The organism is Cognataquiflexum rubidum (assembly GCF_022538115.1).
Taxonomy (GTDB): domain Bacteria; phylum Bacteroidota; class Bacteroidia; order Cytophagales; family Cyclobacteriaceae; genus Cognataquiflexum; species Cognataquiflexum rubidum.
In genome coordinates this window covers 1-114,107 of record NZ_JAKZAL010000018.1, presented here as the reverse complement: position 1 = coordinate 114,107, position 114,107 = coordinate 1, and the positions used below count along the sequence as shown (strand labels likewise).

69 protein-coding genes and 2 pseudogenes are annotated in these 114,107 nt (G+C 41.5%); 15 read left to right on the top strand and 56 right to left on the bottom strand.

Features of this window, described 5'->3' with window-relative positions; all coding sequences use genetic code 11:
• Positions 1-324 precede the first annotated feature (324 nt).
• The gene (locus MMU05_RS17620) at positions 325-3,615 is read left to right on the top strand and encodes a S41 family peptidase (RefSeq protein ID WP_241142991.1); all 3,291 of its coding nucleotides are present in this window, start codon (positions 325-327) and stop codon (positions 3,613-3,615) included.
• A 179-nt stretch (positions 3,616-3,794) separates the two neighbouring features.
• On the opposite strand, the gene MMU05_RS17615 is transcribed toward MMU05_RS17620, so the two are convergent.
• Together MMU05_RS17615 and MMU05_RS17610 are read right to left on the bottom strand one after the other, a co-directional pair.
• Complete coding sequence (locus tag MMU05_RS17615; protein ID WP_241142993.1) at positions 3,795-5,939, bottom strand: ATP-binding protein; 2,145 nt, start codon at positions 5,937-5,939, stop codon at positions 3,795-3,797.
• 50 nt (positions 5,940-5,989) lie between these two features.
• Positions 5,990-8,173 (bottom strand): tetratricopeptide repeat-containing sensor histidine kinase, encoded by a 2,184-nt coding sequence (locus MMU05_RS17610; RefSeq protein ID WP_241142990.1) that lies wholly within the window; start codon positions 8,171-8,173, stop codon positions 5,990-5,992.
• Between the two features lie 127 nt (positions 8,174-8,300).
• Between MMU05_RS17610 and MMU05_RS17605 the strand changes: the two genes are divergently transcribed.
• Positions 8,301-8,561, top strand: a complete 261-nt coding sequence (locus tag MMU05_RS17605) for a hypothetical protein (RefSeq protein ID WP_241142989.1) — start codon at positions 8,301-8,303, stop codon at positions 8,559-8,561.
• Between the two features lie 141 nt (positions 8,562-8,702).
• Here the strand turns inward: MMU05_RS17605 and MMU05_RS17600 are convergent, their stop codons facing one another.
• The 20 genes from MMU05_RS17600 to cysQ form a co-directional block, all read right to left on the bottom strand.
• The gene (locus MMU05_RS17600) at positions 8,703-8,903 is read right to left on the bottom strand and encodes an ATP-binding protein (RefSeq protein ID WP_241142988.1); all 201 of its coding nucleotides are present in this window, start codon (positions 8,901-8,903) and stop codon (positions 8,703-8,705) included.
• 16 nt (positions 8,904-8,919) lie between these two features.
• Entirely contained in the window at positions 8,920-9,966 is a 1,047-nt protein-coding gene (locus MMU05_RS17595) for a PDDEXK nuclease domain-containing protein (RefSeq protein ID WP_241142987.1), read from the bottom strand.
• 10 nt (positions 9,967-9,976) lie between these two features.
• Positions 9,977-12,064 carry an ATP-binding protein gene (locus tag MMU05_RS17590; RefSeq protein ID WP_241142986.1) on the bottom strand — a complete coding sequence of 696 codons (2,088 nt, stop codon included), beginning with the start codon at positions 12,062-12,064 and terminating at the stop codon, positions 9,977-9,979.
• A 5-nt stretch (positions 12,065-12,069) separates the two neighbouring features.
• Positions 12,070-13,224, bottom strand: a complete 1,155-nt coding sequence (locus tag MMU05_RS17585; RefSeq protein WP_241142985.1) for an ATP-binding protein — start codon at positions 13,222-13,224, stop codon at positions 12,070-12,072.
• Positions 13,225-13,300: 76 nt separating this feature from the next.
• Entirely contained in the window at positions 13,301-15,373 is a 2,073-nt protein-coding gene (locus MMU05_RS17580) for an ATP-binding protein (protein ID WP_241142984.1), read from the bottom strand.
• A gap of 3 nt (positions 15,374-15,376) precedes the next feature.
• Positions 15,377-19,105 carry a ligand-binding sensor domain-containing protein gene (locus tag MMU05_RS23115; RefSeq protein WP_336246966.1) on the bottom strand — a complete coding sequence of 1,243 codons (3,729 nt, stop codon included), beginning with the start codon at positions 19,103-19,105 and terminating at the stop codon, positions 15,377-15,379.
• Complete coding sequence (locus MMU05_RS17565; RefSeq protein WP_241142983.1) at positions 19,102-22,350, bottom strand: sensor histidine kinase; 3,249 nt, start codon at positions 22,348-22,350, stop codon at positions 19,102-19,104. The genes MMU05_RS23115 and MMU05_RS17565 overlap by 4 nt, the downstream gene beginning before the upstream one ends.
• Positions 22,347-25,568 carry a sensor histidine kinase gene (locus tag MMU05_RS23110; RefSeq protein WP_336246965.1) on the bottom strand — a complete coding sequence of 1,074 codons (3,222 nt, stop codon included), beginning with the start codon at positions 25,566-25,568 and terminating at the stop codon, positions 22,347-22,349. The genes MMU05_RS17565 and MMU05_RS23110 overlap by 4 nt, the downstream gene beginning before the upstream one ends.
• Positions 25,565-27,619 carry a tetratricopeptide repeat-containing sensor histidine kinase gene (locus tag MMU05_RS17550; RefSeq protein ID WP_241142982.1) on the bottom strand — a complete coding sequence of 685 codons (2,055 nt, stop codon included), beginning with the start codon at positions 27,617-27,619 and terminating at the stop codon, positions 25,565-25,567. Before MMU05_RS17550 ends, MMU05_RS23110 begins: the two co-directional genes overlap by 4 nt.
• Positions 27,616-29,703 carry an ATP-binding protein gene (locus MMU05_RS17545; RefSeq protein ID WP_241142981.1) on the bottom strand — a complete coding sequence of 696 codons (2,088 nt, stop codon included), beginning with the start codon at positions 29,701-29,703 and terminating at the stop codon, positions 27,616-27,618. The genes MMU05_RS17550 and MMU05_RS17545 overlap by 4 nt, the downstream gene beginning before the upstream one ends.
• A gap of 15 nt (positions 29,704-29,718) precedes the next feature.
• Entirely contained in the window at positions 29,719-31,716 is a 1,998-nt protein-coding gene (locus tag MMU05_RS17540; RefSeq protein WP_241142980.1) for a sensor histidine kinase, read from the bottom strand.
• The gene (locus MMU05_RS17535) at positions 31,713-33,734 is read right to left on the bottom strand and encodes an ATP-binding protein (RefSeq protein WP_241142979.1); all 2,022 of its coding nucleotides are present in this window, start codon (positions 33,732-33,734) and stop codon (positions 31,713-31,715) included. Before MMU05_RS17535 ends, MMU05_RS17540 begins: the two co-directional genes overlap by 4 nt.
• 2 nt (positions 33,735-33,736) lie before the next feature.
• Positions 33,737-35,785 (bottom strand): tetratricopeptide repeat-containing sensor histidine kinase, encoded by a 2,049-nt coding sequence (locus MMU05_RS17530; protein WP_241142978.1) that lies wholly within the window; start codon positions 35,783-35,785, stop codon positions 33,737-33,739.
• A gap of 8 nt (positions 35,786-35,793) precedes the next feature.
• Positions 35,794-37,776 carry an ATP-binding protein gene (locus tag MMU05_RS17525; RefSeq protein ID WP_241142977.1) on the bottom strand — a complete coding sequence of 661 codons (1,983 nt, stop codon included), beginning with the start codon at positions 37,774-37,776 and terminating at the stop codon, positions 35,794-35,796.
• Complete coding sequence (locus tag MMU05_RS17520) at positions 37,773-39,941, bottom strand: ATP-binding protein (RefSeq protein WP_241142976.1); 2,169 nt, start codon at positions 39,939-39,941, stop codon at positions 37,773-37,775. Before MMU05_RS17520 ends, MMU05_RS17525 begins: the two co-directional genes overlap by 4 nt.
• A gap of 1 nt (position 39,942) precedes the next feature.
• Positions 39,943-43,284, bottom strand: a complete 3,342-nt coding sequence (locus MMU05_RS17515; protein ID WP_241142975.1) for a sensor histidine kinase — start codon at positions 43,282-43,284, stop codon at positions 39,943-39,945.
• The gene (locus tag MMU05_RS17510; protein WP_241142974.1) at positions 43,281-54,746 is read right to left on the bottom strand and encodes an ATP-binding protein; all 11,466 of its coding nucleotides are present in this window, start codon (positions 54,744-54,746) and stop codon (positions 43,281-43,283) included. The genes MMU05_RS17515 and MMU05_RS17510 overlap by 4 nt, the downstream gene beginning before the upstream one ends.
• Before the next feature lie 113 nt (positions 54,747-54,859).
• A complete protein-coding gene (locus MMU05_RS17505; RefSeq protein WP_241142973.1) occupies positions 54,860-55,243 on the bottom strand; it encodes a response regulator in 384 nt (127 codons plus the stop codon).
• 445 nt (positions 55,244-55,688) lie between these two features.
• Entirely contained in the window at positions 55,689-56,213 is a 525-nt protein-coding gene (locus MMU05_RS17500; protein WP_241142972.1) for a nuclear transport factor 2 family protein, read from the bottom strand.
• A 282-nt stretch (positions 56,214-56,495) separates the two neighbouring features.
• Positions 56,496-57,269, bottom strand: a complete 774-nt coding sequence (cysQ, locus tag MMU05_RS17495; protein ID WP_241142971.1) for a 3'(2'),5'-bisphosphate nucleotidase CysQ — start codon at positions 57,267-57,269, stop codon at positions 56,496-56,498.
• 165 nt (positions 57,270-57,434) lie between these two features.
• Between cysQ and MMU05_RS17490 the strand changes: the two genes are divergently transcribed.
• Complete coding sequence (locus MMU05_RS17490) at positions 57,435-58,538, top strand: serine hydrolase domain-containing protein (protein ID WP_241142970.1); 1,104 nt, start codon at positions 57,435-57,437, stop codon at positions 58,536-58,538.
• A 28-nt stretch (positions 58,539-58,566) separates the two neighbouring features.
• Here MMU05_RS17490 and MMU05_RS17485 read toward each other — a convergent pair whose 3' ends face one another.
• Together MMU05_RS17485 and MMU05_RS17480 are read right to left on the bottom strand one after the other, a co-directional pair.
• Positions 58,567-60,126, bottom strand: a complete 1,560-nt coding sequence (locus tag MMU05_RS17485; protein ID WP_241142969.1) for a GMC oxidoreductase — start codon at positions 60,124-60,126, stop codon at positions 58,567-58,569.
• A gap of 6 nt (positions 60,127-60,132) precedes the next feature.
• Positions 60,133-60,513 carry a hypothetical protein gene (locus tag MMU05_RS17480; protein WP_241142968.1) on the bottom strand — a complete coding sequence of 127 codons (381 nt, stop codon included), beginning with the start codon at positions 60,511-60,513 and terminating at the stop codon, positions 60,133-60,135.
• Positions 60,514-60,795: 282 nt separating this feature from the next.
• Here MMU05_RS17480 and MMU05_RS17475 point away from each other — a divergent pair, with 282 nt between their 5' ends.
• Positions 60,796-62,793, top strand: a complete 1,998-nt coding sequence (locus tag MMU05_RS17475) for a copper amine oxidase (protein ID WP_241142967.1) — start codon at positions 60,796-60,798, stop codon at positions 62,791-62,793.
• Positions 62,794-62,872: 79 nt separating this feature from the next.
• Here the strand turns inward: MMU05_RS17475 and MMU05_RS17470 are convergent, their stop codons facing one another.
• From MMU05_RS17470 to MMU05_RS17400, 15 genes are all read right to left on the bottom strand, one after another.
• Positions 62,873-64,564 carry an amidase gene (locus tag MMU05_RS17470; protein WP_241142966.1) on the bottom strand — a complete coding sequence of 564 codons (1,692 nt, stop codon included), beginning with the start codon at positions 64,562-64,564 and terminating at the stop codon, positions 62,873-62,875.
• Between the two features lie 444 nt (positions 64,565-65,008).
• Complete coding sequence (gene tnpA, locus MMU05_RS17465; protein WP_241142965.1) at positions 65,009-65,470, bottom strand: IS200/IS605 family transposase; 462 nt, start codon at positions 65,468-65,470, stop codon at positions 65,009-65,011.
• Between the two features lie 564 nt (positions 65,471-66,034).
• Entirely contained in the window at positions 66,035-66,226 is a 192-nt protein-coding gene (locus tag MMU05_RS17460; RefSeq protein WP_241142964.1) for a hypothetical protein, read from the bottom strand.
• Between the two features lie 58 nt (positions 66,227-66,284).
• Positions 66,285-68,510, bottom strand: coding sequence for a xanthine dehydrogenase family protein molybdopterin-binding subunit (locus MMU05_RS17455; RefSeq protein ID WP_241142963.1), 2,226 nt, complete (start codon positions 68,508-68,510; stop codon positions 66,285-66,287).
• Between the two features lie 11 nt (positions 68,511-68,521).
• Positions 68,522-68,998, bottom strand: a complete 477-nt coding sequence (locus MMU05_RS17450) for a (2Fe-2S)-binding protein (protein ID WP_241142962.1) — start codon at positions 68,996-68,998, stop codon at positions 68,522-68,524.
• A gap of 431 nt (positions 68,999-69,429) precedes the next feature.
• Positions 69,430-70,521 (bottom strand): FISUMP domain-containing protein, encoded by a 1,092-nt coding sequence (locus MMU05_RS17445; RefSeq protein ID WP_241142961.1) that lies wholly within the window; start codon positions 70,519-70,521, stop codon positions 69,430-69,432.
• A 258-nt stretch (positions 70,522-70,779) separates the two neighbouring features.
• Positions 70,780-72,033 carry a LamG domain-containing protein gene (locus MMU05_RS17440; RefSeq protein WP_241142960.1) on the bottom strand — a complete coding sequence of 418 codons (1,254 nt, stop codon included), beginning with the start codon at positions 72,031-72,033 and terminating at the stop codon, positions 70,780-70,782.
• Positions 72,034-72,480: 447 nt separating this feature from the next.
• Positions 72,481-73,242, bottom strand: coding sequence for a hypothetical protein (locus tag MMU05_RS17435; protein WP_241142959.1), 762 nt, complete (start codon positions 73,240-73,242; stop codon positions 72,481-72,483).
• Between the two features lie 2 nt (positions 73,243-73,244).
• Positions 73,245-74,021: a hypothetical protein gene (locus MMU05_RS17430; RefSeq protein WP_241142958.1), complete on the bottom strand. Its 777-nt coding sequence runs from the start codon at positions 74,019-74,021 to the stop codon at positions 73,245-73,247.
• 3 nt (positions 74,022-74,024) lie between these two features.
• On the bottom strand, positions 74,025-74,798 hold the full coding sequence (locus MMU05_RS17425; protein ID WP_241142957.1) for a hypothetical protein: 774 nt from the start codon (positions 74,796-74,798) through the stop codon (positions 74,025-74,027).
• A 4-nt stretch (positions 74,799-74,802) separates the two neighbouring features.
• On the bottom strand, positions 74,803-75,240 hold the full coding sequence (locus MMU05_RS17420; RefSeq protein WP_241142956.1) for a nuclear transport factor 2 family protein: 438 nt from the start codon (positions 75,238-75,240) through the stop codon (positions 74,803-74,805).
• 15 nt (positions 75,241-75,255) lie between these two features.
• Positions 75,256-76,899: an arylsulfatase gene (locus MMU05_RS17415; RefSeq protein ID WP_241142955.1), complete on the bottom strand. Its 1,644-nt coding sequence runs from the start codon at positions 76,897-76,899 to the stop codon at positions 75,256-75,258.
• A 285-nt stretch (positions 76,900-77,184) separates the two neighbouring features.
• A complete protein-coding gene (locus MMU05_RS17410) occupies positions 77,185-77,949 on the bottom strand; it encodes a DUF6090 family protein (protein WP_241142954.1) in 765 nt (254 codons plus the stop codon).
• 76 nt (positions 77,950-78,025) lie between these two features.
• Positions 78,026-79,330, bottom strand: a complete 1,305-nt coding sequence (locus tag MMU05_RS17405) for an APC family permease (RefSeq protein WP_241142953.1) — start codon at positions 79,328-79,330, stop codon at positions 78,026-78,028.
• A gap of 429 nt (positions 79,331-79,759) precedes the next feature.
• Positions 79,760-80,794: an Lcl domain-containing protein gene (locus tag MMU05_RS17400; RefSeq protein WP_241142952.1), complete on the bottom strand. Its 1,035-nt coding sequence runs from the start codon at positions 80,792-80,794 to the stop codon at positions 79,760-79,762.
• Positions 80,795-81,072: 278 nt separating this feature from the next.
• Here MMU05_RS17400 and MMU05_RS17395 point away from each other — a divergent pair, with 278 nt between their 5' ends.
• From MMU05_RS17395 to MMU05_RS17380, 4 genes are all read left to right on the top strand, one after another.
• The gene (locus MMU05_RS17395) at positions 81,073-85,170 is read left to right on the top strand and encodes a hybrid sensor histidine kinase/response regulator transcription factor (RefSeq protein ID WP_241142951.1); all 4,098 of its coding nucleotides are present in this window, start codon (positions 81,073-81,075) and stop codon (positions 85,168-85,170) included.
• 673 nt (positions 85,171-85,843) lie between these two features.
• Positions 85,844-86,455 carry a hypothetical protein gene (locus MMU05_RS17390; RefSeq protein WP_241142950.1) on the top strand — a complete coding sequence of 204 codons (612 nt, stop codon included), beginning with the start codon at positions 85,844-85,846 and terminating at the stop codon, positions 86,453-86,455.
• A 142-nt stretch (positions 86,456-86,597) separates the two neighbouring features.
• Positions 86,598-87,092 (top strand): hypothetical protein, encoded by a 495-nt coding sequence (locus tag MMU05_RS17385; RefSeq protein WP_241142949.1) that lies wholly within the window; start codon positions 86,598-86,600, stop codon positions 87,090-87,092.
• A gap of 57 nt (positions 87,093-87,149) precedes the next feature.
• A complete protein-coding gene (locus MMU05_RS17380) occupies positions 87,150-87,386 on the top strand; it encodes a hypothetical protein (protein ID WP_241142948.1) in 237 nt (78 codons plus the stop codon).
• Here the strand turns inward: MMU05_RS17380 and MMU05_RS17375 are convergent.
• Positions 87,376-87,987, bottom strand: coding sequence for a hypothetical protein (locus MMU05_RS17375; RefSeq protein WP_241142992.1), 612 nt, complete (start codon positions 87,985-87,987; stop codon positions 87,376-87,378). The two genes, MMU05_RS17380 and MMU05_RS17375, sit on opposite strands and share 11 nt — an antisense overlap.
• Between MMU05_RS17375 and MMU05_RS17370 the strand changes: the two genes are divergently transcribed.
• Complete coding sequence (locus MMU05_RS17370; protein WP_241142994.1) at positions 87,889-88,101, top strand: hypothetical protein; 213 nt, start codon at positions 87,889-87,891, stop codon at positions 88,099-88,101. The two genes, MMU05_RS17375 and MMU05_RS17370, sit on opposite strands and share 99 nt — an antisense overlap.
• A 312-nt stretch (positions 88,102-88,413) precedes the next feature.
• Here the strand turns inward: MMU05_RS17370 and tnpA (MMU05_RS17365) are convergent.
• From tnpA (MMU05_RS17365) to MMU05_RS17350, 4 genes and pseudogenes are all read right to left on the bottom strand, one after another.
• A pseudogene (gene tnpA / locus MMU05_RS17365) lies at positions 88,414-88,876 on the bottom strand (IS200/IS605 family transposase).
• A 906-nt stretch (positions 88,877-89,782) separates the two neighbouring features.
• Positions 89,783-90,223, bottom strand: coding sequence for a nuclear transport factor 2 family protein (locus MMU05_RS17360; RefSeq protein ID WP_241142947.1), 441 nt, complete (start codon positions 90,221-90,223; stop codon positions 89,783-89,785).
• A 43-nt stretch (positions 90,224-90,266) separates the two neighbouring features.
• Complete coding sequence (locus MMU05_RS17355; RefSeq protein ID WP_241142946.1) at positions 90,267-90,797, bottom strand: nuclear transport factor 2 family protein; 531 nt, start codon at positions 90,795-90,797, stop codon at positions 90,267-90,269.
• 184 nt (positions 90,798-90,981) lie between these two features.
• Positions 90,982-92,157: a DmpA family aminopeptidase gene (locus tag MMU05_RS17350; protein WP_241142945.1), complete on the bottom strand. Its 1,176-nt coding sequence runs from the start codon at positions 92,155-92,157 to the stop codon at positions 90,982-90,984.
• 642 nt (positions 92,158-92,799) lie between these two features.
• Between MMU05_RS17350 and MMU05_RS17345 the strand changes: the two genes are divergently transcribed.
• From MMU05_RS17345 to MMU05_RS17325, 5 genes are all read left to right on the top strand, one after another.
• Positions 92,800-95,376 carry a glycosyltransferase gene (locus MMU05_RS17345; RefSeq protein WP_241142944.1) on the top strand — a complete coding sequence of 859 codons (2,577 nt, stop codon included), beginning with the start codon at positions 92,800-92,802 and terminating at the stop codon, positions 95,374-95,376.
• Positions 95,377-95,424: 48 nt separating this feature from the next.
• The gene (locus tag MMU05_RS17340; protein WP_241142943.1) at positions 95,425-96,612 is read left to right on the top strand and encodes a hypothetical protein; all 1,188 of its coding nucleotides are present in this window, start codon (positions 95,425-95,427) and stop codon (positions 96,610-96,612) included.
• A 28-nt stretch (positions 96,613-96,640) separates the two neighbouring features.
• Complete coding sequence (locus MMU05_RS17335; RefSeq protein WP_241142942.1) at positions 96,641-98,416, top strand: ABC transporter ATP-binding protein; 1,776 nt, start codon at positions 96,641-96,643, stop codon at positions 98,414-98,416.
• A 38-nt stretch (positions 98,417-98,454) separates the two neighbouring features.
• Positions 98,455-99,345, top strand: coding sequence for a polysaccharide pyruvyl transferase family protein (locus MMU05_RS17330; protein WP_241142941.1), 891 nt, complete (start codon positions 98,455-98,457; stop codon positions 99,343-99,345).
• 214 nt (positions 99,346-99,559) lie between these two features.
• On the top strand, positions 99,560-100,396 hold the full coding sequence (locus MMU05_RS17325) for a 3-keto-disaccharide hydrolase (RefSeq protein WP_241142940.1): 837 nt from the start codon (positions 99,560-99,562) through the stop codon (positions 100,394-100,396).
• 11 nt (positions 100,397-100,407) lie between these two features.
• On the opposite strand, the gene MMU05_RS17320 is transcribed toward MMU05_RS17325, so the two are convergent.
• The 11 genes from MMU05_RS17320 to MMU05_RS17270 form a co-directional block, all read right to left on the bottom strand.
• Positions 100,408-101,139 carry a gamma-glutamylcyclotransferase family protein gene (locus tag MMU05_RS17320; RefSeq protein ID WP_241142939.1) on the bottom strand — a complete coding sequence of 244 codons (732 nt, stop codon included), beginning with the start codon at positions 101,137-101,139 and terminating at the stop codon, positions 100,408-100,410.
• A 6-nt stretch (positions 101,140-101,145) separates the two neighbouring features.
• Positions 101,146-102,039 (bottom strand): alpha/beta hydrolase, encoded by an 894-nt coding sequence (locus MMU05_RS17315; protein WP_241142938.1) that lies wholly within the window; start codon positions 102,037-102,039, stop codon positions 101,146-101,148.
• Positions 102,040-102,134: 95 nt separating this feature from the next.
• On the bottom strand, positions 102,135-104,228 hold the full coding sequence (locus tag MMU05_RS17310; protein WP_241142937.1) for a c-type cytochrome: 2,094 nt from the start codon (positions 104,226-104,228) through the stop codon (positions 102,135-102,137).
• Positions 104,229-104,302: 74 nt separating this feature from the next.
• A complete protein-coding gene (locus MMU05_RS17305; RefSeq protein ID WP_241142936.1) occupies positions 104,303-105,148 on the bottom strand; it encodes a hypothetical protein in 846 nt (281 codons plus the stop codon).
• Between the two features lie 84 nt (positions 105,149-105,232).
• Positions 105,233-105,886, bottom strand: a complete 654-nt coding sequence (locus tag MMU05_RS17300; RefSeq protein WP_241142935.1) for a DinB family protein — start codon at positions 105,884-105,886, stop codon at positions 105,233-105,235.
• Between the two features lie 42 nt (positions 105,887-105,928).
• Positions 105,929-106,714 (bottom strand): hypothetical protein, encoded by a 786-nt coding sequence (locus tag MMU05_RS17295; protein WP_241142934.1) that lies wholly within the window; start codon positions 106,712-106,714, stop codon positions 105,929-105,931.
• A 3-nt stretch (positions 106,715-106,717) separates the two neighbouring features.
• Positions 106,718-107,527 carry a hypothetical protein gene (locus tag MMU05_RS17290; protein WP_241142933.1) on the bottom strand — a complete coding sequence of 270 codons (810 nt, stop codon included), beginning with the start codon at positions 107,525-107,527 and terminating at the stop codon, positions 106,718-106,720.
• Positions 107,528-107,668: 141 nt separating this feature from the next.
• Positions 107,669-108,718: a proline iminopeptidase-family hydrolase gene (locus MMU05_RS17285; RefSeq protein WP_241142932.1), complete on the bottom strand. Its 1,050-nt coding sequence runs from the start codon at positions 108,716-108,718 to the stop codon at positions 107,669-107,671.
• A 231-nt stretch (positions 108,719-108,949) separates the two neighbouring features.
• Positions 108,950-110,446, bottom strand: a complete 1,497-nt coding sequence (locus tag MMU05_RS17280; RefSeq protein ID WP_241142931.1) for a serine hydrolase domain-containing protein — start codon at positions 110,444-110,446, stop codon at positions 108,950-108,952.
• A gap of 11 nt (positions 110,447-110,457) precedes the next feature.
• A complete protein-coding gene (locus tag MMU05_RS17275) occupies positions 110,458-111,681 on the bottom strand; it encodes a DUF418 domain-containing protein (RefSeq protein WP_241142930.1) in 1,224 nt (407 codons plus the stop codon).
• 240 nt (positions 111,682-111,921) lie between these two features.
• Positions 111,922-113,418 carry an amidohydrolase family protein gene (locus tag MMU05_RS17270; RefSeq protein WP_241142929.1) on the bottom strand — a complete coding sequence of 499 codons (1,497 nt, stop codon included), beginning with the start codon at positions 113,416-113,418 and terminating at the stop codon, positions 111,922-111,924.
• Positions 113,419-113,793: 375 nt separating this feature from the next.
• Between MMU05_RS17270 and MMU05_RS23040 the strand changes: the two genes are divergently transcribed.
• Entirely contained in the window at positions 113,794-113,922 is a 129-nt protein-coding gene (locus tag MMU05_RS23040) for a hypothetical protein (RefSeq protein ID WP_262917696.1), read from the top strand.
• 2 nt (positions 113,923-113,924) lie between these two features.
• On the opposite strand, the pseudogene MMU05_RS17265 reads toward MMU05_RS23040, so the two are convergent.
• A pseudogene (locus MMU05_RS17265) lies at positions 113,925-114,107 on the bottom strand (transposase); the annotation flags it as partial.

Genomic DNA, 114,107 nt, shown 5'->3' with positions numbered 1-114,107 from the left:
GCCTACTTTAAATTGGTAAAAAATATGAAATCAATCCCCACCTAAAGTGTTGATTATCTTAAATATAAGGAAGATTGATTAAAAATTCATTCCCTTTACAAAATTTAGAATTGACCCACTCTTCCATGAGACTTCACTCCTGTACCAGCCGGTTTTAATCCATCGCAAAGTCTTTGATGAATCCGCATGATGTGATAAAACAATTGCTAAAGCTTTATACCTATTTTTTGGTCTTTTTGATTAATTTGCTTCGATCAATACTATAAATTTTAGATATAATATCGTTGAAAGTTTATGCGTATTGGTTCACTAAACTCTTGATTTATGACTAAAAAATACGCCCTCTACTTCCTATTCTTTCTGATTATCGTCCATAATTCTTTTGCACAACAAGCAAGGGCTTATCTGATGCATCCGGACATCAACGGCAACCAATTGGTTTTTGTAGCCGAAGGTGACATTTGGAAAACCACACTTTCCGGCGGTGAAGCTGTCAGGTTGACCACACATCCAGGTGATGAGAGCTTCCCCAAAATTTCCCCAGATGGGAAATGGGTAGCTTATGCCGCGACCTATGAAGGACCTACTGAAGTTTACCTGATTCCTATTTCGGGAGGTTTGCCAAAAAGATTGACCTATGAACCTGCAGCTTCAATCCCTACAGATTGGAAGTCTCCAACCGAATTGGCTTATTTGACCAACCAATATTCCACTTTGCCAAGACTCAATACTGTTTTGTTGAATATTGAAACCGGAACCAAAGAAATTTTGCCGCTTGATATGGCTGCCGAGGGGAGCTTTAACGAATCTGGTGACACTTACTATTTTGTCAGGCCTACTTTTCACAACAATGTCACCAAACGCTACGAAGGGGGAACTGCCAGACAAGTTTGGAAATACACTACCGGGCAAGCGGAAGCGGTAAAACTTACCAAAGATTACAAGGGTGAAGACCACCACCCTATCCATCATGGCGGCAGGGTTTACTTTATTTCATCCCGGGATGGAATCCAAAATGTCTGGTCCATGGACGAAAATGCATCAGATCTAAGGCAGCACAGCAAGCAGTCAAGCTACGATGTCAGGGAAGCTTCCCTTCATTCCAACAACTTGGTGTACCGATCAGGCGCTGATCTCTACCACCACGATCTTGCGAGCGGGCAGGAAAAAAAGCTCCCAATCAGCCTCACCTCAGATTTTGATCAGTTGCGGGAATATTGGATCGATAATCCGGCAAGTTATGTGACGCATATTTCCCTAAGCAATGATGGTGAAAAAGTAGCTTTGACAGCCCGAGGAAGGGTTTTTGTATTTCCCTCAAAACAAGGAAGGTCGCTCCGACTCAGTCAAAAAGATGGCGTGCGGTACAGGGATGCGGTTTTTTCAAGTGATGGCAAAGATATTTTTGCATTTTCGGATGAAAGTGGAGAATTTGAAATCCACCAATATTCCGGTTTGGGATTGGATCAGGGTAAACAGCTGACAAAAGACGGCAATACGCTGAGATTTGGCCTTATGCCCTCTCCTGACGGAAAAAAACTAGCTTACCATGACCTCAACAATGACCTATGGATCCATGACTTGACATCTGGCAAAAAGACGAAAGTTACTGCCAGCGATGAAAGTATTCAAGGAGCGAAGGTATGGTCACCGGACAGCAAATGGCTAGCTTTTGGGCAGGCAGCTTCCAATACTTTCATGCAGCTTTTTATTTTCAATTCGGAAACCGGAAAGCGGATTCCGCTGACCTCTGACCGTACCAATAGCATGAATCCACAATGGAGTGCTGATGGCAATTGGATCTATTTCCTCTCTGACAGGAATTTTGAATCAAGGATCGGTTCACCATGGGGTACCAGACAACCTGAGCCGTTTTGGGAAAAGCAGATTAAGATTTATCAGGTAGGTCTGAAAAAGGGATTGGTTTCCCCTTTCCAACCCAAAAATGAACTGAAAGCTGTAGAGGAGAAAAAAGGCAATGGCCTTGTAACTGTTACCATTGATGAAGAGGGGTTGATGGAAAGGGTGAGAGAAGTGCCCGTTCCTGCGGGAAATTATAAAAACCTGGTCGTGACTGACAAAGCGCTATACTATCACCGGGTAGGTTCCGGAATGGGTGTTTACTACGGAGGCGGAGCGTCCAATGAAGACAATCCGGCTTTGATGATGACACCCATAGATGAAAAAACAGAACAAAAAGTTTTTGCCGACAAAGTCAACAGCTTTGTCACTTCTTCGAACAACAAATACGCTGTCTTGAGGATTGGTTCCAATCACTATGTGGTAGAACTGGGAACATCTCCTATTTCTGATCTTTCCAAGAGCCAGCTGAATCTTAGCGGATGGAAGTTTTCTGTAGATCCGAGAGAGGATTGGAAGCAGATCTATACCGATGCCTGGAGGATGGAGCGGGATTATTTTTATGACAAAAATATGCATGGGGTAGATTGGGATGCGATGTATCAAAAATACCTTCCACTTGTGGACCGTGTCACAACCCGACGGGAGCTTTCCGATGTCATGGGTGAGCTTATTGGGGAACTGAGTGTACTCCATACATCAGTAGGCGGAGGTGACCTGAGAAGCGGAGACGATCAGATCCAATTTGGAATGTTGGGTGGCAGGTTTTCGAAAAATGAAAAGCTGAAAGGCTATAGTATAGACCACATTTTCCTAAGTGATCCCGACTATCCAAACGAGATGTCGCCGCTTTCCCATCCTGATCTGAATATCACAAAAGGCGATGTCATCACTCATATTGATGGAGTTGCGGTAATAGATTCACCAGATCTGATGTATTTATTGAGAGATAAGGCAAATAAACAAGTACGTATCAAGATCCTCAGCAGTGCAGGTGCAGACAAAGGCGACAGGATAATAATGCCAATGACAGCTTCAGCCGAATCTAATCTCCGCTACAATGAATGGGAATACAGCCGCAGGTTGATGGCAGAAGAAAAATCTGATGGAGACATAGGCTATGTTCACCTTCGTGCGATGACAGCCGGCGATATCAGCCAATGGTACAGGGATTTTTATCCTCAGTTCAAAAAGTCAGGCTTGGTAATCGATGTGAGACAAAACCGTGGGGGAAATATTGATTCTTTCATCCTGGAGAAATTAATGAGGGAAGTGTTTTTTTATTGGAAAAGCCGGACCGGTGAACCGTATTACAACATGCCCTACGCCTTCAGAGGCCATTTGGTATTATTGGTGGATGAGTTTACGGCTTCAGATGGCGAGGCTTTTGCCGAAGGATTCCGAAGATTGGATTTGGGTAAATCCATAGGCGCCCGAACTTGGGGCGGGGAAGTGTGGCTTTCCGGAGTCAATACCTTGACGGACAACGGGGTAGCGCGTGCCCCGATGAATGGCGTCTATGGGGAAAAATTAGTCGGTGGAGAAACCGACCAAGGCGTAGAATGGCTGATAGAGGGAATTGGGTTCATTCCTGATATAGAAGTCATCAACCTGCCAAAAGCTACCTTTGATGGCGGAGATGCTCAATTGGATGCAGCGATTGAGCATCTAAAAGCACTGATCAAATCCGATCCAAGACCTGTACCGGCCCCACCGGCTTATCCGGACAAAAGTTTCAAGAATGGAAAGCAATGATATGCTGCTGTCCGAAATGAAAACGCGCATGCTATAAATAAAATACAAAGGAGAAAGTTCTTGGGGGACTTTCTCCTTTTATTAACTTACCTGATAAAAGATTTGATAGGCCGAGGTTGGAAGTAGCCTCATTTTTTTATTTGCTCCATGCCTATTATTAATCCAAAGACATATTTCTTTTATGATTGAGTTGGAAGGAGAATGATAAAGCTTGTTCCCTTCCCTTCTTCCGATTCCACCTTAATCTCTCCCCCATGTGCCTTTACAATATCATAGCTCAATGACAAGCCCAATCCTGTCCCCTGCCCGGTTGGCTTGGTGGTGAAGAAAGGCTGGAAGATTTTGTCTTTGATGGCGTCAGGGATGCCGGGGCCGTTGTCAGAAACTCTTATTTCTAGATTGTCTCCATTCTTCATCGTTGAGACCTTCACTAGAGGCTTTAATTCTGAATTATGATCCCGATAGCTATCGGGAAAGAATTCTGAATTGGTAAACGCTTGAAAAGCATTGTTGATGATATTCAACAGCACCCTTCCGATTTCCTGTGGGACCACATTGATTTTGGGAAGATTTGGATCGAAGTCGGTTACAAAGTCAGCGTTGAATGACTTATCCTTTGCACGCATGCCATGGTAGGACAGTCTCAAATATTCGTCCGCCAAGGCATTGATATCAGTGGGCACTTTCTCTCCCGAACTTGTTCTGCTGTGCTCGAGCATCCCCTTCACTATCGCATCCGCCCTTTTCCCGTGGTGGTTGATTTTTTCGAGATTTTGCTTGATATCATTTGCGATGAATTTAGCCTCATCAATATCTCCTTTATCCAGCTCTTGATTCATTTCGTCTAAAAGTTCGCTACTGACTTCCGAAAAATTATTGACAAAATTCAACGGATTCTGAATTTCATGCGCGATGCCGGCTGTAAGTTCACCCAAAGAAGCCATTTTTTCGGACTGGATTAGTTGTGCCTGGGTGGATTTGAGGTCTTCGAGAGATTGATTCAATGCTGCCGTCCTCTCGGCGACCTTTTGCTCCAAGGTTTCATTTTGGGACTCGAGCAACTTCCTTTTTTCTTCCGCCTGTCTTTGGTTCTTTTCTGAAAGGAACTTTACCTCTCGAAGTTTTCTGGATAAGGCCTTACTCAAAAACGAATATTCCAGAGCAAGATAAATGGAAATGGTGACGGGTAAAACTACAAAAGCTAGGAAATAGTAAATATGGCCCCAAAAGAAATAGTCTCCCTGAGGAATAATTCGGGCTGCAGCCAAAATGAATAATAAATAAAACACAAAGGAAGCTGTTGACCCTCCTAAAATCAATGCTGCCCCCCGTTTTCTGTTCTTTACACCAATTAGGCAAATTCTTAAAAATTCTAAAGTTAAAAGCAAGAAGGGTATCGAAACCAAGAGGGAACCATACTGATAAAAATATTGGCTACCAATAACTATTAGGCCAATAGCTCCAAAGAAAATGAATACGTACTTGGTCCTTTTAATTTCCAAAATCTTTTGAATCGCGAGGTAGTAAAAAACATAACCGCTATAAAAAAAGAGTAAAATAAAGTAAAACCTTATGTACTGGACCTCAACTGAATCGGTCCAGTTTGAATTGATAGCTCCGGAAAAGAAATATAGAAAAAGGAAAATTGAAAAATACAGATTTGCTTTTTTGCTCCGATTGCTCAAAAACAGGGCAAAGTGCAATAAGAATAGAATGAAGAAAAGTCCATTATTAAACATCTCCAACTTGGAGTTATCGCTGTTCTTGACAAATAATGACCCCTGATAGGCATCAAAAACCCGAACTGTCAGGGCTGTGGTAAAATCCGCAGCCCAAGTGGCATACGGCATGTTTTTTTGAACCCCAATCCTTACCGCCAAGGTATGGACTTGACCGGGCCTTAATGGCAAATTCAGAAGCTCATCAGCAAAGATTCGCCTTGCCTTCACGTCTGCTGGATCTTCGCCAATGTGTCCCGCCCGATGTATAAGTTGCCCGTCCAGATAGAATTCCGTGGCGGTAGACTGCTGTACCTGCATGACGATAGACTGAAGGGCCAATGCGCTGTCCAATTTGAGCTTGATCCGTAACCATCCCCTCCCTGCATCCCATAGCGGTGAGACATCCCTAACATCAGGAGTAGGATCGAGCATCTCCCATGTGTCATCAGGAAAATCAGGTAAGGCCCAATCAGGGTTGTCTCCTGCTTTGAATTTCCAACCCTGATCCAAGAGAATTCCAAACTCAGGTATTCCTTTAATTTCAACGACTTGGTCAGAATAACGCTGCGCATTACAGATCAGTGGGATCAAAAAAATTGTCATCAAAAAAAGTATGGCTTTCCTCATTCTCACGAATTAAACTGTTGACTCATTTAAAGATATGGAAGATTGATTAAAAATTCAGTCCCTTCACCAAAAATAGAATTGACTTTCAACTCCCCTCCATGCGCCTTTACAATATCATAGCTCAAACTCAAGCCCAATCCCGTTCCCTGTCCGGTCGGCTTGGTGGTGAAGAAAGGTTGGAAGATTTTGTCTTTGATGGCGTCAGGGATGCCGGGGCCATTGTCAGAAACTCTTATTTCTAGATTGTCTCCATTCTTCATCGTTGAGACCTTCACTAGAGGCTTTAATTCTGAATTATGATCCCGATCCCTATCGGGAATGAATTCTGAATTGCTAAACGCCTGAAAAGCATTGTTGATGATATTGATGAAAACCCTGGACAAGTCTTGGGGAACGACATTGGCTTTCGGTAAACCGGGATCAAGCTCTGTTCGAAAGTCAACCTTAAAATTTTTATCTTTTGCCAAAAATCCGTGGTATGATAGACGCAGACATTCACTTGTCAGGGCATTGATGTCTGTCAAAATTTTCTCTCCTTTTCCTGTCCTGCTGTGTTCCAGCATACCTTTGACAATTGCGTCTGCCCGCTTGCCATGCTGGTGGATCCGCTCCAGATTCTGAAGGACGTCTCCAAGTATTTCACTCACCAATGATTCATCTCTCACCTCGTCGCTCTTGGCCCGTTCCTCTTCGATCTCAGCAATCATATCCTTGCTCACTTCGCTGAAATTATTCACAAAATTGAGCGGATTCTGAATCTCATGGGCTATGCCTGCGGTGAGTTCTCCAAGGCTGGCCATTTTTTCGGATTGTATAAGCTGCAATTGGGTTGACCTCAGTTGGTCAAGTGCGTTTTCAAGTTTTTCGTTTTTACTTTCAATTTCAACGTTTTTTTCCTTCAGGACCAAGAATGCTTTGTTCAGTTTATTTCTATTTCTGTAGACAATAAAAAGAATGATCAAGAAAGTAAACAAGCCAATAAATGCTGAAAAAACCAGCCACCACTGACGAAGGCTTGCTTTTTCAAATTCCAGAGTCTTTTTCGAAAATTCATATTCTGCTTCTAAAGTGGCGGCTAAGCGTTGACCGCGGGCATTATTGATGCTGTCATTATACTGTTTGAATAGTTTATAATTAGCCAAAGCCTCCTCAAAATCACCTTGCCTTTCATTGATTTTGGCCAACAGTTCATGAGCATTTCGCTGTTGCATGGCCTGCTTCATTTTATTGGCCTGCTCCAATCCTTCATTGGCATAGAGGCGCGCTTCCTGGTAGTTTCCTTTGCCATAATACAATTCCGCCAATCCCACCAAGGAGTGTGAATAAGGAACGCCATAGCCTTTTTCCTTTGCGATGGCAATGGATTGACGATATAGATTTTCTGCTTTATCGGTACTGTCCAAGGCCACATATATATCCGCCAAGGTCCGTGCGGTCATCTCTATAAATTCAGGACTTTGCAAAGCCAATGCCGAAGCATGGCCTACTTTGAGATGATCAAGGGCTTCCAAGGGTTTGTTTTGCTTGAGTTCTACATCGCCGAGATTGTTATAAGCGAGAATCATTCTCCCCTGATTTCCCATTTTCTGGTAAATAACCAGCATCTCCTGATATTTGGTTTTGGCTTCCTCTAACTTGCCCTGCTCAAAATAGATCATGGCAATGTTGTTCAATGCCGCAGCCTCTACATTTAAATTTCCAGTTTGCTCAGCACCTTTGATCGCTTCAAAAAAATTACCCAAAGCCTCTGCATAATTGCCAAGATTAAAATAGACCAATCCGATATTATTCAATATCCCCGGAATCAACCTGTCATCAGGCATGTCTTGGGCAATGGCGAGGGATCTTTTGTAATAATCAATGGAAGCAGCAAATTCCCCTTTATTCTGTAGTGCATTTCCGTATATTTTCAGGGCATCCGATTCGCCCTTTTTGTAATCGGCTTTTTGACACATCTCAATCTGTTTGTCAAGGAAGACAAAAGCACTGTCGGGATTACTTTCAGCAAGCATAAAACCAAGGTCATTGGCTTTGTTGAGGTAAAGTGTATCATTGGCATATCCATGTTTTTGGGAAAGTTTCTCAAGCTCAGCTTTCAGGTTTTCGATGGTCTGAGCCTGAACAAGAGATACAGGCAAGAAAAAAAAGCACACCATAAAAAGTGCCAACCGACAAAGTATACTTCCATGTGGTCTATACAAGGCTTTCATGAATAGATTATAGTTTTTGATTGACAATTGTATAAGGGGCGAATTTGATTTCAATGTAATAAAATTTGGAATTTTAACTTTAAAAACTACCTTTAATACATATAATTTGCACTTTAATCTCAAAATCATGAAAAGAAACTCTTTTGCGACCGGAAATACCTTTTTATTATTTTTCAGCATTGAATTGGATTCAATTGTGAAAATGGATGCCTCCTCACCTGACGACGAGGATAATTTAGTGCCCTCAGGCGACGACGACGGACAAAACTCTTCAGATAATCTTGACCAAACAAATGATGATTTGATCCAGCGGATCGTAGACCCTGCAAGAACCCAAGCGGTAGATCCTGCCAGAACAAGAGTGGATCCTGCGCGAACAAGAAGGTAATCCTGTAATTTCTTTCTTCAAGAAATTTCCCAGACCCTGAGCTTGGTATGTTCTGCATACCAAGCTCAGGGTTTTTCTTTTCATGGCTGCAATATCTCTTTCTTGTTTTTTTCATCCTGATTTAATTAATCCCAAACTCCATTACAAAGGCAAAATGATGGTGAATTCTGTAAATGTTTTTCCTGCAGGTAGACCTTCTCCAGAATTAGTCTCCACCTTCAATTCCCCACCATGCGCCTTTACAATATCATAACTCAAAGAGAGTCCAAGTCCCGTCCCCTGCCCGGTTGTCCCGATAGCTTGGGATGGTGGTGTAGAAGGGTTTAAAGATTTTTCTGCCAAGTTTCATAAGTGTATTTTAATCTGGTATTTCAATATCGCCTTCCTCACTTCGAAGTGTGTTATTTACAAGTGCAATCAAATCAGCCTTATCCGGCAAATACAATTGATATTTGCTCACAAACAATTGGCTGCTCATGCCGTAAGTGGCATATTCGATTAATAGTTCATCTTTGTGTTTGGTGAGGATGATGCCTATTGGTGGGTTGTCGCCTTCGGTATTTTCTTCATTGGAAAAATAGCCCAAATAAAGATTCATTTGGCCGATATCACCATGTTGCACTTCATTTATTTTAAGATCAAATAATACAAAACAGCGGAGAATACGGTGGTAAAACACCAGGTCAACCCGGTAGTGTTTGTTGTTGATGGTCATCCGGTACTGCCTGCCTACATATGTAAAACCTTTGCCAAGTTCCAATAAAAACTGTTGAAGGTTGTTATACAATAGATTTTCCAGTTCTTGCTCAGATGGGAGTTGTTCTTCAGGAATTTTGAGAAACTCAAATACATAAGGGTCTCTTAAATAATCACTAGGCCTATTGATTTGCTGACCCCCGGCCGAAAGGTTCAAAATTTCTGTTTTGTTTTTGCTTAGTGCCAGTCTTTGGAAAAGTGCGGTATCTTTTTGTCTTTTTAATTGTGGCACCGACCATTTTTCTACGATGCTTTGGTTTTCATAGAATTTCCTCTCCAAATCATCATTGATCTTTAACAACTCCACAAAGTGCGACCAGCTCAATTGGTGAGAAGGCTTCTGACTTATTGGGTAACGAAGGTATAAAAGCCTCATATACACAATATTACTTCTGCTAAAACCCTTTCCGTGTAACAACGAAAGGTCTTTTGCCAAATTGCTGATAAGTGCCTTTCCGTACTCGGCTCGCACATTTCCACCTTGCTCAAACTCAACAATGTGCTGCCCGATTTGCCAATAGGTTTCGAGCAATTGAATGTTTACAGCTTGCGTTGCCCTTACCTGACCATATTTGTAGGTGTCAGAAATCTTTACCAACAAATTCTGATACTCCGGTAGTGGTCCATTTTTAGAAATTACTTCTTCCATAAAAGGTATTTTATGAATTAGCTATTGATAAGAAAATACTAAATGTTGAACCTTCACCCTCCTTCGTCTCCACCTTCAATTCCCCACCATGCGCTTTGACAATATCATAACTCAAAGAGAGTCCAAGACCCGTCCCCTGCCCTGTAGGTTTGGTGGTAAAGAAGGGTTGGAAGATTTTGTCTTTGATAGCGTAGGGAATGCCGGGGCCGTTATCCGAAACTTTTATTTCTATTTTGTTGCCGATGTTCTTTGTAGAGACTTTTACTTGGGGCTTTAATTCAGAATTATTATCCCGATAGCTATCGGGACTGAATTCTGAATTACCACAAGCGTAAAAAGCATTGTTGATCAGGTTCAATAAAACCCGCCCAATGTCAGATGCCACTATGTTAACCTTTGGCAGGTTGGGATCAAAGTCTGTGGCAAAGTCAGCTGTGAAGCTTTTGTCCTTCGCCCTCAATCCATGATATGAGAGACGCAGGTATTCATCGGCTAAGGCATTGAGATCCGTTGGCGCTTTTTCTCCTTTGCCTGCCCTACTATGCTCGAGCATGCCTTTCACGATGGCATCAGCCCGCTTGCCGTGGTGGTTGATCTTTTCCAGGTTTTGGATTACATCACCGATTATTTCATCTTCCACGGATTCGTTCCTCTCACTTTTTACCTTTAACCTCTCACTCTTTAATTCTTCCAACAGTTCCGTACTCACTTCCGAAAAATTATTGACGAAGTTTAACGGGTTTTGTATCTCATGGGCGATGCCGGCGGTGAGTTCGCCTAGGCTGGCCATTTTTTCTGATTGGATGAGTTGGGCCTGGGTGGATTTGAGGTTTTCGAGTGAAACTTGCAAATGCTGCCGTTGGTCGTTGATTTCGTCTTTTTGACTTTGGAGCAGCGCATTTGCCTTTAGCTTTTGTCGGTTGTTGCGGTAAAGAATAAAACCGATGATTAATAGAACAGCAAGTACTGCAAGAAAACTATAGGTCCTGATTTTTGATTGTGTTTCTATTTGCTGCTTTTCCAATTCCCGCAAACGAGTGGCTTCGCTTAGTAACAAACTCTGAAAATTGGCCAGGTTCTTGTATTTTTCTTTATTCCACGCATCTCTTGTAGTGAGGGTAAGCCCTTGGTATTTAAAAGCACTATCTGGTTGATTGTTGAGCAAATACGCTTTGTATAAGTCCTCGTAAACTCTTCCGTCTCTAAACCATTTCGTATTTATCAATCCTGGCTCAGCACCTACTTCGTATGCTTTTTTGGCATAGTAAAGGGAAGAATCTTTACCCCCACTATTCTGATGCATCGAGGACAGGTAGCTATATACCAGTAACAACATTTGCCTGTTAGTTGCCTTATATTCGGTAGCAACTTGCAGTGCTTTATAGAGGTATTCTCTCCCCAATTCGTCATTTTTCGCCTTAAAGTTCTTACGTGCCAGAGTCAAGATAGGCATGCTCTTCCATTCACTATTAATCTGGCCTAAAAACTTCACGGACTTCTGTGCATATACTTCCACAGAGTCAAGCTGGTCTATATCATAGAACTGTCTTGCAATTGCAGCCGAAGCAAGGGCTATTCTAAAATAATTTTTGGTTAATGACCCTATCCTTGCAGCTTCTCTATAATGAAAAATTGCCTGTTCTGTATTGCCTGTTTCATCCATTAAACCCCCATATAACTGATGGGACCTATCCAAACTTGTCATTCTAAATTCAGCAGGCGTACTAATGCCCAAAGCATACGCATCTTTTTCGGAAGCGGGGTTTTGTAAAATTTCTAATGCTTGTAATAAACTTTTCAGTACTGCTGCATATTCTCCTTTTTGCGTTAATGCGTATGCCTGATTAGTCAAAAAATTTCCTTCGTGCAACGACTGCTTATTTTTTCGGGCAATAGACAAACCCTTCGACGCATAAGTTAGCACAGAGTCATAATTTGATGCCTGATAGTAACTTGCAATCCCAGCAATTGAGCTTAACCTGATGGAGTCGTGGGCAGCAGTATGGAGTGCATTCCTTAGGCTGTCAATTTTTGTTTCTTGGGCAAAACCAACACTACCAATAAGTGCAAGAAAGAGAGTAAGTGTTAGTTTTTTCATGGGTTTTAAAGATTAATGACCTCATTATAAGGTAAAATACTCATTTTTTCATTCAACAGCTCGTTTCTATCTCCTCCGTGTAGCAATATCGTTTGACTGTTTGGTTGAAGCTTTTGCCAATATTTCAAGCTGCGCAACATACTATCTTCCACTTTTTTACTTGATTTTATTTCAATGGCAATGGGTTCGCCCTCTCTTTCCAAAATCAAGTCTATTTCATTGCCAGCACTATCTCTAAAATAGTACATCCCTTCGTTTTGGGCCTGGTTAAAGTTATTTTTTCGTATTTCCGAAATCGCCCAATTTTCAAAAATGGCTCCGTAGGTAGTGTTTTTTTGTAAACTTGCTTCGGTTTTGATACCCAACAAAAAGCACAACAAACCTGTATCATAAAAATACAGTTTAGGGCTTTTCACAATCCTTTTATTCAAATTGTTATACCAAGGCTGCAACAGAAATAGGATGTAGGAGTTTTCTAACAAGCCCAACCAGGCCAAAATCGTCTTGGTATCTACACCCGTTTTCTTTGCCAAATCGTCTCGGTTGAGTATTTGCCCGGCATAATTGGCACATAAATAAATAAAGCGGGTGAAAGCCGCCAAGTTGGTGATGTTGCGTAATAGCCGTACATCACGCTGCACGTAGGTTTGTATATAGCTATTCATCCAGGTGTTTGGCATGAGTTTTTCGTTCCAAATTTCGGGATAACCGCCTGTGAGTATGAGTTTGTCTATGTTGTTATCGGTCAATTTTGCCTCAATCAACTCGGCATAACTTAGCGGCAAAAGCGATAAATATCCAGCCCTTCCAGCGAGTGACTGCGAAACTTGCTCTTGTAATAAAAAATTATTTGAGCCAGTCAGAATGAACTGTCCACGCTTGGGGTTGTTGTCTAAAATTTCTTGTAAATACCTAAAAATGTGCGGTACTCGCTGCACTTCATCAAAAACGGCACCGTTCCGATACTGTTTTAAAAATGCCTCGGGGCTTTGTTCTGCCTCAAACTGCACGGTAGGATTTTCAAAATTCACATAAGGCTTATCTTTAAACAAGGCTTTGCTCAAAGTCGTTTTGCCACTTTGTCGGGGCCCAGTAAGGCACAAAGCCCTAAATTGAGTGAGGGCTTGATGTGCTTCTGGCAGTATTTGTCTGTTTATCATATCAATTCCATTTTTACAAATATAAGTAATTTATGGAATTGAATTCCATTTTTACAAATTACTGCAAAAATGGAATTTATGAAATCGGTAGTTTTAAAATAAACTCACTTCCCTCTCCCTCTTTCGTCTCCACCTTCAATTCCCCACCATGCGCTTTGACAATATCATAACTCAAAGAGAGTCCAAGTCCCGTCCCCTGCCCTGTAGGTTTGGTGGTGAAGAAGGGCTGGAAGATTTTGTCTTTGATGGCGTCGGGGATGCCGGGGCCGTTGTCGCTTATTGTTATTTCGATTTTATCTCCAAGGTTTTTGGTGGTGACTTTCACTAGGGGGCTAAGACCTTCCAGGTTTCTTTTGTCGTCGCCTACAAAACCTGGAAGGTCTTTCCCGATGCAAGCCTGAAAAGCATTGTTGATGATATTCAACAGCACCCTTCCGATTTCTTGTGGGACCAAGTTGATATTGGGAAGAGTTGGATCGAAGTCAGTTACAAAGTCCGCATTGAAGGACTTGTCCTTCGCCCTCATGCCATGGTAGGACAGTCTCAAATATTCTTCAGCCAAAGCATTGATGTCAGTGGGCACTTTATCTCCTGAACTCGTTCTGCTATGCTCGAGCATTCCCTTCACAATTGCATCTGCCCGCTTTCCATGGTGGTTGATTTTATCGAGATTTTGCTTGATATCGTTTGCGATGAATTTAGCCTCATAAATGTCTCCTTTTTCAAGCTCTTCATTCATTTCGTCTAAAAGTTCGCTGCTGACTTCTGAAAAATTATTCACAAAATTCAGTGGATTCTGGATCTCATGGGCGATGCCGGCGGTGAGTTCACCTAGCGAAGCCATTTTTTCCGACTGGATAAGTTGGGCCTGGGTTGATTTGAGGTTTTCGAGGGAAACTTGCAACTGTTGCCGTTGGTCGTTGATTTCGTCTTTTTGTCGTTGGAGCAGCGCATTTGCCTTTCTCTTTTGCCGATTATTTCGGTAAAGCAATAACCCAATGATAAGAAATACACCCAGTACAACTAATAAGCTATAGTTCCTTAGTTTGTTTTTGGCTTCAATCTTTTCCTGTTCCAGTTGCTGCAACCGTTCTTGTTCTTTAAAAGCTTCATTTTGAAAAGCTACGAGATTTGTTACCTTATCTTCAAGTGACTTTTCTGTTGCCTGTAAAGCAAGACCCTTGTAGATGTATGCACTGTCAATATTGCCGTTGAGTTCAAAACTTTTATACAAATTAGAATAAGCTGGGCCCATGTCATTCCACCCTGCCAATTTTTTAACTGACAACTGCTTTCTGGCATAGTATAAACTTGAATCTTTACTTCTTTCGTCCTGGTATAAAGAAGACAAAAATCCATAAGTAACGGCCAGATTGGTTTGATTGTTACGTTTTAGGTACCAGTAACTGGCAAGATGCCAGTTCTCCACAGCCTTTTTTGTGTCTCCTTTCTTCTGGTAAATCTGGCCAATCCTTCTATATGCTGAGCCCGCATTGCCCTTCATCCCATTCTTTTGAAATAGTGCCAATGCAGCTTGCTCGAAAAGAAGAGCAGAATCCAGTTTGCCTAACCCAATATATAATCCTCCAAGGTTCACATTTACATTTGCCAACAATTCATCATTGCCAGCTTCTTCAGCAATTCTCTTCGATTCCTTATAGTGAAACATGGTTTGAGCGGTATCTTGCATGGCATTCATAAGAAAAGCCAAATTCAAATGTAATTGTGCCAAGATATTTAACCTGTTTTCCTTGAAGTCAACATCTTCAGGCAGTTCAAAAATTTTATTTTCGTTGGCAGGGTTTTCTGCAATCTTTACACCACGCAATAAGCATTGAAGCGCCTCTCCATATCGGCCGATGTGGAATAATTGATAACCCTTCCCAGATAATGCACTTGCAACATTCAGTGTCTTATTATTTTTTTCAGCAAAGGGCATGGCCATTTCGAAATAATGAAGTGCAGAGTCCCTGTTGTTCTCAAGATAAGCAAATGCAATACTCCTGGCAATCTTAAAGCGTGAAGCGTCAGTGGATGCGATGCGTAAAGCATGCCGCAAGCTATCTTTTTGTTGTTGAGAGGTTTGTTCTTGAGCTTCCGCAAAAAAAGGGAGCAAAAGCAAAAACGATATTTTTATGAATGATTTCATTATTTAGGTTGTCGGCATGTGTATAATAAATGTTGATCCTTCTCCTTCTTTTGTTTCCACCTTCAACTCCCCTCCATGCGCTTTGACAATATCATAGCTTAAACTCAAACCCAATCCTGTCCCCTGCCCTGTTGGTTTGGTGGTGAAGAAGGGTTGAAATATTTTATCTAATATTTTTTGAGGAATGCCGTTGCCATTGTCTTTTACAGAAATCAAAACTTTTTTGCCGTCTTTCTTAGTCGAAACAGAAACCGTGGGTTCGTATCCGGCAATGTTTTGCTTGCTCTTTTCGTTCACCACATAAAAAGCGTTGGTAATTAAATTGAGTATTACTCTTCCAATATCCTGCGGAATGATATTGATGTTGCCAATGCTTTCATCAAACTCTGTTTTCATGGTGGCATTGAATGATTTGTCTTTTGCTCTTAAACCATGATAGGCCAGTCGTAAATATTCATCCGCTAATGCATTGATATTAGTTGGTTCTTTTTTACCGCTCCCACTACTGCTGTGTTGTAACATGCCTTTTACAATGTCAGCAGCGCGTTTACCATGATGATTTATCTTTTCAAGATTTTGCGTTAGATCGTTGGCAATCACCTTAGCATCTACAGTATTTCCTTTGTCAATCTCTGTCTTCAACTCAGTGACCAATTCGGTACTCAACTCAGAAAAATTATTGACGAAGTTTAACGGGTTTTGTATCTCATGGGCGATGCCGGCGGTGAGTTCGCCTAGGCTGGCCATTTTTTCTGATTGGATGAGTTGGGATTGGGTGGATTTCAAATCTTCCAATGAATGTGTGAGTTCTTCTGATTTTTTTCTCAGCTCACTGGTTCTTTCTTCTACTTTATGTTGGAGTTGTACTTTTTCCATTCGCAATCTTCTTTCTCTCCAAAGACTGAACATTCTTAATGATGCCAAAAATAGTAATGCGTAAATGGTATAAGCCCACCAGGTGAGCCACCAAGGAGGCAAAACGGTAAACGCATAATCAAAAGATTTGCTCCATTCACCGCTTTCGCCAATGGCCCTTACCTGGAAAATAAATTTTCCATTGGGCAGGTTGCGATAATCCGCCATCGTTTCTGTGGTAGCTTTGCTCCATTTATCATTCAAACCGAGCAAACGAAAACTGTATTTAATTTTAGTGGGAGCTCCCCAATCAATGGCCGAGTATTGAAAACTTAAGTGATTTTGATGGGAAGGTATCCTTGCGTTGATGGGATAATTCTCGTAAGCCTGAACACCATCAAACATTATTTTTTGATGTGTACTGTCTGATGGATTGCGGTAATCTGGAACTACTTCGTTAATGTACAACTGCCGCATGCTTACCACCGGTGGTTGTTGCGAAGGTTGGTAAACATCTTTTTCCAACTTGCTTACGCCACCACCATACGTAGGAACCCAAATATTTCCAGCCCTGTCTTCCACCACTTTAAAAACCTGATTACCGGATAGCCCTTCGGCTGTGGTAAAATTTAGAAAGGTTTTGCCATCGTATTTGCTCAAACCATTAGTTGTTCCAATCCATAGATTACCCGACTTATCTTCAAAAATGGAGTAAAGATTGTTAGTGGGCAGTCCCTGATCTGTGGTAAAATGTGTGAAGGTTCCCGAATGGCCTTCTTTGGATTGTTGAAACCTGATAAGCCCGTTACTACTTGTTGCAATCCAGAGATCTCCATTCTTATCTTGCAATATTTTAGAAATACCAATTCCCAGACCTTCGGCTGCTGAAAAATGAACAAAAACACCTGATTGGCCGTCTTTGGTTGGTGTATATTTCGTTACCCCATTACGGTATTTAAACCATAGATTACCGGATTTATCTTCCAGCATGGCTGATGTACTACCACCGTAGAAACCCTCGGCTTCGGTAAAAAGAAAATAGGCCCCCGACTTGCCGTCTGCTGATGGCTCAAAACGCATAAGACTGCTGCCGCCTAACCAGAGATGACCTCTGCTGTCTTCCAAAATTGATCGCAGACCACCGTTGGCAAACCCTGAAATAAGGCCAAAATGAAGAAAAGACTGGCCATCATATTTGTTTAGCCCCCTCCCAGAAAACCATAGATTTCCTGATTTGTCTTTAAAAGAGGCATGAGTAAAGCGAGGAAGTGGAAAATGAATAATGCTTTTTCCATCGTAAACATTAATTCCGGTATTTGTTCCAAACCACAAATTGCCTTTTCTGTCCTCCAAAACATTCCAGATAAAATTATCGGAAAGCCCTTGTGCTTTGGTAAACCGTAAAAAAGATTTTGTGCTAATCCGGTTCACTCCGCCTCCAGATGTACCAATCCAGAGATGACCAGACCTGTCCTCTATTAAGCTACTGCGATAGGAGCCATTATACGATAGCCCTTCATCTTCGGTAATATGAATAAAGTTTTTACCATCATATAGGCTCACGCCACTCCCGCTTGTGCCAAACCAGATATGGCCATACTTGTCTTCTAGAATCGACCTGATTTCATTATCGGAACGCCCATTGGATGTGAATAGCTGAATAGGAAAATTAATAAAGCTGTTACCATCAAATTTACTTACTCCGCCCGTGGTGGCAAACCACAGATGCCCGACCTTATCTTCCATTATATAGCTTACCGAATCGCTTGCAAGGCCTTCTTTTGAAGTAAAATGAATGAAATTTTTACCATCAAATTTGTTTACGCCACCTGTAACTGTGGTGAACCAAAGATGGCCGTTTTCGTCTTCCAGAACAGATGAAACATCATTATTAGATAACCCCTCATTGGTGGTGTAATTAATAAAGGTTCCCGTACTAGCATCTTTTGACGGTTTATATTTGCTAACCCCGCCATTGGTTGCGAACCAGAGATTACCGGACTTGTCTTCATAAATTTTACTCACATTATTTCCAGCAAGCCCTTCGGCTGTTGTAAAGTTTACAAAAGTCTTCCCATCAAACCGGCTTACACCACCTTTAGTACCAAACCAGAAATGGTGTTTACTGTCCTGAAAAATGGCATTCACACTACCGTCTACAAGTCCATTTGCAACTCTATAAACAACGAAGGATTTTCCATCATATCGGCTCACACCACCGCCATCGGTGCCAAACCAAAAATAACCATCTTTATCTTCAAACACTGAAAAAACCCATTGCCATTGCAGGCCCTGGTCAACATTTAAGTACTGTATATCGAACAATATATCCTTTTTAATAGCCAGTGGCAAGGCAGGGTTAATTTTAGGAGAAACTCCCTTTCCGGTTTTGCCTTTGGCAGCTATGGGTTTACCCGTTGGTATAGTATCGCCAAACTGGTTTTTAAATATATATCCTTGTGGGCTGTTGGCTGCATTGTGTTTAATGAGTTTACTTTCATCCACTGCTATTTTCTGCAAGTTTTGGGGTAGAGGATACCTATTATTCATCGTTTTAATTTCACTGCGGATGGGTGTAATCGGTATCAGTTTTGGCTTTGCAATACTATCCGGGTGTATTCTTTTGCCAATGGCAGGTATGGGTGTTCCTGTAATAACGGGTTTACCATCTTTAGTAGTGACCGGTTCTACTGGTCTGCCTGTTATCATATTTACTTTGTAACCACCCTTGGGGTTGGCTTCCCAACTTTTGGGTGGAGTGTAGAGCGATGGTGGTGCAGTACCATCATCTTTGGGGGTGCTGTTGCAGGCTGCTAATAGGAGCAACGGCAAGAGAAATTTTAAATTACTTACTTGCATTACAGATTTTATTTTCATGCCGTTGGTATTTGTATAATAAATGTTGACCCTTCTCCTTCTTTTGTTTCCACTTTCAACTCCCCTCCATGCGCCTTCACAATATCATAAGATAGTGATAATCCCAATCCTGTCCCCTGCCCTGTTGGCTTGGTGGTGAAGAAGGGCTGAAAAATTTTGTCTTTGATGGAGGATGGGATGCCGGGGCCGTTGTCGGAAACTTTTATTTCTATTTTGTTGCCGATGTTCTTTGTAGAGACTTTTACTTGGGGCTTTAATTCAGAATTATTAATTCTGAATTCTGAATTACCACAAGCGTAAAAAGCATTGTTGATCAGGTTCAATAAAACCCTCCCAATGTCAGATGCCACCACATTAACCTTTGGCAGGTTGGGATCAAAGTCTGTGGCAAAGTCAGCCGTGAAGCTTTTGTCCTTCGCCCTCAATCCATGATAAGAAAGACGCAGGTATTCATCAGCCAAGGCATTAATGTCCGTCGGCGCTTTTTCTCCCTTGCCTGCACGGCTATGCTCCAGCATTCCTTTTACTATCGCATCTGCCCGCTTGCCGTGGTGGTTGATCTTTTCTAAGTTTTGCTTAATATCCTCCAGAATCTCATCCTCTTCACTCGATCTTGCCTTGTCTTGTGTCTTGCGTCTTATGTCTTGAATCTCATCAACCAACTCCGCACTTACCTCCGAAAAATTATTCACAAAATTCAATGGATTCTGAATCTCATGGGCAATGCCGGCAGTGAGCTCTCCAAGGGAAGCCATTTTTTCTGATTGGATGAGTTGGGCTTGGGTGGATTTCAGATTTTCCAGCGATTGATTGAGCTCGAAATTTGCTTTATTCAGATCGCTTGTTCTTGAAGCCACTTCGATTTCCAAAAGCTCGTTTTGTTTTCTGGCGGCACTTGTTCTCCATTTTACAATCAGCCAAATCAATAATGAGAGAATGATTAGCGTAAGTATCCTGAACCACGCTGTTTCGTGAAAAAATGGTTCAATTGTAAACGAATAAGTGGCTCCTGTATCATTCCATATTCCGTCGTTGTTGCTGGCAATCACCTGAAAAGTATAGCTGCCGGAAGGAATATTGGTGTAAAAAGCTTTTCGGTCGCCAACAGCTGAAATCCAGTCCTTATCGTAACCGACTAATTTGAATTTGAATTTTACTTTCTCCGGGGAGACGAAACTCAACCCACTATATTCGAAAATATAGCGGTGATTACCGGGTTTGAACGTATTGGCTTGGGCCAATCCGATGTCTTTACCATCAAATTGAACATTGTGAATTATTACAGAAGGAGGAATTAAGTTTTTCTTTAACTGATCTGGATCCACTTCAACTAATCCTCCAAAAGTGACAAACAATAACCGGCCATCAGGTGTAACGGCGGGATGCCTTGCACCAACAGCTTGCCTGTTTAACATACCGTCTCCGTCATCGTACAATTGCCATTCGATTTTGTCGATTTTTTTGTCCAGATAATCGTTCAGTTCCTGTTTTTTTGCACGAATCAATCCGCGGTTTGATGGGAACCAGACATAACCCTTTTGGTCGGGTAAAAATCCAAAGATCGAATTTTCAGGCAAGCCTGATGTGAAATCAATCTTGCCAAATTCCCCATTTTTATAGCGGACTATACCTGCCTGCGTAGTTAGCCAAACGGTTCCATCGGGGTCTTCAACACTAGAAAAAACGCCAATAGATTGCAGCCCAGACTTATCATCAAAATAAGCAGGATTCCCCGCCTGATCGATAATCAGAATACCCTTATTAAAAGACGTTAACAGCCAGTTTCCATTTCGCAACTTGCGAATAGAGCTGATGTGTAAGGATTTGAAGTCGATTTTCGGAAAACTCAACAATTCAATTTGATCCTCATTATTTAAAAAGCCAATCCCACCAAACGCAAGCCCAAACCAGACTTGGCGGTTATCGTCTTCAAACACATACCTTGCCTGTACTGCACCTCCATTCGAAAATAGCTTTTCACCTGATTTTGATATTCTGATAATGTTTCCTGCTGCGAAACATATCCAAATATTATCGCTTGAATCTTTGAATATGTGGGTTATATCTCCCCTGAAATTGGTGAGATTCTTGTTTTTAAATGGGTAGGGTTTGACCACACCATCTTCTATCAGAAATAACTTACGTGATGTTGCCACAAGATAGCGATGGTTATCCAGTGCGCATACCGCTGAAATTCGGTTATTATTCAGCCCATCCAGTTCGGAATAATTAATGAATTTACTTTGGCTGAGTTTTATCAAACCATTGGCTGATGATACCCATATATTTCCCTCTTTGTCCTCCAATATGTTGAATATGGGCTGTGAAAGCAGGCTTTCACTTTTAGGAAAAAATACAAACCGGTCCGATTGGGCGTCAAGATAGGCCAGTCCGGAAGTTGTTGCCAACCAGATATTACCCTTGCTGTCTTCTAGGATTGATCCGGTTGAGGCAGCTCCACTTCCGCCAAAAAGAATATCCTCCATTCCTGGATAGGGTTTAAATGCTTGTCCATCCCAAAGAAATAGGCCCTTGTTGGAAGTTAACCAGAATCGATTTTTACTGTCGACACAACTTAGGAAGTATTGTCGCTCGGGAAAGCCCCCCTCCTTTGGGGTAATTTTATTCATCTTTCCATCCTTGTAGCTAAAGAATGATGCATCAGTATAAGTCCACAGATTACCTGACTGATCTTTTAATCTGCGGTATTTATTTGATATTTTTCCTTCTTTGAATAATTCACGACCCTGCGAGTAAGTAATGGACTTACTAGTTTTTAAATTCGTATCAAACAATACAAAACTTTGGGTTCGCGTTCCTATTTGAAGCAGCAGTTCCTCTCTGTCTGTTGTCCCCAAAAAGTTAATGGAAGTCGAATCGGTTAGGTAAGCATTGAATACCCCGTTTTTAAATGACAATAATCCACTGCTTGGGGTTGGAATCCAAAGCGTGCTGTCGTTGGTTTCATATAAAAGCGATTGAATGTTATCAGTTTTAAACAGAGGTACTGATCTGGAATTGTAAGAAGTAAAACTTACCCCATCAAAACGAGTAAGTCCAGTATATCCTGCCGTCCAGATAAAGCCATCTTTGGTTTGATAAACGTTTAAGATCAGGTCGTTTGGCAATCCATTTTTCGTGTCCCAACTTTCCACTTTCAGTTGACGAAATGGATTCTGACTTGACACTTCACCTGATTTGAATAAACAAAAGATCACTAGAAGTAAAATGGAAGTCTTTTTCATATTTGAGCGGTTTTAGGAAGGGAAATGGTAAAACATGTTCCCATACTAGATTCACCTTCCTGAACTGCAGTCGGGCTTTCTACTTTCAACTCTCCGCCGTGAGCTTTCACTATATCATAACTCAAACTCAATCCCAATCCTGTTCCTTGTCCGGTTGGTTTGGTGGTGAAGAAAGGCTGGAAGATTTTGTCTTTAATGGAGTCGGGGATGCCGGGACCGTTGTCGGAAACTTTAATTTCGATGTTTTGACCTGATATTTTGGTACTGATGATTACTAATGGTTTGAAATCCTCCAAAGGTTTGGAACCCTTGGAGGATTGGCTGCAAGCATAAAAAGCATTGTTGATCAGGTTCAATAAAACCCTCCCAATGTCAGATGCCACCACATTAACCTTTGGCAGGTTGGGATCAAAGTCTGTGGCAAAGTCAGCTGTGAAGCTTTTGTCCTTCGCCCTCAATCCATGATAAGAAAGACGCAGGTATTCATCAGCCAAGGCATTGATATCCGTCGGCGCTTTTTCTCCCTTGCCTGCACGGCTATGCTCGAGCATTCCTTTGACGATGGCATCAGCCCGCTTGCCGTGATGGTTTATCTTTTCTAAGTTTTGCTTGATATCTTCTGCAATCTCAACTGCCAACTGACTATTGCCTACTGCTAACTCTTCTTTCATCTCATCCACTAACTCGGCACTTACCTCCGAAAAATTATTCACAAAATTCAGCGGATTCTGGATCTCATGGGCAATGCCGGCAGTGAGTTCACCCAGCGAGGCCATTTTCTCCGCTTGGATGAGTTGCTTTTGCGTAGAAGTAAGCTTATCCAGTGAGGCTCGTAATTCTGCTGTTCTCGCGGAAACCTGCATTTCCAGTTTAAAGTTGGCTGCTCTTGAAGCTTTGGTACGCCACCTGATAAAAGCCCAAATACCTGCAAGAAAAGCCAATATTATCAACGCTTTAAACCAATAGGTTTGGTAATACATTGGTTCTACTTCAAACAGATAAACCGCCGGTAAAGTGGCCCAAACCCCATCGTTGTTGCTACCCAGTACTTCAAAACGATATTTTCCAGGTTCCAGGCCCGTATAAAATGCCCTTTGATCACCCTTCGCAACAATCCAATTCTCGTCGTAGCCTACAAGGCGAAATTTGCTGCTGTTCTTTTCAGGAGCGGTAAAACTCAATATGCTGTAGTCAAAAATATAGCGGTGGTTGCCCGGCGGAATTTTGTGTTCCATACCCAAAGGATATACCTTGTCATCTACCAATAATAGTGGGATGCTTAATTGTGGAGGGATGTCGTTGCGGGAGATTTTCTTTGGATCAATTTCTACCAACCCCCCGATGCCCAACACCATGATTCTGCCATCGCTAGCAACCATTGAATGGCGTGCCCCCACACATTGTCGGTTGTACATTCCATCGCCTTCATCAAAAATGCGCCAATTGATTTTAGCAGTAACAGGATTATCTAAATAAGCATCGAGCTCCGCCTTTTTTACCCGGATTATGCCCATGTTCGAAGGAAGCCACCAATATCCCTCTTGGTCAGGTAAAATTTTAAACAAAGACAATTCTTCTAACCCTGCTTCGGCGCCAATAGATTGTTTTTTATTTCCCTTGATCCTTACTAAACCTTTACCGGATGCCACCCAAAGGGTTTGCTCATCTTCCTGATACATATCAAATACCTGAATGCCTTTGACATCGTCAAACACTTCCTGTTGTACTATTTTACCATCGGGGTAGATATAATGAATTCCAGATCTATAAGTGCTAATAACCCAGGTACCATCAGGTTGCTGGAAAAATTCACTCATGTAAATATCCCCAAAATCAAAACCCGGGAATTTTAAATATTCAAATTGGCCGCCATTGTTAATAAACCCTATGCCCTGAAAAGCAACTGCAAAATATAATCTTCCATCTATGCCCTCATAAGCATAGCGTACTTGTCCATCTACCGGAATCTTTTTTTCTTCCTTGCTATTGAATTTAAAAATTGCCCCATCCGTACAAACCCATTGGGTATTTTCCTTATCATTATATATATACAAGATGTTTCTTGTCTGGTCTAAAATGTTTTTTTGACGAAGGGGAAAAGGTTTTATAACACCATTATCCAATTGATATAACTTATTGTTGGTGCCTGCTACCAAAAATTGGTTCGCTCCTGTTTGGCTCACGGCACTCACACGATTATTTTCAATGCCTTCTGTTTCCGCATAGTTGATCAGGCTGGTTTGGGATATTTTAAATAAGCCCCTGTCTGTGGCCAACCAGATATTGTCTTCCTTGTCAATATTGATATTATTCAAGGTCTGAATATTCAAATTGGAAGGGGGGAAGGCATAGAATTGATCTTCGCCAGGCGGCAAATAAGCTACGCCATTTCCTGTAGAAAGCCAGATTCCTCCTTTGCTATCCTCGGCAATATGTCCAAATGAGGGGTTGCTTTGAACAATGCGAACCCATTTCATACCTTTATAGGGAATAATCGTTTGGCCGTTCCAGGTATAAAGTCCGTATTCCGTAGTAATCCAAGTTCTATTCTTACTATCCCTGAAAAAATTGGCGAAAGTCATGTCTTCGGTAATGCCAGCATTAGATCCGAATGCCAGCAAACCACGGTTAGGATCATTGTAATGAATCACGCCATCGCGCACAGTCCAACGAACCAAGCTGGTATCTTTAAGATTGCCGCGTGTTGCCCAGTATTTTAAAAAGTCTTCCCGAGGTACTTCTTTGTATTGATGGGTGGTTGGATTAAAGATGATCAGAGAATTGCTTGTGTCGGGTCCTGCTTGCGAAATTATCAAATCTCCATCTGCCGTTCTACCCCTGTAAAATAGGTTCGAGTTTTCTTCTAAATAAGTTTTGAATATGCCATTTTTAAAGGAGAGCAACCCACTGCTAGCGGTAGGAAACCACATGGTGCTATCGGAAGTTTCTGTAAAAAGGCCATTACTATTGTCCGCCTTAATCTGTGGTGTATTTTTAGTATTAAAGGTTTCAAATTTTTTCCCGTCATAGCGGATAAAACCCACATAACTACTCATCCACAAAAAGCCATCTCTAGCCTGAAAAGTATTAAATATGAAATCAGAAGTCAATCCCTGCCTGGCATCAATTTGTTCAACCCTATACCGAGCCAAAGGATTTTGTGCATTTAAGGAAAATGCAAACCCCATAAAAAATAATGAAGTAATTAAGTTTTTCATACTGTATGATTGAATAGGGTTATAATAAATGCTGATCCCTCGCCCTCTTTCGTCTCCACTTTTAACTCTCCCCCATGCGCCTTCACAATATCATAGCTTAATGACAATCCCAATCCTGTGCCCTGCCCGGTAGGTTTGGTGGTGAAAAAGGGTTGGAAGATTTTGTCTTTGATGGAATCAGGAATGCCGGGACCGTTGTCGCTTATGGAGATCTGGATTTTGTCACCGAGGTTTTTGGTGGAGACTTTTACTAGGGGCCTTAATTCAGAATTATGATCCCGATAGCTATCGGGAAAGAATTCTGAATGGGCGCAGGCATAAAATGCATTATTGAGAATATTCAACAATACCTTGCCGATATCGGGTCGGACCAATTCTATTTTGGGAAGTGATGGATCAAGGTCTGTGGTAAGCTCGATATGAACCTCTTTGTTTTTGGATTTGAAGCTTTGGTAAGTAAGGTTAAGGTATTCATTGGCCAAGGTGTTAACATCGGTCAGTTCTCTGGCTCCCGATCCAGATCTGCTATGCTCCAACATCCCCTTCACAATCGCATCCGCCCGCTTCCCGTGGTGGTTGATTTTTTCAAGGTTTTGTTTGATATCTTTTGAGATAAATTTAGCCTCTTCAATATCTCCTTTATCCAGCTCTTCATTCATTTCATCTAATAGTTCGCTACTGACTTCCGAAAAGTTATTCACAAAATTCAGCGGATTCTGTATCTCATGGGCAATGCCTGCAGTGAGCTCTCCGAGGGAGGCCATCTTTTCGGATTGGATGAGTTGTGCTTGGGTGGATTTTAATTCATGTAAAGTACTTTCAACTTTATCTTTCTGTTCCTGTAAAACAAGATTCGCTTTTCGTTTTTGCCGAATATTGCGGTAAAGAATAAAACCGATGATGGAAAGAACAGCAAGTACTGCGAGAAAACTGTAGGTCCTGATTTTTGATTGTGTTTCAATTTGCTGCTTTTCCAATTCCCGCAAACGAGTGGCTTCGCTGAGTAACGCACTCTGAAAGGTGGCCAGGTTCTTGTATTTTTCTTTATTCCACGCATCTATTGTAGTGAGGGTAAGCCCTTGGTATTTTAAAACACTATCTGGTTGATTGTTGAGTAAATATGCTTTGTATAAGTCCTCGTAAACGCCTCCTTCCCTAAACCATTTTGAATTTATCAATCCTGGCTCAGAACCTACTTCGTATGCTTTTTTGGCATAGTAAAGGGAAGAATCTTTAACCCCATTATTCTGATGTACCGAGGATAAATCGCTATATATCCATAACAACATTTGCCTGGTAGTTGCCTTATATTCAGTAGCAACTTGCAGTGCTTTATAGAGGTATTCTCTCCCCAATTCGTCATTTTTCGCCTTAAAGTTCTTACGGGCCAAGTAAAGGATAGGAAATGTCTTCCCTCCACTATTGATCTGTTCGAAAAGCTTCACGGACTTCTGTGCATATACTTCCACAGAATCAAGCTGGCTTGCATCAAGATACTGCCTTGCAATTAAAGACGAAACACTAGCTATTCTAAAATAATCTTTAATTAATGACGCTATCCTTATACTTTCTTTATAATGAAAAATGGCCTGTTCCGTATTTCCTGTTTCTTCCATTAATTGCCCATACGTCTGATAGGCAAAATCCAATCTTGCTAATCTAAATTCAGCAGATGTTAATTTGCCCAAACCAAACGCATATTTTTCGGAATCGGGGTTTTGCAAAATTTCGAATGCTTGTAATAAATTTTTCAGTGCTTCAGCATATTCTCCTTTTTGCACTAATGTGTTTGCCTTAACTACCAAAAAACGTCCTTCGTGTAATGACTGCTTACTTTTTCGAGCAAGAGAGAAACCCTTATCCGCATAAAATAGTACGGAGTCATAATTAAATCCCTCATAGTATTGGTAAATGTCAGTAATTGACCTTAACCTGATGGAGTCGTGGGTAGCAGTATTAAGTGCATTCTTTAGGCTGTCAATTTTCGATTGTTGGGCATAGGATGAGGCCGTGATAAACAGCGTTAGAAAAAGGATTGTATAAAATTTCATGCTTTTTGAATACTTAAAGAGTGATTAGTAGGCAAGAGAATTTGAAATACTGAACCCTCTCCCTCTTTTGTTTCCACTTTCAACTCCCCCCCGTGCGCTTTGACAATATCATAACTCAATGACAACCCCAATCCTGTCCCCTGCCCTGTGGGTTTGGTGGTGAAGAAAGGCTGGAAGATTTTGCCTTTGATGGAATCAGGGATACCGGGGCCGTTATCTTTTATGGAAATCTCTATTTTATCGCCGATTGATTTGGTGGAGACGGTGACTTGAGGTTTATAACTTTCCCAAAGTTCAGAACTTTGGGAAAGCTTGGCTTTGTCAGCACCTTCACTTCGACTTCGCTCAGTACAGGCATAAAATGCATTATTAAGGATATTCAGCAACACCTTTCCAATATCCGCTCTAACGAATTCCATTTTTGGAACCGAAGAATCGAAATCGGTGACTAGAGTAATTTCGGCTTCTTTATTTTTGGATTTGAAGCTTTGGTATGAAAGGTTAAGGTATTCATTGGCCAAGGTGTTAACATCGGTCAGTTCTCTTGCTCCCGATCCGGACCTGCTATGCTCTAGCATCCCCTTCACAATCGCATCCGCCCGCTTCCCGTGGTAGTTTATTTTTTCTAGGTTTTGGATAACATCTCCAATTATTTCCTCTTCTACTATCTCACTCCTCTCACTTTTTACCTTCAACCTCTCACCCTTTAATTCTTCCATTAGTTCTGCACTCACCTCCGAAAAATTATTCACAAAATTCAAGGGATTTTGGATCTCATGGGCGATGCCTGCTGTGAGTTCACCGAGGCTTGCCATTTTTTCGGATTGGATAAGTTGGGCTTGGGTGGATTTTAGATTGGTCAGAGCTGACTCTAATACTTTATTAGCTTTTTGTTTTTGACGATTATTTCGATAAAGGATAAAACCAATTATCGAAAGAATGGCTAATCCTGCAAGCATTCCATAAGTTCTTATTTTTGCCTGAGTTTGGATTCTCTCGTTTTCCAATTGTTCCAACCGCATCGCCTCACTAAGTGATAGCTTTTGAAAATCAGCCAGATTTTTAATTCTGATTTCATTTAAACTGTCTAAAATTACAGATGCCAGCTCGAGGTATTTGTATGCACTATCTTTTTGATTGCTCAATTTGTAAGCTCGATAAAGGTCTTCATAGGCAGTTCCCATATTACTACTTTGGTTTGCTATACCACCTGAGGACTCAATTGCTTTTAAATTCTGTATAGCATAGATTAACGCAGAGTCTTTTTTATTTTCTCCTACAAAAAAATCAACAAGGGTATGATTTATATTGGCTACAATACTTTGACTATTTTCAACTGAAGCTGAAAGTAGCCCTTCATAATAATACCTTCTGGCCTGTACCCTATCTCCTTTTGCTAGATAAATATTACCAAGCGTAAGTAAAGTATTCCCTCTAAATTGTTGTCCATCATAATTTTCCAAAATCAAATAAGCGGCTTTTGCAAAATACATTGCGGAGTCAAGTTTATTCTCGTTGAAATAAATGATTCCTAAGTTCGCATTTCCTATTACCTGCCTGTCTAGAGAATTAATTTGTTCTGCAATGCTCAGTGACTTTTTATGCGCAACTATTCCCTGTTCATTATTCCCTGTACTAGTCATCAATCCACCTAAAATAGTATGGGCAACAGAATTAAGCCAAAGCCTTTGGTCACCTGAAAATGGATACTGGGTTACTGTCCACCCAGGTACTTCCTTATTTTTGGGGTCTTCAGTGATTTTAAGTGCCTGTAATAGGCTTTGGAATGATTTTGAATATTTTCCGGTAGAGCTAAATTGATAACCAATACTAATTAAAGCACCTGCCTCGGCTAATTTTTGGTTGTTTTTTCTTGCAAGTTCGAACCGCTTTTCAGCATAAAACAATGCGGAGTCTCTGTTTCCTTCAAAATAATAAAAATATAACCCTGTCGATGCATTATGCCGTTCCTTGTCATTGGTTGCATTTTCCAAGACCATTCTAAGGCTGTCGGGCTTACTTTTCTGCGCATTTGCAATGAGCGGGAGGAAAAGTAAGAGTGCTATTTTTAAAACTGTTTTCATATTGATTATTTAAACCTATGGCAACTGAATAATAAATTCACTTCCTTCTCCTTCCTTCGTCTCCACCTTCAATTCGCCTCCATGCGCTTTTACAATATCATAGCTTAATGACAATCCTAATCCTGTGCCCTGCCCGGTAGGTTTGGTGGTGAAAAAGGGTTGGAAGATTTTGTCTTTGATGGAGTCGGGAATGCCAGGGCCGTTGTCGGAAACCGAAATCTCTATTTTGTCGCCGATGTTCTTTGTAGAGACTTTTACTTGGGGCTTTAATTCAGAATTATGATCCCGATAGCTATCGGGACTGAATTCTGAATGGGCGCAGGCATAAAAAGCATTATTGAGAATATTCAGCAAAACTTTGCCTATATCGGGTCGGACCAATTCAATTTTAGGTATTGTTGGATCAAGGTCTGTGATCAGCTCGATATGAACCTCTTTGTTTTTGGATTTGAAGCTTTGGTAAGTAAGGTTAAGGTATTCATTGGCCAAGGTGTTAACATCGGTCAGTTCTTTTACCCCCGATCCTGATCTGCTATGCTCGAGCATCCCCTTCACAATCGCATCTGCCCGCTTGCCGTGGTGGTTGATCTTTTCCAAGTTTTGGATTACATCACCGATTATTTCTTCTTCAACAGATTCATTCCTCTCACTATTTACCTTTAACCTCTCACCCTTTAATTCTTCCATCAGCTCCGCACTTACCTCCGAAAAATTATTCACAAAGTTCAGCGGATTCTGTATCTCATGGGCAATGCCTGCCGTCAGCTCACCCAGCGAGGCCATTTTTTCTGATTGAATGAGTTGGGCTTGGGTGGATTTTAAATTGCTATACGCAGTTGCCAATTGTTGATTTTTCTTTTTATTCAGCAGGTTATTTCGATAGTAGAACCCTGTCAGCAGCAACAATAAGAGAGCTACTCCCAGTACAGAGAAAAGTTTTGCATTAGCAGTCTGCCTCTGTTGCCGCTCTATTTCTGCCTGTGCCTCTTCCTGACTTCTGATGCGTTCTTTTATATTCATAGCTTGGATTCGATAAATCTTATCAAGCCCAAGTACTGTGTTATTGATGTCGGCCCAATTGATTAAATAAGCATAGGCACTATCCTGTTCTTGAAGATGATTATATACCTCATAAAGTTGCCAATAAGCTTGTGAAGTGATGATATTATTTTGCGTTTCACTTGAAAGGAACAGTGCCTCCCTTGAATAAAAAATCGATGAATCATAATCAGCATTGGCAAAATGAGCTTTGGAAAGTTTAATCAACATCCGCCCCGCATTGTCCAATCTACCCGCATTCAACGAGGCTGAATAACTTTCATTCATTAAAAAAAATGAACTGTCCTGAGAAGCATAATCGGCCAACCTTCCTGCCGAAATTCCTATCCAACTTTGTTCATCTTCTTCAATCGCCTTTTCATAAATAATCCGAAGATGAAACATAGCTGAATCTATGTTTCCGCCCATATGTTCAAAAGAAGAAGCCTTCATATTGTGATACACATATGTCTCCGTTGCCAATTTTTCAGTTGAAGCGGTCCTTTGGAGAAAACCCGACTCATACAATCCAATCAACTTCTGTGTATAATACTGGATACTTGATGTATCCTGAAGGTCAGAGTAACAAAATCTCAGAAGACGATATGGTTCAAAAAGTTTAAGCGTATCTTTTTCATTTTCCTGTCGCTTTATCAGTTCAAGCAAATTAATTATAGCACTTTCATAATTTCCCAAAATCCGTTGATTATAGGCTAGGGCTAACTTGGCCTCTTGAAATCCATCTTCGAAATTGATTTTTTCAGCCAGAAGCATGGCTTGTTCAAAATATCCTAGTGCGGAGTCGGGAGAAGAAATATTTCCCATTTTAATCAAAAGCCAAACTTTTGAGGTATCTGAATTGTAATTATTTAGTTCAGCAACCAGTCCAGCTACATCATTTTGTTGTCCATTCAATATTATTGAATAAAATAACAGGAGGAAGGTTGAGGAAATCCTAAGGAAGCCGCTTCTCATATAGGTAGGATTATTATAAATTTAGAACCTTCCTTTATTTCTGTCTCCACCCTCAACTCCCCACCATGCGCTTTCACAATATCATAAGATAAGGATAATCCCAATCCTGTACCCTGCCCGGTGGGCTTGGTAGTGAAGAAGGGTTGGAAAATTTTGTCTTTGATGGAGTCGGGGATGCCGGGACCGTTGTCTTTTACACCTACTTCGATTTTGCCTCCAAGATTTCGAGTAGTCAATTGCACCAAAGGCTTGAAGTCTGGATCTTGTTTGGACCTTTCATTTACCGCATAAAATGCATTGCTGTACAAGTTGAGGAGAACCTTGCCGATATCCTGTGGGATGACCGAAATCTTCGGAAGATCAGAATCCAGGTTTGTCTGCAACTCAACTTTGAAATTGGGATCTTTTGCCAAAAATGATTGGTAACTCAGCCTAAGAAATTCATCAGCCAAGGCATTGAGATCGGTAGGTTCTCTCTGTCCGGAGCCTCTTTTAGAATGCTCAAGCATTCCTTTTACGATCGCATCCGCCCGTTTGCCGTGGTGGTTGATCTTAATTAGGTTTTCCTTGATATCCTTTGAAATAAACTTAGCCTCTTCAATATCTCCTTTATCGAGCTCTTCATTCATTTCATCCAACAGTTCCGTACTGACTTCCGAAAAATTATTCACAAAGTTCAGCGGATTCTGTATCTCATGGGCAATGCCTGCCGTCAGCTCACCCAGCGATGCCATTTTTTCGGATTGGATAAGTTGTGCTTGGGTGGCGGCCAGGTCATCCAGTGTTTTGCGTAATACCGTATTGGCCTTTAGTTTTTGCCGGTTGTTCCGATATAGCAAAAATGCGATGATGGTCAATGTTAGAAGTCCGCCTGCCAGGGAGTTTGTCCTGATTCTGCCCTGGTACGCTAACCTCTCCTTTTCCAGTTCCTGCTCCTGCACTTTCTCGCTGAATCCAATATTTTGAAATTGATTGATCCTCTCCAGACTATTGATACTGTCTTTGAGCGCGACCGAAAGCCCTTGATAGTAATAGGCGCTATCTATATTGTTCAACAATTTGTGGCTGTAGGCGAGCGCCGCATACGCTGGTAAAACCACGTCTGGGGATCTGGCCAACTGAGCGGATTCGAGCGCCTTGTATGCATACCATAGGCTTGAATCCTTGACTTCTACCTCATTGAAAAAGTCACTTAAACGCAAATAAGACCTGGATAGATCGGTGATATTGTCTGCATTCCGACTTACCTGAATAGCTTGGATTAGATACTGTTTTGCCTGGATATAATTTCCCTTTTTTGCATGGACCATACCGATAGTGGACATTGTACCACCTTTATATGTATTGAACCCAGAAATCTCATAGTAACCCATCGATTTATCCAGAAAAAAGAGGGCTGAATCCAATTTATTTTGAAGGGCGAAACTTGTGCCCAGATTCGAATAGATATTGGATAAAATGGAAGGATCGTTTACCTGTTGTGCAAGTTTTAACGATTCAAAAAGATGGTAATTATGTTGTTCTATGTTGCCGGTATAACCGTACAACCGGCCTAAATCCAGGTGACAGAAAGCCAATACGGTCAGACGAGCCATTGCAGGATCATTTTTTGTTGTAAATCTTGATATTTGCCAAATATCGTTTTCCGATTTTCTATCTTTCGCAATTTTCATGGCGCTGAGAAATGCCTGCAGAGATCCCGGGTAGTCTTTGAGATTGGAAAGCACATACGCCATCATATCAAGTGCGTCCGCTTCCCAAAGTGGTTGCTTTAATTTCCTGGCCAAATTCAGTTCTTCCTTCGCAAAATACAGCGCGCTGTCAAGTTTGATTTCGGTATAATAGGCGCACAAGCTCCTGGCGGTGCCTAATCGGATGGTGTCGTTTGATGTGTAATTCCATAAAGATCGAAGGCTATCCACCTGGGTTTTATTCCAGATTTCCCAATAGGGAAATTGCTGTGCTTGGGAATGTCCAGTCAACAATAAAATAATTAATATAGATATAAATGATTTCATAGTCATTGATTCGACATCGGTAAATAGATTATAAAATCTGTTCCTGTTCCTGCTTGGCTTTCCACCCTTATCTCCCCCCCATGCGCCTTCACAATATCATAGCTCAAACTCAAGCCTAAACCAGTTCCTTGTCCTGTTGGTTTAGTGGTGAAGAAAGGCTGAAAGATTTTGGATTTGATGGCGTCGGGGATACCTGGACCGTTGTCTTTTACACCAACTTCGATTTTCCCGCCAAGATTTCGAGTAGTCAATTGCACCAAAGGCTGGAAGTCTGGATCTGGTTTGGACCTTTCATTTACCGCATAAAATGCATTGCTGTACAAGTTGAGGAGAACCTTGCCGATATCCTGTGGGATGACCGAAATCTTCGGAATATCAGGATCCAGGTTTGTCTGTAACTCAACTTTGAAATTGGGATTTTTTGCTAAAAATGATTGGTAGGTCAACCGAAGGAAATCATCTGCCAAAGCATTGAGATCCGTCAACACCTTCTCCCCCGAACTTGTCCTACTGTGTTCCAACATCCCTTTCACGATCGCATCTGCCCGCTTGCCGTGGTGGTTGATCTTCTCTAAGTTCTGCTTGATATCCCCAAGGATTTCACTGACCAAAGTCTCGTCTCTCGTTTCTCGGCTCTTGGCTCTTTCTTCTTCAATCTCCTCCAAAAGCTCCGCACTTACCTCCGAAAAATTATTCACAAAATTCAGCGGATTCTGAATCTCATGGGCGATGCCCGCTGTGAGTTCTCCAAGCGATGCCATCTTCTCTGATTGGATGAGTTGGGCTTGGGTGGATTTTAACTCATGTAAAGTACTTTCTACTTTCTCTTTTTGCTCTTGTAAAATCCCATTTGCCTTTTGCTTTTGGCGGTTATTGCGGTAAAGAATAAAACCAACGATCGAAAGAACACAAAGCATGGCAAGAAACCCATATGTTCTGATTTTTGATTGTGTTTGTATCTTCTCTTTTTCCAAATTTTCCAATCGAAGTGCTTCTCCTAATGAAAGTTTTTGAAAATCAGCGATATTTTTTATTTCCGCCCTATACATACTGTCTTTGCTAACTAAAGCAAGGCCTTGGTATTTGTAAGCACTATCATAAATATTGTTGAGCTGATAGGCCAGGCTGAGATCTTCATATCCAACTCCAATCCCAATTTCTCTGTAACCCACCCCAACTACAGATTTTAAAATATGCAGGTTTTTTAATGAATAAGAAAGTACAGAGTCTTTGTTCACTTCCATTAAGTAAACCCTAAATAGTTTATGATTCAGGTTTGCTACATCGGCCTGGTTGTTATGTTTGTATGCATAGCTTAATCCTTCATAGTAGGTTTTCTTTGCAGTTTCATTATCCCCCCTGGCCAGAAAAATATCTCCTATGGTTAATAAATTGTTGCCAATATACCCTTGTGCTAATGGGTTATTAGATAACAGCTGTGCAGCCTTTGCAAAATATAATGCCGAATCCAATTGACCCATTTTTAGATATGCGCTTGCCAGGTTCATATTACCAGTCATTTGCCGATCAGGGTGGTTTATCTGGGCAGCAATTTTGACAGCAAGCTTCAATTGAATTATTTCCTGTTCATAATTAGCCGTATTCCGAAATACACCACCCAATACATGATGTATGGTTGATTGTACAATTTGTTTGTTCTTACCAGGTATTGGATATTGGGTCACTTTCCATCCTTCTGCTTCCCCTGTTTTGGGATCTTCAACAATTTGAAGTGCTTCTGTCAGATTTCGGAATGCATCTGAATATTTACCTATTGCATTATACTGATATGCTTTGCTGACCAGTGCAGCTGCTTCAGCCAATGCAATTTTGTTCTTTCTTGCAAGAGCCAAACGTTTTTCAGAATAAAAAAAGGCAGAATCTCTATTTGCTTCGATAAAGAAAAAATAGAAGTCAACTGAGGCGTTAAAGCGAGCCATGTCAGTCGTTGCGTTTTGTAAAATTGTACGCAGACTGTCTGGATGGCTTTGCTGTGCCTTTGCAATCAAGGGGAGCAAAAGTAAGAATGCTACTTTTAATATAGATTTCATAATCGTCGTTAAGCAGTGGGCAATTTTATAATGAATGTTGTTTCTTCTCCCTCCTTCGTTTCCACAATCAACTCTCCCCCATGCGCCTTTACAATATCATAGCTCAGACTCAATCCCAAGCCTGTGCCCTGCCCGGTAGGTTTGGTAGTGAAGAAGGGCTGGAAGATTTTGGATTTGATGGAGGAGGGAATGCCGGGGCCATTATCGGAAACCGAGATTTTTACCCCCCTGCCCCCCTCAAGGGGTGAGGTGGAAACAATGACTTGGGGCGTAAGACCTGCCAGGTTTCCTTTGTCGTCGTTTGCAAAACCTGGCAGGTCTTTCTGAGCACAGGCATAAAATGCATTGTTGAGAATATTCAATAATACCTTGCCGATATCGGCTCGGACCAATTCTATTTTGGGGAATGTTGGATCAAGGTCTGTGATCAAAGAGATTTCAACCTCTTTGTTCTTGGATTTGAAGCTTTGGTAAGCCAGGTTCAAATACTCACTTGCCAGACTATTGATGTCAGTCAGTTCCTTCTCTCCCGAACCTGTCCTACTATGCTCGAGCATTCCCTTCACGATGGCATCCGCCCGCTTGCCGTGGTGGGTTATTTTTTCCAGATTTTGCTTGATATCTCCAAGTATTTCAGTGACCAAAGTCTCGTCTCTCGCCTCTTGGCTCTTGCTTCTCTCCTCCTCTATTTCTCCTATCATTTCACTGCTCACTTCAGAGAAGTTATTCACAAAGTTCAGCGGATTCTGAATTTCATGGGCGATTCCGGCGGTGAGTTCACCGAGGGAGGCCATCTTTTCGGATTGGATGAGTTGGGCTTGGGTGGATTTTAATTTATGTAAAGTGCTTTCAACTTTTTGTTTTTGTTCCTGTAGAACTGTGTTCGCTTTTTGTTTTTGACGGTTGTTTCTGTAAAGAACCACGGCTACAATTAGAAATAAGGCGACCCCTCCGATCAAGCCACGTTGCTTTATATTATTTCGGTATTCGATTGCCGCCGCTTCAATTTCGGTTTGTCTTTCCTGTTCTTCCATTGTAGCAGCCTGAAGCCTCTGGAATTTCTGTGCTCCATACAAACTGTCTTTTGCTGCCGAAGCCATCTGATAATACCTAACCGCTTCTTCTGGATTTTCTTCAGCATATAGCTCCGCCAATAAACTGCTTGCTGTGAGTATCCTGTTGGTATAGGAAAGTTCTATTCCGAATTCCAATCCCAGTTTTGCATAATAAATGGCTGAATCAGGCTGGTCAAGCTCCTTGAAAATCTGGGCAATTGCGTTACTGGAAGTAGATGCTTCTCTAATCGAATTTGCGGCCATTGCCTCCTTCATGCTTTTTTGGAAATATATTATGGCTTGATTAGGCTCTCCTCTTTTCGATGCTAAATCTCCTCGTAACCTATTAGGTATAAAACCATACGTTTCCTCAAGTATTTCTAATCGCTTTTCTGCAGAATCCAATTGATCTAATTGTATGGTAATTTCTGCTATAAAATATTGCGTAACCCACCTTGGAAAATCATCATAGTTTTTCATAAGATTATCGGCTTTTTGGAAATAAGGTAGTGCTTTTAAAAAATCCCCAACACTGAGATATACATTGCCCACCCGGATCAAACTAGCAACCCACAGATCAGTAAGCTGTTCTTTTTCTGCAATTTTTAATCCCTGAAGCCCCAGTTGTAATGCATAGGGCAAGTCTCCTTTTTCCCTGTACAGCACACTCAGAACATTCAGTGCCATTATTTCGCCTTTTTTAAAATCTAACTCCCTTGCATGTAATAGTGCCTGATTGGCAAGAATAAGAGAGGTGTCCGGATTATTGCTTCTGTATGCCTCACTTAACCTACTTTTCAATACAATCCTAGCAGTATCCGTCTTAGCCTGCGAAAGTTCCTGAATTAATCTTTCAGCATCCTTGAATGTCTCCATCTGAGCGAATGCGGAACCACAAGAAATAATCAGTATTAGAAAAATAAAAAGGATCTTCATATTCCAGGATTTTTAGAAACCATCAATATAATTATAAACTCACTCCCTTTCCCTTCCTTCGTCTCCACCCTCAACTCCCCCCCATGCGCTTTCACAATATCATAAGATAAGGATAATCCCAATCCAGTACCCTGCCCGGTGGGTTTGGTAGTGAAGAAAGGCTGGAAGATTTTGGATTTGATGGCGTCGGGGATGCCGGGGCCGTTGTCTTTTACGGAGATTTTTACCCCCCTACCCCCCTCAAGGGGTGAGGTGGAAACAATGACTTTGGGTGTAAGACCTGCCAGGTTTCCTTTGTCGTCGTTTACAAAACCTGGCAGGTCTTTCTGAGCACAGGCATAAAATGCATTGTTGAGAATATTCAACAATACCTTCCCGATATCGGGTCGGACCAATTCTATTTTGGGAAGTGTTGGATCCAGTTCTGTGATCAGTTCGATCTCAACTTCTTTGTTCTTTGATTTGAAGCTTTGGTAAGCTAGGTTCAAATACTCGCTTGCCAGACTATTGATGTCAGTCAGTTCTTTCTCACCCGAACCTGTACGGCTATGCTCGAGCATTCCCTTCACGATCGCATCTGCCCGCTTGCCGTGGTGACTGATCTTTTCCAGGTTTTGGATTACATCACCGATTATTTCTTCTTCAACAGATTCATTCCTCTCACTTTTTACCTTTAACCTTTCACCCTTTAATTCTTCCATCAACTCCGCACTTACTTCAGAGAAATTATTCACAAAATTCAGCGGATTCTGAATCTCATGAGCGATACCTGCGGTGAGTTCACCCAATGAGGCCATTTTTTCGGATTGGATGAGTTGGGCCTGGGTGGACTTGAGGGTGTTGAGAGAAAGGCTAAGTTCCGACGTCCGTTCAGCCACCTGTTTTTCCAAGAGTACGTTCTGTTGGATCAAAAGATCTTTCTTTTCCTGCTCTGCTTGCAAACGTTCCTTAAACAGGAGCATTATTCGATAGCCAACTCCTGTAGTTACTATAATAAGTTGTCCGGTAATTGGAAGAAATTGGAATTGATCCAAAGGAAGGGGGATTACTTGTGGAATAATAAACACCATGAAACCCAATCCAATAAATATTGAAAGCGGTTCTTTTAGTGAGAGGTAGCTTATGCCAGACAAAAGAAAGGTACCGCCATAGATTGCCATAAATACAGAGATTAATGCCATGCTTTCAAAATAAACTGATAGAGGCAGGAGTAATCCTGAGAAAAACAAAACCCATGTGGCTGCGATCATAAACTTATCCAATTTCCTGTGCTTCATTGGAAGATTGACAAACACCCTGGAAAACTGGAGCAGGCACACCAAATTTATAATGCCGGCCAACAAACCAAAATAGAGCCCATATCCAGGGTTTTCAGGATAGAGCAAGGGCGTCCAGGGGTCGGATGACCACATGGTTAACAATTGTGTGTTGGCCGTAGTCAGGAAAAGAAAAAACCAAAGGGAAGTCCTGTCACTAAGGTAAAAATACATGATCAGGGACAGAATCCAGATTATAAGATAAGAGCCTTGGAGTAACAAATTACTTCTTTCCAATACGTATTCCGGCAACGAAATGGAAGGGTCATAGATAGACAACCGGGGAAAAGTAGTTGTTAAGGTGTAGTTTTTACTGATGTTCACCCAAAGGGTCAGCCGACTCCCCGGAGAAAGACTGAGATTGAGCAAGGACTGGGTATGCCGGCTGTTATAATCCCTTTTGGAGGCAGGGACAAAATATCCGGTAATTCCAGAAGAGCCAAGCTGTCCATCCTGCACTGTGTAGGATATTATTTCTGAAAAATTATTTGTATTCCCAAAACCAGAAAAGGAGGAATTCTCAATGTAAAGAAGCCAATTGCTGAGTTCTACCTCACTGAAAAACTCAATGGCGAACCAGTACTTTTCAAAGTGCTCGATTATGATTTCATTAGGTTTGATCTCCAATACCTTACCATCCTTAATGTCTCCGTTCAAAATATCCTGAATTGATAAGGGGATGTCCCCTTCTTTGATTACCCAACCCGGTTGTGGCAATTTCTGTATGGATTTATAGGAGTCGATGGTGACGGAAACAGGAGCGGGTATACGCTCAATCTGTGCATAGGCTGTTGAAAAACAAGCCATGCTTAGGATCAATAAAAAAAGAGGGAAGAAGGTCTTTATCATCTCATGAGTTATTGGGGATAGTAATGATGAAAATTGAACCATTGGCGTCTGAACTTATGGAAATACTGCCCCCATGGGCCTTCACGATATCATGCGTAATACTCAGCCCGAGTCCCGTGCCTTCGGTTCCTTTTTTGGTGGTGAAGAATGGTTGGAGGATTTTGTCTTTGATGTCGTCAGGGATGCCGGGGCCGTTGTCGGAGACTTCGATGGTAATTGTATCTCCCTGCTTTTTGGTGCGTACTCTTAGAGACGCAGCATGCAGCGTCTTTACGGACTTCATCGCATCAAAGGCATTGTTGCATAGGTTGATGATTACTCTGGAAAAGTCTTCTTTGACCAGGGATACTTCCTTTACCTCAGGATCCAAATCCAAGACTATCTCTACATCGATGGGATTTTTTCCTGCCCGCATCCCGTGAAAACTCAGGTTGACATATTCTTTGATCAGGGCATTGAGATCTGTTGGTTCTTTTTTGCCGGTTCCTTCCCTGGAATGCTGCAACATGGAGGTCACGATGCTATTGGCACGGGTACCGTGTTCATGGACTTTCTGAAGATTGGATTTGATATCCTCTAGGTTTTCCCGTATGAGCGTCTCGTCTCTCGCTTCTCTTTTCTCGAACTCTTCCAAAGTCTCTCCAATCATCTCAATCGACACTTCCGAGAAGTTGTTGACAAAATTCAACGGATTCTTGATCTCGTGGGCAATGCCGGCGGTAAGTTGACCGAGGGAGGCGAGCTTTTCCTGTTGGATCAGTTGGGCTTGGGTGGCTTTGAGATCTGAGTAGGCTTTTTCGATTTCACGGGCATGTTCCAGTTCTCTCGCTTGGGTGCGCTGCCTTTCTTTCTGAATGACACGATTTCTGAAGTACCTATCTGCGCCAAAAACACCGGCAAGGACCAGTACTCCATAAAACCCGAAGGCCCAAGAGGTACTCCACCAAGGCTTCCCTATCGAAATCTTCAAGGTAGCCCCTTCTTCATTCCAAACGCCATTGTTGTTGGCGGCTCTCACTTTGAATATGTACTCACCCGTAGGGAGGTTTGGATAAAAAGCATTCTGCAGCGACGTGATCTCCCGCCATTCTTCATCGTAGTTCTCGAGCTTATAGGCAAACCGATTTTTCGCCGGGTTGCTGAAGTGCAGTGCAGTAAACTCGATCGAAATGTTGTTTTGATCATGGGCCAACGCGATCGCCTCTGTTTCATATATCGGTTTGCTGAGGAGGGAGTTTTCTCCGACAACAAGCGATTTGTTGAACAATTTAAAATCGGTAAGGAATACTATGGGGGGTTTTGAGTCTTTCCTGACGGATTCGGGATCGAATACCGTGAAGCCATTAGAACCGCCGAACAGAAATTTTCCATCACTTGTCTTCAAGTAAGACCTATCGGCAAACTGTTGGCCCTGTAAGCCCTCATCGATTGAATAATTGTAAAACCTCTCGGTTTCGACATCGAAACGGCTCAATCCCTCAAATGTGCTGAGCCAAAGCGACCGGTTTTTCTGATCTGCGATAATCGCCTGAATGCTCATCGAAGGCAGCCCATCATCAATAGTATATGTCTTGATTTTCCCCTCTTTCACATCCAATCGACTCAACCCTCCCTGCCAGGTCCCGACCCAAACAGTACCAGTAGGGTCTTCATATAGCGCATTCACGTCTTGCGTGACGAATACGTCTCCCTTTGAGGGATCCCGCCCTATACGGTTGACCCGGTTGGAAGTGTAGTCATATAGAAACAGGCCATCATTTGTAATGATCCAAAGGCCGTACTTTTCGCTTTCGATGGCTTGCGTAGCGGATTTTATGCTGTTTTCATCACCGGGATCGATATCAATCTTTGCTTTCTGAAATTCAACATCAGCTCCATTTTTTCTATATATCCCCTGCATTGTGAATGCCCACTGATACCCTAGCCGATCATTTAGAAAATACTGGATAACAGTATTCGGCGGAATTCCGGGAAGGTTGATTCTTTTTACTTGATTGCTCGGGTAGCTAAACTGAAAAAAACCGTCATTGGTACTGAAAATGATTTCTCCGGGCAAATGCTCTATGAAGCCGAAGGCAGCATATGTTCCTGGCAGGATAGCGTCATAGGGCAGTGGTCTGATCTCATTTTTCTGTAAATCAACGATATTAAATCCCCCACCCGAAGTCGTGACCAATACTTTCCCATCTTTAAGTTCATGTATGTTATTGACCCAGCCGCCGGTCAAGGACAAGGGATCATCGCGCCTATTTGAAAACGACCTGAACATCGCCCTTTCTTCATACTTGAACAATCCGGTTGAATTTGTGCCGATCCACAAAGATCCAAAGGAATCCAGCGAAAGCGTATTGACTGCCGAATACTGGAAGTCCCGACTCTCTGTGTCATCCAAACCAATCATCTCCTTGGTTTTGGGGTCAAACTTGAAGATACCACGGTCTGTGCCCAACCAGATTGTCCCGCTCCTATCGATCACCAGATTGTTGAAAAAATAGTTACCCAAATCATTGGCAGCAGCCACTATTTCCAATCGATTGGTCTCAACATCGATCCGAAACAATCGTCCCACATTGGTAACGCCCCAGACATTTCCATAATCATCCCCACGCAATTGGGTATCAAATTCATTGCTTAAGAAAACGCTCCCCGGGTCCGGTTGCGGATTGAAATTGACCAGGGTGCCCACACTATCTAACTTGTATAACCCACTGAGACAGCTGACCCAGACTCCGCCTTCACTATCGGCGGCCATGCTTTTTACATTATCGATGTTTAATCCCTTTGACGCCGGAACATTTTTCAATTTTTCTTCTTTTTCATCAAAGTAGAGCACGGTAGAAGTGATGGTTTCCCCATAGTTGGATGTCAATCCAAAAAAAATCCTGCCTGACTTATCCTCCACCATGTCGACAATACCTACCTCAATATTCACTTCCGAATCAAATAAATCCCCAAAGGTAAAATTGCGAAATGATTGTGTAGATGGATGATAAAGGTTTAAGACCCCTGGCTGTGAACCCACCCAAATCCTGCCCTTGCTGTCTTCGAAAAGTGACCAGACCACCAATCCTTTGATGGATCCTGGATCATTGGGGTTTTGGTAAAAGCGTTTGAAACTGTATCCGTCATAGCGCGCCAGACCATTGATGGTTCCGATCCAGACATACCCAAATTGGTCAACAATAATCCTATTTACCTGGGTGCCGGGTAAACCATCTTTTTCTGTGTACCAATTCAGGTTATTGACGGAAAGTTGGGAATAGACTGCTTGGGTACACATAAACGCCAGCATGAATAGAGCGACTCTTATCTTATGCGAAAAACCTGCGATTGTTGACTTCATTTTTCGGTGGGATAAAAAGGTAACAATATTTGAAAATCAGTTCCCTCGCCGACTTTAGTCTCAACCCTCAACTCCCCCCCATGCGCCTTCACAATATCATGGGTGATACTCAGCCCAAGGCCCGTGCCTTCGGTTCCTTTTTTGGTAGTGAAGAAAGGCTGCAGGATTTTGTCCTTGATGTCGTCAGGGATGCCGGGTCCATTGTCGGAGACTTCGATGGTTATTTTATCTCCCTGCTTTTTGGTGCGTACTCTTAGAGACGCAGTATGCACCGTCTTTACAGACTTCATCGCATCAAAAGCATTGTTACACAGGTTGATGATTACTCTGGAAAAGTCTTCTTTGATCAGGGATACTTCCTTTATCTCAGGATCCAAGTCCAGGATTATATCGACATTGATCGGATTTTTTCCGGCACGCATTCCATGAAAACTCAGGTTGACATACTCTTGGATCAGGGCATTGAGGTCGGTTGCTTCTTTTTTACCCGTTCCTCCTCTTGAATGCTGCAGCATGGAAGTCACAATACCGTTGGCCCGTGAACCATGCTGATGGACTTTTTGAAGGTTTGATTTGATATCTTCCAGATTTTCACGGATCAATGTCTCGTCTCTCGCTTCTCGCTTTTCCATCTCTTCCAATGCTTCTTCAATCATTTCAATAGAAACCTCAGAGAAGTTGTTGACAAAATTCAGCGGATTCTTGATCTCGTGAGCGATGCCGGCGGTGAGTTGACCGAGGGAAGCAAGTTTTTCTTGCTGGACAAGTTGGGATTGGGTGGCTTTGAGTTCGCTCATCGCCGATTCTACTTCGGCTTTGGCCTTTTCCAGTTTCACAAAATCCTCATATCTCGCGTAGGCTATGGCAAATGACTTTGCCAATGCTTTTACCAGATCAATCTGCTCTTGGGACAGGCTTATGGTTGAGCCTACATACAGTAATCCTTGGGCAAAAGGTACAAAGTGCAAGTGGAGAGACTCCGGTGCAGCTTCAGCACCTTGATAAGTTTTGAGGTCTTTGACATATCCTTGTTCCTGCATGGATTTACCCCAATTGATGAAATCGGTTTGATTCCAATGTTGGACATAGACTTCTCCTTTTTTCCAGGCCTCTACCGATTTGGAGGTCATTTCATTGGCAGAAAAGGGAAGTGTCATCACCGCCAATGACTTTCCTTCGGGCGTGGACAGGTAAATTTCCACGTTACTCCTATTCTCATGCACAATAAATACCCCGCATCGGATAAAGGGAATGCCTAAGGTTGTCAGTTCATTGAATACCAGTGGGGTAATTCTGTCAAGGTCATCCGCATTGCGCATGGAAGAAATATCTGCCCGGACACGATCCAAAGAAGCCTGTCGCATGGCGGCCCGGGCACTGGATTGGGCCATCTGCAAATCCCTGAAACGGGTATAGGCAAATGAAAATACGGCCGTGGCCCTTTTTAATAGTTCCCAGCTTTCTGTGGAAATCTCTCCGGGAGCAGCAGCACCGATGTAGCCATTGGAAAATTTATACAAATGATAGGTGCGATCTGGAATTGTCTCTCCATAAAAATTGCTGGTCCCAAACAGGTCGGATTTTTCTTCACAATATCGGATCCATTCTATTCTTTCCTCACCCTGCATCAGGATGGAAGTTTGTTTTGCTTTGGAGCGGACAAATTCATTCATCTTTCGGCCCACCCAGGTATCCTGAAGGTCAAGGGTCATTTGGTCGGTAATTGCTTTATCAGGGTTATCCGGATTTTTTATGGTAAACCAACATTGGGTCAATCCGCTGCTTTCATCCTGAATGTAGATGGAACTTGTTTCCAATTCCTCCACGCCCAATGCTCCCATTTCTTCCCTGAGCAGTCGGGCCACTTCAATCAACTCACCGGGACTTTGCATGGCGAGAGAGCGGGAGCGGACTTTCTCCAAGGCATTTTCTATTTGTGCTTCCCTTGCTTGGGCTTCAGCCTTTTGCAGATCCAGAAAGCGGGTATAAGCTTGGTCAAAAACCTTGGCAAAACGCTCTGCGATTTCAAACTCCCCAACACTAAAAGGAGTGTTAAAATATCGATTTAACATGATCCCTGTAAACTTTCCAAAAGCAATCAACTGAGTCAAACAATCAGTCTTTTCCAACAAAAAATTTTTTCGTGCTTCCGGTACTTTCCGAAAATCTGGTGTCTCGAATAACTCTTCCCAAAACCTGTTTTTTTCTTCGAAAGGAAGATGTTGCAGAAAAACCTTTTGCTCTTTTCTGAATTTCTCGCCTTCTATAGGATAAAACCTTTCGGTCATAGGTAGAGAAAATTTCGTAGCATAATTCATTTCATTGGCCGTCCAAAACTCCACTTTCTCGCTTTCATCATGATAGACAACGATGTTGGTGGAGTCGGTTTGTATTTGGAGGTCCCGCAGCCGCTCAAAGACAGAGAATACTACATCTTTTAATTCATCGCTTTTGTGCATGGCAAGCGATCGCGACCGAACTTTCTCAAGTGCTACTTCTATTTCAGACTCCCTTGCCTGGGCTTCTGCTTTTTTCAGATCAAGGAAGCGAGTGTAGGTTTGGTCAAAAACATTGGTGAATCGTTTGAAAATGGCATGTGATTCGGGCACCTTTTCATAGGTGATAAACAGAATAAATCCACCGTTGAATTTGCAGAGGTGGTTGATCTGATAAGTGGGAAGTGAAAGCCCTAGCCTGTCAATTTCGTCAAAAGTGGGCTTCAGGTCCGGGAAGGATTTCATGTGGGCATAGTGCTCTTCGAGCGCTTTATCGCCAAGTTCCTGAACCAACATTGTATGATCACTCAGGACGAATTCACCCATTTCATCGAATGAATTTTCACCCCAAAGGCGAAGCTGAAATGGCGTTTGAATGGTTCCTTCGCTACTCATCCAGCAGGTAGCCGTTTTCTTATCCTCTGCAAGAATATTGTATCCACAGCTCCATGCATGGATTCCGAGTGCTCTCACTTCTGTAAAAAGGAGATTTGCTACCTCAGGGAGTTCCTCACTGCTTTGCATTCCCATGGTGCGGGATCTGACTTTTTCTAGAGAAGTTTCGATTTTTGCTTCTCTTGCCTGTGCTTCTGCTCTTTGGAGATCTAGAAAGCGGGTGTAGGTTTGTTCGAAAACTTTACCGAGTCGCTTAAAAATATCATGGGCTTCCGGCACCGGTTCATAGGTAATGAACATCACGCTTACTTTGGCACCAAACACAAAATGTTCATACTGTTGAGACGGGAGAAGACCATCCTTCACCATTATGTCATACTCTTTCTCATCAATCCCGCTAAGCGCCAAGTACAATTGTTTGATCTTTTCTCCCTCCACATACAGGACATCAAATTCTACCCCGCTTTTCCTGATATTACTGAGATCCTTTAATGCCTCAGCCTTTTCTGTGTGCACGGTATAAGGCTCATAAAATTCTCCATTAAGACTTAAATAGTCCACGTAGGAGTTATTGTCTTCGCTCCATACATTAAAGCCTGTGGTCCATGTTTTTATACCCAAAGCACTTACCTGATTGAATAACAGACCTGCAACATCTGTCAATTCATCGCTGCGTTGCATCGCCATGGTTCGTGATCGGACTTTCTCCAATGCATTTTCGATCTGTGCTTCCCGAGCTTGGGCCTCTGCTTTTTGAAGATCAAGGAAGCGGATATAGGTTTGTTCGAAAACTTTGGCGAAGCGAATAAAAATATCATGTGCTTCCGGGCAAGGCTCGTATGTAATGAACAGAAGGTTGCCGTGAGAGAAATTTGCGAGGTGGTTTATTTGAAAAGTAGGGTGGTGCTCACCAGCCTGAGCTCTTTTTTCAAAGGCTTTTTTGATTTCCGGAAGCGACAGAAAATACCGGTAGTGTGCTTCCAGGGTTTCTCCCTCCAATACATCTACAAAAAGCTTGTCGCCCCTGTCCCTTGATTCCTGAAAATGAATAAATGTGGCCTCTTCGGTTAGCGGAATTTTAAACCCATCCAAAATAGCGCCATCGGGACTACCCATGTAGGAAGTGAAAACGGTATCACCCTGCTCCCATATATTAAACCCACAACTCCATGGTGGCACACCTAAGTTTTGTATCTGCTGAAACAATAGCGCAGACGTTTCTCCCAATTCACTGCTGTGTTGCATTGCCATGGTTCTTGCGCGCACTCTCTCCATGGCTAGTTGAATTTGCGATTCCCTCGCTTGGGCTTCGGCTTTTTGGAGATCGAGGAAGCGCTGGTACACGTTGCCAAACTCATGGGTGATCCGCCGGGTGATCTCCTTTTCCTCCTCCGTTGGCGGTCTGCTTGTGCTGTAGCCTAAGTAACCATATTTAAAGGATCCTTCAACAAGATATTGACCATTTGGGTAGTCTTCTGGAGTAGGGCGATCATCCTCGGGTAGTTTTTCCAATATTTCTTTGAACATTTCGACTATTTGAGGTAACATTTCAACGGGGAAAAAAAGTACATCTACTGCATTGGGCTGCCCTGCTTTAAATTCCTCAACCTTTTGCTTCCATACAGGTGAAGCATCCAAATCTACTTCCTGAGTGGCAATTAAGGTTGCCCCATTTTTTCCGGTCAGGCGGAATATGCTACGATTGTTTTCAAAATCCAAAAAGGATAGTTGACTGTTTACCGGACGCAGATTGAGTACATGAAATTGCTCAAACACTACTGTCAGGAAATCACTTAGTTCATCACTGTGCTGCATGGCCATGGCCTTTGCTCTGATCCGCTCGAGGGACAATTGGATTTGAGCTTCACGGACTTGAGCTTCGGCTTTTTGGAGATCGAGGAAGCGCTGGTACACGTTTCCGAACTCATTTGCAATACGTCTAGTAATCTCCTTTTCCTCTTCCGATGGCGGTCCGCTTGCGGCATAGCCTAAGTAACCATATTTACAATATCCATCAATGATGTATTCACCATTCGGGTAGTCTACTGGAAGTGGTCGTTCGTCTTCCGGTAGTTTTTCCAGTATTTCTTTGAAAATTTCTGCTATCTCGGGGAGGTTTTCGTAAGGAATATAGAGTACATCCACATCGTTGGGATGGCCGGATTTCCAGTTTTCTACCTTTTGCTTCCATACAGGTGAAGCATCGAGGTCTATTTCCTGTGAGGCAATCAACGTTGCTCCTTTTTTACCTGTCATCCGGAAAGTGCTTCGGTTATTTTCAATATCAAAAAGAGAGAGAATGCAGTTTACGGGACGTAGGTTGAGCACCTCAAATTGTTCAAATAAAACGGTAAGGAAATCACTGAGTTCATCGCTATGTTGCATGGCCATAGCCTTTGCCCTGATCCGCTCGAGGGACAATTGAATTTGCGCTTCCCGAGCCTGTGCTTCGGCTTTTTGGAGGTCGAGGAAGCGGGTGTAAGATTGTTCAAAAACATTGGCGAAGCGTTTGAAAACATCATGTGATTCAGGGGCAGGTTCGTAGGTAATGAAAAGGACATACCCATATTTGAAAAATGCCACATGGTCAATCTGCGAGGTTGGAAATGGGATTCCGGCAGCCTTCATCTGAAGCAACTGTTCTCCTACCCCGGGCAGGCTGCACAGATATTCATAATGCGCAGGACACTCTTCTTCCCCAATTTCATTAACCAATAATGTCTCTCCTCTTTGCCCAGCTTCAAAATACCGCAGAAATACACCTTCCCGTGGAGTTCTGTATTGAGGAAATGTACCCTGACCATTGCTTCCCCATTCTATAGATCCCCTAGGGTCATCATCGTAGATGTTAAATGCACAAAACCAGCTTTCCATGCCCAAAGTCTGCACCTGCTTCACCAACTCAAGTGATAAATCCGCCAATTCCTCACTTCGGTGCATGGCGAGGCTTCGGGCCCGCACCCTTTCCAATGCCAATTGGATCTCTGCTTCCCTTGCCTGTTTTTCTGCCTTTTGGAGGTCAAGGTATCTTCTGTAGGTCTGGCCAAAAACACCAACAAAGCGCAAAAAAACGGCAATAGAATTAGCAGAAAATTCATTTTTTGAAAACACATAAAGGCACCCTTCATTAAAATAAAAATCTGTATGTACGATTTTTAATTGGTCTGAAAAATAGTCTCTTTTGATTTTGTAATCTGATTGATTCCTGATCGCATCGTAGTAGCTGAGGATATCCTCCCCTTCCAGAATGTATTGATTGATTTCCTTTTTTTCTGTCCAACCCCCATAAGCACTCACCATCATCGGGTGAAGTTTCATGTTGATATGACCAATTGTCAATTCAGCTTTCCCGTCCGGAGTTTTGGCAGCCGTCCACGCTTCCATTATTTCATTTGGTTGCATGATGCCGATGCCACAACGGTCATTCACATCCAGTAAACCCAAAGTGGATAGCTCTTCAAACAAAGTTGCTACACTTTCCCCAACTTCCAGACTGTTGTGCATCGCCATGGTTTTGCTTCTAACCCTTTCCAAAGCCGCTTCTATCTGAGATTCCAGCGCTTGTGCTTCTGCTTTTTGGAGATCGAGAAAGCGGGTGTAAACTTGTTCAAAGGTTTTACCAAATCGTTTGAGCACTTCATTTTCTTCCTCTGTATAAGGAGTGTTTGAGTAGTTTTGGATGGCCAGCGAAACATTTTCCATGAAGACTACAGCCCGGTACATACCCGGACTATCAAAAATTAATTTTTGTCTTTCTGCAGGAATATTTTTGATATGCTGGAAGAAGTGACGGAAAAATTGATTTTTGTCCTCGTAGGATAACTGCTGTGTAATAAATGATAGCCCTCTTTTCTTTGCTTCCTTAATTGAATTAAATAAAGGACTGTCGACGTAGGGAATATTCAGCAATATGGAGTAGGGCTGACCGGGTGCTGCTGTCCAAAGGTTGAGGTCATCGTTCTCCTTATAATTAGGGTCAAATTGCGCTGAGTCAATTTTGAAATTTAATAAGCGAAATTGCTCAAACAATAACTGAATAACTTCCTTGAGTTCTTCACTCTTGTGCATGGCCATCGATCTTGATCTAACTCTTTCCAGTGCTGCTTCTATTTGTGCCTCCCGTGCCTGGGCTTCTGCTTTTTGGAGATCGAGAAAACGGACATAAGCTTGCTCGAATACAATTCCAAACCTTTTTAAGATGGCATTTTGATCATGGCTGTAAGGAGCAAGTGCATAATTTCCAACCGTGAGAATGGTATGCTTCATCAGCGATTGGGAACGTGCAAACCCGGATGTGCTCAATAAGAATTTTTTATTCTCTTCAGGTAGATTACCCAATTCAGAATGATCAAACATATGCTGTAAGAACTCCTGATTTTCTTCGCGGGAAAGTATATCCACATTAAAGTCTTTCCCCGCTCTTCTCGCTAGGAAAGGATTATTAAAGGCCGGATTATTTATGTAGGGAACTTTCATCAAAATCGGCCTCGTTAATGAAGGAGAAGCCAACCAAAAATTGAGGCCCATTTGGGAGGTATCAAATCCAAAACTTACATTTTCAAATCTGAATTGTAGCAATTGTAGCTGCTCGGAAACTACTAAAATGACATTTTCCAGGTCTTCACTGTTATGCATTGCCAACGATCGCGAACGAACCCTCTCCAATGCCGCTTCAATCTGCGCTTCCCTTGCCTGTGCTTCGGCTTGTTTCAAATCACTGAAACGGGTGTAGGTCAGATCAAATACTCCGGCGAACTTTTCCAGAAGCTGTAGATGTTCGTCCGGCAAAGGTTCGGGAGTCGTCAAGACCAGCATTCCTTTTGAAAAGAAGCCTACCGTCTGAACGCGACGGTTATGTAAAAATGCAGGATCAAAAGGTATCCCGATTTCCTCCTTCAAGTATTTCAACCAATTCGATAAATCCTCACCTGTTTGGTCTATAACCATCAGTTTTTGATTGTTTTTCCAGCCCTGATACATCTTGGAAAGTGTGGTAGGCTCATCGATTCTCCCTGTAAACCGGGTATTGATCTGATTGCCACCCTGCTCGGTGATCCAGAAATCAATTGTTTTACTCTCTTCTTTGACCACCCCAATATTGATTCGCTCATGAACCAATCCTAGAATCTGAAGTTGCTGGAAAAGCACAAAGGCTGATTCAGCTAACTCATCACTATGCTGCATGGCCATTGTTCTTGCCCGTACTCTTTCTAAGGCTAATTGTATTTGGCTTTCCCTTGCCTGTGCTTCGGCTTTTTGGAGATCAAGAAAGCGCAGGTAGGTCATTTCAAAAACTGCTGTAAACCTTGCCAACAGTGATTCCTCTTCAGCGCTCAGGGGCTCTCCACAATTGATATTGAGATAACCATGAGAAAAATTGCCGCAGTAAAAATGAACCGGATCGGGGACAGCCGATGAGGAGGTAATCTCTGCTGCCTCCTGATTATTCATATAAGGAATTACAAATTCATTTGCTCTTTTCAATAGTTTGCCACCTACTGGCTGATGACAAACAGGAACGCGCTGTTTCCATGCCTCATACCTGGCATCGATAACAGGCTCGCCTGTAAGTGGCAGGTAATAGGGTTCCTTTAGAAAACTTCCATCCGGCCTTGTGGACCAAGCGCGCTGGATGTTGTTCAGCTCATCGACTTCTACGTATCCGCATTCAAAAAAATCCTGCGTTGCACCTAGTGTTTTTAGTTCCTGATATAATACAACTGCCACTTCAGCCAACTCTTGACTTTTATGCATAGCCATTGTTCTGGCTCTCACCCGCTCCAGGGCTAACTGAATTTGCGATTCTCTGGCCTGTGCTTCGGCTTTTTGGAGATCGAGGAAGCGGGTGTAGGTCTGTTGGAATACTTTTCCAAATCGCATCAGAATGGCATTCTCTTCGGCTGTATAGGGAGTCATTGAATAATGCTCGATATATAACCCCACATTGTCCAGCAATACAGTGGAGATGGCAAGTGCCGGTTTGCTAAAAATGGCTTGCTGTGCTTCTTCAGTCAATTCCGGAATCAATTCGAATAGATCCCGGTAGAATTTGTTTTTTACTTCAAAGGGAAGCAGGTTGGCAAAGAAAGATTCTTGCCTGGCTTTTGCCTGTAGGTAATTGTTCCAATGGGGCGAATCAAAATAGGGAATGGTGATCTCAGTTGGCACTCCTTGTTGGTGATCTGCCAGCCAGATATGCATATCCTCCCGCTCCTTATAGTCCAGGATAAATCCTGCATGGTCGACATGGATATTCAAACCCACAAATTGATCGAACACCACCTGAATAACTTCTTTGAGTTCTTCGGTATGGTTCATGGCCATGGTTCTTGCCCTTACCCGTTCCAGTGCCAATTCGATTTCTGCCTCGCGGGCTTGGGCTTCAGCTCTAACCAAATCAAGATACCGTCGGTAAGTTTGTTCAAACAGTGCACTGAACCGCTTGGTAATTTGAATTAATTCGGGTTGGAATTCACGGGTACTGAAGGCATAAAAAAATCCATGCTCGAAAATGAAACAGTGTTGAATTTCTTTTTTGGGTAATTTTTCTATCGGTATCTGTATTTTATAGTCAGGCGCTTTATTGAGCATTTGGTAATAATCCAACAAATCCTCCTCTTCCAACACATACTTGTGGAAGGGAATCTGCTCTTTCCAAGCCTTGCGGGCACTTTTCAGCAAAGGGTGTGAGGCCATATCGATATTGCCGATATGCATATTGACTTCCTCCCCATTTTTGCGGGCCGTCCAAAGCTGGTTGTTTTCATTGTCATGGTTCAGGATGCCGATACCAAATCGGGTTCCTTCATCCACTCCGAGGGCTGTAAGTTCAGAGAACATCTTGACAACACTCTTTCCCACGTCCTCACTGCTATGCATGGCCATGGTCTGAGCCCTGACCCTCTCCAGCGCCGCCTCAATCTGTGCTTCCCTTGCCTGTGCTTCGGCTTTTTGAAGGTCCAGGAAGCGCTGATACGCTTGGTTAAACGCCCCGGCGATTTTCAATACGATGGTTTTGGTGTCCTCCGAAGGAGGGTTTACCAGATCAATACCTAGCAGTCCATCCGTAATTCTGGCGCAAGCAGTCCATTGATGGGTTAGTATCCCCTTTGCCAAAGCTTCTTTGATGACGGTGGCAACTTCAGGATTTATTTCTTCTATCTCGAAAACAGCCTTCTCCAGTTTTTCAAGGGGGTAATCAGCAACGAAGTAATTCAGGTCAGTTTGCTCGAAGATTTTAAAAGGGTATCCCATCATTTCATACTTTTTGAAGTCGAATTGAAGGGTATAACTGTTCTGGTTACCTATATTTCCTGGACTTGAAAAATCATATGCTTTCACCCATCCATCCTGATCTACCAGGTAAAAGGTGACACCCGAGAGTCCTCGAATCTGAAGCCAGTTAAGTTGGGTCAGTATTTCTTTATTTACTTTATCCAGTTCGTCGGGATGGTGCATCGCCATAGATTGGGCACGAACCCGTTCCACCGCCACTTCAATCTGGGCTTCCCTTGTCTGTGCTTCAGCTTTTTGGATATCTTGAAATCGCTGATAAGCCAGTAAAAAAACCTGGTGAAATCGCTTGAACAATTCCAAAACCCCTGCTTCCATTTCCTTGTAAAGTGACAATCCAAGCCCCCCTTCCCCAATGGACAAAAAGCAATAACTTACTTCTGAGGCAGCATCCAAAAGTGGATCCGGGAAATGGTTTTCTTCCTTTCGGTGCAGTCCAAACTCCTCTAACTCTTTTCCTGAAAGGCTTCCTGTAAAGTGACCATCTCGGGAAGCAAGCATTTGCCTGACCATTTCATGTTCTACCGGGCTTTTTTGGTATTCGGTATCTTCAATGGTGGTTTGCCCATAAGCCGGAAAATATTGGTAGCAGAGGTATTGACCAATTTTCTCATCGATGATGGCTGTCTGCACATTCCGGATTTTTGTCACCCCAAATTCCTCCAATTGCTCCGCTATCACACGGCAGACATCGAGCATAGCATTCGAGTTTTTCATACCCATGGCCACCGCCCGCACTTTTTCCAAGGCCGCTTCGATGGCCAATTCCCGGTTTTTGTTTTCCAACTCGGCAGTTCGACGGCGGACCGCATCTCGGAGTTCTAAGTTTTCTTTGCTGATTTTGTCAAAAGCAATGGTCTCCCCTTCCTGTACCCGCATGTCGGGAAGTGAACCGTGTTGCTGTATTACTTTCCAACCTGATTCGGTTTCATGAAGGAGGGTCGACAGTCTTAATCTGGAGTAAAAAGTCCATTCCGGTTCTCCTAAAATATAGAAATCGCAGGTTTCATTGACCAGAAACATGCCATTTACCTCTTTGGTAGCAATGTCCCTGTTTCTCATATCTGTCCGCCCGACGATTTCATGCATCTGGGCTTTAAAAAATTCTATTCCATCATCTTTGTTATGGCAGACTTCAGATTCGGAAGTTCCGATCATCTCAAATCCTTCATCTAAAGTGGAAGCAAAAGCCTCCAAATCCCCATTGCTATAACTGTCCCAATATCGGTGATATACTAGCAGGGCATCAGATTCCCGGTCTTTATTGCGTTTCTTCATATTGGGTTTTTTGGGTAATTCAAAGCCTCGACAACGGTCAATTATTTACCATTTGTCGATTGGTATGCTGACTTTCAATAAAAAGATGGGAAACTTTCTTTTCGAGTCCTCTATTATTTAGGTCCTGATAATATATCCATCAATTCTGCTTTAAGTGAATCAAAATCTACGGGTTTGGTAAAAAATTCCTTAGCACCTGAATTCATGGCGCGGTCATGGTTTTCGCTGTCACCATAGGCGGATATCATGCTGACTTGGATTTGTGGAAATTCCTTTTTGACACAATCCAAAAGCTCCAACCCTGTCATGCCGGGCATATTGATATCCGAGAAAATATACATTACCTCCGGAGGCTGATGGCTTCTCAAAACTTCCAGCGCCTGCTTTCCCGAAAAGGCGAATTCAAGCTCAAACAATCCCTCACGGACCTCTTTGCGGAGTTTTTGGCGGAACAAAATCTCCACATCTTTTTCATCATCTACAATTAAAAATTTCATTGGCATAACTGGTTTGATTAAATTTTACTTTCGTTTTTACTCCAAATTTTTATTTTTTTAATTCCCTTCTGAATATCACTATTCTAGGTAAAAATTCCTAATAGCCAAGTACTTTCACAACACCCTTTTCACTACTAAATTATTGGTAGATTTAGGAAATATTCAATTGCTAAATACCGCTATTACGATTTTTTCCACCTGGAAAAAGGCTGATTTCCAGCCACTCAAATAGGGAATATCTCAAATTAAAAAATTTAGGTGAAATCAAATCAAAATCAGGACGAACAGCAGGTTTTATTGTCCCAATGCATCCAAAAATTTCCCCAAGTAAAAACCAACCCATTGACTCACTTTATTGCATTTGGGATGATGGGTCAAAAAAATGGCATTTGGAATATGAGTTCCAAATGCCTTTAAGTTCAATAAAAAATGAATCGGGTTAAAATTATTTGGAAGGAGGCTTTACCTCAAAACCCTGAGATTCCATAATATTCCACATGTCATACCAATAGCGCAAGGATACAATCTTTCCATTCTCTATCCTTCCGGCAGTATGGTAAGGAACCCGAATGGTTTTTCCTGTTTTTTTGTCTTGGATTGTATTGACTCCCCATGACAAAACCCATTCACCTTCGTTCCAATTGTTGGTGACTTTGACAGGCAGATAAAGTTCGCTTGAAAGCGTGTGTTTGTATTGGTTTGTGCTATTGGTGTAATACTCCCTGTGCTGAATTACTGTAAGAGAGTCTAAGCCACCTCCCAAGCCATGTATCATCGCACCAGGTGCCAATTGGGAATTCATGGCTGCTACATCCCCGGCTTGAAGTGCTTTGGTATATTTCTGTACCACGTCTAAGGCTTTTGCTGCATTGGGAAATTCTAGGGTTGTAACTGGTCCTTGTGCGTTTGATATCAGCGGCATCAGCATCATTAACAATACCATAGCCATACTTGCTTTTAAAATTTTCATAAAAAGATTGGTTAGATTGGTTATTTGGAATCACCTTTAATCCCATTCCCTAATTAACTCATAATTAGACGATACTAAAAACAAAGTAGGACAAACGAACCGTTTTACTGTCCCAACGTACGGAAATAGTTTTCAGAGCTTATCTGAAGTAGCCATCCGCTTTTTTGCCAGTAATGAATTATCATAGGTCAAATGTGCCTGAGGACCGATACAAAGGGAATTGGAAGGATTCACCAAATCAAAAAATGGAATTAAGGCAAATCAAAAAAACACTGACAATCTTCAGCTTCCAAAACCCTGAACCAGGAAATCCGGGTTCAGCAAATTAGGCTTGTTGTAGGTTAGGGAAGCCTGTCCTTTCATTGCCAAAACCTTACCTCCCATCGCCATGACCACTGCGTGCGCTGCGGCTGTGTCCCACTCCATGGTAGGTCCAAACCTTGGATAAAGTTGCGCCTTATTTTCTGCCACGAGCATAAACTTGATCGAAGAACCTATGCTGATTACTTCCGCCTGTGGGTATTTTGCGATAAAGTCGGCCGTTTCCGGATTCATATGTGACCTGCTGGCTACGATGGTTTTGACGGTAGCATCGGTCACTTCATTCAATTTTTGAGATTCTTCTAGTCCAACCTGCTTCCAAGCTCCGATTTCGCTGTTTCCCCAATACAGCCAATCCAATACAGGAGCGTAAACCACACCAATAACAGGTGTCCCCTGATGGATCAAAGCGATATTGACGGTAAATTCTCCGTTCCTTTTGACAAATTCTTTGGTACCGTCCAAGGGGTCCACCAACCAAAAATATTCCCAATCTTTTCTGATTTCAAAAGGCACTGAACTTCCCTCTTCAGACAATATAGGCAAACCAGTTTGGGCCAAATGGATAACGATCTCATCGTGGGCAGCCTGATCCGCCAAAGTCAGGGGAGATTGGTCCCCCTTTAAAGTCAATCCTATTTCTTCTGATTGGTAAATTCCCAAAATCTTCTCCCCTGCTTTCTTTGAGGCAGTTTTTGCCAATTCGGTCAATACTGAAAGGGAGATTTTTTGCATGGTCTTGCGTGAATATTTTTCTTGTATTTTTAAAGTAACAACAAAAAATGGCTTTCCTATCAAAAAAATTACTCTTCACCGAGACTTAGTTTGATTTAAATGTTTTATGCTTATTTTGATTGCTTCAAACTTCTTTCAATTTGTCCAATTCAAAGACTTTAAACGATGAACTTTAGATCTATCAAGCTTTTTCTCCTGTTGGTTTTTTGTTGGAATGCCACCTTTATTTCACAATCTGCCTTCGCACAGGTTTCCGCTGTAGACAGCGCCTTCGAAGTCGCCGAATCAAAAGGTTTTTCAGGAGTCTTGTTGTTGGCGGTAGATGGGAAAGTGGTATTTGAAAAAGCATCCGGGTTTCGGTATTTCGAGCAAAAAATCACTCTGTTACCAACAGATGTATTCGAATTGGCCTCTGTTTCCAAGCAATTCACCGCCATGATGGTGATGATGTGTGCTGAAAAAGGGCTTTTGGATTATTTCGATTATGCTGATAAGTACCTCGATATCCCTTACAAAGGAATCACTATCAAGGAACTGCTCTCCCATACCAATGGCCTGCCGGATTATCAGGCTGTCATGGACAAGCATTGGGATAAAAGTAAAGTAGCCGATAATGAAGATATATTGGAATACCTGCGCAAATACCACCCTCCAATGCTCTCCATGCCAAGTGAAAAATATGAATACAGCAATACGGCATACGTTTTCCTTGCAAGCATAGTGGAAAAAGTGACAGGCAGGGATTTTATCGAACTTTCAAGAGAATGGATTTTCGAGCCTTTGGGAATGAAAAACACAGATATCAGAAAATTGGAAGAAAAAGCCGGCGTCAGCAACTTTGCCGCAGGCCATCTGAAAGATAAAAAAGGGGATTATGTCAATGCCAACAAATTTCATGATTCAGATTACACCGTTTGGCTGGGCAACAGAAAAGGTCCGGGAAGGATCAGCAGCACTGCGCAGGATCTGTTGCTTTGGGATCAGGCATTATACAACGGCACTTTGGTCAGTGACAAAACCTTGAAATCAGCATTCTCTCCACAGGCATTGAATGATTGTACCTTGAGTCAATACGGCTATGGATGGGACCTGAGTCAGGATGAGTATTTTGGAAAGATCGTTTCGCATACAGGCGACAATCCGGGATACAAAACCCTGATCATGAGGTTTATTGACCAAAACAAAACCCTGATTCTGTTGAACAACAATTACCATAATTCCAATGATCAGTTGGTTGAAGGTGCTGTGGAGGCGTTGAGGGAGTGGTAATTCTTGAAGTTGTATCAATACTTTTTTGTTAACTACCCAGCTTATTTTTTACATAATCAGAAAGTCGTAACGAAAGTGCAACTAAAGTAAGTGTTGGGTTGGGTGCGCCTGAGGTGACATAACAACCGGAACCTGCGACATACAAATTTGCTAAACCATGGACTTGGCAATTTGCGTCGACTACTCCTTTTTTGGGATCATTGCTCATCCGGGTGGTGCCCATATGGTGCCATCCCCCGTTAGTGCCTTCTGGCCAGGTATAATTGTCTTTTTCATCCTGCAAATATTCCTTAAGTTTTACACGACCGATCCCCGCCCTACCGATCTGTTGACCGATGATTTGATTTACCTTGCGGATACTTCTTTTATCAAGTTCGGTCAATGCCCAATGAAGATCGGCCCGAGGCATTCCCAATTCATCCAATTCGGTACCGAGGGTAACCCTTGAGTCGGGATTGGGGGCCTGCTCGATCCGGGTTTGGAATTCAAATGCTCTTGAAATGGCACCTTTGTTTTCATTTTCCGCCAACTTTGCAGCCTCATCCCAATTCTTAAACATGTTATCAACTGATTTCCTTGGGTCTTCGTCTTGCCATGTTTCAATTCTCGGTTTGGTATGTCGGGCAGTGCTCAATGGGCTTAATCCTGCCGTACCATTCAATATTTTATTTTCTATCTGGACTTTTTCTGCGATTGCCAGCTCACACCATAATTTTGGATTTTCAAAAAAGAAAGTAAACAGGTCAGTGGGGAAAGGATCAAACAACCATAATTCCGCTGTCTGGATTTCCAAATGCTCCATAAAATAACGGCCCACCAAGTCATTTTCATTCCCTAGTCCTTTTGGAACCTGCTTGTTTGATGCGAGCAATAACCTTGCATTTTGAATCGCTCCTGAGGCAAGAATAAAATGCTTTGCCTTGACAGTCTGCGTTTTTCCTGACAGATTTTTTACTACTACATGGTCAATACTTGTGACATTTTCATTTGCCTTGATATCAACCACTGTAGCATAGGTATAGAGATGAATATTTTTGGCTTTGATGATATCCTCTTTATAAAATTTACCGAGTCCTCCATTAAATCCCCATGCCGGGCTGATTTGCCACATTTTATGCCAGACAATATTTTCATCAAGGGGGAAAGGATTCAGATTTGGCACTTCTTTTTGCCAATAATCAAGGTTGTAATTATAAGGTCCCAACTTCAATTTTTCATTGGCTCTGGCATAAAAAGGATCAAGGTCCTTTCTTGAAATAGGCCATCCGCTATTAGGAACCCAATCTCTTTCTAAAAAATCAATATTATCGAATGGTGAACACATCCCTGCCCAATGTCCTGTCGTGCCGCCAAATAATGACAGACGGCTGGATTTCAGAGGAAAGTATTTTTGACCTGTCGTTTTGCCTTTGTATAAATCCTGGACTTTGTCATCATATTCAAATCCACCACTTTCAAGCAGGATCACTTTGTAGGGAGTATTTATCCAATCAAGGGCCATACTAATCCCTGCCGCACCTGCGCCAATGATACATACATCGCCTTCTATGGTACTGTTGTCAGGAAGATTTCTTGAATCTATATGCATATCATTTCAATTAAGTTGACTTACAGAAAATAAGGCACATTGCCGGGCTTCGGTGATAGACAAAATCCAGCCATCAACCATTACCATACTTCCATTTTCAAAATCATTGATGACTTTTTGCTCCAAACCCTGAGCAAGTGATCCCTCTTTTACATCAATTTGCTCTAATAATTTGACCAGTGTGCGTTCCTTTTTTTCCTCTTGATTGCTCAAAAGATATTGGTTACCAATCTTGGCGATTGTTTCATAATCCCAAATCTTCAAAAGTGATGTAGGTTGGGCTAAAACCTTATCAAATTCCCCACTTTTATAATTTTGACATGATACCGGGATGGAAAGGGCTGCTAAGCCAACTGCACCATGAATGATGAATTTTCTTCTTTTCATGTTTAGTATGTTTTAAAAATTGCCTGATTAAAAAATAGTGAATCAATTCATCTCTATAATTTCGGGAAAAAAATTCTTTTTCCTTTTCATCCTGGGACGAAGGCATGCTTTTATTGTCCGAACGATATCAAAAAGTTTCCCAACACATATTGAAATTAAAAATATATAATAGATATTTTTCTAATTCAACAAATTTTATTTCTCCATTTTGAATTTATTAAAATAAAGTCACTAATTTAACTTTTATTAGACCAAACCAATCCAATCGATAACATCCATCAAATGAGAAAGAAATCCTCCATTTATCTGTGTTGCCTTTTCCTCCTTATCAGTGGGAATTTATTTTCTCAGTCCACCGTCACGCAATTTAGGCATCCCTTGGACCCTCTTGACACCAATGAGATTAAGATTGTCAAACAAGTATTATTGAAAGAAAATAAGGTCAGAAATGACAGCAGTAGTTTATACAGTATCATCAACTTACTAGAGCCGCCAAAAAGTGAAGTGTTGGCCTATAAACCCGGAGATGATTTCAGGCGTGAAGCATTTGCTTATGTATATGATTATCCTGCAAATGCCTTGGGAAAAGCTGTTATTGACTTAAAGCAACAAAAGTTACTTTCCTTCGAAAAGATAGAAGGAAAACAACCTACAGGTGCTTTTAAGGCAGATTCTGTCGCTTCCGAGATTGTAAAAAATAATTCAGAATGGAACGCTGCCCTTATCAAAAGGGGGGTAAATCCCGATTCGGTAAAAGCCAGTTTTGGAAATTTTGCAGCTGATCTTGGTTTGGCACCGATTGGGAATCGGGAACTGATTGTTTCTCCCGTTTACATAAATAAGCAGTTCAGCAGGATGCCGATTGGAGGAATTTACGCCTTTGTGGATGTCACCGACAGAAAAGTCCTGAAGGTAGTGGATAGCGGCGGGGGTTGGTCGGACCCTGTAAAAGTGGGCTATTTCGAGGGAGATTCCATCAAAATTGACATGACCGCTCCTAAACAAGTGCTGATTACCCAGCCGGAAGGTGTCAATTACCGAATTGAAGGGAATCAGGTCATTTCTCCCCTTTGGAAATTCAGATTCAGCATTCATAGTAGGGAAGGTTTGGTGATCCATGATCTGCACTACTTTGACCAAGAGCAAAAGAAGTGGCGCTACATCATGTATCGTGGCGGACTTGCTGAAATGATCGTGAATTATGGTTCTCCGGATTTGTTAAATGCCTCAAACAATTATTTTGATGTGGGAGAATTCAGGTTGTTTCAGACCAAAGCAAGGCCACTCACTTATGGTGCGGATGCCCCAGAAAACGCCACCTATCTACCTGCTGTATTGCATAATGATTTTGCTACACCCATTCTTTCAGATAGTGCCCTAGCTGTTTTTGAAGAATATGGGGGAGTGCTTTGGAGGCATCAAAACCATGCCCGGCGCGCGACTGATCTCGCTATCAAGTATTACATCACTGCAGGGAATTATGATTATGGATTTAAATGGACTTTCAAAGAAGACGGTACGGTGGTCATCGTTACCGAACTCAATGGTATTGCGCATATACGTGTCGTGGAGCGGGTCACAGATGATCCCGGAAGTGCTGATGAATCCTATCAGGGACATTATTTTGGAACAATAGTCGAGCCGCATGTGGAAGCCAACAACCACCAACACTTTTTCATATTCAGGCTAGATCTGGATATTGATGGACAGCACAATTCCGTGGGGGAAATGAACATGGTTGCGGTTCCTAAGGGGCCCGACAATCCCTATGGAAATTCGATTATTGGGAAAAGGGATATGTTTAAGAATGAGCTTGAGGCCAAACGGATGGCAAACGCTGCGAGCAGCAGGATGTGGATGGTCATGAACCATCATGTAAAGAATAAATTCAACCACATGTCTTCCTACATGCTCATGCCAAGTCCCGGTGTTGTGCCTTTGGCGGAAGTTGGTTCTTCACTTTACAACCGTGCCGGGGCACTTTACCATCATTTTTGGACAACTCCCTATAAGTCAGATGAAATGTATCCTACGGGGGATTTTCCGGTCAGTAACCAGAAAAATGAAGGATTGCCCAAATGGACACAGCAAAACAGGAATATTGATAATACCGATGTGGTCGTATGGTATGTAGCAGGAGTCAATCACATCGTGCGGCCTGAAGAATGGCCAATTATGAATCAACATACGGTATCGATTACTCTAATGCCTTTTGGCTTTATGTCAAAAAACCCGGTTTTGGGAATGCCCCCGGTTAAATTGCCTACAGCAGGTAATTAAAAATAGGTAATGAAGTAGTCAAATAAAGGTTTTCGTACGGTAAAGTCATTTTTCCATTGGCTTAGGATTAGCCGTGGAATTAATTGGGACTTTTGCGGTGTTTGGTTGCCTGTTCATAGGAATAGCTTAATTTGATCAATACTCCTTCATCAAACATCCTTCCCAAAAACTGTATTCCTGCCGGTAGATTTTCAGCCGTAAATCCCATGGGAACAGTGAAGGCTGGTTGCCCGGTGTGCGGAGAGATAATCTGACTGTTATCCCCTTTATATTCTTCTTCAAAAAAGGCTATCCTGGCAGGTTTGTTATTCCAGGATGGATATACCAAAGCATCCAATTGCAGTTCATCCATTTTCTTCTCGATGGCCTCCCTAAATGCAATTCTTCTGATATCTGAAAAAGCATCCCCACAAAGGATGGCCGAATTTTCGCGACGGAGGGTATTGGTGGACAAGCGCTCCATCAGGTCTTTCGTATAGGATGACTTGGAACCTATTCGCATGATATCTTCCAAGGATTGGAGCGTATCTCTCTTTACATAAGTTTTGAGAAAATTCTCCACGTCTATGCGAAATGTGGGACACCATTGATCCTGACTGAGTTGGTCAAAATCTGCAATTTCCACATCTTGAATGATCTCAGCACCCAAAGCCTCCATATCTGATAAGGACTTTTTAAAAAGGGCATAAACTTCATCATCAGGATTATCGTCAACCAGGTTTCTTAATACCCCTATTCTTGCGCCTTTCAGCCCATCCTTGTCTAAATATTGGATGTAATTGGAAGGGATTTTTCCTTCCGAATAAAGCGTTAAGGAGTCTTTTGGATCGTATCCGGCAATCACTTCCAACACCTTCACTGCATCTTCCACTGTTCTGCACATGGGACCCACCACGTCATTTCTGAGGTAGAGCGGCACTATTCCTTCCCTGCTGACCAATCCCAAGGTTGTACGGAAACCAACCAATGCATTGTGGGAGGAAGGTCCCCTGATAGAATTGCCGGTATCTGTTCCCAAGCCAATAGTCCCAAAATTGGAAGCAATGGAGGCCGCTGTACCGCCACTTGAACCTGCCGGAACATAATCCAGATTATAGGGATTTCTGGTAATTCCCACTGTGGAGCTTTCCGAATGCATGGGACTGAAAGCCCATTCGGCCATATTGGATTTGGCGATGACAATCGCTCCGGCAGCAATCAGTTTTTTGATGATAAAGGCATCTTCTTCCGGATAAAAATCCTTCAAGGCCAGGGAACCTGCCGTGGTAGGCAAGCCTTTGGTATTGATGTTGTCTTTGACGATGATGGGAATGCCGTGAAGAGGACGCAGTGTTTTGGTTTTTTGGAATTCCTCATCCAAGGCTTTCGCCATTTCCATAGCATTGGGATTGACCATGCTGATGGAGTTGATTTCCTTGTCCATCCCTCCTATCCTATCCAAATATGCCTGTACCAATTCTTGGATATTAAATTTCCCACTTTGATATGCCGCGTGGATTTCAGAGATGGTGAGTTCTGAAAGGTCAATGGATTCGTTATTTGGGGTATCACATCCAAAGAAGGAAATCAACACAACTATCCAGATGGTGATTTTTTTGGGAAAATTGAAATGAAAGAGGCTCTTCCGCCCTTCATTCCGTGTATTGATCTCCAACGCAATCAAAGTCCCGATGACAACAAGGAAAGTTTCGCCGATGGCATAAACGAGATATCGGGTGAACCGATTTTGGGAGAGAAGTTTTTGGCGGATTTTTCGGAAGAATTTTAGCATTGTTTTATTGGCCTATAGGGTATTGAAATTTCTTACTTGATGATTATATCCCGTACCTAAAGGCACGGAGGGGATTGGTTAATTGTTTGTTCTACCCATATCAAGTCCCTAAAGGGACAATTCTCCAAGATCATCTTCAAAACGGGCAGGCCTAAAGGCACGGTTTTTTTATATTTCTTTTTTTCTACCCATATTTTGTCCCTAAAGGGGCTACCCATATTCAGTCCCTAAAGGGATAGGGATCATTTGCTAATCGTTTAATTTATCTATCCATATTTTGTTCCTAAAGGGACCGATATATTGATCCAATTATTCTATTCCAAGTTATATTGCGAGTAACTGATATCCTGAACATCTGTCGTTTTTCAGTCCCTTTAGGGACCTGCTATGGGTAGAAACGTTAAATTAAATTTGCTCATCTGTGCCTTTAGGTACAGGATCTATTTATTCAATTGGCTTGAAAATATACCGTGGATCATATTCAATTTCATGAATCTTCAAAAGCTCCTCGTATTCTTCAAGAAAAGATCTTTTTGAATGATGTATTTCCTGTTCCTGAATATACTTCATTACCCTTGGTACCTGATTTTTTGAATAAGAGAAAGCTCCATAACCGGATTGCCAAGAAAACTTTCCTTTAACAAAACCCTTTGTATTAATCCATTTGGATGAATCTTCCTTTACCATTTGCATCAAATCTGCCAATGCCTGTGTAGGCCTAAGGCCAATCAGTAAATGAACATGATCCGGCATCCCGTTGATCTGCAAGACCTTATGATCATAATTTTGCACCAATCCGGTGATGTATTTATAGAGCTCATCTTTCCAACTGCTTTGGATTAGAGAAATTCGATTTTGAACTGCAAATACAGCCTGAATATGAATTTGTGTATAGGTATTTGCCATCTTAAATATTTTATCCCGTACCTAAAGGCACGGAGAGGGTTTCATTAATTGTTTGTTCTACCCATATCAAGTCCCTAAAGGGACAATTCTACCAGATCATCTACCAATCGGGCAGGCCTAAAGCAACGGTTTTTTCATATTTCTATTTTTTCTACCCATATCAAGTCCCTAAAGGGACAATTCTACCAGATCATCTTCCAAACGGGCAGGCCTAAAGGCACGGTTTTTTTCATATTTCTATTTTTTCTACCCATATTTTGTCCCTAAAAGGCTACCCATATTCAGTCCCTAAAGGGACTGGGATCATTTGCTAATCGCTTAATTTATCTACCAATATTTTGTCCCTAAAGGGACCGGGTCTATATCAAATCAATCCAACCATTTTATTATCGTTATACCCTTGAATTGAAAATCAAATGAGAATGGTATTTAAATCTGCTTTCCTCTTTTGTTTAGTCCCTTTAGGGACTTTATATCGGTAGAAACATATTGATGATATGCATTTCTGTGCCTTTAGGTACAGCATATGATTATTCTATTGGCTTGAAAATATACCGTAAATCCTCATCCCAGCTTTCCATCTCCATCAATGTCTTTTCCACTTTGCTCCTCGAGAATTTTTAAGGTGTTGATCAAAAGAGATTTTGTCTTTTGAAGTTCATATTCTAAGTAAGCGACCCTCGCTTCTAAAGTTTCGGCCCTGCCTTTTTGGTCAGAGATTTGGCTTTGTTGGATAAGATTCCAAAATAGTCCCATGCTATTAATTTTTTGGTTTTATAAAATAAACTGACCCTATTGATGCAAAGAGATTGAATCAAGTCGTCGGACGGATCGAAGCTTTCAAATCGTTTTTTGAAATCGGAAGTTGTCGAATCCGGATTCCTGTAGCATCAAAGATGGCATTGGTCACAGCCGGCGCGATGACCGGGGTGCTTGGTTCTCCCCCTCCTCCTGGAGGATTTCCGGAATTGATGATATGGGTTTCAATCTTTGGAGCCTCATTCATTCGGGTGACGGGATAATTATGGAAGTTACTTTGTGCCACTGCACCGTTTTCGATGGTAATTTCTCCGGTCATGGCAGCGGCCAATCCGTAGATTATTCCACTTTCCATTTGGGCAATGAATCCATTCGGGTGAATGGCAAAACCCGGATCAACTGCACAGACCACGCGGTGCACTTTCACATTTCCGTCAATTCCGACTTCCACTTCTGCTACCTCAGCCACAATGGATCCAAAAGATTGGGCAATGGCGATGCCTCTGCCCCAATTGGCAGGAAGGGGTGTTCCCCAATTGGACTTCTCGTAAACCAAGTCTAACACACGCTGAAACCTTGGCTGATCCTTGATCAATTTTTTCCTAAAGGCAAAAGGATCCTGCTTTGCAGCATGGGCCATTTCATCAATGAAAGATTCTGTCAAAAAACCATGCGTCGAATGGTCCACGCTTCGCCAGTTTCCCCAAGGCACATGGGAGGCAGGGCTGGAATACTGAATCAACTGATTGGGAATCGAATATGGAATATCTGCCGCCTCCGGAGGATGATGCTTGAAGATAAACTGATGCGCGTAAGCAGTGGGAAGTCCCGATTGATCCAAGCCCGCCTTCATCCTACTGATGGTCGCCTCCCGATAGACATCGTGCTGTGTATCTTCTTCTCTGGACCAGATTAATTTGACCGGGTAGTTCACTTCCTTGGCGATCAGGATCGCCTGCTTCATCACATCTGTCTCTGAGCGTCTTCCAAATCCTCCGCCCAAGAGTTGGTTGTGGACTGTCACCTGATCGGTATCTATTTCAAGGAGTTCTGCAGCTGCCGCCCTTACTCCAAGGGGGTTTTGGCTTCCACACCAGAGCTCACATTTCCCATCGTGCACCCATGCAGTGCAGTTCATGGGTTCCATGGTGGCGTGGGCCAAAAACGGAAGTTGGTATTCTGCCTCGACAAGGATAGCTGCCTGTTCCAATGCGGTTGTTGCGTCTCCGTCTTTAAAATGTGTATCCAGATTTCCTTCAGCCAAATCAGTATCCATGGCCTTGCGATACCGATCCATGATTTCTTCCTGATTCAGACCACTATTTTCTGTGGCTTCAAATTCTATGGGAAGTGCATCTAATGTAGTTTTTGCCTGCCAATAACCATCAGCGATGACAGCCACTGCATCTCCCAAGTTAAAAATCTTTTTTACTCCCCGTTGGCTTGAGGAAACTGTGGTATCCACAGATTTTACTTTACTTCCAAAAACCGGGGCTGCCTTGATCGTGGCATATTTCATTCCGGGTACCTGCACATCCATTCCAAACTGAGCTTCACCTGTCACCTTGGCCGGTATATCGAATCTTGGCTGGGAAGTACCCATGAGGGTAAACTCTCCGGGAGATTTTAGTTTTGGTTGGGTGGGTATATTGACCTTGGCTGCTGCAGGCGCGAGCTCTGCAAAAGTGGCACTACGGTTGCTGCTCGGATGACTTATGATGCTGTTTTTGGCGATAAGCTCCTCCACCGGCACTTTCCAGGTATCTGCAGCGGCCTCCATTAGCATGGATTTGGCTGCAGCGCCTGCTATTCGCATTGCTTGCTGACCCGTAAATCTCACCGAAGCACTTCCGCCTGTAATCTGGAAATTCAGGGATTTGACGGCAGTTAGGAAAACCCCATCGATCGTTTCCTCTATAAACTTTGGGAAAGTTGCATTGCCTGCAACAAAACCTTTCAATAAGGTGAAATTCGCATATTCTTTATCAGCGGGAGCTTCCTGAAACTTTACTTTAGACCAATCAGCTTCCATTTCATCAGCGAGCATCATCGACAAGGCGGTATGCACGCCCTGCCCCATTTCGGCATGTGGAATGATTGCCGTGACCGTATTATCCAGAGCGATTTTGAGCCAAATATTCATGACCGTTTCTCCTTCCGAAGCTATCAATCCGGCTACTTTTGAGGAACGGTTTCCCGGTCGGATGGCTATCCCAATCACCAAGGTCCCTCCTGCCAATACTCCAGCTCCTATAAATGCGCGTCTAGTCCATTTTTTCATAGCTATATTTTTTAAAGGGGGGAGGAAGATTGAAGAGTTGCTGAAGCACGCTTAATGGCAGACTTTATGCGTCCATACATGCCGCAGCGGCAGATGTTTCCAGACATGGCTGCGTCGATTTCCTCATCGCTTGGAGAGGGATTTTCATTCAATAGGGCTACCGCTGACATGATTTGTCCGGATTGGCAATAGCCGCATTGGGGTGTCTGTTCTTCTATCCACGCTTGCTGCACGACATGTAGGGTGTTTTTATCAGGAGCAATCCCTTCAATGGTAGTGATGTTTTTCCCTTCTGCCGAAACTGCCGGTGTGACGCAAGAGCGAACAGGTTGGCCATCCATATGAACCGTACAGGCACCACATTGAGCGATTCCGCATCCAAACTTTGTACCGGTCAATCCGCACTGTTCGCGGATCACCCAAAGAAGTGGTATGTCAGCTGTCGCATCTACTTCAAATTCCTTTCCATTAATAGTCAATCTAATCATGATTCAGGGTTTTGATTTTTTATCAATATCGGAATTTTATTAGAAATCAAAGGTCTTCTGGCGCCTAGATGATATTTTCTGTTGCGAAAAGTTGGACTTTATATTTTAGTTTTTTTATGAGGTGAAAGTACAATGACTTAACCTGGAGTGGGTGTCTAAAAAAAGTAATGGTTAACCTTCTAATGGGAAAATTTCCGGAGCGGAATCGGAATTACCATTCCAGAAAAAAAGCGTAAAGGAAGTCTACGTTCAGTAAGGGTGATTTTTATCACTAATAGTTTAAAATCAATATTTTATAATTTTCATTACTTTTTATTATTACGTACCACATTTATAAATAAGAAGTCCCGACCCAAAAAGGCGGGACTTTTGTTATAGGCCTAAATCTTAATTCACTTCATCATTGTTTCTTTTTCTTTTTTGTGAAACTCCTAGTCTTTAAGACAGCGACAAGAAAAAGCATATTGTGTCTCGCCTTCGTCATCAAACCAACGATAAAAACTTGTGTTACTTCCACTATTACTTATAGAAACATGATAATTATCTTTACTCCACCATTTACCATATTCGCCTAAACCATTAGATATTGGACTACCGCAACACACAGTCCAAATTAAATCTCCGCCCGGAAGGGCAGTAAAGCCGCTTTCGTTAGTTGCTCCAATATTCGGCTCGTTCCATCCAGAAATTGATTTCATTTTACCCCCTGCAACTTCGCTTCCTCCTAAAAAATCTATCAATTCCTCCCATTCGGAATTGTTTGGGACATGCCAACCATTCGGGCACTCAGGAGCATTAAAAATACCATAGAGATATCCATACTTCTCACAATTTTCAGGTTGGTTATCATAACAGTCGCCTGAAGCATACTTTAAATTCTCAGCAAACCATACCTGATTTCCGATCCTGACAATTTTGTAAACCTGCCCATCACGTGGATCGGTGAAGGTATCTTCATCCATACAAACAGGTATCAAATTGTAATCTTCTGAGAAGGATATCGGTGATCCAAGTCCTTTTTGTGTAATGGAAAAAGTAACCTGATCACATTTCTCCCATCCCTTTTCGAGTGGTACGGAAAAGGTGGCGGTATAGCCTGAAGGGACGGCCTTAAACTCCTTTTTCTTTCCGTTGATCTGGATCGCAATGGAGGCTTTTGCCTGTGACGGCCCTGAGGTAACCTCATATTTTACCTTTACTACAAACTTGTTTTCGGTATTATAAGCCTTATAGGAAACCTTTTTTGTGTTGATTCCGGAACTTTGGCTTTTAGAATCTTTTATGGCAAAGTAATTTCCACTTTCAGGTTCTATGCAATCAGATTCACAATCTGAAGTGTATACTAACCTACCATTGATTGGATCATCTTCCGGTTCAAGTGCTAACCCGGAGAGGTCTTGAAATTCTTCCAATACAGCTACAGGCTCTTCCACAGGAGCTAATTGCTCACAGGAAAACAGCAGACCAAATGCAAACAAAACCACCAGGTAGTTTAGGATGCTGAACCGTTTTTGAGTTTCCATTTTTCTTGGGTTTGATTGTGAATAAATTTTCTATAAAGATACTTTGGGGAAAAAAAATCAGGAATGATTTTATGCAATCTAAATGGTGATTTTTATCATTAAATTATTGATATCCAATTTATTAAATGACATTATATCCGTTATTTCACACTGGTTAATTCGGCTCTGTTCACAAAATCTTTAAATTGATAATATGAGTAAAAAATTACAAAGTAAAATCCCGAAGAAGTGCTTCTTCGGGATCGAAATGGAAAACTTTTAGAAATTGGTTTTGGCTACATTATAAATCTTAATTTCATCTAAAATGAATTTTCCTTCAGGAAAATCATTTGCTCCTGCAATATCAGCCCTTTCGCCAAAGCTGGAATTCCAATTATTTTTGGTCGTTGACGCAACTTTTGTTCCATTGATGAATAGTTGCATGGTTTCATTTGAGCCAGAAATCCCTTCTCTATCCCAAACTGCCGCTATATGCACCCATTGACCGTTGAATTTATTGAAATCATCATATTTGATTGAAACATAAGACTCCTCTTTTCCAAGTTCAAATAATAACACATTGGTTTTGCCTTCATTACTATCATCAAAACTTGATAATCCTATCCCAGCCTCTAATCCATAAGGACCATCAAAAATTCTGTAGGGATTATGTTCATAGCCAACAGGAGTTTCTTTTTGGTAGAACCAGACAGAAATAGTGCCCCTATCAGGATTTAGCACCGAATTCAAATTATTCAAAACCAAATTATGAATTCGAGCCTCTATGAAGTAATCTCCAGGTGCAATAGTTATCCCTTTACCAATTTTTCCGGGAACAAAAGCTCTGTTTGCTGAGATATTCAATCCATCGTCTTCATCAAAAAAAGCAAGATCTGGACCCACCTCACTGTTCAATACCTCTTCAATGGATCCCAATTTATTCCAAAGAATCAGGCCCTCATGAATATCCTCACAAACAGGTATCAAATTGTAATCTTCTGAGAAGGATATCGGTGATCCAAGTCCTTTTTGTGTAATGGAAAAAGTAACCTGATCACATTTCTCCCATCCCTTTTCGAGTGGTACGGAAAAGGTGGCGGTATAGCCTGAAGGGACGGCCTTAAACTCCTTTTTCTTTCCGTTGATCTGGATCGCAATGGAGGCTTTTGCCTGTGACGGCCCTGAGGTAACCTCATATTTTACCTTTACTACAAACTTGTTTTCGGTATTATAAGCCTTATAGGAAACCTTTTTTGTGTTGATTCCGGAACTTTGGCTTTTAGAATCCCTTATGGCAAAGTAATTTCCACTTCCAGGTTCTATGCAATCAGATTCACAATCTGAAGAGTATACTAATCTACCATTGATCGGATCATCTTCCGGTTCAAGTGATATCCCCGAGAGGTCTTGAAATTCTTCCAATACAGCTACAGGCTCTTCCACTGGAGCTAATTGCTCACAGGAAAACAGCAAACCAAATGCAAACAAAACCACCAGGTAGTTTAGAATGCTGAACCGTTTTTGAGTTTTCATTTTTTTTGAGTTTGATTGTGAATAAATTTTCCATAAATCTACTTTCAGTGCTAAAAAACAGAAATGATTTTATGCAATATTAATAGTGATTTTTATCATTAATTAGAACAAAATGAGGTAGTTATAAAAATATTATATGAGTATCCGCAATGTTGCACGTTGGGATTGAGGAGACTTTATCGGTTGCGGATACTTGTCCACGGACGACAGTCCACTGTCCACAGAACCGCTGATCGTTCCCCTACCATTATTTAATTGGCTACGTGCAATAAAGCGGATACACACAAAATATTATTTGTTTTTATTGGAGTTAACAGAGAGATTAACTTTATCTAAAAATATGAATTGCCTAATATGAAAATCCCATCTTCTTTGGTAGTTGATTGAGAATAGCTAGAAAAATTGTAGTCAAGAAATAAAAAAAATCGATAAAAAATAATCGACTTTCTAAAAGTCATATTTCCCTTCTATCTCATTAATCAAATCATCGCATAATACCTGTTGGGCTGCGTATTCCTGAAGCGAACGTCCCATCATCGTACGGACTGTCACCACTTTATTTATAAATAAGTCCAAAGTATCTTGATCCAATATCTTGATGTACATCTCTGTGGTAATTGGCTTGTTGAACCGCAATTCTCCCGTGACCTCAAAATTGACCAGTTTAGCAGCCATGGGTACAAGCTCCCATTCTGCTTTTTCAACAATTTGATCCCTAAAAATAGTTTTCTTCAATTGGTTGTCATAAGCGTTCATTTTATTGACTAACTGCTGATCAAAATACCGCAGTGTACCTGAGGACTTCATTTGGGAATAGGTGCCGTCCGTTGGCGAAAAAGGGAAGGTGATAAAAACCTCCGTCATACTTTTGTAAAAAGCAAGTGTATCCCAAGACTCTCCGGGACTGCGGAGCATCTTTAGGAAATTTTGAATCGTGATGTCTTTACCTTTGGCAAACTCAATCGATTCCTGTAAGGCAGCTTTGTCTTGTTTCAAATCCTCCAACAAGGATACCGCCAATACTTCGGCACTTTTGTTTTCTACATAAGCTTCCCGCTGATTTTCTACAAAAAATCCAAGGGAAATTGCCAAAAACAGCATCAGGAATTCTTTGAAATAAGTTGTCCAGTTTCTCTTTTTAGAGACGATTGGCTCATTTGGATTGTGCTCTTCAATAGTCTGATCTTGATTTATGGGCGGTTTTTTCATGGTCAGTCGAGTTTATATTCTGAATGAATCAATTCCAATAAGCGAGCTGCATCAGACTTTAAAGACTCGGCACGGAGGCTATTGCCTTTGGTCATTTTGGATAAGTAGTGGATCTGAAAAGCAATCTCATTGATGACCTCAAAATCATTTGTGATCAGTTGGGGATTTGTCGTCGGCATGACGAATTTCATATTTGCATCCATGGTCTTATTCAATTCCGAAGAATTAAAGACTTTCCCACCCATTTCGCGAAAAGTTGATTTGGTCTTATTATCATTTTCATCCCATTCCTCGAGCACCTTTACCTTTTTCTCGTAAGTCAGCAAAGCATTTACGACGTTTCTTTTTCTAAGCAGCCGAAGATTCCCGGCGTTTTTCAGCTGTTGCATGGTACCATCGGAATAAAAAAATGCCTGCTCGTTGAATACTTGCCGGGCCAAAAAGTAAATCTGATTCCCCAATAAACTCCGCTCTTCTGATAGGATCATTTCTGCCAAAGAATCCATGAGTACGCTTTTTTCTCTTCGGAAAGAGATGTACAGACTGAGATTTGTCGTGTCCGTTTTTAAGTCTTCAATCAAAGAGAAGATGTATTCTTTTTCAATATTTCTTGCACTTAGAGATTCCCGATAGTTCTCCGCAAGGAATCCACAGAATACAGCCAAAAACAGCATAAAGAACTCCTTGAAATAGGATTTCCAATTCCTCTTTTTCAAAGAGTTAATAACATCCTTGTTGGAGAGGTCTTTCTCGATTTCGGTTGATTGATTTTCTTCCATTTTCTACTCTAGGTCATATTCTTTGGTAAGCAAAGCGATAAGCTGGATTGCTTTATTATTTAATTGTGCCAGCCTGGTCTCAATTATGAAAGTGCTTCCTTTCAATTGGTGAATACAAAAGGCAAGGTCTTGTTGTAGAGCAGGGTCATAAGAACGAAGTGGCGGATTGTTCTTTGGCCTTTGAATTCCATTGGCAGTCACCATCTGATCAAAAACAAAAGGGTTGAAGATCTGAGAGATAACAGGGAAGGCATTGTACCTTTCTGTGCGATCATCTTCATGGTTGGTGATTAACCTTTCCACCATTTTTTGATACGCCATGATGCTATCTGTGGCCTGTTCGTTTCGGATCAACCGCAGCGCACCTGAATTTTTCAACTGCGCAAAGGTTCGGTCATTGTTTTGAAACCAGACACTTCTTACCAGACTCCTTCCAAAGAAATAAAGCTCATTTTCATGTCCTTTAATGGTTTGATTACTAAGCAAAAGCATGAAAGAGTCCATTTGTATCATCTTCATTTTCCTATAATCCAGGTTTCTTTTGATATTCGCGGTATCAGATTTTAAATCTTCGATATAGGATTGGATGAACTGCTTTTCTTGCTGCTTTTCGACCATATTTCCCCGATAATTTTCTGCCAGAAAACCACAGAAAACTGCCAGAAACAGCATCAAAAATTCCTTGATATAGGATGTCCATTTTTTCTTTTTCAGGGAGCTGATCACCTCTTTGTTGGAAAGGTCTTTTTCAGTTTTTGGGACTTGATTTTTTTCCATCAGCTTAATTTTCTAGTGTGACAAATAACTGTGAATGAATCAGCCAAGTCCCCGAGGCTTTGGTCCATTGGGCGGAATACTTCCCTCCTACTACCGGTTTATCCGAGTCTTCATAATATCCCTTCCAAGTACCTGTTTCCCAGGCTAGATTGGTTTTAGGATTGACAATCACTTCATCAGGAGTCCGGATCCAATACATTTTGGGGCCTTTTTGGGATTTGATATAAGCGTCAAGAGCGGCATTTCCGGCTATAAGTGTACCCGCCCCTGTGGTGATAAAGGCGTCCGGAGTTGAAAAGGTAGCATTCAATGCCTCATCAAAAGCACGAAGGGCCTGATTGGAAGCTTCCCGCTGGGCGAGAATCAGAGCTACTTCATCCTCCTGGGCAAAAGAGAAAGTGACTAACAAAAGTCCTATCAGAGAAAGAAGTGTTTTTTTCATGATTATCTGTATTTACTATTTGATTTCTTCCCCTTGTTTCGGAGAAGGAGAAACTATTCCAACCTGTTTAGAAAATTTGTCCCATTCCAGCAGAAGCTCTTGGTATTTTTCAGGCTTTGCTTCTTTCAGATCTTGTTGTTCGGATAGGTCAGTTTCCAAATTATAGAGCTCGAAGTTTTTCAGTTCAAAAGGTCTTTTAGTATTAAGAAGTTTCCAAGTCCCCTTTCTGAGCAAGGCGTAGCCATTAAGCTCCATCCCAAAAACATAATCTTCTGCATGAATTGCCTGTTTTTCACCTGTCAAAACCGGTAAAAGTGAAGCTCCGAGAAGAGGTTTCACTGCTTTACCATTCCATTCTACAGGATAGGCAGCATCCGCTACTTCATAAAAAGTAGGTGCCAGATCCAGCAAAGTCAAAAAGGAATCATTGATGCTTCCTTTGTTTTCTACTCCGGGACCGCTGATAATCATGGGCACATTCATTCCCCCTTCGGTTGTGAATCCCTTGTAATATTTGAAGGGAGAAGAACCCGCCTCTGCCCATTGTGGGCCATAGGAAATAAATGAGTTGGGCTTACCCATATCAGCATAGGCATCGGTATGGTTTTCTCTAATTAGCTCTTTAAAACCCTCAACATAATAAAAATCCTCGGCTGCAGCCCCATTATCAGACATAAAAACGATTAGTGTATTTTCATATTCACCGATTTCTTTAAGGTATTGAATCAGCCGACCGATATTGTAGTCCAAGTTGTCCACCATTCCCGCATAGAGTTCCATCTTTCGGGCTTCCATTTTTTGCTCCTCCGGAGAAAGCGAATCCCAGGCTTTGACATTTGGATGAGAAGGAGGCAAAAGTGCATCTTTAGGAATCATCCCGGCCTTCTTAAGGCTTTCAAAGCGTTGCCTCTTTAGTTCCTCATAACCTGCATCGTAGCGGCCTTCGTATTTTTTCCAATATTTTTCATCCACCTGAAGCGGCCAATGGGGAGTAGTGTAAGCGGCAAAGGTGAAAAAGGGTTTACCATCTTCGGCATTGCTTCCGATATATTCGATGAGTTTATCGGTGTAAAAATCTGTGGAATACGCCCCTTCCGGCCATTCCGCTTCAGTCCCATTTTCGTAGTATTTTGAAATAGGGGCTTGGGGAAGGATTCCAAAATTATTGTAATGATTGGCTCCTCCCTGGGGCGTGATAAAGAACTTTTCAAAACCTTTGTTTCCGGGATGATGCTCCGGCTCGGCCCCTAGGTGCCATTTTCCGGCCATATAGGTGTGATATCCCTTTGTTTGGAGCAGTTGCGGAATGGTGATGATTCTTTCGCTGAGAAATCCTTCATATCCTTCAACGCCCTCTCTTCTTCCCTGTATACCCATTCCGGCAACATGATTGTTATTTCCAGTAAGGAACATGGCCCGACTCGTGGCACAAAGAGGAGAAGAGTGAAAGCGACTGAAGCGAATGCCCTTATTGGCAAGTTCATCCAGATTGTGAGTGTCGATATCACCACCAAATGAGCCCAAATCTGCATAACCCAGATCATCGGCCACGATCAAAAGGATATTGGGAGGCTTAGGTGGCGATATTTCTTGTTGGCAAGAGAAAAGTGAACATCCAAAAAGAGCCGCAAATACGTTCGTCCTAAATATATTTTTCATAATTGATTTTTAATTTCCAAACTTGTCAATAGAGTTTTGTTTAAGATCAACCTTAATTGGGTACCAAGATTTCAACGTGGTTTTTATTTTGACTTTGTTACCCTTAGCCCTAAATCAAAATACCGACTTCAATTAAAAAATTAAATAAATAATTGATGCCAATTACCGGATCGAGGACGAAACATATGAAATTCTTCTCCAAAGGGGGGGATTTCTTTCCGGGGAATGTTTGGAGCTAACCTATCAGGAATGTCAAGAGTCCACAGGCTATTGCCTGTATAATACTTATTCTTTTGTATTGACGGCATCTTCCAAAATTTTTATCAGGTCCGAAGTATCCTCTTTTATTTGTTTGAGCATGATAATACAATCCTTATTGATCCAAAAATGAATTGCGGCATTTCGGAGGTAGATATCTCGATTTACCCTTAGGTCATCGGCAAGTTTTTCGGTGGATTCTTCAGGAAAAAGAAATGAGGTAATATCAGTATCAAATATTAATGCATCTGTATGGATAAATAGAGGAGCATCAATCGGCATAGCCCAATCAGCATTTATCTTATAATCCCATTCTACCGCTTGGTAACTTTGGTAGTGGGTGACAATTTGGTCTCTTAATCCGGTATCTTTTATGATACCGAGGTTTCCGGTGCTGGACAAGTCCTCATAGGTGGAAATGGAAGGATTGAAACGGGGATAAAGTGTGCCATAAATCAAGAATTCTCTTGCACTTTGAACCAATAGGGAATCACTGCTATCCTTTTCTTTGAATGAATTGCTCAGATTGGCGATTTTGTGATTATTATTTTCCAGCCGCTCAATTTCAGCAGCGAAAGTGAGGACATCACTTTTGTTTTCTTGGATCAATCTGTTGAGGTATGATTTTTCCTGTTGGTCAAGTTTTCTGTTTTCATTCCAATTGTTGATCGATAGGGCAATCAATATCCCGATGACTACAAGGAAGATTTCGCCAACGCCGTACTTTAGATAACCGCTTATCTTGTTTTCTAGTAAGAGCTTTTGGCGGATTTTGCGGAGGAAATTGATCATAGTCTATATTCTGTTTCTAGAAAGTTTGTCAGCTAACCCTCTTCTAAAACTAAGATAGTGAGGATATTGAGCTGTTTCATATTACTTTGTTCTTATTTAAAATTTTGAGCAGGAAATAAAGAAATGTCAAAATCCCGATCAGGATCAAAATGCCTTGGATTTCCCGTCCGGATAAGTTGGAAAGGAAATACAGAATAATGCCTGCAGAGATAATCGGAACTGTATATCCAAATGGGATTTTGAATTCCCCGGGACTGTTTGCTTTTGTTTTGCGAAGCTGAATCACAGAAAGGGACACCCCAAAATACACCAATAGCATACTCGCGGAGGCGATGACGGCCAATTGCCTAAATCCTCCCAAGGAAGCTATGGTAAAACCAAGTCCTGCATAGAGCAAAATCGAAACATAAGGGGTTTTGAATTTATGGTGGATGGAAGCCAATTTTGCAATCGGGATCACCCCATCCACAGCCAACCTGAAAAACACCCTCGGCAAATTCAGAATCTGACCGCTAAGCATCCCAAACATCGATATACCAGCCCCAATAAAAAGAAGGGTATATCCTACAGGACCAAAAACAATCCGGGCAGTTTCTGCCAAAGGAGCTTCTTTGAAGTTGGTCAATTCATTGCCCAACACGCCCTGAGAAACCGTCTGAATCAGGATATAAAGCAAAAGCACAAAAGAGATTCCGATAAAAATCGCTCTTGGAACGGTCTTTTGGGGATTTTTGATTTCCCCTCCTATCGTCAATCCGGCATCTCCTCCCTGAAAAGCAAAAAACAAAATCAGTGAAGCCTCGCCAAACTGTTGGATAGTCGGTGCTGATTCCCAGTATAAATTCGCCAGTTGGACGTCCTTCCATCCAATCGTCACCAACAATAAAAGCGGGATCAATTTGGCGACAGTATTGATTTTAACCAAACCGATGCCCTGTTTGACTCCGACGACATTGAGGGTAGCCAAGCCTGCAAAAATCACAAACAGGGTCAGAACCCTGACATACTGATTTTTGAAGACCGGAAATACCAATCCCAAAATTTCAACAAGGGCATTGGACACGGCGGCATCCGAGAATATACTGCCCATCAGCAAAAATATGGCAGCCAAGAAACCGGGATATGGCCCAAAGGCCGTCTCGATGTAGGCATATCCCCCGCCGGAGTGGGTCACCTTACTACCCGCCTCCGCAAAACACAACATGACCAATGCAATCAAAAACCCGCAAAACAGGTAAGCAATCACCGCTTGGGTTCCCATGATCTCGGCAACAATAGCCGGCAAAACAAAAATCCCCGCACCAACGATGATATTGACAATATTGGCCGAAAGCCCCCACACCCCTACTTCTCTTTTTAATCCTTCTTGGGTGATTCTCATAAAAATTTCTAGAATTTAGTTTATATGGATTTTCATCTTTTCAATTTAATCAGAAATCCAGTAGTTGCAATTTGGCTGAGAAAAGAATGGGTTTTGTTGATTTTGAAAAAGTATTATGAGTATCCACAATGTTGCACATAGGCCCTGAGGAGACTGTATCGGATGCGGATACTCGGCCACGGACGACAGTCCAGTTTCCACAGAACCTCTAATCGTTCCCCAACCAATATTTGTTTGGCTACCCGCAATAAAGAGGATACTCGCACAAAATATTAAAACAAAAAACTGGCAAGGATTTACTCCCTGCCAGTTTCTCGATAATGCGACTGCTTGCTTCGAATTCGCTCAGCACAAGTCGCGGTAATTTTTAAATTGATAAACAATTCGACCCTTCGGCATGCTCAGGAGAGTCCAGCTCAGTGCAGGTGGTTAAAAAGCCCGAACCGCACGGACTTTATAAAAAATGTCCTTAGGGGGGCTGAACTGAGAGCTAAAAATGAAGTCCTGCGCCCAAGCGACGAGGTCGGTATTGCCCACGCTGGAACTCCAATAGAAGGCACTATTATTGCCTATAATAAAACCGCCAACCGCCTCTTCATTTTCATAAAGTTTGTTCAACTCATCTTTGCTGGGTAAATACCAATCGCTATAACCATTTAAATCCAAATCATCACAGATCCTAGCTGCGATGCCTGCATCTGCACAACCGCTCACTATAGCTCTGGTATTAGCTGCACCTGTTCCTATTGCTGTACTTGTACCAACAATTGAAGTTCTTAAACACCCCCATTCGGTTCCTGCACTTTGGTCACTTGGAGCAGCTATTATGCCGTGGGTTTCACCTGCCACATAGCCCGGGTCACCGTCCTGTAGGATATAGGCAATTATACCGCCCTGGTATGCATCACCTATTTTCAATGATTCTTCGGCACAAACAGGTATTAAATCATAGCTTTCGCTAAATGTGATTGGTGTGCCCAATCCCTCCTGTACCACGCTAAAGGAAACTTCATCGCATCCGGCCCAGCCGTCAGCAAGTGGAACAGTGTGGCTGACCGTACTGCCTGAGCTCACATCTGTGTATTCCACTTCGTTGCCATCAATAGCAATCGTAATGGTTGCCTTTGCCTTTGCAGGTCCGGCAGTGATGGCATAGGTCACTTCCACTACAAAATGGGTTTCGGTGTTGTAAGCGGAGTAGCTGACCGATTTTGTGTTTCTGCCCGATCTTCCAGTAGCCACATCAGAAACAGGATAGTAGATTTCACTCCCCGGTTCAATACAATCTGTTTCACAAGATCCTGTCGGTCCTATCCGGAATTGTGAGTTTAGTAAATCTGCGTCAATATTTTTCGCAAGCAGGTCACCGCTGTTTTCCAGGTCGGGCTGCATGTCGGTCATGTTTTCCATTCCGCAGGACGCCAGGAATAAAATGGCGAGAAAAGGCATTAGGAGTTTTTTCATTTTTTTTAGATTAAGGTTAGAAAAGGATTTGATTATCCACTTGAACAATCTTCATTTCTCAAGATATATAACTTAATGGTTCAAGTCCTCCAAACCAGGACGAACTGCATGTATTTTTTCCCCAACGAATGGAAATTCTTTCCGAACGAAAATTGTCTACCTCGAGAACTTCAAAGCAGGAAATTTTCCTTCATCTGTATTTTAAAAATGTAAAAATTGGATATTGGAATTTAAGTAAATATGATTTAAGTTGGTGAGTAGAAATCACCTGAAAACCAATGCCTAACCCAAAATTTTTCTTCTTTTTCATTCTTGTCCATATTTCATTTTTATGTAGAGGTCAGGAAGTTAAAATCACTCCCATACCTTATCCATTGGATCAATTCCTCACCAATATTGTAGGAATGTGTCAGGATGAGGAGGGTTTTATCTGGCTTGCTGACAATTACAACGGACTAATCAAATACGATGGCTCGTCTAAAAAATTATACAAGACTGATCCTGATAATCCCAATTCCCTGTTTTCAAATCGACTTGAAACCATAACGGCCGGCAAGGGAGGTATCATCTGGATTGGCAGTGCCCAAAACGGACTGGACCGCTTTGATCCTAGCAGCGAGACCTTTACCCATTACCAACACGATACAAATGTATCTTCAACGCTTGTTGATGATCAAATTAGTGCGCTCTTAGAGGATCCTGCGGGTACACTTTGGGTAGGGACTGGAAAAGGACTTGACACCTTAAACCAAAAAACGGGAGAATTTGTGCCCATCGAAGATAATTCTCCCTCGGGGATTTTGCTTCAAAGTGCCAACGTCAGGGTAATTTATGAGGATCAGACAGGTACCATTTGGATAGGTGCCGGCAACGCTTTTGGCCCACAGAATCACCCTTCAGCAGGATTGTACCAATTTGAAAGAAAGTCAGGCTTGATCACCCATTATAGGCATGATCCAAAAGATCCGATATCTCTAATTGGCCAAAACATACGGGCTATTTTTGAAGACAGTCAAGGTAATTTTTATGTAGGTACAGATGGGGACGGACTCCACATCATGAACCGGGAGCGGGGTACTTTCCAACGGATGCCAATCGATCCCAACAATCCAAATGCACTATCGAGGCCACCGGTCAATCCAAAAGCTCGCTATGCAGTAGATCATATTACTTTTATCAATGAAGATTTCCAAGGTTGCATTTGGATCGGAACCTATGCTGGAGGCATTAACAGATACAATCCAAAATCGAAAACAATGGAATTTTTTGGAACTCGCGGAATAGGATCTCATCACTTGGAAAAGAATGACTTTTGGACAATGCTGAAGACAAAGGACGGGCTTCTTTGGATTGCCGGATGGGAACCACAGACTGAAAATCAGGTTTTATTTCAAGTTTCAACACTTCAAAACCATTTTGACCATACCGAAACCGGCCCCAGAGTAATCACTTTTGCACAAGGATCAGATAAAGGAATTTGGATTGGGACTACAAATGGACTCTTTGGAAAAGAACAGGACGAAGGAACCGCCAGTTTTTTCTCTTTTGTAAAACGCACCATAAGTTCAAAGTACATCACAGACTTTGGTTTTGATGAAAAAGAAAATTTATGGCTGACAACGGTAGGTGGACTTTACTTTTTTGACAGAAAATCAATGAATGCTACTTTCCTCGGTCCTAATGAGAAAGACAAAGAAAGCCTGTCCTCCTTTGCAGCGATTTCTGTCCTGCCCCTAAAAGATGAAACTGTTTGGATCGGTACCAACATTGGTCTTGATATCCTGGATATTAAGACGGGAAAAATCAAACGTTATAAACATAAACCGGGTGATTTAAGAACACTTAGCGGAAATTCTGTTTCAGACCTTTTTCAAGATTCAAAGGGAAATATTTGGGTGGCAACAAACAAAGGACTTGACCTTTATATGCCCGATTCCGATGACTTCAAAAGGGTGTTAAGTAGTGCCGGAGCATCTATACTCAGTATTTTTGAGGATAGCAAACAACGAATTTGGGTCAATTCCCATCGTTCAGGCCTTTTTTTATTGAATCAAAACACTGAAGAGTTTGTCCCTTTTTATGATGCCTCCGGTTTGATCACCGATAGGATGCTGGTCAAAGGAATGGTGGAAGATGAGTCCGGGTATTTGTGGTTGAATACAGACATAGGGTTTATTAAACTGGAACCTGAGACAAGAGATGCCGTCTTGTTTGGACAAAGCTGGAAACAGACTTCTGAGAATAATTTCAACTCATTCAGGACTTTTATCTCCAATAAAGAAGAAATCTTTACCGGGGATGCATCCGGATACTTTCATTTTTTTCCTAAAGAACTCTCAGACCAATACTTGGCGCAACCAACTCCTTATTTTACCAGGTTTTTTCTTTCCAATTCTGAACTTATTCCCGGGACAAACAAAATCCTACCCTTACTGCTTCAACAAACCAAACACATCAAACTTCCATACAACCAAAATACCATCTCAATTGAATTTGGCATTATTGATTTTGTAACCGGAGAATCGGAAAAAAACATCCTTTTCAAATTGGACAACCATGATCAAGATTGGAAAAACGGGAATGAACTTGTGGCAGATTATTATAATTTACCTCCCGGGGAGTATGTATTTCAAGTCAAATCAGCCAACCGGTTTGGGAATATTGGGCAGCGGTCCCTAGCCATTACTGTGATGCCGCCATGGTTTACCCAATGGTGGGCTTGGCTATCGTATGCTTTACTGCTGTTTTTAATGCTGTATTGGGTATATGGATTCTTACTCCGTAGAAAACTTGCCCAAGCAGAAGTCATCCGGCTCCAAGACCTCGATCAGGTCAAAACCAGAATTTACACCAATTTGACCCACGAATTCAGGACGCCGTTGACCGTGATTTCGGGTATTGCGGACCATATATTGTCCCAACCTTCAATAGAGAATTTGAAAGACGGGCTGCCCATGATCAAACGGAATAGTGCGCAATTGCTCAGACTGATCAATCAGATGCTGGATCTATCCAAACTTCAGTCGGGTAAGTTGTCCGCAAAAATGATCCATGACAATATCTTGGGTTACCTGAAATACCTGACCGAGTCATTTCATTCCCTGGCCGATTCCAAAGATATTCGTCTGCATCTACTCCCGGGTTTTGACGAGTTGTACATGGACTTTGCTCCTGAGAAAATTCAGGCCATTTTTTCCAATCTGGTAGGGAATGCTGTAAAATTTACGCCACCGGGAGGCAATATTTACATAAAAATGGAAAAGATCACTTCCGGAGAAATGGGGGATTTTTTGGAAATCAAAGTGAAGGATACCGGCAAAGGAATTCCTTCGGAGCATTTACCTTACATTTTTGATCGGTTTTATCAGGTGGATGATTCGGCTACCAGGTCAGATGAGGGAACCGGAATCGGCTTGGCGCTCACCAAAGAACTGGTCCAATTGATGTCGGGAACGATTGAGGTCAGCAGCCAGATAGGAAAGGGTTCGGAATTTACACTGAGACTTCCCATTCAAAAAGAAGCTCCAAAAGGTAATGCCGGCGAATTGGAGCAACAATCACGGCCAAATGACACCGGTTTGGTGAAGGCATCTGCATTTGGAGCCGAGGAAGATTACAATGAAACACTCCCGCTGGCATTGCTGGTAGAAGACAATGAAGATGTACTCAGCTACCTGGAAATCTGTCTCCAAGGCAAATACAGAATCCAAAAAGCCAGAAATGGCCTCCAGGGAATCCAACTCGCGATAGAAATGATTCCAGACATCATCGTCAGTGACGTAATGATGCCTGAAAAGGACGGCTACGAAGTCGTCGAAAGGCTGAAAAAAGATGAACGGACCAGCCATATTCCTATCATCCTACTCACTGCAAAGGCAGATCTCGAATCACGATTGGAAGGGCTTGAAAGAGGAGCTGATGCTTATCTTTCCAAGCCCTTTGAAAAGAAAGAGCTGGAAGTACGACTGAGGAAATTGATTGAGGTACGACAAAAGCTGACAGCGCGCTATGGGACGGTCGACCCTGTGGGTACACCCGAAACTCCCGCCGAAATACAAGAGGATGCATTTCTAAAAAAGCTTCGCTCCCTCGTGGAAGCGAATTTGGAAAGTGAGGAGTTTGGCATTGGCGAATTATGCAAAGAACTGGCTGTTAGCCGGACTCAGCTTCATCGTAAGCTTAAGGCCCTGACCAATAAATCCACCTCACAAGTCATCCGGGCGATTCGAATGCAGGAAGCAAAGAAACTTCTACTCAATTCATCCTTGAATATTTCTGAAATTGGATATGCAGTGGGATATGGCAATCCCAGTCATTTTACACAAGAATTTACCAAAGAATTTGGGGAAGCCCCGAGTTTTTTTAGGAAAGGGTGATACTTTTAAGTGGTTATTCGCTTCTTTGCCAGTAAGCCTTTAATGAATTTCAAGCTTGACGGAGGTCGGAAGTCGGAAGTCGGAAGTCGGAAGTAACGGACATTTTAGTGTTTGACCAAGAATTATTTCGAATTTTTATGTTAAAGGCATAATTGCGTACATCCATATTCATTTTAAGCCTCAGAACCGATTCAAATCGGTTCTGAGGATTCAATTTCTATTCAATTTTTTCTTTCTGGATTAAAAAACAGACAAATTCAGCTTTAAGCATGAATTGGAACAAAGGCTAAAGCCTATGAATCAATAGCTAAACCAATGTTTTAGGCAAGTACTTACCTTGGATTCAATATAAACATAGATCGGGTAATACAAAAATCCATTGGCGTGAAATCGGCAATGGTTTTTTTTCTCATTTTAAAGCATAGCTTTTTTGAAAAGGCTGATATTTCTTCCAAGCCTAACGGCTAGTTCTTAAACTTGATGGGGATTCAACTTTTTATGAAATTTTTTCCAGTTGGCTAAATAAACAGTCAAAATAGGCATTTTTATGGATTTGGAACAAAATATAAAGCATTTGGAACAATAACTACGGTCGGACTTTGAACATTAAAGTAGGTTTGTACTGTAAATATTTACTATTAATAAATCTTTAATCAATTTAAACTATCATATTATGAAATCTATGAAACAAATTATTGGAAAATCAGTATTAGGTGCTGCTTTTATAACAGCATTTTTTGTTACATCCTCTTGCAACCAGTTTAGTGATGCCTACGACAGTAATGAATTAGTCGATAAAGAAACTTTGATATTGTCACCGGACAGTAATGAATTAATCGATATTGCAGCAAGAAAGGGCAATAAAGTTACCCGACCGGTTCGCATTACTTTGGAAGGTATCGACAATGCAGACGGTCCAGGGGGTACCTTCACTGGATTAATGACGCATCTGGGAAAAATAACCGGTGTAGTTGCTCCAGGCGAAGTTTATGCAGAGGTAGTAGGCGGATTTAAATTTAGGACTATAGCGGGGGGAAAAGATATTATCTATGCCGCGAACGGGGACGAGGTTTGGAGTACCAGTGACCTAACCTTTATTTTTACCTCAGAGACCACTGCCGTCTATAACGGATTAATTACTTTCATAGGAGGTACTGGCCGATTTGAAGGCGCTTCCGGTTTTATGGAGATAGAAAATGGTGCTTTGGAATTCGTTGGTCAAAGACCAGATGGAAGTCCAATAGGCGCAATTTCTCATGTAGGCAATGGAAAAATAACGTATTAATCCATTTTGGCATTGCAGTAATAACGAACCCGGTCATAAAAGACCGGGTTTTTTATGCGGTAAAAGCTCTAATATATTTCGACCCATGGAATCATCTAATTGATTTGTTTTTATTTAATTACCGATACAAATCCCATCTTACATGAGTGATTTATTGGATCAAACAGGTGAAGTATTCAAAGTAAACCCATCAACTGGCGAAAAAACACTTTTCATAAAAATTCAATCAGGACTTGACAACCTGGCCTTTGACTCAAATGGCAGTCTATTTATTTCCAATAATGATTTTGGTACAATAGCAGAAATTCTTCCCAATGGACAGCCCCGCACTATCAGTCGTGGGGGAATGACCTCCCCAATGGGATTAGCGGTATTACTTGGGGAAAATAAAAAAGATGCATTATATGTTCCGGGAGTTTATCGCCTGCATCAATTGGATGGCCTTACCAGCAAAGAAACCAATGTATTTAAAGGTGATTTACTCAACGGTGCCGGTAATCTGACAACGCCATTTACACTTTCGGCAGATGGGGAAAATCTGATCGTATCTTCCTGGTTTGGTGTAGTCGGCCAAACCGGTGATATCTATGTTTCGGGTGGCGGCAAAAATGTGATTTACCGCATCTCTAAAAATTGAGTTTCATTTTCCAAATAAAAACCATAATTCAACGATTCTCATTTTTTAACCATTTGTATGCGACCATCTCCCCCTTTTCTATCCGAAAAGGGGGAATTTTTTGTCAAATCCCATGTATGTACGCAATTATGGCAGTGGATTGTATATCCACTTGTTGACTTGCAATGCAATCAAAATCCCGATTACCACAAGGAAGATTTCCCCTACAGCATAGACCAGATATTGGGTGATCCGGTTTTGGAAGATGAGTTTTTGGCGGATTTTGCGGAAGAGTTTTTTCCTTTTATTTTTTAGGAAATAGCGCTAAGATTTTATTGGATTTTTCCCTTATTACATTTCGCTGTTGTTGCGCAGCTACGCCTAATTGGCGACTCCAATTCATCTTATTGTGAAGATGGTGTAATCCTTTAATCTGATCTTCAGGGCTGATTTTGATACCAAGCGTTTGAAAAAATGCACTGGGATCGTCATCCATATCCAAATAGCCGCGGGAACTATAATCCTCAAGGTTAATCTGGTCAATTATTTTTTCAAACATGATGATGGTGAAATCTTGCTGGGCAATAAGATCAGCTAGGGCAGCCCTTTGTTCATCTGTAAGAAATTGAATGTTGCCGGAGGATTTCATATCCTCAAAAGAATGTCGGTTGGGGAGGTATCTAAATCTAACCAAAGATGTCCGAAGAGCGCTGTCTACAAGGGCTTCAACGGGTTGACCCCCTTGGTTAAAAAACCCGAAATAGCGATCTATATTTTCCAGATTTTCTTTCCCCAACCGATCTGCCAGTTGATCAAGATGTTTAAGGTCAGATTCAATATCACCCTTGATTCTTATGATGTACTCGTTACGTCTGATATTATCAAGCCTTCTCTGGTTGGCATTGTTGACTTGCAGGGCAATCAAAATCCCGATTACAACAAGAAAGATTTCGCCAATGGCGTAGGCGAGATATCTTGTTATCCGGTTTTGCTGAAGGAGTTTTTGGCGGATTTTTCGGAAGAATTTTAGCATTTTCTTTTTGGTATTTTGTCTCTGTAGGGAATTGACTTTTTTTATGGCTGAGATTATATCCCGTACCTAAAGCCACGGTATTTCATATCTTCATATTATTCTACCCATATTTTGTCCCTAAAGGGACTGAAATTAAGTTCTATTCATGCAAATTTCTATCTGTACTTTGTCCCTATCTCGCCGACAGGTAGGCTTAAAGGGACTTGTATTGAAATTTACATTTCTTGTTGATAGTCCCTTTAGGGACTTCATATTGGTAGAAAAATTATCGATGATGGGAATTTCTGTGCCTTTAGGTACAGTATATTTTCATTCAATTGGCTTGAAAATATACCGTGGATCATATTCAATTTCATGAATCTTCAAAAGCTCCTCGTATTCTTCAAGAAAAGATCTTTTTGAATGATGTATTTCCTGTTCCTGAATATACTTCATTACCCTTGGTACCTGATTTTTTGAATAAGAGAAAGCTCCATAACCGGATTGCCAAGAAAACTTTCCTTTAACAAAACCCTTTGTATTTATCCATTTGGATGAATCTTCCTTTACCATTTGCTTCAAATCTGCCAATGCCTGTGTAGGCCTAAGGCCAATCAGTAAATGAACATGATCCGGCATCCCGTTGATTTGAAAAAACCTTATGATCATAATTTTGAACCACTCCGGTGATGTATTTATAGAGCTCATCTTTCCAACTGCTTTGGATTAGAGAAATCCGATTTTGAACTGCAAATACAGCCTGAATATGAATTTGTGTATAGGTATTTGCCATGGTTATAAAATATATCCCGTACCTAAAGGCACGGATGGGTTTTGTCTAATCGTTTGTTCTACCCATATCAAGTCCCTAACGGGACTCATTATCAACGCTTTCAAAAATTGGATTTCCCCAATGGCATATTTAAGGTAATTCCCAATCTTGTTTTCCTGGAGTAATATTTGGCGGATTTTTCGAAAAAGATTTATCATAGGAATCGGAGATTAAATGCCTTGTGAGAACCCTGAAATTCAGAATGTCCCGTAGGGACAAAATATCGGTAGAAAGCAGATGTGTAATCAGAAATAGCGTGCCGTAGGTACTCAATATGGTTTTTACATAATTTGGTTTTTCCTACATATCCCGTACCTAAAGGCACGGTTGTGTCTTGGCTAATCGTTTGTTCTACCCATATCAAGTCCCTAACGGGACTCATTATCAACGCTTTCAAAAATTGGATTTCCCCAATGGCATATTTAAGGTAATTCCCAATCTTGTTTTCCTGGAGTAATATTTGGCGGATTTTTCGAAAAAGATTTATCATAGGAATCGGAGATTAAATGCCTTGTGAGAACCCTGAAATTCAGAATGTCCCGTAGGGACAAAATATCGGTAGAAAGCAGATGTGTAATCAGAAATAGCGTGCCGTAGGTACTCAATATGGTTTTTACATAATTTGGTTTTTCCTACATATCCCGTACCTAAAGGCACGGTTGTGTCTTGGCTAATCGTTTGTTCTACCCATATCAAGTCCCTAACGGGACTCATTATCAACGTTTTCAAAAATTGGATTTCCCCAATGGCACATTTAAGGTAATTCCCAATCTTGTTTTCCTGGAGTAATATTTGGCGGATTTTTCGAAAGAATTTGAGCATATTTTAATCAGTAAATTTGGCAAGGTGATCAACTGTAATATTTTTTTATGGATTCAGCTTTAAATCCTGTGCTGCTACTATCTGCCACTTTTTATCTCTGTATATCCAGGTATCAGTCCAGATATTGGTAGTGCTAGTAGAGTCCTCTATTTTTGTCCAAGTCTCGTTTCCCTGGGCCACAGCGGCCATTCCATAAAATCTTATGGTAACATTGAAAACCTTAGGCTTATAGAATTGATTGGCTTTAATTTTTGACTCACGAATCAATGTCTGCTTGTCATAAAGATCTCCCCTCAGACTTACTCCCACAAAATCGTCTGCCATAATCCTATCAATCACTGCAGAGTCACCCGCATTAATAGCCTCTGCCCATTCTTCAGCTGATTTTAGGATATACTCCTGAGAAGAAACATAATCGACACGCTCAGCACAGGAAAACAGAGTTATACACGCTAGAATGATTAGTGATTTCAATTTTGTCTTCATAGATTCTTCGATGTGTGGTTGGGGACAATTTTCCAATGTAAGGTTAATCCTCTTGGACCACGGGATTTTTCACCGCAGCCATGCCTCCAAGAATCAGCCACTTGCCATCCACTTTTTTCCAGGTATGGGTAAACTTATAGGTCTCCTTTCTGACTACTTTATTGTCTTTGTCCGTCCAAAAATAATCTGTGTCGTAAAATACCATCACCACATCCTCAATGGCATTTGATGCCTTTTTGTGAAGGGTATAGCTGTATTTCAGATCGGGGTCTTTATGCAAATCAGGTATCCAACTGGCAATTTTGCTTGCATCAGACACTCCATCCCCAAAACCCGGATAGCCGATAAAGTCATCGTGCCAGAGTGTCTTATAGGTCACGGTGTCAATATTCTGAACATATTCCCAATAGAGTTCTTCCATATGCCAGGCTTCATCTTCCAGTTCTGTTTTGCTGAGGGAGATTACTGGTGTTTCAGGCACAGAAGAATCCTTATTGTCTGGGCTGCAGCTTGAAATAAGGAGTGAAACAAGTAGCGCAGTCAAAGGGAGAGAGAAGAATTTTTGGTTTTTCATAGTAGGGGATTTAAGTGTCAATACTTTTAAATGCATTTAAGTGGTTGTTTTTTTTCCATTCCAGGCTGTCCTGCTTCTCCTGAAGCAGGAACCTAAGATTTTCAGGTTGTCCTGCTTCTCCAGAAGCAGGAACCTAAGATTTTCCCATAAGCTGCTTCGGGAAAAGAAGCATAACCATCCCCTATTATTCCTTCAGCCGATTGTATTTTTTGAGCACTTCTACCAGTAATCCATGAGGCAATGCATAAGACTTGTTTCCATTGATTCCTTCCATGGTTTCAGCCGCGATCATGGCATTGATGATGGCTTCTTCGACTGCCTGAACTGTCGCTTCCAATAAAGGGTCGATCAGGTCATTGGGCAACATATCTACTTTTGTGGATTCATAACGCTCAAAAGCGTCAGGATTGGCGGTGGAAAATGCGATAAAAATATCGCCCGATCCATTTGTTCCTATTCCTCCGGTATTGCCGATTCCGATGGGAACCCGATTTGCAATCCGCTTCAACTGATGGGGAAGCAAAGGTGCGTCGGTCGCCACCACCACAATGATGGAACCGTCTCCTTCTTGGCGATAGGACTGTGGCGGCAATTTCAATTCATTGTTCAAAGTGTCCATCAACTCCCTTCCTACCGGAACTCCGGCAATGGTCAAAGAGGATTTCCTTCCAAAATTAGCCTGAACCAAAGCCCCAACTGTATAAGAAGAACCTTTGATCTTGACTATTCTAGAGGATGTCCCTGTCCCTCCTTTGAAACCCAAACACATCATTCCGGTGCCTCCACCTACATTTCCTTCTCCGATTTTGCCAGTTGATGCGTTTTCAATCGCTTCTAGCACATGTTCTTCCTTGACATGAAAACCATAGATATCATTCAAAAAACCATCGTAAGTTTCCGCTACCACAGGATATGTGTACCACCATTCTTCTCCTTTGTACCAATCTGTATCCACGTACCATTTCAATACCGCATCCCGGACCACACCTACGCTGTTGGTATTGGTAATCATGATCGGGGTTTCCAGGAAGCCGGATTCGGTCAGCCAAGTGGTTCCTGTCATTTCCCCGTTTCCATTCAAGCTGTACCAATTGGCAAATACAGGGCTGAATTTATTTGCTTTTCCTCGCGGGAATATGGCGGTGACTCCGGTTCTGACAGGACCCTTACCCACGATATTTTTACCGCTTCCTGAGATGATGGTGCTGTATCCCACTTCCACACCTTTGACATCGGTGATGGCATTGAATTGACCTGTTGTGCCAGTAAATGGTACACCTAAATCTCTTGCCCTGGGTTTTTGGGCATAGACGACAGTTAGGTTGAGGATAAGTAGGCTGAAAACAATTGACCTCTTCATAGTTTTTTTTAAATGATCTAAAAGCTTAACCATTCAATATACTCATTTTCAAATTCTTTCTATCTGTATTTCCGGTGAACAATGGGGAAGCTTATCCATTACACAGGATTTCAGTAATTATCCCCTAAGCCTTCAATTCAAATGGCGCGAAGCGAAACACAAACCCCGCGACAAAAACAAGAGAGACAGTGGTATACTGTATCATGCCGGGGGACTTGAAAAAATAGAGGACATACCCTGTGAGAAAATATTTGGCTTTATTTCGTTAATAGAAAGGCTTAATTTTATAAAATTATTTTAAGTTTTCGATAAATCATAACAATTACAAGATTTTTTATAAATATTAAACAACGTAGAATTTATTTTTCATTTATTTTCAATTTATTTTCAATTTATTTTTTGTTATCGTATTTAAATTTTGTTCATTTAAATACCCAAAAACGAATTTCGTATAAAATATTTTATTTATTGCCTTTTAAACCTAACTTTTAAAGTAAACCATATATTAATATGGCTTCATACTCTAAACCCATTTAACTGAATTAACAGGTGTTTATTTAATCCATCCTTGAGATTATATAACTACTATTATATTACAGATTATTATAAACATTTATTTTAGGGATTTTTAATTACTTTGTTATGGAAAATAAAATTGTTAGACTACAGATTGATGGTAAATTTTTCAAGGATGGGGATGAAAGATATTACGTCAAAGGAGTTACCTATGGCACATTTGAGCCAGATAAATCCGGAGATTTATTCCCTCCTTTAGAAACTGTTGAAAAGGATTTTAGGTTGATGGCCGAAAATGGGGTTAACACCGTGAGAACCTATACAGTACCCCCTTTGGCAGTTTTGGATGCTGCTTTAAAGTATAATCTTAAAATGATGGTTGGGATGCCGTGGGAACAGCATTTGACTTTTTTAGATACGGAAAAACAGGAGCGTGACATTGTAGAACGGGTCAGGCAAAATGTAATCCGCTGTTCGAATCACCCTGCTATATTCTGCTTCGCCATTGGAAATGAAATTCCTGCGCAGATTGTCAGATGGTATGGCGACAAAAAGATCACTTTGTTTTTGAAAAAACTTTACCAAACTGTCAAAGAGGTTGACCCGGACGCGTTGGTTACTTATGTGAATTATCCAACAACGGAATATCTAGACCTTTCATTTCTGGATTTCTTTTGTTTCAATGTATTTCTTGAAACAGAGGAAAAACTTACAAAATATTTGGCCCGATTACATAATCTGGCTGAGGATAAACCGCTGATGCTTTCAGAAATAGGGCTCGACAGCATGAGAAACGGCCTTGAAAAACAAGCCGAAACTCTAAATTGGCAGATTCGGAAAATTTTTGAGAAGGGATGTGCAGGTTGTTTTGTTTTTTCATGGACAGATGATTGGTGGAGGGGAGGACTGCCTATAGATGATTGGGATTTTGGGTTGGTTGATAGATCTCGAAATGCAAAGCCTGCTTTGTCTACTGTAAGTAAAGTATTTGCCGAATTACCTTACAAAGGACAGGAGGAATTACCATTTTTTTCAATTGTTGTTTGTTCCTACAATGGTTCTAGAACTATTCGAGACACCTTGGTAGGATTGTCTGAATTAGATTATCCAAAATATGAGGTCATAGTCGTAAATGATGGATCAAAAGATAATACTGCTGAAATCGCTGCCCAGTTTCATGTGCAATTAATAAGCACAGAAAATCGGGGATTAAGTAGTGCAAGAAATACCGGACTATTTGCTTCGAAAGGTGAAATCATTGCCTATATTGATGATGATGCTTACCCCGACCCCAATTGGCTTAATTATCTAGCATCATCCTACCTTGGTACCAATCATGCCGGAGTTGGAGGGCCTAACCTACCACCAAAGCATGCAGAATTAATCTCTCATTGTGTGGCAAATTCACCGGGTGGTCCATGTCATGTATTGCTAGATGATGAAATAGCAGAGCATATTCCCGGATGTAATATGACTTTCAAAAAATCTGTTTTGATAGAAATAGGTGGGTTTGATCCAGTTTTCAGGGCTGCAGGAGATGATGTAGATATTTGCTGGAGGATCCAGGAAAGAGGATATACGATCGGATTTCATCATTCGGCTTTTGTTTGGCATCATAGACGCAGTTCTCTAAAGACGTATTGGAAGCAGCAAGAGGGATATGGGAAAGCCGAAGCATTATTGGAAAAAAAATGGCCTGAAAAATACAATAGTTTAGGCCACTTAAGCTGGAGAGGTCACATTTATGGGAATGGCTTAACAAAACCAATCTACTCGAAAAAGAGAAAGATTTTTTACGGTAGCCAAGGATCAGCATTGTTTCAATCCGTTTACAATGATTCCTATAACTCATGGAGTAGCGTCTCTTTGATGCCGGAATGGTTTCTACTCATCTTGTTTTTTGGGATTGTTTCTGTTTTTGGATTTGAACTTCCCCTATTTGGAATTTCATTTCCGATTTTTTTATTTTTACTTGGATTGATTGTGGCCCAGTCTGCTATTTCTGCCGCAAAAGCGATAAAAAAAGATAAGTCAATCGCAAAAGATCAAAAATTGAAAGGGTTTTTGATTACAACCTATATGCACTTTATACAGCCAATATCGAGGCTTCGAGGACGATTAAAACATGGTTTGAATCCATCGAGGGGAAGTCTTTTAAACCTTAAGTATCTGAAGAGTTTTTCTTTGTTTCCACAGGTGATTAAGGTTTGGTCTGAAAACAAGTGGGCGGAATTATCAGAATGGCAATTGGATCTGAAAAGCGAGTTATTGAAAAGAAAAATGAAAGTTCAAAACGGAGGTGAATATGACCGTTGGGATTTGGATTATAAAATAGGTCCATTTATTTCTGCAAGGGCTTTGTTGACTGTTGAAGAACATGGGATGGGAAAACAATATTTCAAAATAAAACAGTGGTTGCGGATTTCTATTATTCCATTTCTTACGCTTTTGGGTCTTGTTTTGGTAACAATCTTATCATATAAATTTGATGCTTATCTGAGTTTAATGTTTTTCGGATCACTTTCAATCTTGTTTGTTTTAAAAATTATTGCTGATTCATGTTATATTTTAACATTGTTTAAAAAATCTGTGGAAGCATTGGCATTTAATCAAAATTGGGAAAAAGAACAGAGTAAGGAAACTGAAAATCCGGACGAAAAATTTGCAAATTTTAACATAGATAATATTCTTATTGAAAAATGATTTTATAATTAGCTGAGGGTAGGATAAAGAAATTTAAAATAATTTGAAATGGGGAAGCTAAAAATAATCGTCAGCGGATTTATTGGATTATATCCAACGGGAGGAGTAACCTGGGATTATATTCAATATGTTTTGGGGCTGAAAATGCTGGGGCATGATGTTTATTATATTGAAGATACTGGACAATATTCATTTTACAAATCCCATGGAAAAGAGTGGGATGATCCATCTGACACCATTCAGTATTTGGATGCGACAATGAGAGATTTCGGGTTTGAAAATAGGTGGGCATATCGTGATGTTGCTACAGGAAAATGCTTCGGAATGAGCCCCCAGGAAGTTAAAAAAGTATGTGAAACTGCAGATATTTTTATCAATGTTTCGGCTGCATCATTGATGAGAGATGAATATCTGTCCATTCCTGTTCGGGTTTTGATTGATTCAGATCCTATGTTTACTCAAGTTCAGGATTGGGACGATTCAAAAGTGGAAGAATCAAAATCGTCTTTCATCAAATATTATGGACTTAACTACACACACTTTTTTTCATTTGGTGAAAATATTGGACATCCAGATTGTAGGATTCCCACATACGGGTTTTTATGGCAGCCAACACGCCAGCCAGTATGTTTGAGATTTTGGGAGAAAAGTAAGATTGATGACTTTGATGTTACAAAGGCGGCTTTTACCACCATCATGAATTGGTCAACCAGAAAAAAAATGTGCTATCTGAATGAAGAATGGGGCCAAAAAGATATGGAATTTAATAAGTTTATTGATATTCCTTTGACCTTTAAAAACAATAAATTTGACATCATTGTGGCAGATAGTTCCAAAAAGATGGATCCAAAAGTTCTATTAAATAATGGATGGGGTTTGTTAGATCCTTTAGAAACAATTAATACTCCGGATCAATATAGAAATTTTATTTACGCATCATTAGGAGAATTCTCGGTAGCAAAAGAAACATATGTAAAATCAAAAAGCGGTTGGTTTTCTTGTAGGTCTGCTTGTTATTTAGCTGCCGGAAAGCCAGTAATAACACAAGATACCCAATGGTCAAAATATATAACCTCAGGCATGGGGCTCTTGGCATTTTCTGACCAAAGTACTGCACTTAATGCACTTGAGGAAGTTTATAATAATTACAATAAGCATTCTTATGCTGCACTTGAAATAGCGAAGGAATTCTTTGACAGTAACAAAGTTTTAACTGATTTGATCAATAGACTTTGAATTAAGTATCACATAGGAAACTTTTATTATGAGTTCATCAATTACCATCTTAAAGAGAACTTTTGCAGATGCGAAACCTTATTGGCCTTCTATAGGGTTAATTTTTGTTCTCAATTTTCTAGCCTCCCCTATTTCTTTATTGAAACCACTGGCTTTAAAAATACTCATAGATAATGGTTTTAGTGGCAATGCAGTCCCCTCCTACATTTCTTTCTTTTTCCCTGAAGATTTCGACTTTACCTTTTTAGCAGTAGTATGGATATCAGTCCTTTTGGTTATTTTAGTTGCAATTTTTGAAAATTTGTATAATCTGACCATTTGGATTGTGAATGCCCAAACTGGAGAAAAACTTGTGAGGAGTTTTAGAATGCGCCTTTTCTCCCATATTCAACGTTTATCTCTTGCCTATCACGATAAAAAAGGCTCCTCCGATAGCATATATAAAATCCAATATGATACCTCATCAATTCGCACTTTTATAATCGGTAATCTCTCACCATTACTTTCCTCATTTATAACCCTTGTTGGGATGATTACCATTATTTTTATTATTAATTGGCGTTTTGCCTTCATTGTGTGTTTTTTGATCCTACCGATATCCTTTTTGATCCGGTATTCATCGATAAGATTGAAAAAGGATTGGAAGAAAGTGATGGAATCTGAAAGCAATGCGATGGCAGTAGTACATGAGGTCCTTGGGTCTTTAAGGGTAGTCAAGGCTTTTGGCCAAGAAGAATGGGAGAGCAATAGGTTTATGGCCAAATCAGATATAGCGATGAAAGGTCAAATGTCAATTGCCTGGACTAGTGCGATATTTTATTTTTTGATTGGGATGACCTTTGCTTCTGTTACGGCGGGGTTTATTTATTGGGGGGCAATCTATGTTAACCAGGGTCAAATGACTCTAGGAGAACTGACCATGGTAATTTCGTATTTGGCACAGGTTTATGCGCCAATAGACAAAATCAGCAAAAGTCTAAACGGGGTTCAATCTTCTATCACAAGTATGGAACGTGTATATAATTTACTGGATGAGAAGGAGGAAGTAAAGGAAGCAATTAATCCTGTTGCAATTGTTAAAGCAAAGGGAATGTTGGAGTTTCAAAGGGTGATTTTTGCTTACAACGAAAGTGAAAATATCCTTGAAAATATATCTTTTAAAATTATGCCTGGAGATAGGGTAGGGATTATGGGTTCCACCGGAGCAGGAAAATCATCCCTGATTAATTTAATCACAAGATTTTATGATCCAGTGTCCGGAAATATTTTACTAGATAATTTAAATATTAAAGATTATAAGTTAGATGACTACCGAAATCAGTTCAGTCTTGTCCTTCAAGAACCTGTTTTGTTTTCTACCACCATTTCAGAAAATATTGCATACGGACGTAAAAATGCCACTGAAAAAGAAATTATTGAAGCTGCCAAATCCGCTAATGCACATGAATTTATCACCCGATGTTCCTCAGGATATGAAACATTGGTGGGGGAAAGAGGTATGCAACTTTCTGGCGGCGAAAGGCAAAGAATAGCGCTTGCCAGGGCCTTTATAAAAGATGCCCCTGTTTTGATACTAGACGAACCTACGAGTTCCCTAGATATAAAAACCGAATTACAAGTTATTGAAGCAATTGAAAGATTGATGAAAGGTCGTACTACTTTCATGATTACCCACAGACTTGATACGCTCAGTAACTGTAATATTATCATCCATTTAGAAAAAGGAAAACTATTGGAGGTTATTAAGGACAATCATGCCGATGCCTTAACAAAAAAGAAAATAAATTTTCTATCAACAACTTAAATGAAATTAAGGTCAATCATTTAAAACCTCAAAATAAGATGAGAATATTAGTAGCAGGATGGTTTTCTTGGGAAGACATGGGGACAACCGCAGGTGATTTAATAGCAAGGGATATCGTTTGTGATTGGCTTAGGGAATCAGGACTTGAATTTGAAATTGCCGTACATCAACGGTTTCCTTATGCAGATGCTGTGGACTGGACTCAAGCAGCAAGTGATCGCTATACAGATATTATCTTTGTCTGTGGGCCTTTTGGTAATGGGTATCCCGTTACAAATATGTTGAATCATTTTTCGAGTGCCCGACTGATAGGTGTGGATTTATCATTGTTGGACTCCCTCGAAAATTGGAACCCTTTTGTCCTACTCTATGAAAGAGACAGTTCAAGGGCCTCCAATCCTGATATTACTTTTTTGGCACCTCCCCCACAAATTCCTGTAATTGGTTTGATATTGGCCCATAAACAAAAAGAGTATGGAGTTAAGAGTAAACATGAATCGGTCAATAAGATGATAGAAAACTTATTGGATAGCCGACAATTGGCTATAGTTCCAATTGATACTGCAATTTTAGAAAATCAAGGTGGGTTAAGGACCGAAGGTGAAATTGAATCTTTGATATCGAAGATGGATGTTGTAATTACTACCCGATTGCACGGGACTGTTCTTGCACTAAAAAATGGAATTCCTGTTATCCCAATTGATCCTATTGCAGGTGGAGCTAAAATCTCCTTACAAGTAAAAACATTAAACTGGCCAATATTATTCAACCCAGATAATATAATGGATAAATCCTTGGAAGATGCTCTGGATTATTGTCTGACTTTTTCAGCAAAGCAAAAAGCAAAACAATGTGCTTTAGAAGCAGTTTCAAAGTTGGATTTAATAAAAGAAAAATTTTTAAAGGAAATTAAAGAATTAGAAAACTGAAACAATTCAAGATGTTAATCCATATTTTCATTGGCTGGGTTGGTGATCTACTATAAATGATTTTCTTGAATTTCATCTTCTCTTTTTGATTGTATTACCCTTTCTTTCACATAAAAACTTCGCCTCGGTAACATTTCAATTTCTTTCCGATTTGTGCTAAACTTTGCCCTTTTCTTTTCTTGAAGAATGACTACCTTTAACCAAACCCAAAAAAATGTCCAAAGCCAAAATCTTTCTTCTCGCATTATCACTCCTAGTTTTGCTATCCTGTAAGCCCGAAGAGCAATGGGAAGCACTTTTCAACGAAAAAGACCTCACCGGTTGGGATACCTATATAGGGCCGGCATGGGAGGCTACTTCCGACTCCACTGTGAGGAGGTCTGATAATCCCATTGGATTAAACATCGATCCGCAAAGTGTATTCAGTGTAGTAGAAGTGGATGGAAATCCATCTATCCGCATTTCCGGCGAACAGTGGGGAGGCTTGTCTACTACTCAAGAGTATAGCAATTATCACCTCAGCCTTCAATTTAAATGGGGCGAAGCAAAACACAAACCCCGCGACAAAAACAAGAGAGACAGTGGGTTGCTGTACCACGCCGGGGGACCCCATGGGGCAGACGGTGGTTTTTGGATGCGTTCACAGGAGTTGCAGGTGCAGGAAGGTGATTGTGGCGATTATTGGGGTGTGGCTGGCGGAATCATGAACATTCCGGCAAAGAAGACCGATGAATTTTATGTCTATGATCCTGAAGCAGAAAAATTGGTTTTCAGTGACTCGAGTGCGGTGGGAAGGCGCTGTATAAAATACCCTGATGCCGAAAATCCGACCGGTGAATGGAATACCCTAGAACTCTATTGCTTTGGCGATACAGCCGTGCACCTGGTGAACAACAAGGTTGTGATGGTACTCTACAACTCGCGTTACTTATCTGAAACAGGGGAATTGCCTCTGAAGAGTGGCAAAATCCAAATCCAGTCCGAAGGGGCTGAGGTTTTCTACAGAGACATAAAAGTCAAAAAAATTTCCGGTTTGCCAATTGATTTTTAGATCGTTAGGCTTTAATACTTAAAACCCGACTTTAATTCTTCCACTTTCTCCATTGCAGGATCTGTCAATAAGATCTTGTGGGTTTCATGCAGAATAGCAGGATCAAATGGTTCTGTGGTTTTATGGTATTCAGCTTCAAAATCCTTTCCCCAATATCCAAAAGCGTCCTCAAGGATTTTCACATAACTGCGTTCAATGACGTTTTGTGTGTAATCATTATTGGGCACCAACTCAAAATCCGGAAGCGCCTTGTAAGCGAATACCGGACCTCCCTCAATGGTATATCCTTGGATCAAATGGGTGACCTCAAATCGCTCATACCCCAATTCCCAAGCATCATAATTGGGCAAATCAGCCGCAGGAACAATATACAATACCCCATTGATGACCGTATTCGGGTCTTCACGGATGTTGAGGTAATGGAGGTATTTTGGATAGATGGTATCTCCTTCTGTCAAAATATAATCCTTGGTAAAAGTACTGTCCACATTGTACAGCGGAAGGTCTGTCGGCCATGCAAATGTCCATGACCTCTTGTAACCCTTGAGGTGTGCGGGTAAAAACGGTCCATGATAAGCCTTATCCAAAAGACCGGTTTCAATCAAATTTTTGGACATCAATGAACCATAGCCAAACATGGCCACATGGCCTTCAGGAATAGTGAAGGTTTCCAATTTCTCCTGACAACTTCCAAGGAGGAGGAGTACAACAGCCGGAATCATTAGAGTAAATAATAATTTCATATTTTCTTATAAACCATCCAAAAACTTAAATATTTCAATGTAAGCATTTTCAAACTCCTTTTGATTTGGGCTGTGCTTTCCGTCGGGTATAAATATCCTGATATCCATATCCTTCCTGAGCATGGGAACAAACCTTTCAAAAGTCTTAGCAGGAATCTGATCATCCAAGCCCCCATGCCACAGAAAAATAGGTGGGTCTTTTGGATCAAAATAAGTGATCGGTTGATAGATGGCTAGGTTTTCTTTTGATTCATAACCTTCCGCAGGAAAAAGTGCCCGACCAACTGCTTGGTACTGTTCATTCTCATGCTCCGTAAAAACCCTCTCCACCACATCCAATCCATCCACAGGACCGGAAAAGTTGATGATACCTACGATCACAATGCCTTTATCAAGTCTATTGGGATACTCCGGATTGTTTTGGGCAAGTCCCACATTGCTAGCAATATGCGCCCCTGCCGAAAACCCCGTCACAATCACATTGTCCAAATTCAAACCATAGCCAGCGTTATGGGCTTTTAGAAAATTCAAAGCATGTGTCAGGTCACTCGTGGCAAGGGGAATCCCTCGTTTCAATCTGTAATTCAGATTGAGGACATTCAGACCTTTCTTCAGGTAGGGTTCGATGTACCTTTCCTCCTGACTTTTGTCGCTGAAATAATAGCCTCCTCCGTGCAGAAACACAATCGTGTAGTTTCGTTTACCAAAGGATTTTGCTTTTTGGGAAAGATAAATATCCATGGTTTGCTCAGGATCCGAACCATAAGAAACGTCTTTCAATACATTGTAGACCGTTTCCTTTTCTGCAGCCGCCAAGTCTACCGCAGATGTCAGTTTTTTGGAACAGGAGGACAGGAATATTGAAAAAATAAGGAGGAGGTAAAGGGATGTTTTTTGCATGGTTTAAGACTTTTTGATTTATTTCTATTTATCTGCTAGCAAAGTGTCGCGAAGTATTTTCCATTCTCCCTCCTCTTTTTACCAAACTAACACCTCTAATTTCCTATTTGAACAGGATAACCTAATTGTGCCCAAACCAAAATACCTTCGTCAAGAATAGCTGTATTTTTGAAACCATATTTTTTCAACTTACTGATTACCTGTCCTGAAGCAGCATGAGGACAGGCGCAATAAGCAATGATCCAGGTACTGTCATTTGGTATATCTTTTACAAAGGTTTCCGGTTCATTATAGTAAGGAACTGGAATTGCTCCCGGAATATGTGTCTGCCTCCAAGCCACTTCTGACCTTGCATCGAGCAATACCAATCGCATACCATCCTGAAGCGCTTTATTCAATTGCGCTGCAGATAGGTAAAGCCCCTCACGCAGTTGAAAATTGGGTTGCTTTCCCTCAGGGTTTATAACATATTCTTCAGGTGTAGGTAAACTTACAGAAACAGGTTCAGGTACATTCCAACCTGATGCCCGACTTCTGAGAAATGCAGTTACGGCATCTATTTCATCACTACTTAGGCTATCTTTAAATGCAACCATTGGCGTACCATCTCTTCCTTCTGCAATGGCGTAACGCAAAAAATGATCAGTTGCCGTGGCCAATAACATTGGGTTTCCCAAAGCCGGTGCACTAATGCCTTCTCCATTTGATCCATGGCAAGCCGCACATTTTTCTGTATAGATTCTTGACCCAAGTTGGACATCACCCTTGATGGGATCACGGGATAATTCAATGGGTTTTTCAACTCCACTTGATTCGCTCAACCATTTCAGCATTAATTCTACATCTATATATTCCAAGGGTCCGCCTTGTTCCTTGTAATAGCCAGCCATAGCGGTATTGGCCCTTCCATATTGGATGGTATATCTGAGAAAGTTGGATGATTGGGCAGTAGCCAATAAGGAGTGGGACCGGAGAGAAGGAGCAAAATCAGCAGCATACCCTTCTCTGTTTTTTCCATGACAAAGCGCACAATATTTCAGATACATACCTTCAGCGTGCAATATGGCAGTACTATCTAGTTTTGACCCAAAATTCAGCTTTAATTGTTCTGCTAACATCCCTTGTTCTTCTGGTTCTTCTACAAATTCAAGTTGAACGCCTAAAGCATATTCTTTCAATACCGTCACACTATTTTGTAATAAATCCTCCAGGAGCGCCTCTTTGGGTAATTTTTCTGAAAGCAAATCGTATGTTGCTTTAAGGTCCAGCACCTCAAAAACAATAGCAAATACTCCTGAACCACGCATTTTCAAGAATTGGGCAAAGGAATCGTCAGGTGTTTGTGGACTGATTAAATGTAGCTCTTGATTTCTTTTTATTTTAAAACGGACCAGATTTTCAGATGGGTTTTCTTTCAATTCCAGAAGTCCCATTTTTTTAAATTCCTTACGAGCAGCTTCAAGGTCCTCAACCACAACTTTGATAGCCGTAATTCCTAGGACACCATTTGGATGTTGCAAAAATTCCCGTTGCATATAATAGAAGCTCTTCCATTCATGCATTTGATCATAGGGGAAACCGGATAGCTCCTCGAACTCCGGAAGAGGATTCGGTAAACTATTGGTTTCAAATCCGACTTGAAAAATCTTCCACTGATCATCAGACCACTGAGATGATTGAGGACCGGGGATCTCAAAACTGTGGGTTCTTATAGAATCCATCGTAAACCCACGGGAAGTTAACAAGGAGTAGGTACTGTCCACCGATGAACTTGATAAGGAATACATCCCAACACCTTTATACCTATCCAAAAAGTCCAGAACTACTGAATCTTTGCCGGAAACAAGTGCGGAATCCTCCAACGAAAGTAAAACCAGGGCAGACATGTCAGGAAAGGGAATAGAATTAGTTACTGTCCCTTCGAAGATTCCCTTATTGATCTGTTCCGAATCAGGAATATTGAATCCCAATATTTCGGTGAAATATTTTCGAGCACTATCGAGGTCCTCTACTATTAGGGTTGTATTACTAATCCCATATCCCCGTCCCATTAAAGCATTACTGCCTTCTGTTTGTTCCGATTGACACGAAATGACGGAAATGATGAGGAATAATAGTGTCACATATTGAATAAACGCCAAGCGTTTATTCAAGAAAGGTAAATTGATCTGTCCAGATTTCCTTTTCATGTTTAAATGTCAGTTTGTAGATAAGAAACTAAATTATCCAATTTATTAGATAGTAAAATTTTTAATTTTGTGAATTAGGATGTAAATAAACTCTCCACCACTACCTGCCAGGCCCATGTCTTTGAGCCAAATTCAATCAACAACACACCTCCGATATAGGCACACATCGTGATCAATGCAGGACCTGAACTATAGCCTTTGCGTTTTTGGTACCATGCCAATGCTCCAAAAAGCAGTATGGTGAAAGTCAAGGTTGCATATGAGGCAATGTAATTCATCACTAACCCCTCGGGGCTATAAATCTGAAATATGATGCGGTCAACGGAAGGACCGAGGGCTGTCAAAATAGCACCAAACATAAAAGTGGCGTGATAGAGGATTCGTTTCCGATAGATGATTGCCAAAGCATATAGACCTGCAAGCAATAAAGAGTAAACCAGACCTAAGTCAAGAGAAGCGGCAGCAGCACTGTAAATCTGTTCAGAAGTCATTTGTATTTCTCCGGAAGCCACTCTTTCTATCATACGTGCCAGCCTGCGCAGATACCTTTCCTGCATCAAAAAATAGAGGCTAATCAGAACAAGGGGCATCAGTACATAGCTTGTTTTCCCCAATAAGCGATGCCATTGTACTTTCTTTTTTAGAATCAAAAGTGGTTGTGCAAGGCTCATTGCCACCCATGCCATCATCAGGGCATTATGGATGTGCATGATAGAAGTTAAGCCGATGTCTTCAAAAAGCTTCGACCAATATCCCGGCCAAAACCCTATCGCAATGAAGGGTATAAGAAGGAATAGAAACCAAACGGTATTGGGAAAGAAAATGCGGTTGATTACATTTGACTTACCCTGTTTTGGACTTTTGGCGACAGAGGTAGAATGACCAAGGTATTCAGAGGAAATTTGCTTTGATGGTTCCATTTTCTTGCTTTCTATTTGACAGACACTTGATCCAATGATTTAGGCGCGTCAAGTCCTGATTTTTAAGATTTACATAAGTTGCCCTTACTTAGCCCCGGGAACCCGGCTTCTGAGGTATTTGAATTGACCGTTGTGGTTGGATTCATGTTCGCAGACATGGAACCACTTGCAGTAATTATTGGTCGGTCCCCAAGGCCATTCCTCATCCACCTTCATCAACCAATTGTCGTCTCTTTTCTTAAATTCCTTGATGGTGTTTTCTCTTACTTCCGTCATGATTTCAAGGTAATAGTTAAAGTTATTACCCTTGATGGTTTTCCGGGCCTCCTCGCCAAGGTTCATAGCCACATCAAATCGTTTGATATCTTCTTTACTCCAATCTCCCCATTTCTTTCCTTCGAAAGTATGGATCTGGTAATACCGCTCCGTTGCAGCCAAATGGAGCAACATTGCACCTATGGAGTTGGAGTTTTTATCCAATAAAAAATCCAGTTGTTCCACGTTCATTCCTTCGACCGGCCTCAGTATCACATCCCGCATCCAGGTCATCATGGATAGCAAGGTTCCGATATGCAGTGCAAATCCTTCTCTGGGACCGATCACATTGAGCCGGTCTTCGATCGGCAAAGGTGCAGCAGTGTTAAAATGTGGGACCATAGAGAGACCAAAGGTGCCTGAAGTAATGACTGCAGCAGACTTCATGAAATCTCTGCGTGTGGTAGGGTTGTCATTTTTCATTGGGATGTTTTTGGGGATATTTTGATATTTTTTTTCATGGGTCTATTCTTCTAAACTATATTCTTTCTGTAGAAAAACAATGATGTTTATTGCGCGCTCAAAGAGCTGCTCCTGTCTTGTAGTCAATATTAGATTGCTTCCACTAAGCAAATGGATATGGTAAGCGAAGTCTTGGTGCAATTCCTTGTCATATGATCTTAATGGGGGGTTGTCTGTAGGTTTGTTGACTTTGTTATTATTGTCCAGCATTTGGTCAAAAACATAAGGGTCAAAAATCTTCATCAGCATCGGGTCCGTAGCCCTCCGCTCCACACGCTCGTCTTCAATATTTGTTAGAATTGTTTCTACTAATTTTTGATATGAAATGATACTGTCTGCCGCACTTTCACTTCTGATAAGCCGCATCGATCCGGAGGATTTGAGTTGGGAGATGGTTCTGTCACTGTTTTGGAATCGCCTTGTCCGGATCAGCATTCTACCATAATAGTAAAGTTCATTTTCATTGCCTTCAATTTTTTGCTCACGAAAAAGATAAATCAAGGAGTCCAATTGGCCTCTTCGGCTTTTTTGATAGACTAAATTGGCTTGTATCGCAGCTGTATCTACTTTGAGGTCTTCGATATAGGACCTGATAAACTGTTTTTCTTTCTGCTGTTCGCTCAGGGAGTCGCGGTAATTTTCAGCAAGAAACCCGCAAAAAACAGCAAGAAAAAGCATGAGGAATTCCTTGATGTAAGATGTCCAATTTTTCTTAACCGTAGTAGCATGCAATACAGGTTGCTCTTTTTCTGTAGGACGTACTTCAGGAATGTTTTTGTTTTCGTCCATGATTTATTCGATGTTATATTCTTTCTTCAAAAGTAAAATCAACTCCTTGGCCTGACTTTTCATCATTGGATAAGTTTCAGATATGACGAGCGTGAAATAGAATTTTCTGTTTTCCAGACTATTGGCAAATTCATTTAACAAATCTTTATCGCTGTTTTGAAGCGGCATCAACACATTCATCAACGAATCAATGATCTCATTTTCTTTCCTAGGAAGTAGCGATGAAAAGGGCTTATAATGATAATTATTCAGAATCCTGCTTTTGATTTCCAAAGTCGTGTTTCGCTTTATTTTGTCCGACTCAACCAATCCGCTGATGTAACCCTGTCTGGAATAATACGCACTGATTTTATTGACCAATTCAGCATTTTTAAAATACCTCAGGTTTCCGGATTGGGTAATCTGAATGAGTGTTGCGTCACTCCAAATTGTTGTGGGAGAAAAAGAAACTATCTGAGAATGGTAGTAAAATGATCCTTTTACCATATTTCCCGATATACCTTGATGTACTAGTCCACTGATACTGTCTATGCTCTTTAGGATTATAAGTTTCTGTTCAATTGTTCCATTAATCATGACCGTATCGTTTTCAAGATCCTTGATCAGGGACTTTGCATATTCCTTTGCGTAGGCAATCTCGCTTTGGTTATCCCGATAATTTTCCGCCAGAAATCCGCAAAACACCGCCAGGAAGAGCATCAAAAATTCCTTGAAATAAGAAATCAAGTTTCTCTTCGGAGGTGAAGACAGCAATACAGGTGGTGAATTTTCGGTAGCTTGTATTTCGGGGTTGATGATGCCTACTTTTTTCATATTTATTTAATTTGATTTGAGGCCTACGCTATTCGGCTATTGTCTTAATGCCTTTTTTTTAGTCAGTTCAGTTGGTTATTCTTTTCGGTTGCTGTTGGGTGCTGCAATGGATTCCTCCACCATACCAGTTTTGTATTCATATCAATTAAAATTACCCTCATTGACGTCTTTTATAAATTCTATCAATCCGGAAAAATAGCCTTCAGCATCATCGTATTGGGATATGTGACTTCCATTGGTGGTGACGCTACGTCCTTTTTGCACTTGGGTGCTCATCCACTCCATATATTTGGGATCCATGGTATCATATTTTCCTCCTAGCATTAAGGTTGGTATTTTTAATTCTCCGAGTCTATCAGACACATCCCAACCTTTTAAGCTGGCATTTCCGGTTATTCCAAATTCGCTGTATCCCTGCATATAGATATAGATATTTGGATTGAGATGCTTAAAAGTCCTGTTAATGAATTCAGGCCATTCTTCTAAAGGTTTTCTCAGAACGTGCCGGGTGTAGTAGTGTTGTTGGACCAATTCAGCATATCTGGGATTACCGAAATCTCCATTGGCCTCAAACTCTTTTATTTCTTTTAAAACTTCTTCGGGTATTTGCGGACCTAAAACCTCTTCAGCGTATTTGTTATATTCGGGGACGCTCGCCATCATGTTGGAAATAATAAGTCCTTTTAAGTTGTCCTGATATTTCAGTGCATATTCCATGGCCAGAATGCCGCCCCAAGATTGTCCTAGCAAATAAAAGTTGTCATTGGTAAGATTCAGGGCTTTGCGTACTTGTTCCACTTCCTCCACGAAGTGTTCGATGGTCCATAGCGAAGAATCGTTGGGTTGATCGCTATAGTAACTTTCGAGTTGGTCGTAATAAATGTATTCTATTTGCTCATGGGGAAGGTATCCATCGAAGTTTTCAAATATCTCGTGCGTAGCACCCGGTCCACCATGAAGCAACAATAGGCGCATTTTGGGATTGTTGCCCATGCGTTTGGTCCAGACATTAAAAGTGCCTTTTGGTGTTTCGATAGGTATCATTTTGATGCCTCCGGTAATTTGATCTTCGCTATTGGAATAATCAAAATAGCTGCTTGATTGGGCATTCGTTATATTCTTTTCCTGATTATTGGTACAACTGATCGTGAGGAATAGTATAATCAGTAAGGGTGTTGTTAAAAGTTTCATGAATTTCTGTTTTGGTTTCATCAAATAGTCAGACCACGACCATCAACTTATAAATTAAAGAATCCAAAGTTTCCAATCCCCCGGCTTAGGACGAAATGGGTAAAATTCTTCCCCAATGGAGGGTATTTCTTTCCGGTGGAAGGATTTCATCATGAAGGAGAGTGGGTATTTTTCTACTTATTCTTTTCCTTTCTAGGTAAGGATTCTATGTATCCTTTTTTCAGTAGCGAATCAATCCCTTTTTTCCGGAATTGCTTCCATTAATAAAGTATATGCTTTGTTCAAAGACTTGCTGCCTGCTTGCATTCCTTTGTAATGTCCAAGTCGGACGATTACCAAATCATGGGAAGGAATGATTGTCACTGATTGCCCACCCGCACCCAGCATCATATAGGCATTGGTTGGAATGGGAAAACCGCCATCTCCATTGATCCAAAATAAGCCACCATAGATCGGCCTTCCGTCAGCAAGCCAAGGCTCGGCAAGGGTGCTTACAAATTTTGTGAAACCTTCAGGCAAAATCCGCTCTCCATTCCAGATGCCATCTTGCAGATACAGATTGCCCAAGCGCGACCAATCTCGGGCAGAGGCAAACTCGTAACCCTGAGTCAAAAAATTTCCATAAGGGTCTGTCTCCATCACCATTGTTCGAATTCCGATTTTATCAAACAACATTCTTTGAGGGAAAGTATGGTAGTTTTCGCCTTTACCTTCTATTCCTAGACGATTAAGATAATTGATCAATACAGGGTCGCTGTTACGGTAACGACCAACAGTATTGGGTAGCCACTGTTGAGGTAAATTGGCTGCATATTCAAATGAATTGACTCCACCGGTGTACAAGTACAAATGGTCAGGATAACCCAAAGAAGGGTCGTAATCAGGATCTTGCGGAGCTCTGCAATAAAGGCCACTTGACATATGCATAATATCCATAATTCGTATTTTGGATCGTCCGTCGTCCTTGCCTTGCCATTGTGGTATTGGTGCAGGCTGCTCCAAGGTATATACCCCTTGGTGAATCAGGATCCCCATTATAGTAGCGGAGAGGCTTTTGCCCATAGACCAACTTTCCAAAGGGGTGTTTTTATCAATTCCTTCAGCATACCTTTCGCCTATAATCTTGCCTTTGTAGGTGACTACAAAAGCTGCTGTAAGTGCTTCATCAAGAGCAAATGCGGCATCAACTGCCTGCTTTACTTTATTCATGTCAATATGAGAAGGCATGCCTTCCTTTGGCAACACATCTCCCATAGGCCATAGGGTAGTAGCAGCGTCAGGCAAATTGCGGGGTACCTTTTCAGGTTTGAAATTCAAAGCATCACTTCCTTCCGGTAAACAAACACAACCTTGGTCGCCGGTGTAAACTGCAGTTCGGGTAATTCCATTTGGGAGTTTGATCGAGACAGATTTCTTACCATAATCTATGATTGGTTTCCCAACTTTTGCCCGCTCTGTATATGGTGCTGTAAAATATCCCACATTCTCGGCAGCAAACTCGGGTGAAAGCCCTGTAATGAATACAGCCGAACACATTATTTTGGCATAACCGGCTGTATGGTGAGAAAGCGCATCACCGGGAGGGGCTTTATAGACTGTTTTAAGTTCAAGTTCAGAAGCACGCGCCAGCATTCTGACCCGTGCTTCCGGAGTCATCACCTGGGCAACGCAGATCAGCCCATTCAAAAAAAGGGTGGCCAATAAAGAGATTATAATTATCTTTTTCATATTGTTTAATACTATTTTTCTTGAATTGCCACCGGATGAGAATGTGACATTCTAAAGGGCTGTAGCTTCAGATAAGTGAGAGATCGCCATAGCCACTCAATAGGACCATATTTAAATTTTTTCATCCAATACCAGCTTATGATCATTTGCGCGCCGATGATCAGAAAAGCAATAAGTAGAAGTTCAATATTCCTCAATTGCCCCATGTACCCAAGGCCCCAATTAAAGAATAAGAATGTTCCGATCAGGGATTGAAATACATAATTTGTAAGAGCCATACGTCCATAAGGAGCAAACCAGGAAAGTGTTTTTTGCATTTTGGGCAATTCAAAAAGGTAAACAAACCCGGCAGCCAAGAATATGGTAAAGAAAAAATTGAAATTATCGTAAGCAGATAAGGCAAACATGGACCACCATGAAGTGAAATCAAATATACTTTCCATTTGGGAAAACAAGTACCAAAAAAGAGGAATCATGGCAAGTGTACCCACAAATGACCACATGATTATTTTTTTAAGAACTGTACTGTTGGATTGAAGATTTTCAAGAAGTCGGGTTCTGCCAATCCACATACCCAGCAGGAAAAAAGCAAATGTCAGATAGCCTCGACCCAACACACCCATTTGAAAATTGAATTTACCAATCAGTGCAATGAAATTGACCCGCCAAACATCCATTATGGTTCCGCCTGTGATCGCTGCCATATACTTTTCATCAAAATTCTCAATGTTCAGTGCTATGATAGAATCATTACCAAAAATGCCAAAGGACAAGAACCTACCCCCACCCAGAAATAGAATGACAGCTAGTGCAAGTACAACCTTATTGCTGACACTGTGAAAAGGGATTAACAAAAATCCAAAAAGCACATAAATCACCAAGATGTCCCCGGAATAGAAGGAATTGTGCACCAAACCAATTCCTAATAATACCAACAAACGCCACAGGTACCGGGTTTTGTAATGTACACCGCTTTTTTCTGCGTTATCCATCTGTATGAAAAAGCTAAGGCCAAACAGCAATGAAAACAGGGCAAAAAACTTTCCCCTGATTAACCAAAACGAGACCGTATCAACTATGAAGTCGACAGGTCCTGAAAACATAACTGCCCGCATCTCTTCAGTTGGGAAACCAGCTAAGAACTGTTCGAGTACATGAGCAATAACAATTCCAGCAAGGGCAAAACCTCTCAATGCATCAACAGAATGAATTCGATTTCTTTCAGCTTTGTTCATAAAGTTTGAATTAAAATGAAATGATTAAATGATTTTGAAGAGCATTGATTTTCAATGCTACATTATTCCATGAATTTTTATTTTATCTGTGTATCCGCTTTACTGGACAAAGCCAAACAATTAATGGTTGGAGACCGATTAGGGCTCCTTGGACCGTGGAATGTCGTCCGTTGACGAGTATCCGCATCCGATTAAGTTACCTCAAGCCCCACGCACAACATTGCGGATACTTATATAATTTTACTTCTTAAACTTTCCATACACCCCTTGCCCAGGGAAAACATTAGGAACAGTCTCCCCATTTTTCAAGACAAAAGTCCCGTTCACCAGGACATATTCTATTCCGGATGAAAATTCCAGTCCTTTTTCAAAGGTGGCTTTGTCAATGATCGTATTGGGATCGAAAACAGTAATGTCCGCATCTGCGCCCACTTGAATCCTTCCTTTGAACCGCATCATGGGAGCAATATTTTCAAGACGCTTTGCCGGAAGCAGGGTCATTTTTTCAATGGCGGTATTCAAGTCAAGGACCTGATCTTCTCTGACATATTTGCCCAAAGTCCTAGAAAAAGTCCCTGCGGTACGGGGATGGGCGAGTTTACTATAAGGCATACCGTCCGATCCGATGATTACCCCGGGTGCGGCAATGCCCCTTGCAATCCACTCAGGCTGCATCATGTGTATGATGACAATTTGGTTGGTTCTCCTGTGTCTGGCAAAGGTTTCTTTGGTAAGTCGCTCTCCCGTGGCCACCAACTGCAGATCTCCATAATCAATACCTAGTCTCTCCTGCCAACCTTCATTGAACATTGCCGTCATCAAACCCGTCGAAGCGGCAGTATAGGGATAAAGTTCAGTCGTGATGTCAAATCCTTTTTTGGATGCTGCACTGACCATGTTCAAGGCAAAATCAATCTGACCAAGTGTCATACTGTTAATGTGAACAATGTGCAAGGGTGCGCCCGTCAGCATGGCGTTGGCTATCACTTCCTGACTGGACAAAATATTTGGTTCCCGGTTGTGGGTATATACCAAGGCATTCATTTGACCTGCCAATTCAAACACGTTGTACATTTCAGCCGGCTTGGTATCAGGAAGGTATCCGATTGGAACCCCAATCCCGATTCCCCCTTCTTCCAGTGCTGATTTGATATTGACAAGGGTTTGGGCCATTTCTTCGGATGTTTGGTCTTCGAGAAATGATGGTCCTGCTGCATGAAAGAAGTTTTGGCGATTGGCCTCCTTATTCTTTACCTGAGTCAAAAGTTTATCCACATTGCTTTGGTACCTTTCCATGGCTTTCATCCGCTCAAAAGGCCAACACACACTCGCGCCATAATGGATCAATGCATTTCCCTGCCGAGAGGCATACCAGGCACCGGTGTGTTCGATTCCCCATTCGAGTTCCAAAGCCGTCGTGACCCCATCATGGAGTTGGTATTCCTGCTCGATATTTCCCATGCCATGTACATGCAGGTCTATAAATCCCGGGGCAACCACCTTACCGCTCACATTGATTGTTTCCTTTCCCTTCAAAGCTTCAGAACTGACCATCGCAATGCGGCCATGGAGGATGCCTACATTCCGGATGGCATCGAGTTTGGTTTCGGGATCGATGACCCTTCCTCCTTCCAAAACAATGTCGTAAAGTATAGCGGTCTGAGCAGTAGATTCAATTCCACCTTGCACAACCAAAAAAAGGCATAGGAAAATTTTTAAAGTTTTGGATATAGTCATCGGAATTAAGGAAAAAGGATAAAAGAAATGTAAAAGCCAACAGGTCATTTGCAATCTGGTTTGTAGGGTTTAAAGACCTCTAAATTCCCAATCTTACAATTTAAAAAACTCAAATCTCCCATGACGGCCACTTAGGACGAAAACCGTTTATTTCTTCCCCAAAGTGTAGAATTTCTTTCCGGCGGAGGATTTTCAAGGTATAGGAGTTGTTAGATTCTAGACTATTTTTAAATAATTCAACCCCTGTCAGGGTTGGGGGTGGATTTTTTGATTCCTCATTCTTTCCCTCCGGATTTCATCCGGGGCAAATAACCTGACGGTTTTCAATCCCATCCGGGATTGTTATCGGGGGATGCCGTAAATACCATCATTACTTTGAAAAAAACTATATCCACCAATCCCGAAGGGATTGAATCCCCTTTTGGGGTATTTACCCCGGATGAAATCCGGTGGCTTGAGGGGAAACCCATACTCAAGAGAAACCACAACCCCGAATGGGGTTGAATTCAAAGCAGGTATTTTGGATCAAAAGCCACCCCGTGTTCCTTAAGAAGCTGTTTGTATTCATCCATAAAACTTACTTTTTTATGGTGCTCCTCTTGGTTTTTGATGTAATTGACAAGGTCGTCCAACGAAGAATAACTGCGTGTAAAGGCTGCATACCCCTCTTGCCATCCTTCAAAACCAGG

What these genes read in the sequence shown, in the direction of transcription:
- MMU05_RS17620 (WP_241142991.1), top strand. Translation starts at nt 325, where the DNA reads ATGACTAAAAAATACGCCCTCTACTTCCTATTCTTTCTGATTATCGTC.
- MMU05_RS17615 (WP_241142993.1), bottom strand. Translation starts at nt 5,939, where the DNA reads ATGACAATTTTTTTGATCCCACTGATCTGTAATGCGCAGCGTTATTCT.
- MMU05_RS17610 (WP_241142990.1), bottom strand. Translation starts at nt 8,173, where the DNA reads ATGAAAGCCTTGTATAGACCACATGGAAGTATACTTTGTCGGTTGGCA.
- MMU05_RS17605 (WP_241142989.1), top strand. Translation starts at nt 8,301, where the DNA reads ATGAAAAGAAACTCTTTTGCGACCGGAAATACCTTTTTATTATTTTTC.
- MMU05_RS17595 (WP_241142987.1), bottom strand. Translation starts at nt 9,966, where the DNA reads ATGGAAGAAGTAATTTCTAAAAATGGACCACTACCGGAGTATCAGAAT.
- MMU05_RS17590 (WP_241142986.1), bottom strand. Translation starts at nt 12,064, where the DNA reads ATGAAAAAACTAACACTTACTCTCTTTCTTGCACTTATTGGTAGTGTT.
- MMU05_RS17585 (WP_241142985.1), bottom strand. Translation starts at nt 13,224, where the DNA reads ATGATAAACAGACAAATACTGCCAGAAGCACATCAAGCCCTCACTCAA.
- MMU05_RS17580 (WP_241142984.1), bottom strand. Translation starts at nt 15,373, where the DNA reads ATGAAATCATTCATAAAAATATCGTTTTTGCTTTTGCTCCCTTTTTTT.
- MMU05_RS23115 (WP_336246966.1), bottom strand. Translation starts at nt 19,105, where the DNA reads ATGAAAATAAAATCTGTAATGCAAGTAAGTAATTTAAAATTTCTCTTG.
- MMU05_RS17565 (WP_241142983.1), bottom strand. Translation starts at nt 22,350, where the DNA reads ATGAAAAAGACTTCCATTTTACTTCTAGTGATCTTTTGTTTATTCAAA.
- MMU05_RS23110 (WP_336246965.1), bottom strand. Translation starts at nt 25,568, where the DNA reads ATGAAAAACTTAATTACTTCATTATTTTTTATGGGGTTTGCATTTTCC.
- MMU05_RS17550 (WP_241142982.1), bottom strand. Translation starts at nt 27,619, where the DNA reads ATGAAATTTTATACAATCCTTTTTCTAACGCTGTTTATCACGGCCTCA.
- MMU05_RS17545 (WP_241142981.1), bottom strand. Translation starts at nt 29,703, where the DNA reads ATGAAAACAGTTTTAAAAATAGCACTCTTACTTTTCCTCCCGCTCATT.
- MMU05_RS17540 (WP_241142980.1), bottom strand. Translation starts at nt 31,716, where the DNA reads ATGAGAAGCGGCTTCCTTAGGATTTCCTCAACCTTCCTCCTGTTATTT.
- MMU05_RS17535 (WP_241142979.1), bottom strand. Translation starts at nt 33,734, where the DNA reads ATGAAATCATTTATATCTATATTAATTATTTTATTGTTGACTGGACAT.
- MMU05_RS17530 (WP_241142978.1), bottom strand. Translation starts at nt 35,785, where the DNA reads ATGAAATCTATATTAAAAGTAGCATTCTTACTTTTGCTCCCCTTGATT.
- MMU05_RS17525 (WP_241142977.1), bottom strand. Translation starts at nt 37,776, where the DNA reads ATGAAGATCCTTTTTATTTTTCTAATACTGATTATTTCTTGTGGTTCC.
- MMU05_RS17520 (WP_241142976.1), bottom strand. Translation starts at nt 39,941, where the DNA reads ATGATAAAGACCTTCTTCCCTCTTTTTTTATTGATCCTAAGCATGGCT.
- MMU05_RS17515 (WP_241142975.1), bottom strand. Translation starts at nt 43,284, where the DNA reads ATGAAGTCAACAATCGCAGGTTTTTCGCATAAGATAAGAGTCGCTCTA.
- MMU05_RS17510 (WP_241142974.1), bottom strand. Translation starts at nt 54,746, where the DNA reads ATGAAGAAACGCAATAAAGACCGGGAATCTGATGCCCTGCTAGTATAT.
- MMU05_RS17505 (WP_241142973.1), bottom strand. Translation starts at nt 55,243, where the DNA reads ATGAAATTTTTAATTGTAGATGATGAAAAAGATGTGGAGATTTTGTTC.
- MMU05_RS17500 (WP_241142972.1), bottom strand. Translation starts at nt 56,213, where the DNA reads ATGAAAATTTTAAAAGCAAGTATGGCTATGGTATTGTTAATGATGCTG.
- cysQ (WP_241142971.1), bottom strand. Translation starts at nt 57,269, where the DNA reads ATGCAAAAAATCTCCCTTTCAGTATTGACCGAATTGGCAAAAACTGCC.
- MMU05_RS17490 (WP_241142970.1), top strand. Translation starts at nt 57,435, where the DNA reads ATGAACTTTAGATCTATCAAGCTTTTTCTCCTGTTGGTTTTTTGTTGG.
- MMU05_RS17485 (WP_241142969.1), bottom strand. Translation starts at nt 60,126, where the DNA reads ATGCATATAGATTCAAGAAATCTTCCTGACAACAGTACCATAGAAGGC.
- MMU05_RS17480 (WP_241142968.1), bottom strand. Translation starts at nt 60,513, where the DNA reads ATGAAAAGAAGAAAATTCATCATTCATGGTGCAGTTGGCTTAGCAGCC.
- MMU05_RS17475 (WP_241142967.1), top strand. Translation starts at nt 60,796, where the DNA reads ATGAGAAAGAAATCCTCCATTTATCTGTGTTGCCTTTTCCTCCTTATC.
- MMU05_RS17470 (WP_241142966.1), bottom strand. Translation starts at nt 64,564, where the DNA reads ATGCTAAAATTCTTCCGAAAAATCCGCCAAAAACTTCTCTCCCAAAAT.
- tnpA (WP_241142965.1), bottom strand. Translation starts at nt 65,470, where the DNA reads ATGGCAAATACCTATACACAAATTCATATTCAGGCTGTATTTGCAGTT.
- MMU05_RS17460 (WP_241142964.1), bottom strand. Translation starts at nt 66,226, where the DNA reads ATGGGACTATTTTGGAATCTTATCCAACAAAGCCAAATCTCTGACCAA.
- MMU05_RS17455 (WP_241142963.1), bottom strand. Translation starts at nt 68,510, where the DNA reads ATGAAAAAATGGACTAGACGCGCATTTATAGGAGCTGGAGTATTGGCA.
- MMU05_RS17450 (WP_241142962.1), bottom strand. Translation starts at nt 68,998, where the DNA reads ATGATTAGATTGACTATTAATGGAAAGGAATTTGAAGTAGATGCGACA.
- MMU05_RS17445 (WP_241142961.1), bottom strand. Translation starts at nt 70,521, where the DNA reads ATGGAAACTCAAAAACGGTTCAGCATCCTAAACTACCTGGTGGTTTTG.
- MMU05_RS17440 (WP_241142960.1), bottom strand. Translation starts at nt 72,033, where the DNA reads ATGAAAACTCAAAAACGGTTCAGCATTCTAAACTACCTGGTGGTTTTG.
- MMU05_RS17435 (WP_241142959.1), bottom strand. Translation starts at nt 73,242, where the DNA reads ATGAAAAAACCGCCCATAAATCAAGATCAGACTATTGAAGAGCACAAT.
- MMU05_RS17430 (WP_241142958.1), bottom strand. Translation starts at nt 74,021, where the DNA reads ATGGAAGAAAATCAATCAACCGAAATCGAGAAAGACCTCTCCAACAAG.
- MMU05_RS17425 (WP_241142957.1), bottom strand. Translation starts at nt 74,798, where the DNA reads ATGGAAAAAAATCAAGTCCCAAAAACTGAAAAAGACCTTTCCAACAAA.
- MMU05_RS17420 (WP_241142956.1), bottom strand. Translation starts at nt 75,240, where the DNA reads ATGAAAAAAACACTTCTTTCTCTGATAGGACTTTTGTTAGTCACTTTC.
- MMU05_RS17415 (WP_241142955.1), bottom strand. Translation starts at nt 76,899, where the DNA reads ATGAAAAATATATTTAGGACGAACGTATTTGCGGCTCTTTTTGGATGT.
- MMU05_RS17410 (WP_241142954.1), bottom strand. Translation starts at nt 77,949, where the DNA reads ATGATCAATTTCCTCCGCAAAATCCGCCAAAAGCTCTTACTAGAAAAC.
- MMU05_RS17405 (WP_241142953.1), bottom strand. Translation starts at nt 79,330, where the DNA reads ATGAGAATCACCCAAGAAGGATTAAAAAGAGAAGTAGGGGTGTGGGGG.
- MMU05_RS17400 (WP_241142952.1), bottom strand. Translation starts at nt 80,794, where the DNA reads ATGAAAAAACTCCTAATGCCTTTTCTCGCCATTTTATTCCTGGCGTCC.
- MMU05_RS17395 (WP_241142951.1), top strand. Translation starts at nt 81,073, where the DNA reads ATGCCTAACCCAAAATTTTTCTTCTTTTTCATTCTTGTCCATATTTCA.
- MMU05_RS17390 (WP_241142950.1), top strand. Translation starts at nt 85,844, where the DNA reads ATGAAATCTATGAAACAAATTATTGGAAAATCAGTATTAGGTGCTGCT.
- MMU05_RS17385 (WP_241142949.1), top strand. Translation starts at nt 86,598, where the DNA reads ATGAGTGATTTATTGGATCAAACAGGTGAAGTATTCAAAGTAAACCCA.
- MMU05_RS17380 (WP_241142948.1), top strand. Translation starts at nt 87,150, where the DNA reads ATGCGACCATCTCCCCCTTTTCTATCCGAAAAGGGGGAATTTTTTGTC.
- MMU05_RS17370 (WP_241142994.1), top strand. Translation starts at nt 87,889, where the DNA reads ATGTTTAAGGTCAGATTCAATATCACCCTTGATTCTTATGATGTACTC.
- MMU05_RS17360 (WP_241142947.1), bottom strand. Translation starts at nt 90,223, where the DNA reads ATGAAGACAAAATTGAAATCACTAATCATTCTAGCGTGTATAACTCTG.
- MMU05_RS17355 (WP_241142946.1), bottom strand. Translation starts at nt 90,797, where the DNA reads ATGAAAAACCAAAAATTCTTCTCTCTCCCTTTGACTGCGCTACTTGTT.
- MMU05_RS17350 (WP_241142945.1), bottom strand. Translation starts at nt 92,157, where the DNA reads ATGAAGAGGTCAATTGTTTTCAGCCTACTTATCCTCAACCTAACTGTC.
- MMU05_RS17345 (WP_241142944.1), top strand. Translation starts at nt 92,800, where the DNA reads ATGGAAAATAAAATTGTTAGACTACAGATTGATGGTAAATTTTTCAAG.
- MMU05_RS17340 (WP_241142943.1), top strand. Translation starts at nt 95,425, where the DNA reads ATGGGGAAGCTAAAAATAATCGTCAGCGGATTTATTGGATTATATCCA.
- MMU05_RS17335 (WP_241142942.1), top strand. Translation starts at nt 96,641, where the DNA reads ATGAGTTCATCAATTACCATCTTAAAGAGAACTTTTGCAGATGCGAAA.
- MMU05_RS17330 (WP_241142941.1), top strand. Translation starts at nt 98,455, where the DNA reads ATGAGAATATTAGTAGCAGGATGGTTTTCTTGGGAAGACATGGGGACA.
- MMU05_RS17325 (WP_241142940.1), top strand. Translation starts at nt 99,560, where the DNA reads ATGTCCAAAGCCAAAATCTTTCTTCTCGCATTATCACTCCTAGTTTTG.
- MMU05_RS17320 (WP_241142939.1), bottom strand. Translation starts at nt 101,139, where the DNA reads ATGAAATTATTATTTACTCTAATGATTCCGGCTGTTGTACTCCTCCTC.
- MMU05_RS17315 (WP_241142938.1), bottom strand. Translation starts at nt 102,039, where the DNA reads ATGCAAAAAACATCCCTTTACCTCCTCCTTATTTTTTCAATATTCCTG.
- MMU05_RS17310 (WP_241142937.1), bottom strand. Translation starts at nt 104,228, where the DNA reads ATGAAAAGGAAATCTGGACAGATCAATTTACCTTTCTTGAATAAACGC.
- MMU05_RS17305 (WP_241142936.1), bottom strand. Translation starts at nt 105,148, where the DNA reads ATGGAACCATCAAAGCAAATTTCCTCTGAATACCTTGGTCATTCTACC.
- MMU05_RS17300 (WP_241142935.1), bottom strand. Translation starts at nt 105,886, where the DNA reads ATGAAAAATGACAACCCTACCACACGCAGAGATTTCATGAAGTCTGCT.
- MMU05_RS17295 (WP_241142934.1), bottom strand. Translation starts at nt 106,714, where the DNA reads ATGGACGAAAACAAAAACATTCCTGAAGTACGTCCTACAGAAAAAGAG.
- MMU05_RS17290 (WP_241142933.1), bottom strand. Translation starts at nt 107,527, where the DNA reads ATGAAAAAAGTAGGCATCATCAACCCCGAAATACAAGCTACCGAAAAT.
- MMU05_RS17285 (WP_241142932.1), bottom strand. Translation starts at nt 108,718, where the DNA reads ATGAAACTTTTAACAACACCCTTACTGATTATACTATTCCTCACGATC.
- MMU05_RS17280 (WP_241142931.1), bottom strand. Translation starts at nt 110,446, where the DNA reads ATGAAAAAGATAATTATAATCTCTTTATTGGCCACCCTTTTTTTGAAT.
- MMU05_RS17275 (WP_241142930.1), bottom strand. Translation starts at nt 111,681, where the DNA reads ATGAACAAAGCTGAAAGAAATCGAATTCATTCTGTTGATGCATTGAGA.
- MMU05_RS17270 (WP_241142929.1), bottom strand. Translation starts at nt 113,418, where the DNA reads ATGACTATATCCAAAACTTTAAAAATTTTCCTATGCCTTTTTTTGGTT.